Raw genomic sequence first — 112,811 nt, 5'->3', positions numbered from 1 at the left:
CTCCAATTTTTGCCTCCGGTTCTTTCATGTCTTTCACTTTCAATTCACCTGATTCAATGACAAATGCTTTCACTGCTGCATCCTCTCCCCACCGGTTTTATTTCTGGATTCCGTTATGTAAGTTTTGTTCATACAACTTCAATTTTGTGTAAATCGTTTCGAGTATCGGGACACTTACACCAATTTCTTTGGCTTTTTCCAATAAATAGCCTTGCAGATGTTCCACTTCTGTCGGATGAGATTTTTCCATATCTCGCTGCATCGACGATTTCATACCAGCTCCCATAGAATGGATTTTTTCTATTTGGTCTTGAACCACAGTGTCTTTAATGGGTGCGCCGATACCAAACATCACGTTTGCAAGTTCTTTGATAAACGCCGCAATGGTCCGTTTTCCGGATTCCAATTCGCGAATGGGTCCGATTGGCGACTCCATCATAGAGGTGATGCCCGACATTGCCGTAATAAATAAATACTTTTGCCACATCTCTTGATCGATTTGATCGCTTAGTACAAAGTCACCTTTTGTTCCGTTGAATGCTTTTTGCAGGTCGAGTATGCGATCGGATTTCTCGCCTGACCGCTCGCCAAAAACGAGCTGATTCATGGGGCTTGCCTGAATGACGGTGCCTTCTGCATCTAGAGTCGATTCGATATAGCATAATCCACCGATGATTGCTTTATCTCCGAACGCAACAGCTAAATCTTCAATATGGACCACTCCATTCAGCAGCGGCAACACCATTGTCTCATCACCCACAAAAGGGCGAACATCTTTGATGGCCGCCGAAAGCTGATAAGATTTTGTTGAGAGAATCACCACATCAAACGGTTCGCCTTTTTGTTCTGAAGTGATTAACTTGGGCCTCAGTGCAACATCTCCATTGACACTTTTGATTTTAAGTCCTGACTTTTCGAGTTTTTCTTTCCTTCCAGGGCGCACCAAAAAGGTCACGTCTTGTCCTTTTTCAAGAAGCCGCCCGCCGAAGTATCCACCTATTGCACCCGCACCGACAACAAGAATTTTCATCGAATTCCTCCTTTTATTCCTTGCTTTTATTGTGGAGCAACAATTCTATTTGTGCCACAATTCTGTTTAACCAAGGAGAAGTCAGGGTTTCAAAACCAATTTGCCGATGGTTTTTCTTCCTTGCAATAAAGTGTGGACGTGCGCCGCTTCCTCAAGCGGGAACGTTCCGCCGATGGTCAGCTGCAATTGGCCGCTATTCACATAACCCAGCAATTCCGCAAAGCTTTGCTGGAACAGTTCCGGTTTGCGCATGATCTGCGGCAGGAAAAAGCCGATGACCGATTGGTTTTTCCGCATCAACTGGCCGGGATTAAAGGTAGCTTGTTCGCCGCTTGCTGCTCCAAAGATAACCAGTCGGCCGAAAGGCGCCAAGCATTTGATGGTTTTATTGAAAACATCGCCGCCGACCATTTCGAGCGCCACATCGACGCCTTTGCCGCCGGTGAGTTCTTTGATTTTTTGTTCCCAGCCCGCTTCCGTATAATTCACTAAATGAGTAGCACCCATTTTTTCGGCATGCGCCAACTTCTCATCCGAACTCGCAGTCGCAATAATTTGGCCGGCCCCGAAAATTTTTGCCAGCTGCACCGCAATGGCACCAACGCCTCCTGCCGCTGCGTGAATCAAAATGCTTTCCCCTTTTTCCAGGCGGCCCATCGTTTTGATAATATGGTACGCACTCAATCCTTGAAGCGGCAACGCTACCGCTTGGTCAAAGTCCACACCTTCCGGAATTGGCGTCAACACCGTTTCATGTACTGCAGCGTATTCCGCATAGCCCTGAGATTCAATCAATGCCACAACCCGCATGCCTTTTTGGAACTTTGCCACGCCGCTTCCTGTTTCCACGATGACGCCCGCAACTTCCGAACCAGGCACATACGGCAGTTCTGTCGGCACCACGTACTTCCCTTCGCGCCTTGCCGTATCGGCATAGTTGACACCAATCGCTTTAACTTCAATGATTACTTCCCTTTCAACGGGCTTCGGGATTTCTGCCTCCACCAGTTTCAAGACTTCCGGTCCGCCATATTCTTCAAATTTAACGACTTTCACATATCTTCCCCCTTAATTGGTATACTGTCCTGCTGCAAACATCGTTTCTGCAATATGCCGCTTTGAAGCAATTCCGCCTGAACGCTGCAAACGCCCAAGTTCTGCAGCCACCATAGAAACACTGGCACTCAATTGTTTTCCGGACGCCATTCCTTGAATCACTTTGCGGGCAGCCATCTCCACTTCTAGCAAGGCATCGTCGACAAGCGCTTTCGCCATCTCGATTTTCACTGTTTCTTGCGCTTCCCCGTTTTGTCCAAGGGCCTTGGCGGTCCTCAAAACAGCCGATTCCACTGCAAATAACGCAATGCCCATATCGGCCAGTTTCATCAACGCTTCTTGTTCATCACCCAGTTTGGCACCGTGCGTTTGATAAGCCATTCCTGCTGCAAACAAAAAGACGCGTCGCATCGCCTGTACCGCCTCTATTTCCCGGGAAATAGGTCCGATCGCTTCTACTTTAGGCGACTTCATTTCTGCAATGGCTCCTTTAAAGGCCTCATCCAACCCCAGCTCTCCTTTTGCTGCCTGTTTCAATAAGTTCCCAAGGATCAGCAAACGGTTCACTTCATTCGTTCCTTCAAAAATGCGATTGATCCGGGAATCGCGGTAGATTTGTTCAACTTTGTATTCTTTGATAAATCCGTAGCCGCCGTGCAGCTGAAGCGATTCGTCCGCCACAAAGTCCAAAGTTTCCGATCCGTACACTTTGCAGACTGCACATTCGGTGGCGTATTCCATCAGCCGCTTCGCAATCAAGCGGTGGTCGTCCGATTCATACAAGCCGCCAAGCGCGTCTTCCAAATAGCCCGCTGTCCGGTACTGAAGCGATTCTGCCGCATAAATGCGCAGCGCCATATCCGCCACTTTTTCTTGGGTCGCGCTAAACTCCGCAATCGGCTTGCCAAACTGGCGGCGCTCCTTCACATAGCCTACAGTGAGCTCCAACGCATATTTAGCAGCACCCATGCAAGCAGAACCAAGGTTGAAGCGCCCGAGATTCAGTACGTTTAGCGCTATCACGTGGCCCCTGCCGATTTCGCCAAGCACGTTTTCAACCGGCACTTCACAATCGTCAAAAGTCACTGTCCGCGTCGACGAACCTTTAATGCCCATTTTCTGTTCTTCTACCCCAAGCGACAAGCCGGGATGCTCTTTTTCGACAATAAACGCGGTAAAAGCGTTGCCGTCCACTTTTGCGTAAACAATGAACGTATCCGAAAAAGCTGCGTTTGTGATGAACATTTTCGTGCCGTTTAACAAATAATGCGTACCTGCAGCGTTCAACCGGGCAGTTGTCTTAGCAGATAATGCGTCACTTCCCGCTTCCGGTTCTGTCAGGCAATAAGCGCCGATCCATTCGCCGGATGCCAGTTTTGGCAAGTATTTTTCTTTTTGGGCAGGCGTTCCGAAATACGTGATCGGCAGCGTGGCGATGCATGTATGGTTGGATTGCGCCACGCTGTAGCTGCCTGCTGAACCAAGAAATTCGCCGACCAAACCTTTGCTGACTTTATCCAAACCGAGTCCGCCGTAAGCTTCCGGAATACTGTGCCCGAGAAGGCCAAGATCTCCTGCTTTTCCAAGCAGAACTTTCACTAAATCAAAATTTTGCTCTTCAATTCCTTCGTGATTCGGCCTTACTTCGCTTTCCAAAAAGCGTTTGGCGGTTTTTGCGATCATGCGGTGTTCTTCGGTAAAGTCTTCAGGCGTAAAGATACTTCCGGCTTCGGAAGACTGGTGCAAAAAGCCGGCGCCTTGATAAGCTAAGGTTTTAAGTTCCATCACGAGCGGGCCTCCTTTGCTACATGCTCTTCAAGTTTCTTTCTTAAGTTATCGGGGATCCTTTCGCTTTTTTGCTTGTCAAAATCAAAATAAACAGCGCCGGCTTCGCCTTTTGCAATCAATTCTCCTGTTTGTTCATCGGTGATCCGGTGGCCGATCATAAAACTTGAATTGCCGATCCGCGTAATATCGGAATGGATCTTCAAGCGTTGATTGAAAAATCCTTGCTTGAGGAAATCGCATTTTGCGGAAATCAAAATCAGTTTCCAATCTTCAATTCCTGTGCCAAACCCCAATTCGCTAAAAAAATCGGTCCGGGCTTCTTCCAAGTAAATAAAATAACTGATATTGCTAATATGGCCGAGTGCATCGGTTTCGCTAAAGCGTACTTTGACAGTCGTTTCATGTGCCATTTGAATCCGCTCCTTTGTTTCTAAATTGGGAAATGCCCTTTAAGATGAAATCACAATAAATCTCTGTTAAGTGTTCAGCGGAAATTTCTCCGTTCGGGTTGAACCATTGGTAGCTCCAATTGGTGACGCCGAGTACGGCAAAAGCGAGAATGCCCGGCGACAACTCTTTTCGAAACTCGCTTGCCGCAATGCCGTCTCGAATGATTTCTTCAATATTCAAGCGGAATTGCTCGCGTTTCGTTTTCACTTCCTCTGCATTGCCTTCTGTCAAATGCCGCATTTCCCGAAAGAACACCTTGCCGCTCGGCCCTTGTTCTTGTATGTCTGTGATCAATAAATGCACAATGCCGATGAGTTTTTCTTCGTTGCTGGCGCTGCTTTTTCGAATCGTTTCCTGCCTCGCCAATAAATCATTGATATAGCCGAGGTGAATATCCATTAAGAGCTGCTCTTTGCTTTCAAAATAATAATAAAACGTGCCTTTCGTTACGTTGAGCGTTTCGACAATTTCTTGGATGGACGTTTCGCTGAAGCCCTTTTTCTCAAACAGAAGAATGCTTTGTTTTGTTATTTTTTCTTTCATGCCGATTACCCCACAGTCTTTTTCTTAGATGGCATGCATTCCGCCGTCGACAATGACAACGTCTCCTGTAATGTAATCCGATGCTTTTGCCGCTAAAAATAAAGCAGCTCCTTTCAAGTCTTCTTCGGTTCCAAACCGTTTTAACGGGGTTTGCTCCAGAAGCTGCTTGCCGCCTCTTTCAATCAACACTTCCGACATTTTTGTCGGGAAAAAGCCAGGCGCCAGCGCATTGACGTTGATGTTGTACTGGCCCCATTTAGCTGCAAGGTCTTTTGTAAACGTAATGACGGCCCCTTTGCTTGTGTTGTAGCCAATCGTATCCATAAAACGGGGATCGATGCCGCCGAGCCCGGCAACCGATGAAATATTGATGATCTTTCCGCTGCCTTGCTTGATCATTGTTTCTCCTACTTCCCGGCTCATCAAAAAAGTGCCCGTAACATTAACATTCATCACTTTTTGAAAAGCCTCGAGCGGCATATCGATGACCGGCGCTCCCCAAGTGGCGCCGGAGTTGTTGACCAAAATGTCCACCGTTCCGAATTCTTCAATCGTTTTTTGCACGACGTTTTTCACGTCTTCCGGATTGGTGACGTCACACGCTATGGCCAATGAGCCAACACCCATCTCTTTTAGTTTGTCGCTCATTTTTTGGCAAGCTTCCACTTTTCTTGAACAAACCACAACATTAGCGCCAGCTTCAGCGAACCCTTCGGCGATTTGTGCTCCAAGCCCTCTGCCGCCTCCGGTAACAATAGCGGTTTTTCCATCCAATCGAAACAAATCCATGACATTCATTTTTTATCCCCCATTCGATTCAGATAACTCTTACATACCAACTGGTTGGTATGTTCAGAATACTTAAACTTTATGTTACCGTTTTCATTTTCAGTTTGCAAGATGCCGAAAGAGGGTTCACAACTTTTTCTCCAAACTAAAAAGAGCCTTTAAGTTAAAGTTAACTTAAAAGCTCTTCAAAATCTATTTTTCTTTGTCCTCGTTTTTACTGTCACCTTGGCTGTCCTGCTCTTTCCCGGCTTGGTCTGCTTTTTTAAAATCATCAGCTAAATGCACTTGTTGTGCGGCTTTTAAATCCAGTTCACCATCCGCTAATTTTTCATGGGGCTCTTTTTTCTCACTCATGTAATATGCCTCCTTCCATATGTAAGGATGTTGTTATCTTTCCTGGTAATCAAAAAATCCAACTTCAATCGAAACGAAGTTTTTATTTTCAATTAATAATGGTTTTCCCGTTCTTTCCGGTACTAAACAAGAGATTTATACGTCTGGCAAAAAATATTCCAGCTGCCGCAAATCCACATTGCCCCCTGACAACACGGCCACAACGTGTTGGTCCTTCGCATTCAACTGGCTAGAGAGTACAGCGGCCACTGCCACTGCACCAGAAGGCTCAATTACTTGCTTGGTCCGTTCCAGCATAAAGTGAAACGCTTGTTTGATTTCGTCTTCTGTCACCAAAATCAAGTCGTCCAATAAGCTTTGCATAATCGGAAAGGTCAAATCGCCAGGCTGAGATGTCCGCAGCCCATCGGCAATTGTTGTGGATCCTTCAATAGAAGTAATGCGTTTGTTTTGAAGCGACAAAAACGTATCGTTGGCCGCTTCCGGTTCGGCACCAATGATTCGGATCCCCGGCTTGATGGCTTTGGCTGCCGTTAAAATTCCGCTGATCAATCCGCCGCCTCCGACCGGAACAACCAAGATGTCGGCATCCGGCACTTGATCCAAAATTTCCAGCGCAACGGTCCCTTGCCCTGCGATGATGTGCGGATGGTCGTATGGCGGAACGTAAAATCCATTATTTTCTTCAGCAAGTTCCATCGCCCGCGGAATCCGTTCCGCAGAAGTCGTTCCGCAATAAACCACCTGTCCGTTATACGCTTCGATCGCCGCCACTTTCGCCCGGTTCGCATCTTCCGGAACGACAATGACTGCCAGAACGCCAAGTTTGTCGGCAATGTAAGCGACCGCTTGCCCATGATTACCCGAAGAAGCCGCTGTGATAAATCGAGCCCCGTCTTCCACTGCCTGTTTCACGGCGTTTGCAGCTCCGCGCAGTTTAAACGACCCGGTTTTCTGCAGGTGTTCTGATTTTAGGTAAACCAAATTCCCGCTTTTTTCGTTTAATAAAGTAGAAGTCAAAATTGGCGTCTGATGGATAATGCCTTGGATTTTCTCTTGCGCTTTTTTCACATCACTTAACTCAACCATCGCTCTCCTCCTTTGTTTGAAATTAGTTTATCATAACAGAAAGAATAAATTAATTTTTCAGATTTTAACTGGTTTTTTTATGGGTACTCTTAAAGTACGCAAAGGAATTGCATGGTAAACTAGTCTTACGATAGAAAGGAGTGGCTGCAATGTTGAAACGTTTGGTCGTGACCGGCTATAAACAACATGAACTCGGGATTTTTGATGACAAAAGCCCTGGGATTCGCTTTATTAAAAAAGCGCTGGAAAATCGTTTTCGCGCCTTGATCGATGAAGGCATGGAATGGGTCATTTTAAGCGGGCAGCTTGGAGTGGAAATTTGGGCAGCGGAAGTCGTGTTGGAGATGAAAAAAGAATTTCCTGAGTTGAAGTATGCCGTCCTTACTCCTTTTCTGGAACAAGACAAAAATTGGAACGAAGCCAAGCGGGAAAAATACCAGATGATTATCGAAAGCGCCGATTTCCACCGAAGCCTAACGAACAAACCATACGAAGCTCCATGGCAATTCATTGAGAAAAATAAGTTTTTCCTGCGAAACTCCGATGGCATTTTAATTGTCTATGACGATGAAACCGACGGGTCTCCTAAATTCATCAAAAAAGAAGCGGAGCGCTACGCGGAAAAAGCAGACTACCAAGTGATGACGATTACCGGAGATGATCTTCGCGTAGTTACAGAAGAAGAGCAAATGGATGAGTGGGGATAAGAAGGTTTCCCGTGCTTTGCTTGGATGACTGATTTGTTAAACATTTGACTAAGGATATGAACTTCGGTAATCTTAATCTTTGTCTTTAACAAAACAGCACTCGTGCCCGTTTGACTTGGCGGATTTATAGCGGGCAATGACCGTTTTCATGACAGACTGAGCCATTTGGGATTTCAAACCAAAGCGGTTTCTTAATTCCTTGTAGTATAGATTATTGAGATTGATTTGATTCAACTCTTTGGACTCAACTACTTTTTCAGACAAGAAGTTCCATGCTTGTCGATAAGCGTTTGTCGTCATTTGAAGACGTTCTCCTTGTTCTTTTTGAACGTAAATCTTTACCTTGGCTGTGATAGTGGCCATAGATATTCACCATCTTTCATTAATTATATTACAGGATATATTTAGTGAAAATTCAAAAATAGAAAGGAAGTGTAAGCTGGCTCTTCTACTGATTAAAATCACGTGTCTCCGCCAGCCCTATACTATGAAGAAAGCTTCAAGAGTTTTTTACATCACATTTGCGTTAATCATTTTGACGGTAGCTTTCGGCGTTATCGCACCTCAAGCGTTTGAGAAAGGGACGGGCAGCATCCGTTCGTTCATCGACACGTCATTTGGCTGGTATTACTTGATGATCATGGCACTTTTATTGATTTTCACTTTCATCATTATTATCAGCCCCTATGGGAAAATTCGTCTAGGAAAAGATACAGACCGGCCTGAGTTTTCGACGATTTCCTGGATTTCGATGTTGTTCTCAGCAGGCATGGGGATCGGCCTCGTTTTCTACGGCGCATCCGAACCATTGTCGCATTTCGCTGTCCAGCCGGCTACAGCTGAGCCAGGAACCGATGCCGCATTCAAAGAATCGTTGCAGCGTACATACTATCATTGGGGCATCCATGTGTGGGCCATGTATGGAATGGTTGCTTTATCCCTCGCCTTTTTCCAATTCAGAAAAGGCCAACCTGCGTTAATTTCATCAACACTGAAGCCGATTTTCGGCAAAAAGATGGAAGGTCCTTTAGGGACGCTCGTCGATGTTTTAGCAGTTTTCGCAACTGTTTTTGGCGTAGCGACTTCACTCGGCTTCGGCGCTGCTCAAATTAATGGCGGTCTTTCTTATTTGTTCGGAGTCGAACAAAACCAAACGGTTCAAATGATTATCATCGCAGTCGTGACGGTCTTGTTCATCATGTCTGCCTGGTCTGGGCTCAACAAAGGCATCAAGTATTTATCAAATGCCAATATGGTATTGGCCGTCATTTTGTTGATTCTGGTTCTGGTGCTTGGTCCAACCTTGCTCATTTTGAATATGTTCACTGAAACGTTCGGCGCTTATTTCCAAAACTTGATCGGCCTCAGCTTCCAATCGGCTCCGCTCAATGCGGAAAACCGCAGCTGGCTGAATATGTGGACCATCTTCTACTGGGCATGGTGGATTTCATGGGCACCGTTTGTCAGCATGTTCATCGCCCGCATTTCCAAGGGGCGGACAATCCGTGAGTTTCTCATCGGCGTTGTGTTTGCACCGACGATATTCGGCGCGTTCTGGTTCGCCGTTTTTGGCACAACCGCTATTGATACGCAAAAAAACGGATTTGATTTAACAGCTTTTACAACGGAGCAAAGCTTGTTTGCGATGTTTAGCGAGATGCCGCTTGGCACGGTAATGTCTATTCTTGCTATTCTGTTGGTCGGGACATTCTTCATCACGTCTGCAGACTCTGCTACTTTCGTGCTGGGTATGCAGTCGACCAATGGATCGCTGTTGCCAAGCAATCAAATCAAAGTGTTGTGGGGTGTCGCCCAGTCGCTTGTGGCTGCGATTTTATTGTCTGTCGGCGGGTTGACGGCAGTACAGAACACAATCATCATTGCAGCTTTGCCGTTTTCGTTCGTCATCATTTTAATGGTCATTGCGTTGTTCAAGGCCTTGAATGCCGAACTTCAATTAATGAAAATCAAAAAATAATCGTTTGCCGCTTCCCATTTTCACTTGGGGAAGCGGTTTTTTCATGCGCATAAACCGTAAAACTAGGGTATAGGAAAAAAGAGACGTAAAATTTGGAGGTGTTTTTTATGGAAAAACAAACAAAAATCATTATTCAAGATTCCTTGGACGCTTTAATGGAAAACCAGGATTTTCTGCCGGAACTGCAAGGCAAAATGAGAAACCAAGCATTTACTTCCTTAAGCTCCATCCTTTCAACTCCCAACAAAATACACAAATCATTTCTCCGGATTCCATTGGATGATGGCAGCGTTGTTAGGATTCCGTCTTTTCGGGTGCAGCATAATGACGCACTTGGACCATACAAAGGCGGCATCCGTTTCCATGAAAGCGTCAACGAAGACGAAGTCGTCAACTTGGCTTTCTTGATGACACTGAAAAATGCCTTGCACAGTGTTCCATTCGGAGGCGGCAAAGGCGGCATCGTACTGGATCCACGAAAGTATTCGGAAAGGGAATTAAACCTCATTTCTCGTAAATATGTGCGCTATTTCTCAGATGTCATCGGACCTGACAAAGACATTCCAGCACCCGATGTCGGTTCCGGCGCACGCGAAATGGATTGGATGATGACCGAATACAAAAAAATTACGGCAGGCAGCCCTTATCTTGGCAGCTTTACCGGCAAAAGTATTGAAAACGGCGGTTCACTCGGCAGACGCGAAGCGACCGGCAAAGGAGTTTATTTTACGTTCCGCTATCTGTTCCACGACTTCATCAAAGAAAACCAGCAACAATTGGCCGCTTCCGACAATGTGTTTGCAGCCACTGCCCTCGCTCATTTTGACCGGCCATTGACGATGGCGGTCCAAGGATTCGGGAATGTGGGATCGGTAGCTGCGCTTGAAGCGTATAAAAGTACCCATATCAACAATAAAATTGTGGCTGTCAGCGACCGCAACGTTACCTTGTTCAATGAAGACGGTTTGGACATTTTGTCCTTAGTGCAGTTTGCTGCAACGAACCGCGGGGACTTGCCGAATACCGATGAACAGTTAAAAGCAGCCAATATAACAGCTGATATCAAAGGCCGGGACGAACTGTTGACATTACCTGTAGATGTCTTGTTGCTCGCTGCATTGGAAGATCAAATCCATTCGGACAATATGAAAGCGATTCAAGCGCGTATTATTGTAGAAGGCGCGAACGCTCCGGTCACACAAGAAGCTGATAAATTCCTTAGCGAGCAAGGCGTCATCATTGTTCCGGATATCCTCGCAAATGCCGGCGGTGTGATTGTTTCTTATTTTGAATGGCTGCAAGGCCGTGAAACCCAGTTTTATACGGAAGAAGAAGTTTACCGATTATTGCTGGAAAAAATGAAACACACCATGGATATGATTTATCCGCAATTTTTCGGGGATCCTTTCCCGCTCCGCCAAAATTGCTATATCCATTCCGTAAAAAGACTATCAACCGTCCTCTACCACCAAGGACAACTGTATTAAGAAAAGCGCAGGCGATTGTGCTAGGCTCGACGGGCATAAGACGAACCGGCGAAGCGGCGCTTTTTGCCGTACAGCCGGGATGATTTATGACCCCGAGAGCCTGATCGCCGGAGTCTGGACAATGAGAAAAGCGCAGGCGGCTGTTCAGCCCCGAAAAGCGCTGGAGGGCTTAGCAGCCATGGCGCTTTTTGCCATGGAAGCTGAGACCGAAGCGACTCGAGGGGCTAGCCGCCGGAGTCTGGACAAGAAGAAAAGCGCAGGCGCCATCGCAATTCTACCCAAAAAAGCTGAAACCGTTAAATCGGCTTCAGCTTTTCTTACATTCCATTCGTTCGGCGGCCATGGGAAATCGAATAAGCAGCGTTGCGGAAATTCAAAATTTGGTCTTCTGAGCAGGCAATTCCCGCCGTCATGATGGTCGGATCAAAAACCGTTGCTTCTGCTTGGGGAATGGGTTGTTGGACGGACAACCGGCCGATTGTCAGTTTCTCTCGTTCCGGCGGCCATTCCTGTGTCGGATCGTCTGTTGGATCCCCTTCCTCCCCAAAAACAACATTCAATAAGAAATTCACCGGCGCTTGCGCAAGGCGGTCTTCAATATCGGCTTTGTAGTATTCAATCGGCATCGCCGCTGCTTTTTCAAGCGTCAGCGTTTCAACGCCCGCTTCCGGTTCCCATTCATACTTAATCGGCCGTTTATTTCCATCGCCATCAATAAAATAAAAGGCATGGATGGCATGATAGCGGCCCGTCGCAAAACTTGCAGGGGCATGCATTTCTTTCAAGACGTCAATAGCAGCCCGGCTTTCGGGATATTTGATGACCAGTTCAGCCAAATCCTTTATGCGGGGACGCCCTCTTTTAAAAGACTTGATGATGCTAAGCATTTCCGTAAACACTTCCGGTGTTTTGGCCAGGAAAATGGGCGAGTTGACGCCGACGATATTCGTTACTTCTTCATTTGGCAGCCGGAATTGCACTGCCATTCCTTTTACAGGCGACATGATATCCGTCCAGGTTGGGTCAGGCGAGCTATGCGAGAACCGCACCAGCGCCGTCGTCTCTCCTTCTTGAAAATGAGGAGCCACGGTAAAAGGAGTGGCTGCGCCGTTTGCCGAAAATATCGCTTTGTATATTTCTCCCCGTGCATGAGCGCGCCGGTAGCCCGGGTATTTGCCAAATACCTTTTCAATTCCATTGACCGCTGTTTCCGCTAATGGTTGCTTTTCCATTTCATCACCTCGTTACTGCATGCTATACCCTTTCACTCCCCTCCTTAATAACGGCTTTCTTAATTTTTTGAAGCAATTTTTATCTACATTGAATATCCTGTTAAATTGCGGGAATACACAAAGAGAACTTAAAAATCCGAGGAGGAATGAACGTTGGATATTTCACATGAAAACAATAAATTCTTCATTCAAGAAAATTCAGAAGAACTGGCAGCCCTTACGTATGTGCCGAATGGTGATGTGCTCACCGTAGACCATACAGAAGTGTCGCCTGAACTCGAAGGACAAGGAATCGGCAAAAAGCTCGTTGCAGAAATTGTCCAGTATGCCCGAAACGAAGGTAAAACCATTGATGCCCAATGCCCATTCGCCAGTGCTATTATCGACAAAACTCCCGAATTCCAAGATGTCTTAGCCAAATAAATGACAGAACACCCGCGAAAAAGCGGGTGTTTTTTTATGCTTTATTCGTGTTGGATCCTGGCAATGAAGTGGCGTTATATTGGCGAGTATTTAAAATTAATTAAAAGGAGGGAACACGCTGTGAGAGCAGCATATTCCCTCCTTTTTGATATGGATTCTACTTCCGATAATCCCTCATATATAAATCAGCCCTTTACTCTTTGAAAAAGTTGAAGGGCAGTTCACTTCATTGAACAACTTTCAAATCTTCGAGAAAGTAACCGATTATTTGCGTTACTAAAACGATGACCGGACTCTCGAAAAGCAGGCTGCCTAGCCCCAAGGAATTTCGGGCGCAAACAGCCTACGGAAAGTGCTTTATAGGTGTCACATATCGCTATAGCAGTCTATGCGCATCCTCTTTTTGTCTTACATAAATCGTATAATGCTCTCACCGTCAGTCTATCAATCCCCACATACCGGAAAATAATCCAACGAAGATCAATGCCAATACGACAATTGTAAAAATGACGATACCGACTTCTAGCGGCACATATTCCTTGATTTTCGGTTCAACTAAGCCATCATGATCATGCGACAGTGGTTTGACAGGTTGGGTAGAGTCCTGGGCGGTTTGGAATTCCTCTTTTCCCATAGGTTCTTGTTGATTCATGATGAACGCCTCCCTTGTGTTTCTTTCCGATATTATATTAACACAAAAATCAAATAATTAAAAATATTCAGTTTTAATTGAATCAGAAAGGCATTGAAGTCTATTACAATCAAAAAACCGAGTACTTAAAAGCAATCAACTGAAAAATTCCCACATGTCGGAACTTATACCAGTAACAACGATGATCGATAGCAATAAAATGAAATTGACGAGTTGAATCGGTTTGTATTTCTGCAACTTCCGATAGATTGCTGATATGTAAACTATTTAAAAATCTCCTCAATTCTAATTCGAAATTTTTTTATTTGTAACCCAATTTAAAAAACAAGAACATCAACTATTTTTCACTTGCATCGTGATTTGAAAAGGAATTTCCCCATTTTGAAAATTAACAAAGTCACTTGCAATATCTTTTACATACGCATATCCACTAATCGAATGGCCATTATTTTTCAACATAGCCAATGCTTGCAGAGCGTTGGCTAGAATATGGTGTTCATCAGAAGTGAAATATAGACCTGCATAGCTCCCTTTTTCTTTTTTAAAATTGGCCACTTTAACATCAGCCACCTGTTGATACTTTGTGACTTTTGTATTCTCAGTTAAACCATCCGTGACAGTTAAAATAATGCCGAAATGATGACCGTCTAACAGAAAATTGGTTACGCTGTTAGTCTGTGATAGAAGTTCATCCACATGGAGCCATTGTTCACTATACTCCTTTTTAAAAATCCGATGGATGCCTATCTGATTATAATGCTCCAATTCCAGTATTTTCTGACCTAGCATCTCTTTTACAGCCAGTAATTCATTCGCCTTTTCTTCGATTTTCTGCTTTTGCTGATGCAGCATCTTCAGACCTTCAGAAAGTTCCTTTCCCTCCATTTGCTGTTTGATTTCTGCTAAAGAGAACCCTACACTTTGCAGCGCTTTGATCTTACTAAGTTGGTCGATTTGATCAAGCGTGTAGTAGCGGTAGCCATTCGCCTCTATTACCGCTGGTTTGAACAGATTAATTTGATCGTAATAAAACAATGTCTTTTTATTGATCTTACATATGTTTGCGATTTCACCAGAAGATAATTTTTGTTTTTTCATATTTCTCCTTGAGTATCCACCTACTGGATAGTTTACTTTTATATTATCAGGAAGATGCCGAGGATAACAAGAAGGAGTAAACCCAAATGAAACAGATAAAAAATCGCGATTACGCATCTACTTCCCATTCCGGGAAAGTTATGCTTTTAACATGTACCATCCTTGCATTCGCCGTAATGAACGGCACCATGTTCAATGTCGCCATTCCTGATATATCGGAATCGTTCAAACTGACGCCGGCACAGGTCAGCTGGGTTATTACCAGTTTCACGACTGTTTTTGCGATTGGAACGCTAATTTATGGAAAGCTTGCTGATTTTTTCCCTATTCGCAGACTTTACACGATTGGATTATGTCTCTTTGCACTTGGTTCGTTTATCGGCTTTTTATCACCAAATTATGAGACGCTAATTGCTGCACGCATTCTTCAGGCAATGGGAGCTGCCGCCGTGCCGCCGCTGTCTTTTCTTGTCCCCATCCGTTTTTTCCAAAAGAAGAAAGGGAAGATGTTCGGCTATTTGGCTTCCACCATTGCCTTTTCATCAGGAATTGGTCCCCTAGTGGGAGGGATGATCGGCGGTGTACTGGACTGGCGTTATATTTTTCTCATTTCAGTGGCGAGTGCTTTTGCTATCCCCCTCTTCAGAAAATGGTTTCCTGATGAAGCGAAACAGAAAGGAAAAATTGATTTTATCGGGGCAGCCTTGGTGGGAGCAGCGGTTACAAGCCTCTTATTTATAATTACGACTGTCAATTGGCTGTCTGTGCTATTCTTTATGCTATTTTTCATTCTTTTGATTTGGCGGATAAATGCGATTTCCTATCCATTTATTGAACCGAAAATGCTGAGGATAAGAAAATACACGGTGACCTTGGTGACAAGTTATCTTGGCAACACAATCGTTTTTGGATTGATTTTTTTACTTCCTCTTATGTTGAGAGAACTTTATGAGTTGACCATGCTGGAAATCGGACTCATTCTTTTTCCAGGTGCCATTGCTTCTGGACTTATTAGTAAATGGATTGGGAAAGTGATTGCTGTTCGGGGCGGAAAACCTATAATTCAATTTGGGCTGTTACTCATTTCGAGCGGAGCTTTCTTTATCTCAACTTTCGCGGGTACAAACACCTTGCTGATCGCACTCGGGCTGTTTATCGCCTATCTCGGGTTTCCCTTGATTCAAAGCGGCACAGCCGATTTAATCAGCTCGAATATATCCGAGAAAGAAAACGGGGTTGGTATGGGGCTGTTTAATTTGTTGAATTTTTTAGCAGGTGCTTTCAGCAGCGCTTTGTTCGGGAAGTTACTTGAACGGGGAAATAGTTCTTTGCAGCTGAATCCATTTTCCCTTGCCGGAGAGCACTTAATCTACAGCAATATATACTTGATCTTCACAGTACTTGGTTTCTTCTCTTTCTTCTTTTTTTCTTTTAGTTACAGACAGGATAAATTTTCTTCACTTTCGAAATTAAAGCGTTCGTAAAAGTACACCTTTACGAACACTTCAAAAACAGCAAAAAAACGGCTAAAAGAACGTTCGTAAACGTGTCAAAACACTTTACGAACGTTCTTTTGCTTTTAGATACAATTACGAACGAATCATCCTTTGTTTATGCCTTGATTCATAAACAGCTTGCTTGTAAATATACTAACTTTATTATCACTTCACATGCTTAGAGCAACTTGTTTTACCACAGCAGATCCGGGAACAGTAACACTAAAGCGAATCAACTAGTAGAAAGGAGTTTTGGCTGTGTCGGAACCATTAGAAGAATCTGTAAAAAAACATACTCAACCGTTTGGGTCTGTTGAAGATTTAACGCCCCTGCTTGATGCGATCGGTGATGCAAAAATCGTTATGCTTGGCGAAGCAAGCCATGGGACTTCGGAGTTTTATACGGTACGCGCGGAATTGTCAAAGCGGCTTATCGAGGAAAAAGGCTTTTCTTTGATTGCCGTTGAAGGCGATTGGCCTTCTTCCCAGCAAGTGAACCGCTACATCAAAGGCTATAGCAGCGGCGAGCAAACGCCGCAAGACGTGCTGCGGTCGTTCACTCGCTGGCCGACGTGGATGTGGGCCAACGAAGAAATCGCCGAATTTATTAGCTGGCTCAAAGCACATAATGGACAAAGCGATCACAAAGTCGGATTTTACGGAATCGATGTTTATAGCTTGTGGGAATCTATGGAAGAAGTCGTGCAATACTTGACGCATACGAATCCGGCGGGTGCTGATTTGGAATTGGCGAAAAAAGCATTTTCCTGTTTCGAACCGTTTAACCGGGAACCGGAACAGTATGCCATTTCTACCGCGAACTTCACGCAAGTATGCGTAGACGAGGTATCCAAACTGCTGTCTTCGATTCGGAACAACGAAGACCAGTATAAAAACAGACAAGAAAGCGATTTAAATTTGGAAATTAATGCACTTGTCGCGAAAAATGCAGAGGATTATTACCGGGCAATGGTTCAAAGCGGGGAAATTTCATGGAATATTCGCGATGAACATATGGTGGAGGCAATCAACGAAATCCGGGATTACCATGGAAGCGACGCTAAGATCATTATTTGGGAGCACAACACTCATATCGGCGATGCCCGGGCTACGGACATGAGACGAGACGGCATGTTGAACGTCGGACAGATACTGCGCGAACAAAACCGGCCCGAAGACGTTTTTGCTGTCGGATTTGGCACTTATACCGGCACCGTCATTGCTTCCGATTCGTGGGGGGTTCCGTATGAGCGGATTGCCGTTCCTCCTGCCCGCATCAATTCGTGGGAAGAGATTTTGCATCGAACCGGTGCTGCGGATAAGTTTTTAATTTTTACGGAAGAAAACCGTTCATTGTTCGACGTTTGGGTGGGCCACCGGGCGATTGGCGTCGTCTACAATCCAGAGTTCGAAGCCCACGGCAATTACGTGCCATCAAAAATGTCCCAGCGCTATGACGCGTTTATTTTCATTGATGAAACAAAAGCACTGACTCCACTGGAAATTGAAAATCCAATTGTCTAGAAATTAAAAACAACAAGGCACACCAGTAGCGGCATGCCTTGTTGTTATTTAAATTGATCGTCAGTGATGTTGCGCAAATAATTCCAGTTGTCCGCTTTATACAACTCATGGAACGTCAAACGCTCGCCCGTGCCAAGCGTCACTTCTTCTTGCGTAATCGCTACGACCATTGCCACAGCCCCATTATCGAGATTCAAATACACATCCCCGACTGAAGGGCGGAGCGCATTTTTTTCTCTCAACACTTCTTCCAGCCGGGAATCTTCTTCCAATTGGCCTTCAGTCACTTTGGACTTGTCCTGGTAAGCGATATCGTTGCTGCTGGCTTCTTCACCTGAAACCATTACCAAAAACTCTCTCGATTTCACAGTGTTCTGGCGCGTCGTGATGACGTCTTTGCCTTCAACTGATTCGATTTTTTCAAATTCATTCAATGAATAATGATCCATGTAGTCCGGATCCGGCTTATTGATCAAAATATAGCCGCCTTCTTCTGCCTGACGGTCTTCACGCAGCGTAAAGCGCTCGCCCAAAAACAAAAACGAATCCATATGTTTTGGCTTGTAGAACGTGACTTCTTCCGCTTTGCTCGCCACTTGTTCCATATCTTTGATCCGGAACATCAAAATTGATTTTTTAGCTAGGGGCTTAATGGAATAAATTTTATGCAGCTCGTTATTGAAATAAACAAATTGCCCTTTGCGTGCTTGAATTAATTTCATCTTTTCCCCTCCAATACTCGTAATTCTCTTCTGTAGATTTTAGAGGAAATAAAGGCAGAAGTCCATGCAAGTGACCAAATTGTTTGGTATGTTAGTCTAAATAGAACACAAAGAAAGGAGATTCAGTGAATGGAATTTGAAAATCGCGATGAATTTATTATCAAAAAGTACCAGCAAGATGAAGAATTGATGATTCAACTATACGTGCAATGGTGTTGGAACCATCAAATTGACCCTATCACTTTGTACCAAAAAGCTTATCCGGGCCAAGTCCAGAACGAAAAGCTGTTAAAGACGGTTGAAGAAACCGACCACGAACAAATGGACCTCAGCCACGACACCATTATGGAAGTGCTTCAATTGTTCGGAAACGACGATCTAGCTTTTGCGGTAGCGGAAGAAATTGAAAAGCTTTCAAAAAAATAAAAGATCAAGTGCGCTTGCACTTGGTCTTTTAACGTCTTTTCTTTCTCAATTCTTTTGCTTTGTTTTCAATATGGCTTGTCCGCAAGTTTTCATAGCGGTTCGATGCTATGTTGCTGTAGATTTTGTCGAGATGCGCATCCTTTTCCTTCTCTTCCGTTTCTTCTTCCGGTTCGATCAACGCTTCGTCTTTTCTTTCTTCTTCCATTGGTTACACCCCTATTCCTTATGTACGTTCGCCTTTACTAGAAAAATTCCCTGCCTTCTTCAAAAATAAACACAAAGAAAAAACCGGATCTCCCATTTAAAAGATCCGGTTTCGCCATTTATACAGTTACTTTTGCTTCTTTAAGCTGTTCGCCCAAGAATTTTGCAAGTTCAAGCATGCCGAATTTGCCGGCTGCTGCTTCTGCATCTGAATTGTAGTTGGTGTTGGTGTTTACGTCGTATGTGAAAATGTCTCCTGCGCTGTTGCGGATAAACTCAATTCCCGCAACGGCAATGTTGTTTTGGCGCAAGAATTCTTCGTATTTTGCAATGATTGGATCGTTAAAGCCTTCAACCACTTGGAATTTCGGCTTTTCTTCTACTTGTTCACCGACTGGGCAGAACAGGTCTTCAATGCTGCAAGCGTCTGCCGGGCATAATTCAAAGCCTTCGGACGTGTCGACTTGAACCGCGTAAACAAACTTTCCGCCGACAAATTCACAGCGTGTGATAAACGGCTCTGGTGCTTGGATATATTCTTGCACAAGGGTAATGCCGTCAATTGACGGTTCAAAACCGCCCCCGTTCAAGTATTCATGCAATGCAGCCATCGAGTGGAACAATTGTACGCCAAGCCCTTTTCCTGCACGGTTGTGTTTGATGATGAACGACGATTCGCCCAGTTTTTCTGCTGCTTTGACAATTTCTTCTTTGCCGTTTGCCGCGATTGTTTTCGGTGTATGGATGCCCGCCGCATTCAACGCCATATACTGGTTCACTTTGCTGACTTCCAGGCGCAATGCGCGGCTGCCGTTAAACACTTTACGGCCGTGGTGCTCAAGCCACACAAGCAATGATTCAGCAAGTTCTGGTGCATAGCGATGCCCTCTTGTGTGTGAAGAAGCACTCATGCGGCTGTAAAATACGCCTTCTGGCGGCGCTTCGTTCAAATCAACGATTCCTTCGTTTGTAAACCAGTCTTCGTACGGCAAGCCCAGTTCGTCCAGGCGTTTGAATAAATGCGTTGTCCATTCTTCGTTTTCGTGAATGACGTATATTTTTTCAGTCATAAAAATCCTCCTAGTTCGAAAGCGTTTCAAGCGCTTTTCGTTTTTCTTCCACAAGCGGCATCACTTTTTGAGAGAAGCGTTCCATCTCTTCCAATTGCGGAGAAAATTGCAGCAGCAACAAATCGAGCCCTGCGTTTTCATACGCTAAAATGCGGTCAGCGATTTGTTCAGGCGTGCCGATCAAGTTCGGGCGCAAGCCGCGGTTTGAAACCGAATAGTCTTCCAGCTTCACTTGCTGCTCAAGCTGTGATTTGCTGACAAAGTCATTATAGCCCACGTAGCCGCTTGAATCTTTCATATCGACAATGCGTGCGTATTCTTCCTTCACTTCTTCTTCCGTATCGCGGCAGACGACATAAGCCGCCATGCCGAACGATTGCAGCGGTTCTTTCCCTGCCGCTTGGCGAAGGTCTTTCATGTCTTGCACTTTCTTTTCGATTTCTTCTACTGTTCCGCCGTGCATAACGTAAGCGTCGCAGTTTTCAACAATCGATTTTTTGCCGCGCGGGCTCTCGCCGCCTGCGTACAACACCGGGTTCGGCTTTTGCACAGGTTTCGGTTCGAGGCGTGCGTTTTGAATATCGTAATATTTTCCTTTAAAAGAAAATTCTTTTTGAGACCACATGCCTTTGACGATTTCGAGAAATTCATCGGTCCGGTCGTAGCGTTCATCGTGCTCCGTGAACTCTCCGCCGTATTGGCGCGCTTCTTCGGCCCACCATGCGGACACGACGTTCAATGTGAAACGCCCGTTCGAGATGCGGTCAATGTTCGCAGCCATTTTAGCGGTTACAGCCGGATTGTGGAAAGCCGGGCGGATCGCTGTCATAATTTCAAGTTTCTCGGTTACCGCGGCAATGCCTGCGGCCGTTGACCAAGCTTCTAATGAATCAGCTTCCATCCCTTTTATATCATTTAAATTCAATTCTGCGATCAATGTTGTATCATAGCCCCATTTTTCCGCTGATTGCGCAACTTTTTTTGCATAATCAAACGTTGGCGGCATGTTTTCATCTTCTACATTGCGAAGCCATCCACCGAAAATTGGCATCCAAAAACCATATTTCATCTCTATCCGCTTCCTCTCATCTCAGCTATACAGCAGAATCCATAACTTCAGACTCTTCATCTTTAAAATTCAATTTTCAAAGAATAAACGTATTATACAATAAAACCTTTTATTCTTACCAGTAAACTAGGTTATTAAATTTCAAGTAATCCCATCTTTTATTTCATCTTATTTTTATAGCTGAATGATGGTACTCTCCGCCCTTATTTTCCGAACGAAGCTGGCATAACCACTGCCACTACTTCGCCAGTCGCGCAAAGCGTATCTTCTGCATACACTTCAACGGCAACTTTGAATTTCTTCGGATGGATTTCCTCCACTTTCCCAACCGCTTTCAACTCTACCCCTTGAGGCGTCGGTTTCATATAATCTACATGCAGAGAAGCCGTCACAAAACGCGGCGGTTCTTCCCCGCTTCCCGGTTCAAATCCATTTTTCCGGTGCAAAGCAAGTGATGCTGAACCCGTTCCATGGCAATCCACAAGAGAAGCAATTAAGCCGCCGTAAACGAATCCTGGAATAGCTGTGTGTGCTTGTTTCGGTTTATAGACAGTCAATGTTTCATCCCCGTGCCAGCCGGTGCGGAAATGATGGCCGTCAGGGTTTAACCGCCCACATCCGTAACACCAAGCAAAGGCTTCCGCGTATTCGTCTTGAATTGCCGTTATTATTTGTTCCGCCATGTTTATTCCCCATTTCAAAAATTTCTTTTTATCTTATCACATTAGTTTAATAATTCCGAATACCTTTGTTGCAAATAAAAAGCCGATTATGAAGGCCATTCCCTTCATAATCGGCTAAAAAATGGCAAGGAAAAAGCACGATCCTTTTCATCAGATCATGCTTTCCCTTTTGCTGCCTCCTCGCCCTGAGGAGGGTTCGCACGCGGAAAATTCAATTAAATTCCTTCTACAAACTGTTAACTTCTGACGAATATAAATCCCTCGTCCTTACAGTTGTTCACTTGCTCTGACTGCTGTCTTGCTACTCATGCATACTGCTTCACTTTTTGGTTCTTAGTGACTACATCTTTTCGCAGCCAGTTTATTCAATTGCACTTACACAAAAAACTTACGTCTTACTTTGAAACACTTTCATTTGAAACCACATGAAACGTTGTTCCCGACGAGAGTAATAATCGCCAGTAAAGCAAATTTTCCGCCAAGGCTGTGCAGTTCCTCGTCTGAAGGCGATTATAAACAATTAACTTTCAATCGTTTACTCGTTTCTTCCTACGGTAGTTCCGCCTTGTACTAATAATCTACCCGCCCCCTACGGTTTTAAACCTAAAAAAGAGAATTTTTATTAAATTTCAATTATTTTTTTTACTTTCTTCTGTTAGCACGCTATACTAATTATTGGTTCGAAATCCGTAATAAAAGGGGAGATAGTATGGCTAATAGCTTGCCATTGCGTTCAGAAGTAAGACAAGAAGATACATGGGATTTATCTACTTTGTTCCATTCAAAAGAAGAATTTTACCAAGCACTCTCTGTGCTGGAAAACGATACAGAAACGTTTCAAGCGCAATTCAAAGGAAGTTTGGCAGATTCGGCATCGGTCCTTTCTGCGTTAAAAGCCTATGCAGAACTTTATGAAAAAATCGTTCCTCTCAGTACATACGCGAGTTTATTATTTAGCACTGACCAAACCAATGACGAAGCGCAAATGCTTGCAAGCAAATACGGGGCTGTTTCTGCCAAAATCAGCAGCAAGTTGTCGTTCTTAAACAGCGAACTTCTTGCGTTGCCGGAAGAAACGTTGAAACAGGCCATGCAGGAATCTGAGGAATTCAGCAACTACCTTGAAAAATTAATCCGCCAAAAACAATACCAATTGCACCCGGAAGTCGAGAAAACCTTGGCTGCTTATTCTTCTACGTTTAATGCGCCATATGAACTTTACAACACGACCAAAATGGTGGATATGTCATTTGATGATTTTGAAGCCAATGGCGAGAAGCACCCGCTGAGCTATGTGTCGTTTGAAGGCGATTGGGAAGCGGAGCCGGATACGGAACTTCGCCGTTCGGCATTCGCTGCTTTTTCAAAAAAACTAAAAGACTATCAGCACACAACAGCCAAAACCTATGACATGCAGCTGCAAATGGAAAAAACGACGGCTGATTTGCGCGGCTATGACACCGTTTTTGATTTTTTGCTGTTCGATCAAGAAGTAGACCGTTCGCTTTACAATCGCCAAATTGATTTGATTACGAAAGAACTTGCACCGCATATGCGCAAATACGCGAAGTTGCTGCAAGAAGTGCACGGACTGGATAAAATGACGTTTGCCGATTTGAAAATTTCCTTGGACCCTTCTTACGAGCCCAAGATCACAGTAGAAGAATCCAAAAAATACATCGACGAGGCACTTGCCATCATGGGAGAAGATTATTTGGAGATGGTGGACCGTTCGTATTCGGAACGCTGGATCGACTTTGCCCAAAATACCGGAAAATCCACCGGGGCTTTTTGTTCTAGCCCATACGGCGACCATCCATATATTTTAATTTCATGGACCGGCCGCATGAACGAAGTGTTTGTCTTGGCGCATGAATTGGGCCACGCCGGCCATTTTTATAACGCCAACCGCGAACAAAACGTCTTTAATGCGCGCCCTTCTCTGTACTTTATCGAAGCGCCATCGACGATGAACGAAATGCTGGTGGCGAACCACTTGCTCTCGAATTCGGATGATCCGAAATTCAAGCGTTGGGTGATTTCATCCATCGTTGCCAGAACGTATTATCATAACTTTGTTACGCATTTGTTAGAGGCGGCTTACCAGCGCAAAGTGTACGAACGCATCGATGCGGGCCAAAGCGTCAACGCCGGCATTTTGAACGGCTTGAAACGCGGCGTGCTCGAAGAGTTCTGGGGAGACGCCGTGGAAATCACAGAAGGCGCCGAACTGACGTGGATGCGCCAGCCGCATTATTACATGGGCTTGTATCCATACACCTACAGCGCCGGGCTCACGGTCTCCACGCAAGTGTCTAAGCGGATTTTAAATGAAGGACAACCCGCTGTTGATGAGTGGCTAGAAGTCTTAAAAGCCGGCGGCACGAAATCGCCTGTTGAACTGGCTCAAATGGCCGGCGTCGACATCACGACCGAGCAGCCGTTGCGCGACACTATCGCTTATATCGGCGAAATGATCGACGAACTGGTCAGCTTGACAGAAGAAATCAAAGTGAAATAACCAAAAAGGAAGCTTTTCGCCGTTGCGAAAGCTTCCTTTTTTGATGGGCAGCGAACTATCGCCATCGTTTGTTCGGAGTTGCGCACGTTGGCAAGGGAATACGCACGCTCACGCGAAAATATGCACGCTTGGCGAATCTTGTGCACGCTCACACAAAAATGCGCACGCTCGGCAAATCTTATGCACGCTCACACAAAAATGCGCACGCTCGGTAAATCTTGTGCACGCTTAGAGAAACTTATGCACGCTTCCCTACTCGACAAAAATGGCCGGACAGTTCAACTGTCCGGCCATTTGTTAGTTCTTCTTAGCTTTCCAAAGCAGGAGTTGCTCGACAGCGATGGCTACCATCGTTCCGACAATCAATCCATTTGATAAAGTCGCTGACAAGACAGAAGGCAAATTGACCGTGCTTTCAGGCGGCACAAACATGAGGCCCACACCAATCATTAAGCCAAAAGCCGCAACTTTATAGGCACGCTTCTGATCGTCCGCTTCTGTTAATTCATTGAATGCCATTTCCACCATTTTGGTGAAAATCGCAAAGATGACCGCATAGGCGACAGGTGCCGGCAATGACGCGAGCAGCGCCATGACATCCGGGAACAAACTGATCGCTATGACCAATCCCCCGCCAATGATAAACGGTTTGATGGACGGAGATTTGGTGGCACTGACAAAGCCGGCCGCGCCTGAAATCGGCACTGGGCCGATCGATGAAAAGATACCTGCCAACAATTGGTTTAAACCGGATGCGACCGAAGCTTGCTTGATCCGGTCTTCCCGTGAAATGGAGAATTGGCTTTTTAACACAGATTCCATCACGCGCACCGAAGCCATCATATTTGCAATCAGCAAGATGGTAAGGAACAAGGCCGTCACAAACATGCCGCTATCCCAGATCAGTGGACCAAAGACAAACACTTTCGGCAATGAAAAGACAGAACCGCTGCCGAATTCCACGCCTGGCGCTTTATTTAATAAGAAGAAAACGAGCCAGCCGAACAAAATTGCGAACAGCACCGAATAGCGGTTGACCCAAGCTACTTTGTGGTTCATTAAATAAAATGTAGCCAACACGACGATGACGGCTCCCAGAACGATCATTCCGTCAATTGGGTCGCCGTCGGTCACTATGCCCAGCAACCCTTTTAAAATGGATTCGCTCAACTGAAGCACCAGCAGCAGCAAGTAAATGAACGTAATTGTCGGCGTGAACAGTTTTTTCATCTTATCGACGAGGCCGGTATAGGCAAAGAAAATAAATAACACACCGCTGTAAATAAGTCCGCTTTGCAGCGCTTGCAGCGAAGCTTCCATCGTTGGATACACCATGCCGATCAACCCGGCATAAACGATGAAGATCCCCCACCACAAACCTGCTGGCCCTTCATTGATTGGCATTTTATGGCCGATAAATGCTTGAATCAGGCAAGCCACACCTAGTACAAAAATGGTGCGCTGCACAAATAAAGTTGTATCTGCGGCATCCATTCCAAAAACACTCGCAATCGCAATTGGAGCTGCTATTGACGAAGCCAAAAGAAAAACAGCCCATTGAATTCCACCAAAAATATTCTTCATTTTTTCTATTCCTCAATTCCCTAATCAATTCTTTTTTATAGAAGCTGAACTAAGAAGTTTACTTATGCACTCCACTTTATCGCTAGCCCAAATTTAAAACAACTTACACAGTATACCCCATTTTTAGGCAAACAAAAAAGCCCTGACATGTCAGGACTCTTTTTTCTTGTCGCTATCTTTATCGTACGTTACTGTATATCCTTGTTCTTCTAATTGTTTAACTTCTTTTTTAGAAGCTCTTACCAATAGCCAGATGATCAGAAGGGACAAAATGAATATGACAACAACGGAAATAATGCCAGGAATGTATTCCGATTTGTCTTCTGGAAAGTATAAAAAATCCATTGTATGTTTTCCCGCCTTTATTAATCAAGTTTTTCTCATTATACATGATAACCGCAGCTGATTAAGAAAGGAACGTGAACGTTTAGTGGCAATCTCCCGCATCTGCCACTCGCTATTCGCCGTCGGAAACTACGGTAAATCGCTTGTTTCGATGTTTCGGATCTTCAATTTCATCCATTAAAGCGATCGCATAATCGCGGTAGCTGATGTAGCTTTCGCCTTTAGAATTGACAATAAAACCGTCCTCGCCAGTTTGGTAATAGCCAGTGCGTTTGCCTTCTGGATCAAAAAAAGCAGCGGGACTTAAAAACGTCCATTCGATGCCTTTCGATGCTTCCAAATCGGCTAAATTCTGTCCCTGGCTCAAACCAATCGCTTTGAACGCATCTGAAAAGTTGGGGGTATCGATCAATCGAGTGGTTTTTGCCTCATCCATAAACAAACTGCCGGCTCCGCCAACAACAATCATTCGCGTACTAGGAGCTTCTTTTAGCGCCTGAATCAAAGACCGCCCAGCTTCCACATGTTGCTCTGCATGTTCCACAGGCACGCCAAACGCGTTGACCACCACATCAAACTGTTTCAAATCATCAGAAGTGAGATTGAAAATATCTTTCTCTAACACCTTCACATCCAAACGATCCAGCTTTTGCGTATTTCGAATGATGGCTGTCACATCATGCCCTCTTACCATTGCTTCTTTCATGATTAAGCTTCCCGCTTTTCCAGTAGCACCGATAATTCCGACCTTCATGTTTGGTTCCCCCTAGCGTTTTACTTGTGAGTTAAGGCTGCTTTCAATACTTCATAAGAACGTTTCCGCTTTTCTTGGTCGTAAATATAAGAAACTGCCATTAATTCATCTATCTGTAATTCGCCAATTAATCTGCCGGCTTGTTCACTCAACGTCTCCCGGTCTCCTTTTAGCGTGTAGCGGGACATGCCGCGCACCATGTTCTCCTCATAGAAATTCCATTTGCCATCCATTGAATCGACCGGCGGCTGCAACAAGTTTTTCGTGCCGCGCACCACATTCAAATAAAACAGATCGCTTGAAGTGGAAAGCTGTTCCGCTTCTTCATTTGTATCGGCCCCAATGACATTGACGCAAACTATGACGTACGGTTCGGCTAGATAGTCGGACGGCTCAAATCCGCTTCGGTAAATACTTAACGCTTGTTCGAGCTGCTGCGGTGCAAAATGGGCGGCAAAGACATAAGGCAAGCCAAGCTTTGCTGCAAGCTGTGCACTTGAAGTGCTGGAACCCAGAATGTAGATGGGCACTTCTGTCCCAACACCGGGATAGGCGTGAACCATGCCTTGATGCTCAAGCGGCTTCAAATAATTCTGCAGTTCCACAACGTCTTGCGGAAAGACAAACGCCGTTTCTTGATTGGTTCTTCTGAGCGCGTGGGCAGTTTGCATATCAGTTCCCGGTGCACGTCCCAATCCTAAATCTACTCGTCCCGGATACATCGTTTCCAATGTACCAAATTGCTCCGCCACGACAAGCGGTGTATGGTTCGGCAGCATGACGCCGCCTGACCCTACGTTGATGGACTCGGTGTTATCCAATACTTTTGAAATCAAAATCGATGTCGCTGAACTGGCCAGCGTCGGCGAATTGTGGTGCTCCGACAGCCAAAAACGCTGATAGCCAATTTTTTCTACATGTTTTGCCAGCTCCACCATATCTTGCAATGCTTCTTTTGCTGTATGTCCCTCACGGACCGGAACCAAATCCAAAACGGATACCGGTACTCTTGATGTATCATTTTTCATCTTTTAACGCCCTTTCCTTAACCCTATGCCTTAAGGATAAAACGCACATATCTCGAACACAAACTATCTGCTCGCTTGTAAAGAAGCGCACCCACTACTCGGAGATTTTTTCCCAAGTGTTTATTTTGTCGTCTTCATCAAATTCGATAATGACATCCGTTACTCCTTCTACGCCTTCCTTAATTCGCTTTTCAATATAGTCCCGAACGTCATCCGCTTCCGCAATCGTCATTTTCGGATCGACTTCCAGTTTTAATTCAATATGAAAACTGTCGCCTTCTTTGATGACATCCAAATCTTGAATATCTTTGACTTTCGGATGCATCAGCACTTTAGCGCCGATTCTCGATTGCATTTTGACATCCGCGACGCCAAGGGCTCCAGCCGCATTATCTAAAAAGACTCGGCCCACGACCAAAATCAGCATGACCCCGATGATGATGGAAGCATATCCTGTTGCGCTATGAAACGGCGTATACGTAGAAACGACAATAGCGACAAGCGCTAAGACTGCCCCGCTAACCGCTACGTTGTCTTCTAAAAAGACAAGTTTTGTTGCCGGCTTCGCATCTTTTACATTTTTATAGCTTTCCAAAACAAAGCGCATTCCTTTTGTTTTTTCAGCCGGCAAGCGTTCGGTGATTTCTCTCATCGCTTTGTAAAGGACAGCAGCTTCTAACATTGCAGAAGCGCCGAGCACCCCAATATTCAGCCAAAACCAATCTTTTGAGTGCGTGGCATTCGAAATATGGTGGATTCCTTCAACGATGGTTTCATAGGCTAAGACGCCGACAATTAACACAGCTCCCAATAAAACCAGGTTTACCAATCGGCCAAATCCTCCTGGAAACCGCTGTGTCGGCGCTTTTTTGCTCAATGCCGACCCAATGAACACAAACAATTGATTGGCTGCATCGCCAAAGCTGTGCATCATTTCAGCAAACATTGCAACATTGCCCGTAATCAAATAAGCAATGGTTTTAATAATCGCGACAATCAAGTTCACGCAAGTTGCCCAAAAAGCAGATTTTGTCCCTTGTTTTAACAATCCAATAAACTCTTTCATCTTTCATTCGCCTCCTGGGACTTCATCCACTTTCTTCGTTATTTTATTTCTTCCCCATCTGCAGACGCTTCACACGCTGAATTTCAAAAAGCCGGCAATATAAAGAAGACCTGGAACTCCAGGTCTTCTCAACAAAGCATTAAATTGAATACGTCTTGCCGATTTCTGCGAAGGCTACATCGCCTTTATAGGTTTCTTTCGCGGCTTGCAAAATTTCTTCCAAGTTTCCGTACTGCGGCAAATGCGTCAACAATAATTTACCGGCATTTGCCCTTGCTGCCAACGTTCCGGCCTGGCTTCCGCTCATATGCCCTTCGATGATGCCGATGTATTTTTCGTATAGATTGGACTCTGCTACCAGCAAGTCGACCTCTTGAGAAAACTCAATCAATTTTTCTTGCCAAGAAGTATCGGCTGTAAAGACAACGCTTTTGCCGTTTGCTGAAAACTTCATAGCAAGGCAATAAACCGGATGGATCGTTTCGCAAAACGACACTTCCCACGGGCCGATTTGCACCGGCTGATCGACGTTTAAAGCTCTTCCTTCCGTTACGCCTTTAAACGTTAATTTTCCGAACGCTTCCTTATCCCGATTATGGGCATAGATAGGAACGAGCGTCTCCCATTCTTTCAGTTGCATGCCGATCATCGCCGCATGCTGAAAAACGCCTATATCCGCAATATGGTCTGCATGATAATGGCTAATAGCTATGGCATCAATCTCCCGCAGTTCGGTATAGTTTTGCACAGCCGATACGACGCCGCTGCCACAATCAAACAAGCAGCGGAAACCGTCTTGTTCAAGTAAAAAAGAAGAAGTGGCTTCGTTTTTATTCGGAAAAGCTCCCCAGATTCCAACCGGTGTAATGTTCATGAAATTCGCTCCTTCGCTTTTTTGTTTTCTCCAGTATAGCGGATGTTGTCGTTTGCCGGTTGTTTAACCTGCCACTCCAAGGGTATTTAACACGTATAACGACATTTAAATTGGAGGGATTACTTTGACAGTCAAATTCACCGTCGAAAACGCAGTGCAAGCACGAGAAGAAATTGAAAAATTAGTAGCCCAAGGATTTACACACGATGATATTTACATTTTTGCACATGACAAACGCCGGGAAGCGGACATCACCGAGGCATTGGATACTGAAAGCGTCGGCATGAAAGAACAAGGTTTTCTAGATAGCCTAAAAAACATGACCACGTCTCGCGGAGATGAGCTTCGTTCGAAAATGGCCGCAGCCGGATTATCTGATCAAGAAGCGGAAGAATACGAAGAAGAACTCGATAAAGGCAAACTAGTGATTATTGCAAGCAAAATCGAGTAAACCAAATCAAGAGTCAACACCTCACTTTTATAGTGAGGTGTTTTTCTAACCTCCCTTATTAAGCAGAATTGTTATTCTGTTTTTAACGCCACTAGACAATTCATTGTAATTTATCTAGGAAAATCGTTGTGTTTCTAATCACCGTCTATCTCCTCATTGTATATAAACCTGATTTTTGTTATCCTCAAATAAGAATTATTTTAAAATTTCATTAATTTCAAGCTAGCGGAACGAGCATCAAGGGGGAAAAGGATGAAAAACAGCATCAAAATGGGGAGTGCCTTTATCGGCATCATTGTAGGAGCAGGATTTGCTTCCGGGCAAGAAATTCTGCAGTATTTCACAAGTTTCGGGGCAATGGGCATTGCCGCTGCAATCTTGGCAACGGTATTATTCACGTATTTAGGAATGAATTTAACGCTTCTTGGAAGCCGTATGCAAACAACATCCCATAAAGAAGTTGTCTATGGAATTAGCGGCAAAGTAGTTGGACGGATTGTTGACTACATAATCATCTTTACATTGTTCGGAGTAGGTGTGGTCATGATTGCAGGAGCCGGTTCTTTGGTGTCGCAGCAATTCGGCCTGCCTTCTATTATCGGAAGCACATTGATGACGGTTCTGGTCATCATCACCATTATGTTGAATGTCGAAAAAGTCATTGCCATTATCGGCAGCATTACGCCGTTTCTTGTGTTGATGGTTATCGTATTGGCTGTTTACAGCATAGTTTCTATGGATGGATCGTTTGCATCTCTCGATTCCATCGCAAAAGAGCAAGCATCCGCTTTGCCAAACTGGTTTATCTCTGCCATCAATTACGTGTCGTTTAATATCGCGGTTGGCGCTTCGATGGCGATTGTCATGGGCGGCACTGAGAAAGATGAGAAAGTGGCAGCCCGCGGCGGCTTAATTGGTGGATTGGGACTTGGAATTCTCATCATTTTAAGCCATTTGGCGATTTTCTCAAGAGTGGACGTGGTCGGCAGCGCGGAAATGCCGATGCTGCAAATTGCTAATGACATCTCGCCCCTTCTCGGCATTTTCATGTCCGTTATATTGTTCGGTATGATTTTCAATACGGCCGTCAGCATGGTCTTTGCGTTTGCCGCCCGCTTTTACACGTTCGGCACCGCCAAATTCCGGATATTCGTTATCCTCACTGGAATAATTTCCTACGTATTAAGCTTTGTTGGATTTACGAAACTTGTCAGCATGTTCTACCCGGTTGTCGGCTATCTTGGATTGTTCCTTGTCGGAGCGATCATTGTCGCGGCTTTCCGGTATAAAGGGAAAGACGCAAAAGTCCCGTTGCCATCAAACAATCCTTCATAAAAAAATCAAGCCGTCAAAGCATGCTATTCCGCTTTGGCGGCTTTTCATGTTAAGGTTTTATTACGGAAAACGAAAGGAGCACTGGCCAATGGAGTCGTTTGTTAAAACCGCTCAGCAACAAGAAATGCTGAATCAAATCAATCAGTTGAAATCGGTGTTTCAGGAACGCGAACCGGAACTGGATGCTTTGGGTTCATTTCCTTTTCGCAATATAGAAGATCTGAAAAATATCCATTACCATACGTTAACGTTGCCGAAAGATTTTGGCGGTCAAGGATTCGGCTTGTACGAATACATACTGGCCCAAGAAGCCATCTCAGAAGGTTCTGGTGCGACGGGGTTGTCGATTGGCTGGCACACAGGCATTGTGTTGGAATATGCCGAAAACCGCCACTGGCATTCCCATTCTGCTGACTGGCTGATGGAAAAAATAAAAAATGGCGCTTTGATCAACACAGCAGCCACTGAAAATAACGCAGGAAGCCCGGCACGCGGCGCTTTACCAAGAACGACGGCGGTATTGGACGGCGATGAATGGATTGTTAACGGAGAAAAGACGTATACGTCGATGGCACCCGTGCTCGACTATACTTTTGTCACAGCGACAACTGCCGATGAGCAAGTAATCACAGTGATCATTCCGCGTGAAGCTACAGGCGTGTCAATCGATGAAACGTGGGATATGCTGGCGATGAGAGGGACGGCGAGCCACACGCTCGTTTTAAATAATGTCCGCATCCCTTCATCCTATGTTTTAAAGCCAATGAAAGCACAAGCGATTGGAAAAGGCTGGCTGCTTCATATTCCGGCTTGCTACATCGGCATCGCTGCGGCTGCTCGCACGTACGCGATCGATTTCGCTGTCGGCTACGAACCCGCTTCCCTCGGCAAACCGATTGCGGAAACACCGAACATCCGGCAGTTGATCGGTGAAATGGAACTCGAACTTTCTACGGCTCGCCACTTTCTGTATGGCACTGTTGAGCGGTACGAGCGTGCTGAAGACAAGGCCGCTATGGACGAAGCGCTTCATGTGACCAAAATAGCGGTCACGAACGCCGCCCTCGGCATCGTCGACAAAGCAATGAAAATTGTCGGGTCGCGTGCTTTGTCCGAATCCAATCCAATGCACCGCCATTACATGAATGTCCGGGCCGGACTTTACAATCCACCGATGGAAGATATGGTGAAATCCCAGATGGCCGGAAAAGCGATCGCATCTTTTCGCCAAACTCAAAATTGAAAGGGGGAAAAATCGATGAATACCACCGTGTGGATCGACGATCGAGAAATTAGCGCTTTGAATTTCCTGGAAGAAACTATACTGGATGGCGGCAAGTCAAAAAAGAAAATCGCTTTTGATTTCAAAGTCACAAGCGAAGAATATCATGACGTTGCCGTCTTGCTTTATAAAATGGAATTCCGCATCCGTGTGCCGGAAAAAGAATTGGACTTTCCTGCATCCATCTCCAACTACTCCACTTCAATTACGAACCTTTACGAAGAAAACCAAGTGGCTGATTATAAGTTGGAATTAATTGAAAAAGCATAAAAAATCCCGTGCCTTTAAAATAAGGCACGGGATTTTCAGGCTGTCGAGAAAGGTGGAGCAGCCTTCTCATTCCGCTTTAGGCGGACGCGTTCCGCGGGCGAGCGCCGAGCCGCTTCGTCGCTTCGCTCCTGTCTCTGCATCGCTACGCTAGCTTCGAGACATAAAAGAGCGTTGCAGGGTCTCGTCTGTCTCGCTTTCCCGCTGGAAAAACCGTTGCTCCTGCATCGCTTCGCTGCTTCGTCGCAAACAAATTGGTCGAACTACTTTCGCCCAACTTGCTCGCCGCCTTCCGCTTCATTCGAAGAGAGTGGGTTACTCGAAGTAGTTCCGGAAATAGAAAATAAAGAAGAGCTCACACGCCTTAGTTTCCTTACTTGTAGCGGAATTTTTATTGAGAAGTGATTCACTTAAGCTATGGAGCAAACCAGCGGAGAAAACCGTACTGCTCCTGCAGTGCTGCGCACTTCGTCGCAAAGACATCGACCGAACTACCTTCGGTCAATGTCTTGCCTGCGGGACAGCGAAGTGCCGAAATCCACTCGGGCGCGAGCTCGCGGCAATAAACCCTTGTGCTCCTGCGCAAGCTCGTCGCGAAGCTATTGACCAAACTTCCTTTGGCCAATAGCTTCGCAGCTGGTTTGCGGAATAGCCAATACAAAAGAATACTTTCTACCAGTTGAAAAGAGTTTTTCAGTTTCGTTTGAATCGGCTTCCGGAGCGTTTGGCTCTTAGGCGTTTTCTTAAGCTGCTTGCATATGCTGATTTTTCTTCAGTGGTTTTTTCATCAAGCAAAATGGAGACCACTGTTTCATTTTCTATCGTGATTGAAAACCATGCGTGCACATGGCTGCCTTCCGGCAATTGAGAGACGGGCACGCTGATTTCTTGGCCATGCTCTTCCATTACAATCACTGCATGAGCCCCGTCTTCGATTCGGTCAAGCATCCCTTTCATCTCAATTACCCCCTACGCAAGCCAGCCCTTGCTGCTTGATTGCCTTCAGCTTCCCTTTTCCAATTCCTTTAATGTCCAACAGGTCATCAATCGTTTTAAACGGCCGCTCTTTCATAATGTCTTCGGCAAAAGCCGGTCCAATGCCCTCGATTTCCTGCAGTTCAGCTGAAGAAGCTTTGTTCAAATCAAGGCAGCGATTTTTCCCTTCAACTGCCGTTCCTTGACGTTCCGGCGACACGCTGTAGGTTTTTCCGTCCGTTTCAACAATAATGGTTCCATTGACGTCGGTTCCGAAAACATTTGCTCCGGCGTTTTCTGCAGCAGCTATCACTTCTGCATGAGGATGCCCATAAGAATTGTCAGCCCCAGCGCTGTAGATGGCCACTTCGGGCGATACTGCTTTTAAGAATGCATTGCTTGTTGATGTATTAGAACCGTGATGGCCTAAATGCAAAATATCTGCATCCAACTTCATGCCGCTGTCGATCATATTTTGTTCTTCTTTGATGCCCGAATCTCCCGTAAAAACAAAACGAACATCGCCATAAGTTAGCCGAAACGAAATGGACTCTTCGTTTGCTTTTCCTGTCGCTTCTTCAGGATAAAGCACTTCAATTTCAAGCTCCCCTAAATCGAATGTTTCGCCTGTTCGCGGTTCGTAATAATCAGTTCCGGTAGAATCAATGGCTTTAAGCGTACGAATAAACGTATCTGAACTGCTTTCATTGCCTGGCATCCACACTTCCCCAACGTCAAAGTTCTCTACAACATCCGCCAATTGTCCGATATGGTCCGAATCAGGATGCGTGCCAACTGCGATGTCAATTTTTTCGATGTTCTGTTCTTTTAAATAATCAATAACCGCCGTCGAATTCCAGTCGCCTGCATCGATCAGCATCGTATAGCCGTCCAGTTCAAGCAAAGTTGAATCCGCTTGGCCCACGTCAATAAAATGCACCTTTAAACCAGCTGCTTGGTTTTTTGCTTCCTTTTGTTTTTGCGGCTCACTGTTTGTTGTCAGAACACATCCCGCAAGGAGCAAAACCACCAATAGGCTCACTAACAGTTGTAGTTTTTTCACCAGAACTCACCCTCATTCCATAGTGAGTTTACCACAATCCCTTTTCCGCTTAAACCATGAGACAGACAAAGAGGCTGCCTTGGAATTCCTGGGCAGCCCCTTCGGTTGAACCTATTAAGACGACATATATCCTCCGCCATTTACGTGCAAAAACTGGCCTGTCATATAGGAATTTTGAGGATCAGCTAAAAAAACAAAGGCTTTGGCCAGCTCATAAGGCTGCCCGGGGCGGCCTTGCGGCACATCTTCCCCAAAATCTTCTGCTACGTCCGGATTAAGGTCTTCGAATGTTTTCGTGATTAAGGGCGTCCAAATGGGTCCTGGGGCGATGCCGTTAACCGCAATATACTTATCGACCAAATTTTTTGCCAATGAACGGGTCAATGAAACAATCGCGCCATTCGCTCCTGCATAATCAATCAATTCCGAATGGCCTTGATACGCATTGACAGAAGCCGTATTGATGATGCGAGATCCGTTTTTCAAATGAGGGAGAGCGGCCCGGGTGATGTAGACCATGGCAAACACTTTGATTTGGAAGGTTTTCAGCAATTGTTCATCCCCAATGTCGAGCAGCGATGTTTGGGGATATTGAAATCCAGCATTGTTAACAATGATATCAAGTTGGCCAAATTCATCCAGTGCAAACTGCACGAGTTTTTCGCAGTTCTCAGAAAGGCTTAAGTCGGCATCCAGCGCTCTCGCTTCTCCCCCATATTTCTTTATGATGTCGATGGTTTCATCGGCTGATTTTTTATCATCCAAATAACCGATCACCACTTTTGCCCCTTCTTTGGCATAAGCGATGGAAACGGCGCGCCCAATGCCGCTGCTGCCTCCCGTTACAAGCGCCACTTTGCCTTTGAGGACGCCGCTTTCTTTGTAATCTTCCAAGTCGGTGTTATTGAATGATTTATCCACGCTGCCTTCACCCTTTCACCTTGTATTCCTCACCAAAAACTTTTTGAAGATGCCACACTTCTTCTGCATATTGTTCAATGGTGCGGTCGCTCGAAAAGATTCCAGATTCTGCAATATTCCGAACCGCCATTTCCTGCCATTTTGATTGATTGGCATAAGCCGCGAGAACTTTTTCATGGGCTTCTGCGTAGCTGTGAAAATCTTTTAAGACAAAATACGGATCATTTAAATCTACCAATTGCTTACGAATATAATCGATGTTTTCCACGCCAGCAGACAATTCGCCTCGCAGCAAGCGGTCCACAAGCCGGTTCAGCTCCGCACTTTGTTCGAGTTCTTCGTATGCTTGATAGGTTTTTTGTTTTTCAAGCAGCATGATTTGCGAAGCATGCTGGCCGAAAATAAAGGCATTCTCTTTTCCCACATGCTCGACAATTTCCACATTAGCGCCGTCAAGCGTCCCTACCGTTATCGCACCATTCATCATAAATTTCATATTTCCTGTTCCGGAGGCTTCTTTGGAAGCTGTAGAGATTTGTTCGCTGACATCCGCTGCCGGAAACATTTTCTCGCCGTGGCTGACGTTGTAATTTTCTGCGAAGACAACGTGGATGTGGCGCTTCGCTACAGCGTCGCTGTTGATTTTTGCCGCCACTGAATGAATCAACTTGATCACTTGTTTGGCAAATTCATAGCCGGGTGCCGCTTTTCCGCCGAAGAAAAACGTCCGGGGATGCGGCCGGTAGGTGCTGTCTTCTTTCATGCGGTCATAAAGCGATTGGACATGAAGGATGTTCATCAATTGCCGTTTATAGCCATGAAACCGTTTAATATGGATATCGAAAATAGAATCCGGGTCAATTGGGCTTTCCCACATGCTAGACACGTGGCGAATCAGCTGGTTTTTCTTCATTTGTTTTACTGCCCTCAATGCTTCATGAAAAGAACGGTCGAGCACGAATTTATTCAAATCGTTTAAAAGAATCGGTTTTGTCTGCCATTCTTCGCCGATGGATTCGTTGATCAACGCCGTCAGTTCTGGATTGGCTTTGATCAGCCAGCGGCGATGGCTGATGCCGTTGGTTTTGTTGTGGAACTTCTCCGGAAACTGCTGATACAGCTCTTTCATCTCCCGGTTTTTCAAAATGTCGGTGTGCAGCTGGGCGACGCCATTGACTTTATAGCTGCCGACGACAGCAAGCGCCGCCATTTTCACCACACCATCGTCGATAATTGACATTTTTTTAAACGCCTCTTCTTTGATAGCCCCTTGCTTCAGCTGCGCTTTGAAACGGCGGTCGATTTCCTGAATGATTTCGTATACCCGTGGAACAAGCGCAGCCAGTAAATGGCTGTCCCATTTTTCCATTGCTTCCCCTAAAATCGTGTGGTTCGTATACGAAATGGTGCGAGTGGTGATGTTCCATGCTTCCTCCCATTCAAGCTCTTCCTCGTCCATTAAAAGACGCATCAATTCAGGGATCGCGATTGCCGGATGAGTATCGTTAATTTGGATGGCTACTCGGCTTGGCAATTGGCGGACCGAAAAATCCCGGCCTTTTACAATACTTTGAAGAGAAGCACTGCAGAGAAAATATTGCTGCTTCAAGCGCAAAAGTTTTCCTGCAACTAAAGCATCGTTGGGATAAAGCCGATCTGATATTGCAGCGGTCTCAACCGCGTATTCTTCAAAATCCCTAAAGGCTGGCAGCGGGCGTTCGGAAACTTCCGCTTGCCACAAACGCAAGGTATTTACCGTATTGCCCATTTCCCCTGCAATTGGCATGTCATAAGGAACGGCCTTGACCCATTCAATATCTGCAGGGTTATACTGCACTCCTCCATAAAAAGGCACTTCCACTGCCATATCTTCTCGACGCACGTCCCAATTTGCATTTTCCATGATCCATTCCGTAGGGTATTCCGCTTGGAAGCCGTTTTCGATGCGCTGGGTAAACAACCCGCCTTTATACCGAATGCCATATCCATGTCCCGGGAAGTGCAAAGCGGCGAGCGAGTCCAGAAAGCAAGCTGCAAGCCGGCCGAGTCCGCCATTGCCAAGCCCCGGTTCCGGCTCCTGCTCTTCTAACTCTTCCAACAAAATCCCAAGTTCTTGGAGCCCTTCTTTGACGATGCCGTAAATCGAATAACTATGGAGATTTTGCCCAAACAGCCGGCCGATCAAAAATTCGATCGAGAAATAATATAATTGCTTTGCTTCAGACTGCTTGTACAGTTCTGCTGTACGAAGCCAATCTTCTTCTATCATTTCTTTCAACATCGCTCCAATTACTGTATATGCCTGCTGCAGGCTTTCCCCTTCTTCTGCTTGCGGCAACCGTTTTATGAATTCTTGTTTGAATTCCTCTTTCGAATAAAACATGCTTGGTCCTCACCCTCTAACTAACCTCTCGTATTCTTTTGCATATTCTTTCGCTGAATGTGCCCAAGAATAGTCGCCAGTCATGCCATTTTGCTTAATTGCTCCCCAGTGTTCCGTTTTTTGATACAGCGCCAATGCTCGCTGCAATGCTGCGATAAATGATTCACCTTGGGCAAAATCACTTAAAAAACCGGTTCCTGCACGGCGGTTCTCGTCGTATTCTTCGATTGTGTCTTTCAAGCCACCTGTTTTATTTGCTACCGGGACCGTTCCATAGCGCAGGGATATCAGCTGGCTTAATCCACATGGCTCAAAATGGGAAGGCATGAGGAAAATATCAGCACCAGCATATAATAAATGCGCCAATGCTTCATCAAAACCAAGGTAAATGGCGACTTTTTCCGGATAGTTAATGGCAAGATCCCGGAAAAACTGCTCGTTTTTTTCTTCCCCCGATCCCAATAAAACAAATTGCAGTTCTTCTTTTTCGAGAACGTCCGGCAATGTTTCCATCAACACATCGATTCCTTTTTGGCTGGAAAGCCGGGAAACCATCGTCAGCATGGGGATATCGCCGCGTTCAGGCAGTTCAAATTTTTCTTGTATCGCCCGCTTATTCGCGGCTTTTTCTTCTATGCTCGTGTGGTCGTATTCCCGCTCAATCAGTAAGTCCGTCGCTGGATTATAGGCAGCCGTGTCAATGCCATTTAAAATGCCTATCAAATCCGCCTGCTTTTCCTGCAGCAAAGGATGCAGCTTTTCCCCATACTGTTCCGTCAAAATTTCATCCCGGTAAGTAGGGCTGACCGTCGTCACTCGATCAGCATACAAAATTCCCGTCTTCAGCATATTGAATTTTCCGTTCCACTCAACTGTGCCTTCGTCAAAATATCGTTCATCCATTTCAAAACTTGATAAAAACATTTCCCGCGAATACGGTCCTTGGTATTGCAGATTGTGAATGGTCACCATCGTTTTCAAGTTTTCACTCAAGGTCTGGTACTGCGGATCTTCCCGCACCAAGAACGGCAGCATTGCCGCATGCCAGTCATGGACATGCAAAATATCCGGGGCTAACTCCAGCTTTTGCATAATGGCTAAAACCGCTCGGCTAAAAAACGCATAGCGTTCGGCATCATCTGTGTGCCAATAAACCCGGTCGCGGTTGTAATATCCGTCATTGCCCAAAAAGAAATAACGAACGCCGTCCAGTTGGTATTCAAAAATGCTGCATGTTTTCGTTTCGTGCTTAAAGAAAATCTCAACTTCCCCAATCAATTCAAAATCTTCTTCGTATTTTTCAGGAATAAGACTGTATTTTGGCAGCATGACAGCCACTTCATGGCCCAATTTCACCAATTCTTTCGGCAGCGCTCCGATAACATCAGCCAATCCGCCCACTTTCACAAACGGAGCGCACTCCACAGCAGCCATCACAATTTTCATCCTACATCCTCCTTCAGTAAACGTTCGCCTTTGCGCAGCACAATTGGCTGCTCTTTCGTGCCGTGAAGGACTACGCCCGCTTCGATATGGACGTTTTTATCTGCAATGACATAGGACAAGTCACAGCCTTCTCCGATGACACATTTTTGCATGATGATGCAATGGTCTAGTTTTGCGTGCTGCTTAACGACTACTGCACGGCCGATAATGCTCTCCGTGACAGTGCCTTCAATTGTCCCGCCATTGGCAAGCAAGGCTCTTTTGACCAACGAGCCTTTTAAATAACGGGTCGGCGGTTCATCCTTTACTTTTGTGTAAATTGGACATTCGTGAAGAAACAGCTCGTTCCATTTATCTACATTTAATAAGTTCATCGATTCATTAAAATAACTTTCAATCGAATCAATAACAGCAAAATAACCTTCGTATACATATTGCCCGTATGTATACGGTTTCTTTTTCAAAGTGACAATGTCTTCAACGCTGATGATTCGTTTTTCTTTGTAAACTTCCATCAGATCCATCAATAAATCTTTAGACATGATATAACTTTTCAACGGCATGCCCTCTCTGCTGACGGCTTCCGTAATATCAACACCCGATTCAATATGGGCATCTAACATTTCATGGTATTTAATCTGCGAGATGGTATAACAATTCGTAATTACCACGTATTTCCGTCTGCTTTTTTCAAAAAACGTTTTATGCTCTTCTAATATAGAAAAAGCGCCAACACTCAAATGACCGCCTTCGGGTTTAGAGGGCGGCAAGAGAAATAAACCGTCTTTTCTCCGGTCCATATCCCAGCTCTTGCCCATTCCGACATGGTCCAGCAAAGAGATAAAAGGATTCGTTGGAAAAATGCCGACTGAATTAATATTTGAATTCACGATATTGGATAAAGTAAAATCAATCAGCCGGTATCGCCCTGCGAATGGAACAGAGGCGGTGGAACGATACATTGTTAAATCTTCTAATCCAGGCACTCTTATTGCAGCATCAACGATCGCCATTAAGCGCATTGGCTTCACTTCCTTTCCATGTTTCAATCAGTTCTTCGGTAAGCAAAATGATTTCGCCTTCTTTATCGCCCATTTCGAATCCTTCCGGAATGCGGAGGGAAGGCGGGACAATTACTCTCGTTAATTTCACATCGCTTCCGATCACAACACCGCTCATGACAACACACTCTTGAACCAATGCCCCTTCTTTCACTTGCACATCCTGGAACACTACCGATTTTGTTACTTCCCCTTCTATCACACAGCCTTCATTGATAAAAGATTCCTGGACATAGCCCGTTTCTGTGATAACTTGCGGTGGAAGCTGTGGGTTGGAAGAAAAAATACGCCAAGCCGGATCATGCAAGTTCAAGCCGGAATTCGGGTTCAACAAGTCCATATTTGCTTCCCATAAGCTCTCAACTGTTCCAACATCTTTCCAATAGCCTTTGTACGGATAAGCAACCATTTTTTCGCCTCGGCTCAGCATGAGCGGAATGATGTCATGTCCAAAGTCATGAGAAGAATCTTCGTTCTCGTTATCCAGCAATAAATATTCTTTTAGCTTTTGCCATTTGAAAATATACACGCCCATTGAGGCCAAATTGCTTTTCGCTTCTTTTGGTTTTTCAACAAATTCCGTAACTTGCATGTTTTCGTCGGTGTTCATAATGCCAAATCGATGTGTTTCTTCCCACGGCACTTCAATAACCGAAATGGTGGCATCTGCTTCTTGCTCTTTATGGAAGTCCAGCATCATGCCATAATCCATTTTGTATATATGGTCACCTGACAAAATGATGACGTATTCAGGATCTTGTTCCATTAAGTAGTTGATGTTTTGATAAATGGCATTGGCGGTTCCGTCGTACCATCTAATGCCGCCCATCGCCGCATATGGCGTCAGCATCGTGACTCCTCCGCTGCGACGGTCCAAATCCCAAGGCGTGCCCAGCCCGATATAATTATGCAACACGTGCGGCTGATACTGCGTCAACACGCCGACCGTATGAATTTCCGAATTCATGCAGTTTGACAAAGGGAAATCGATAATGCGGTATTTTCCTCCAAATGGAATGGCCGGTTTTGCAATATTGTACGTCAACGATTTTAAGCGGCTTCCTTGCCCTCCCGCTAACAGCATCGCAACTATTTCAGTTTTCATCCAACTTCACTCCCCTATCAGTTTTCTTCCAAATACTCATTGTAAAAGCAGGCAAATCGATGCAGATTGAATGGTCTTGATTATGGAGCGGCGCTTTTTCTGCTTCGACATCCTTTTTTTCTCCGCTGCCGGAGCCGCCGTAAATGGCCGCATCCGTCGAAAACACTTCCGTGTAATGCCCCCCCGACGGCACCCCCAATTCAAATTGTTCGTAGCGGTGCTCCGAAAAATTACAGACGACAATGCATTCGCTTCCGGGCGACCTCCCCCTTCGGACAAACGACGCGGCGCTTTGTTCGCGGTTGTCTGCATCCAGCCAAAAAAATCCGTGGCGGTCATCGTCCAGTTCATAGAATGCTTTTTCCTGTTTGTAAAAAGCCATCAACTCTTTTGTAAACAACGCCATTTGGCGATGGGCTTTAAAATCAAACAAGTGCCAATCGAGCTGTGGCTTGAATTCCCATTCATCAAAATGGCCAAATTCCTGTCCCATGAACAATAACTTTTTTCCCGGGTGGGCAATCCAAAAGCCTAGAAGCAATCGCAGTTGATGGAACTTTTCCTCATAAGTCCCCGGCAGCTTATTCAATAACGATCCCTGGCCATGAACAAATTCATCGTGTGAAAAAGTAGATATAAACCGGTCATCGTACTGGTAAAACAGCGAAAAATTAATGTTTTCATGAACTTCAGATCGTTCGGACGGTGCTGTTTTCATATACGCCTGCACATCATTCATCCAGCCAAAATTCCATTTGTAATGAAATCCGATACCGCCTTCTTCAACTTCTTTCGTCACCCCTGGATAATGCCAAGCATCTTCTGCAATTAAAACGGCATCCGGATGATGCTTCCGCAAATTCGTTGTGAGAGTTTGGAGAAACGCAACACCGTCTTCGTTTGGCGGCCGTTCGGGATCGTTCGGCACAAAAAGCAAATTGACCAAAGCGTCCATCCGGAAGCCATCAAATTTAAATTCATTCAACCAATAATGGCCGCTTGATAAAAGAAAACTGGCCACTTCCCCTTTTCGTACGTCAAAGTTTAATGTGCCCCAATCCGGGTTTTCCCTTCGTTCCGGCCTCGCCTCTTCGTATAAAGGCTGGCCATTAAACAAAGCTAACGCGTGTAAATCTTTACAGAAATGGCCAGGCACCCAATCCAAAAACAAGCCGATTCCATTTTCCCGGCATTTTTGAATAAAAAACTTCAAGTCATCTGCTGAACCGTACCTGCTTGTCGGCGCAAAATAACCGGTGGTTTGATAGCCCCATGATTCATCCAATGGATGTTCTGTAATGGGCAGCACTTCAATATGGGTGAATCCTTGCCTTTTCACATACGGAATTAATTCCTCGGCTAATTCCCTATAGTTAAAAAAATGGCCGTTCTTTGACCTTTTCCAAGTGCCGATGTGCAGCTCGTAAATAGCCATGGACTCTTCAAAATGATGCTTATGATTCTGTTTTTCTGGCGTGTGCATTTCTTCAGGCCAACGATGCTGGGATTTCGCCACAATTACCGACCGATATTGCGGCCTTATTTCAAAAGCCCGCGCAAAAGGATCTATTTTTTTGACGGTCTCCATTTGGGCAGTTACAATCTCATATTCATAGAGAAAGCCTGCCAAGTTTTTGGGGACGGCTGCATGCCAAATGCTCGCATCGTATGGATGGGCAGCAAGCAAAAATTTTTCTTCTATTGAATTATGGGGATCGGTACAGATGACAGTGACAGTTTTTACATCTGGAAGCCAAACCGTAAATACAGTTTCTCCACCGTGGACATGCGAACCAAAATATTCATAAGCATCCATCATCTGACCCCGATGAAAGTCTTGCAATTTCTGCTCTGTCAACATCATTGTCATGCTTGCCAATTTTCCACCTCCAAAAGAACCGGTACGTCCTCGAAAAGAACCGGTACGTCCTCGTCTTTTATTACCATTAATTCTACATTCCTCCTATAAATCCCTTGAAAATTTACGAAATATTTAAATAACGTTAAACAAATTTACTATTCTTTCGTGCAAATAATGTGCTGTTCGAAATGTATACACATATTTCAAAGGCTAGCCACTTGTTTGGCAGCGTGATTTCTACTACGCTTATGATGAATATGCCTAAAACGAAAGGACGAGGAAGCTTGAAGAAAAACGTTTTGCTTTTTTCGCTTTTATTTTTCAGCCTGCTCCTTTCAGGATGTGGACAAGAAATTAAAGATCCGCTTAATTGGAAGATAGAAGACTTCACATTCACCAACCAAGAAAACGAACAAGTGGGCTTGGCTGATTTAAAAGGCGAAGTATGGCTGGCTGACTTTGTTTTTACCAATTGCACAACTGTTTGCTTGCCGATGATGTCCAATATGACCGACCTTCAGGGGCAGTTAGAAAAAGAAGGGCTCGATGTTAAAATCGTTTCCTTTACTGCAGACCCTGCTTTTGATAAACCGGAAGTATTAAAATCCTATGCTGAAAATTACGGTGCGGATTTGTCCAGCTGGCATTTGCTGACGGGCTATTCATCCGAAACGATCGACCAATTTGCCATCAAAAATTTTCAAACCATTGCGCGGAAGCCTGAAGGCCAGGACCAAGCGATGCACGGCACGTCATTTTTTCTCGTCGATAAAAACGGTGTGGTAAAAAAATATTACGACGGGCTTCGGCCGCCAGTTGAAGACATCATCTCAGACGCTAAAATTTTGGCTGCGGAGGAATAACGGATGAGGAAAAACAAGATTGGGATTTGGGCAGCGCTATTAATCGCCGCCGTTTTGCTTGTTCTCTTTTTCATGCCTCGCGACAATGAGCCATCGCCAAGCACGCGTGTGGTTATGGACCATTCGGTTCGAACGTACATTGCGCCTTCCTGCTTCCAAGAAGCCGACGCTACAAATTTTTTGGAAGATGGCACCTTGCAAATAGCACGAGATCTTGACTATGCGCCCCATTCGGAATGCACCGAAAAAGCATTCAAAGGGAACCGTGACAGCATGTTTGTCAATTTGTTGAAAGAGCTTGGCATTATGGAAAAAGAATCAAAGGATTGGTAACAAAGAAAAGCGAAGGCGGCTGTCCAGCCCCGACAAGCAATCGATGGACCAAAGGATTTGGGCCATCGATTTGCGACGAAGCACATAGTGCTGCAGGAGCAGCAGTTTCGACTAATTTGCTATGGTAACCAAGACCGAAGCGACTCGAGGGGCTAGCCGCCGGAGTCTGGACAATAAGAAAAGCGAAGGCGATCGTTAAGGTCCGACAGGCATAAGACGGCTTGTCGAAGCGGCGGGTTTTGCCGCATAGCCGAGATGGCTTATTAATAGAGGCTAGACATATGAAAAGCAGACAGAGATTGTTTCTCTGCCTGCTTTTTTCTTTTCTCTTACGCTACAATTCTGTAACAGTTTGCTCTTTATTTCGCGGTAAAATTAGGTTGAATCCCGCTCATCGACTATAATAAAAAGTACGAGCTGCACATAGTGCACGGAATGATATTGATAAAAATTCCTTACCGTTTGTTAGTTCAATTTTTGATTGAACTGATATAGATTGAAGAGCATGTGAAAAGTATAGGAGGAAAAGAAGTGGGTTTAACTAGAAACTTTTTTATTGCTTTGTCTAAAAACCAAGTATTGAACAATGGCGCAAAAAAGTGGGGATTAAAATTAGGAGCCGGCAAAGTTGTGGCTGGAACGGATATCGAGAGCATGATGAAATCGGTGAAAGAACTGAATCTTAACGGAATCAGCGCAACCATCGATAACCTCGGTGAATTCGTCTACACGAAAGAAGAAGCTCTTCAAGCCAAAACCAATATTTTGAATACATTGGAAGCTATTCAACTGCATGCCGTAGTTGCTCATATGTCGATTAAATTGACGCAAGTTGGTTTGGACGTCGACTATAAATTCTGTTTAGCCAACATGAGAGAAATTGTCGCTTTGGCATCTTCTTATGATATATTCATTAACATTGACATGGAAGATTACGCCCATCTTCAACAAACGCTGGATCTTCTCGAAGAACTGCGGAAGGATTACGACAATGTCGGCACCGTCATCCAGTCCTATCTTTACCGCTCTGAAAAAGACTTGGACCGCTTGAAAGATGTTCGTTTGCGATTGGTCAAAGGCGCTTATAAAGAAAACGAAGAAGTTTCTTTGCAGGACAAGCAGGAAATTGATTTGAATTACATCAAATTAATCAAGCTTCGTCTGTTGCAGCCGGCTTTCACTTCCATTGCTACACACGACCACCACGTCATCAATGAAGTGAAGAAATTTGTGAAAGAACACAACATACCGTTTAGCCGTTTTGAATTCCAAATGCTTTATGGATTCCGTTCCGAAATGCAAAAAGAGTTGGCGAAAGAAGGATATGCTTTCACCACTTACGTTCCTTTCGGGCAGGACTGGTACGGCTATTACATGAGACGCTTGGCGGAACGCCCGCAAAACATCAATTTGGTGCTGAAAAGCATGGTCTCAAAATAACGATTTTTAAGCCGCTTCTCTGAATTTGAGAAGCGGCTTTTCTATGTTTCAAACTATAAAAAAGCACCGAAAGAAAAGCTTTCGGTGCTGCTTATACGATAGTTAATCCAAAACCCGCACTGCAATCGGATCTAAATCTTTTTCCAACCCGGATCTGTATTTTTCATATTGTTTCGGAAGCATCAGTTTTTCGCCTAGTGCATTTTCGGGTTCGTCGATGGCAAATCCAGGTGGGTCTGTAGCAATTTCAAATAAGATGTCGCCATACTCCCTAAAATAAATGGAATTGAAATAATTGCGGTCCTGGACAGGCGTTACACCGAGGCCGTAGTTCTCGATATGCTGTTTCCAGTCCAATTGGTCTTCGTTGTCCAAAGCCCGCCAAGCAATATGATGGACCGTGCCCACGCCTATTTGCCCGCTGCCTTCTCTCGTCAACTTTAAATCGATGATGTTGCCGATAGTACTCGTTGAACGCAGACGCAGCAAGCCATTTTCTTCTCCAACCCGTTCCAATCCCATGGTATTCTCCAAAAGATCAGCTGTTTTCTCGGGATTTGCGGAATACAACGTAGCGCCGCCGAATCCTTTTATTGCAGACTCTGGCCCGACTTCGCCCATGCTCCATGTGTTCGGTCTTCCTTCTTCTCTCGCTATGATTTCCAAATGCAAGCCGTGGGGATCGTCAAATGTTAAATATTGCTCGCCAAAGCGTTCGGTTTTCACTGTCGGAATCTTAAATTTCGCCAACCGCTTCTCCCAAAAACCCAATGCTTCCGCTGGTACTACATAAGACGTGACGCCAACTTGGCCGTCGCCAATCCGTCCTTTATATGCGTCTCCCCATGGGAAAAAGGTAATGATGGTTCCCGGTTCCGCTCCTTCGTTCCCAAAATACAAATGATACGTTCCTGGATCGTCAAAATTTACGGTTTGTTTCACGAGGCGCAAACCTAACACGCCCGCATAAAAATCTACATTTTCTTGGGGGTCGCCGACTACAGCGGTAATGTGGTGGATGCCCATTGAAATTTTCGCCATAAATACCCTCTCTTTCGTTGCCGTTAGTTTTTTTCTTTTTTATTATACCAAATATTATCTCGAATTCAAGATAATCACGAGAACCATTTTTGTACCAGAAGCAAAATGATACAAAGAAAGCCAGAAATTGACTTAGCGGGGTAAACCGTTATCTGTTTGTTTTCTGGCGCTTAGCTGCTTCTTTTTTCTCCTGCTCTTTGTGTTCCTGCAACGCTTCTTTTTCTTGTTGCTTTTCCTGTTGAATTTCCCATTTTTCTTGCTTATCGGCTTTCTCTTCTTTTTGATGCTCTTTAATTTCTTCAATTCGTTCCATTTCTTCTTCGTATTGTTCTTCTACATCGGTTGTTGATGGAATGAAAGGTTCTTCATTATAATCGGTCCGTCTACCGTATCGAAGCATCTCGTAAATAATAAGCCCATTGTTCGGCATGCCATTAACTGTTTTCATCGGCACAATATCAAATAATACATAATAAAAAGCATAGAAAATAAAGCGATCCCAAAACGTTTTGTATTCCTGGAGCATGCCGTTGGCTAATAGAGCGTTCAATGTCAGCGCTAGAATAAGGTTGGTCAGGATTGGGGCTGCATATATGCAGACGTAAGCAAAATTACTTGTGCGTTTTAACGAATCATACGAATACCAACTATAAAGATGGTAATATTTCCGGATATCGAACATAGCGAATTTTACAAGGCGCGGCCCGGTCCCGATCGTAAGCCGGGGATTCTTCACGCCAAAGACAGCACTGACAATCAAATACCCCAACTCCCGCAAAAATATGACCACTGGCAAAATAATGAATGCTGAAATTACAAGTGACAGTAAATCGGATAATCCAAACATCAAATCCCCTTTTCTTTGCCTTGTCGTTAAAGGGCTCAACTCTTTCCATACCCCATTTTTTATAATTAATTCTGCTTTTTTGTAAATTTTCTAGTTGCACAAGCAATTATAATCAAATAGTCCCTATCTTTCAGCCCATGCAGCCGATAAAATAGCACTAGGATTATTTCTGAAAATTCATTGATCAAAGGGAGTATGCTATGTCTTCTCTTAAACATATTCAAAAACGAAAAAAATGGCGAATCTCCTTTTGGCTGTTTATTATAGCAGCAACCGTTGTAGCAGCAGAACAGCTTGTTCCTGCAGCAAGCGTTTCTGCTTCTAAAGAAGTCATCGGTTCCGCAGTTTTCAGCCCTCCACCAAATATAGCGGACATCCAACAAGAAGTTCGCGTCATCAAAAACTTGATGTACGATGAAGCAAAAAATAGCTTTTTAGATATTTACCATCCAGCAAATACTACGGAACCTCTTCCCGTTATTTTGTTTATTCACGGAGGCGGGTATGTCGGCGGGTCGAAAGACAGCCGACAAGATTACGCAATGGCGCTTGCCAACGCAGGGTATATGGTTGCCAATATTGATTATGCCCTTGCTCCTGATCAAATTTACCCCGGCCCAATCCTTCAAGCCAATGCAGCGCTCGCCTACTTAAATGAACATGCTAGTAAATTTGGCGGCGACATGAGACGGTTGTTTATCGGTGGAGATTCTGCAGGAGCCCAAATCTCCAGCCAACTGGCAGCCGTTATCTCAAATGAAGAGTTAGCCAAGGCGATGAACGTGCAGCCAGCAGTCCAAAACGAGCAATTGCGGGGAGCTTTGCTGTTGTGTGGATTGTTTAATATGGAAACCGTAAAAGCCACCGGGTTTCCCAATATTGAATCGTTCCTTAATGCCTATACGGGAACCGAACAATTTGAAGCGTTCGATCGGATTAGCGAATTGTCGACTGTTCAACACATCACGCCCGATTACCCTCCTGTTTTTATTACAGCAGGAGATGGCGATCCGTTCGCTTCCCAATCCGAAGAGCTGGTCAACGTGCTAAAATCCCACCATGTCGCAGTAGACCCTGTGTTTTTTAATGAATCCGGCAAAGAGTTAAGGCACGAATTCCAATACGCTTTGGATACGATCGATGCTCAGGAAACTCTCGAAAAAACAATTTCTTTTTTAGCAATTAATAGCAATTGATGCAAAAAAATGAGCCTTCCTTTTCAGGAGGGCTCATTTTTATCGTCATCCGTGGTTCGCTGCACTTTTTTGTACAGGTACACGCACTTTTTCTTTTTTCTTTGAAGGCAGCATATTGAATACGATATTCAAAACAATCGCTGTGACGCTTCCGGCCACAATGCCGTTGCTTGTTAAAATTTGAATGCCAGAAGGCAATTGAGCGAACAATTCCGGAACCACTGTTACGCCAAGTCCAAGGCCGACTGAACACGCAATGATCATGGAATTTTCTTGAGAAGCGGAAATGACTTTGCTGAGCATTTTGATGCCTTGCGCAATGACCATGCCGAACATCGCAATCATCGCCCCGCCTAAAACCGCTGTGGGGATGATGGTTGTAGCAGCAGCCACTTTCGGCAAGAAGCCAAGCGTGATGAGCATCAAACCGGTGATCAAAATAATCTTTCTCGATTTAACGCCGGACATTTGAATCAACCCTACGTTTTGAGAAAACGTCGTGTACGGGAAAGAATTAAAAATTCCGCCAAGAACGATCGCCAAGCCTTCTGCCCGGTAACCTTTCGCCAAATCTTTTTCCGTCAATTTCTTTTCCGTGATATCACTTAAAGCGAAATATGTGCCCGTCGATTCGACCAATGAGACTAAAGCAACCAAAATCATAGTAAGTATGGCTGACCATTCAAACGTCGGAGCTCCGAAGTAGAACGGCACGACCATATGGAAATAAGAAGCGTCTGCAATTGGAGTGAAATTTACAACTCCCATAATGGTTGCCGCTACAGTTCCCGCTACTAATCCGAGAAGAATCGAAATAGCTCTCAAAAAGCCCGTCGCGAATCGATACACCAAAATGATAAACAGTAACGTACCAAAAGCCAACGAAATATTCGTCAACGAGCCAAAATCACTCGCTCCTTGCCCGCCGCCCATATTGTTGATGGCAACCGGGATCAACGTAATCCCTATAATGGTTACTACCGAACCGGTTACTACCGGTGGGAAGAAACGGACAAGGCTTCCAAAGAAACCGCTAATTAGAACAACGAATAAACCCGATGCCAAAATAGAACCATAAATAGCCGAAATGCCAAATTCAGCACCGATTGCAATCATCGGACCAACAGCTGTAAATGTACAGCCAAGCACGACCGGCAAGCCGATTCCAAAAAACCGGTTGCTGACAATTTGAAGAATCGTTGCCACACCGCAAAGCAAAATATCAATTGCCACTAAATAAGTTAATTGCTCAGGGGTTAAGCCAAGTGCGTCTCCAACAATCAAAGGAACCAATACGGCTCCGGCGTACATCGCAAGAAGATGCTGGAATCCGAGAGCTGCTGCTCCTAACGAATTTTTCATACGGTTGGAACCTCCTGGAAGAATTCTACTTTGCCATTGGCCATGGATGAAATGTTCGCAAGCGACTCAACACGGATTCCGCGGTTGCGAATCATGCTGCCGCCTGTTTGAAAGCCTTTTTCAATGACGATACCTACGCCTGCAAGCGCAGCGTCTGCTTGTTCCACAATATCCACCAACCCAAGAACCGCTTGTCCGTTGGCAAGAAAATCATCGATGATCAATATTACGTCATCGCTTTGAATAAAATCTTTGGAAACGGAAATATCGTTTGTTTCATTTTTCGTGAAGGAATGGACACTTGCTGTATACAATTGATCCACCAACGTCAGCGACTTCCGCTTGCGTGCAAATACAACTGGTACGCCTAGGTTGAATCCAAGCATAACCGCCGGAGCAATGCCAGATGATTCGATCGTTAAGATTTTGGTGATGGCTTCGCCGCTGAAACGCGCCGCAAATTCATCGCCGATGGCTTGCATCAATGCAGGATCGATTTGGTGGTTCAAAAAAGAATCGACTTTCAATACGGACTCCGACAGCACTTTGCCGTCTGTTAAAATTTTCTCCTGTAATTGCTTCATGTAGCTGGCTCCCCTTTCGTCACGACTAAGGGCATAAAAAATAGCCCTCAGAACGCGCATCCATTCATACCATGACATGAGTGGAGCAATGTCCTTCGAGCTTGAAGTCGAAAGGAAACGACAAAAAATACACCAATAAAAATTGGGCATCATTTATCATTTCGTTGCTTCTCATAGTCAGTTTGTTTACGGCAAACCGGTAGAAACTTGCGGACCATATTTCCGCTATTATATGAGTGAATATTATTAGATTGGTTTTATTATAGCACGGGCTATTTTCATTTCAAGGTTAACATAATTAAAATATAATTCTGTAAATTCAATATTTTTTACTACATTAAACGTTTTATTAACAATAATAAGGGAAAATTATTGTTTTCGGAAGAGTTTGAGCTTTCGAAGATGAAAAAATTACTCATCGTACGTACCTTCTTCTTCCTTTTGAGCAATGAAGTGATGGCGGAGTTCCTGTCGGATTTCCTCTGAAATGGCTTCTTTCTTTTGATACGCTATGTTGAAGTTCACATAAACTGCCGTGTTTCGCGCGCAAAGAATTTCATTTTGATAAAGTTCCTCGTAAAGTTCCAAGCTCGTCGTGCCGATTTTTTGCACCCAAATTCGAATTTCCACATCGGTTCCAAAATAGACTTGCTTGACGAATTCCAATGTCGTTTTCACAATGACCATTTTCCATTTACTAAAGTCATGATCTGGAGTAAACAAGCTAAAAATCGGATTTCTGGCCGCTTCGAACCATACAGGCAAAACCGTATTGTTAATATGCCCCACTGCATCCGTTTCCGAAACGCGCGGCGCCAAAATGGTGGTGTACATACACATCCCCCTTTTCCTTTGCAAATATCCAACTTTCTTGATGATATGTCCACCTTACCATGTTCTTTCATTTCATAAAGAGTCACTGGGCGAAAAATTTAAAAGACTTGCAAAATAAAGATTGATTTTATGGCAATGAGGCTATATATTTAGTGAGGCGAAATATCGTAACGAGAAAAGAGTGGATTTAATGCAACTTTGGTTTAGCGATTGGAAAATGAAAGTTTTATCCTTCAACCGCAACATTCAATTGTTTATAGTGGCAAACATACTGATTCAAATTGGCATGGGCGTGTTTATGGTCATGTACAATTTATACATAAAAGAACTCGGCATGCCGGAAACCATAAACGGAAAAGTGATTTCCATGGCCGCTTTAGCTTCGGCCATCACGCTTATTCCGGCTGGGTTTTTGAGCGATAAATTCGGGCGGAAATGGCTCATCATCGGCGGTGCGGCTTTTGGGGCACTCACACTTTTCTATCGAAGCTTCACCGTTGCGGAAACGCCGATGATTTATGCCGCCTTTTTAACAGGGGTTTTTATGGCTTTTGTCCAAGTATCGGGCGTGCCTTTTTTGGCAGAAAACTCAAAGCCCGCCGAACGGGTTCATTTATTCAGCGTTTATTTTGCGTTGATGACCGTCGCAAATGTAATCGGCAGCTTGGTCGGCGGTGTCGTGGCCGACTTTTTCCAAATTGTTCTTTCCATGGCAGCCGTTGAAGCCATCCGCTGGTCTCTGCTTGCCGGTTCCGTTCTCTTTGCAATCGGATTGATTCCGTTATTCCGCTTGAACAGCAAAGCCCCAGAAAACGAAGAACACGTCCCTCCTTTGATTGATAAGGAAAAGCCGGAAACCGGGCTTAAGAAAAACTTAATCGTCATTTTTCATTTTTCATTTGCGAGCTTGCTGATCGGCCTTGGCTCCGGCCTAGTCATTCCTTATTTGAACTTGTATTTTTCAAACCGCTTCGGCGCGTCTAACTCATACATCGGCCTTATTTTATCGCTCGGTTCCGCCATGACAGCTGTCGCGATGCTGATCGGGCCAATATTTGTCCGCAAAGTCGGGAAAGTGAAAGCATTAATCATCTTTCAAATGCTCTCGATCCCGTTCTTGTTGTTGACCGCGTATACGACGTCGCTCATGCTCGCTTCTCTCGGGTTTCTGTTGAGGCAAGCGTTGATGAATGCCGGAAATCCAATTCAAAGCGCCATCGCTATGGAAGTGGTGGACGATAAATACAAAGGATTGGCCAATTCAGTCAACCAGATGGTCTTCAATATCGGCTGGGCAACGATGGGCTCGGTTGCAGCGGGGCTCGTCATTTCGCACGGCTCTTACTGGGGCTATGCCTATGCGTTCACCATCACTGCGTGCCTTTACATCGTTTCGTCGATCTATTACTTTTTCATATTTGGCAGAAGAAAACTTGCAGAAGAATAAAAGCATTAAAAAAGAGAGTTCAAAAGCGCAGGCTTTTGAACTCTCTTTTCTTGAAATTAGTTCTTTTTGCTTTTAGCAGTCAGACGGCCAAGTGCATAGGCGCCGGCGAAAATGCCGATTGCTGTGTTTGTGCGTTTGTTGAATACTTGTTTAACAACAAGGTTCAAGTTTTGCGGACGTTCTGCAAGGCGGCGCATAAAGTAGCCGTACCAATCGTCGCCAAATGGCACGTATGTACAGAAGTTGTAGCCTTTGTTCGCCAAGTCTACTTGCATGTCTTTGCGGAAACCGTAAAGCATTTGGAATTCAAATTTATCGCGGGAAATGTTGTGTTCGTTCACAAATTCAATCACATGGTTAATGACGTTGTGGTCATGTGTGGCAATCGAAGTGAATTTGCCGTTCAGCAAATGATATTCGATCAATTTGATGAAGTTGGCATCAATTTCTTCGCGTGTTTGGTAAGCGTATTCTTCAGGTTCTTTATAAGCCCCTTTTACAATGCGCAGACGCAAATCCTTGTGTTTTTCAATGTCGTCTTGTGCACGATAGAAATAAGATTGAATAACTGTTCCGACATTGTTGTATTCTTTTAAAAGCTCTTCTAGCAAGTCATAGGAAGGCTGAACATGGCCATAGTCTTCCATATCAAGATTGATGTGCATATCGTATTTGCTTGCCGCCGCTACGATTTCCTTTAAGTTCTCATAACAGAAATCATAATCGATGTCTAAACCGATTTGAGTCGGCTTTAATGAAATATGGGCATCTACTCCGTTGGTGTGAATGCTTTCAATCACTTCCAAAATGCTGTCTTTCGCTTTCAACGCTTCTTCTCTTTCGAAAACAAATTCTCCGAGATTATCAACTGTACAGCTGATTCCCAGTGCATTTAATTCCCGTATGCTTTTAATCGTCTCTTCCACATTTGTCCCCGCTACAACATTTTGAGCTCCCAATTTCAAGCCGTACTTTTTCGCTGCAGCCGTCAACATTTGGTTAGTAGACAACCCGATAAAAATCTCTTTTAACATGTTTTTCCCTCCTGATACGTTTAACACACAAAAAGCTATTCACTAGAAATAAACAACCGAACTTGCCTATTTCTTTCGATGCAAGCAACTTTTATTGTAGCCCTTTCCAGAAAAAATAGCACTGCTTTTATTTGCTTAAAATTATAAAAAAATCATTTTTTTATGTTACTTCATCGTATGAATACGAACCAAAACCTCAAAAGCTATTGGCCTTTGAGGTTTTGGGGAGAGCTACTTAGTCATCCGGTCATAGAAAGAAACAAAATTGTCTACGACTTGGTCCATGAAACCGCGTGTTCCAGAGTCAATCATTTCGTTGTCTGCGTTCAACTTTTCGTGGATCGAGCCAATGTACACTTCGTTGTTTGGGAGCAAAAATGGAGACAGCGATGGATTGGATAGGATTTCTCTCAAATGGATCTGGGCGCGGACGCTGCCAAGCACACCCATGGAAGACCCAACGATGAAAGCCGGTTTGTCGCGAAGGACGAAACCGCCGCGCGACAGCCAGTCAATCGCGTTTTTCAACGATCCCGGAATGGAGAAATTGTATTCCGCCACCGCAAACAACACCGCATCCGCATTTTTGATTTTATTCCGAAAATCCACCACTTCTTGCGGCGGGCTTTCTTCGATATCCGGGTTGTACATCGGAAGTTCATTAATCAAAAGAGGCTCAATATCCAATTTGTCTGCATAGCGCTTTTTCATGTATTCCACAAGCTTCAAGTTATTGGAGTCTTTTCTGACACTGCCGATGATTGCCGTTACTTTGATCGCCATGGTGCATTCTCCTTTGCTTAATGTCTTGTGCCGTAAAGTTCTGGATATCGTATGGATACCCCGATCACCAAAAAACTAACTTGTTCATCGATTCATCTGCCTCAGAAGCGAGTTTGGATATTTACTTGCGCTACTCAAAAATCCCGCAAAAAATGGCCATGAACGCAACGTTCATGGCCATCCCAAATTAGTTGTTGATGTATTTTTCAAACACATCGCCAAAATCTTTTACGTGATACTGGTTGCGGACTGAAGACAGCCATGTGAAGCCGAAATCCGTCAGTTTGGAATACTGTACGTCCAAATCGACATTGGACGGACGGGAATTTTGCAGCACCGTTACGGCTTTATCTAAGCTTTGGCCAGCCATGTCGATCAGGATGTTGTTTTCATACGTCATTTCCGAAATGCGCAGCAAGGTTTTGTAGAGATCCTTCAAGCGCTCAATTTGGTTTTTTTGCACATCGATTTTAAACGCGACCGCTCCTAAGCGGAAACCGATTTCCACATCTAAATCAATTTTTCCGGCTGTTTCAAGAATGACTTCCGAAATGGTGTGCTGAGAATAAGGGAAACGTCTCAATGTGCGCTTTGAAGACATCGCGCTTTCGCCGTCCACATGAATAAGCGCCAAGTTGGTGAAGCAGTATTCGTCCGCTTTTGTTTTAATTAAAAAATAGATTTTCTCGTCATCTTCGTGCATGACATAATCATCAGCGTCTGTTTTGTCGTAATCTTGCGGATCAATAATTTTCCCGACATCCGATAATCCCAATGCATCTGCAGCCATTTTCTTAAACATATGTACAAATCCCTTCTCTTCTGAAAATTTTGGTTATGTTTAACATTTAGTTTATCAAAAATTTCAAAAAGTCACACGCAAAAACAAAAAAAGAACTGCCGAAGCTTGAATGGCTTCGACAGTTTTGTTAAGCTTTCTTGAAAAATCCATGGACGCTTTCAATGTGGTTCTCCATTAGCCCCCGTGCTTTTTCAACATCTTTTTGTTCGATCGCGCGGTAAATATTTTGATGGAATTGCAGTGATTCATTCATCACACCGGGAACGGCGGCGGCTTTTTTCTGTGCACGCAGCACCAAGCTCGAAATGGAATTATACAAGTCCACCATCACTTGGTTATAGGAAGCAGCAGCAATCTTTTCGTGGAACTGCATATTGGATGAAATATAAAGGGCATAGTTGTTTTCAGCTATCGCCGCTTTCATATCTTCAATCGTCTGCTGCATTTCCGCTAAATCCGCTGGAGTTGCCCGTTGCGCTGCCATCCCTGCCAATTCTTTTTCAATAAATCTTCTGGCTTCAAAAATATCCTGCCATTCAACTTCCGAAAAATAAAATTGATAAATGAGAGAATCTGTATAAAAATCATTAAAGTTGGTGGAAATAAATGTGCCCCTTTGAGATCGAACAATGAGCCCCTGGGCTTCCAGCACTTTTAATGCTTCACGCAGAGAAGTTCTTCCTACCTCAAACATTTCCATCAATTCTCGCTCGGGCGGCAGTTTGTCTCCCGGCTTTAATTTGCCGTCCAGAAACAAATCCTTGATTTGGTTGATGATGCTGTCGCCGACATTTAAACGTTTGATTGGTTCCATCATGGGGCTTCACCTTTTCATTTTAAAGATATGGGCCATCGCTTCAAAGTTCAGTTGTTTTAAGCATGGCTTCATTGCCCGCAGGGGACTTTTCCCGGAACTTGACTAAAGCGATAATAATGACTGTAAGGGTTACGAGCATGGCAATAAGTCCAATCGTGATGCTTTTTGTAAATCCAAGTGTAACATAGCCCACAATGGATACTGCGCTTGAAACCATTGCATATGGCATTTGCGTCATCAAGTGGTCGATTGGGTGGACGCCCGCTCCGATTGCGGCCAAAATGGTCGTATCCGATAATGGTGAACTGTGCTCCCCGAAGATACAACCTGCCAGGACTGCACCGAATACCGGAATCAAATACGCAACATCGATAATTGCGACAATTTCAGCTCCGATCGGCAACATCAAGCCGAACGTTCCGAAGGTGCTGCCCATTGAGAAGGACATAAAGGCCGAGAGGATAAAGAAGATAACCGGCAGCCACATAAGTGACATGTTGCCATCAATCAAGGAAGCCAAGTATTGGCCGACTCCTAATAAGCCGATGACTTCTGCCGTCATAAGTGCCATAAACAAGATAAGGACACTTGGCAACACTGATTTCACGCCTGTGTAGACAGCTTTTGCAATATCGCCTGCAGCCGTTTTCCGCGTCAATAACCGAATAATTGAAAATGCGCAAGCAAGAAGGCCACCGATGACAAGTGCACCTAGAACATCGGCATTCATCAATACTTTAAATGGTGTGATTGCACCTTCCGTGGCTGCGATTCCGCCGCGGGCTGCAAGGAAAACCGTTACAGCGACAAGAATTCCAACCGGCACGAACAAGTCGAGCAGCCTGCCATCCGATTTCGCAGGAAGTTCTTCTGCACTTTGGCCAGGAACCGTTCCTCTTGAAGTATCAAATAGGATTCCTTCTTCTTGTGCCCGTTTTTCATCGCGTTTCATTTGGCCGAGGTTAATGCCAAAATACGCCACTACAAATACCAGGATAATGGTTGATAATGCATAATAGTTTGTTGGGATTGTTAGAAGAAATGCTTCATATCCTTGGTATTGCGTGATGCCGTTATCGACAAAAATGGTTGCCATCAAGGCTGCGATAAATGCCGCCCATGAAGAGATAGGCATTAAGATGATGACCGGTGCTGATGTGGAATGCAGCAAGTAAGCCAGTTTCGAATGCGACACTTTGTATTGATCAGTCAACGGTTTAATGACACTGCCGCGGAACAAGCAGCTGAATGCATCATCGAAAAAGCTGACAAATCCGAGCAATAGGGCCACAAGCTTCGCCTGAAATGGGGTTTTGACCTTTTTGACGGCCCATTTAGAAAAAGCATGGATGCCTCCCGACAAGTAAATCAATGCGCTCATTGCACCGATGATCAACACAAACCAGAAAATGCTGCTTTCTTCCCCGAGAATCGTACCCATGATGCTGACAATTGATGAAACACTTGCTGCTACGTTCCAGCCATTGGCCAGCAGCGCCCCGAAAATGATCCCTACCCCTAAAGATAGTAAAATGCGCTTTGTAATAATCGTTAAGGCAATAGTAATGACCGGCGGCAAAAGTGATAGTAATGTACCTTCCATTTGCAGAACCCCTTTTAATTTAGTAGTAAAGATTTCAACCGAGCCAATACGCTAAATAAATTGGTAAGCGCTTACATTTTAGTTTCGGGGTTTAACCCCTTTTTTAAAATGATACGGTTGTTTCATCTGCCTCTTCCAAATTTTTTACTTTGACAAGACGATTTTCCAACCGGCCTAATCCCTCTACTTCACAAACGATCTCATCGCCGTTTTTCAGCCACTCCTTATGCTCCATGCCAAGAATCACGCCTTCAGGAGTTCCTGTATAAATTACATCTCCTGGTTCGAGCGTCATAATTTGCGACAAATCACTGATGATTGTAGCAACTGAAAAAATCATGTCTTTCGTATTGGCATGTTGCCTTAACTCGCCATTAACCCAGCATTTCAGCGTTAAGTTTTGCGGATCCGGTACTTCATCGGCCGTGACGAGATGGGGTCCAAGAGGCGCAAAGCCATCAATGGCTTTTCCAAACATCCATTGATTGCTTCTGAATTGTTCTTTTCTTGCAGAAAGGTCGTTCCCTGTTGCATAGCCAAAAACTCGTTCAAGTGCTTCGAACGGAGAAACTTGATGTGTCTTTTGGCCAATTACGACAACCAATTCTACTTCGTAATCTCCCTGGTCCACAAATTCGGGGAGAACCACTTCTTCTTCATGGGCAGCTAAACTGTTCGCAAATTTTGCAAAGTAAATTGGAAACTCCGGAATTGGAAAATCGGCTTCTTTTGCATGTGCCCGGTAATTCGCACCGACGCAAATGATTTTTCCCGGATTTTGTACAGGTGGCGCATATAAAATTTCTTCTTCTGGAACCACTACTGGCGCATAGGATAGGACGCTTTCTACTTCCCTTAATCCCTCTTTGCCTTTAGCAATGACTTCTTCTACATCTTTACTGACAGGTACCCCTGCTTTGGCTGCGGTCGCTTGAACATCAACTAGACCATCTTTTGTCTTAACCCCATAACTTAAACCATTTGTAGAATAAAAAGAAACCAATTTCATTTTCGCCTGCACCCCTTTTTAGTTTGCGTCTCGTTGTTTTCATTTACCTTCTCAAAGTTGCTCCCCCTGCCTCCATTCTTTTTAGGCCGCCATACATTTCTAATATGATTGTCGTATGGTCTGACCATCGTATTAAAGTTAGTATAAACGGATAAAAAGAAAAATCAACTTATTTTTTTAAATTTTCTGATACTTTTAAAGGATTTTTTCCTTACAAAGAGAATTAAACAGCCACGCACCTTAAAACAAAGAGCAGAGGAGAACACTATGAACTTGCAATTAGCACCTGTTACACGTGAAAACTGGGAACAAGCCTTAGCTCTTCAAGTGAAAGAAGCGCAGCGCCATTTCACCCCCGCCGTTGCGGTGTCGCTTGCGAAAGTTTTTATCAAGCCGGATGGCGATCAAGTCACTTATGTGCCGTATGCCATTTGCGACGGCGACGAAATGGTCGGTTTTATCATGCACGCTTATGAAAAAGGCACGAGCGACATGTACTGGATCAACGGCTTTTTAATCGATGAGAAGCATCAGGGACAAGGCTATGGCAAGGCCTCAATGGCTTTGATGATGCGCTCGATTACTGAACATTTTAGTGAATGCCGCGAAATCCGGCTGACCGTCCATACGGATAATCTTGTCGCCCGAAAGCTTTATACGGATATTGGGTTTCAGCCGGCCGGAGAATTTTTCGGAGAACACGAAGAAGTATTTGTTTTTCAAGTTTGATTCAAGCAATAGAAAAAGGGACAGCTGCACGCTGCCCCTTTTTTCTTATGTTTAATTTGCTTCTGCTGTGTTTGCAAGCTTGCGTGTGCGGATGCTCAAAACCATCCATAACAGCAAGTTGAAAACCACTGCAAAACCGGCCAAGACCCCTATGCTGAGAGCAAACATCCCCAATCCGTAAGCAGACGTCATTGCTTCTCGGAAACCGAGCAACGCGTAGCTCATCGGCACCACATTGTGTACGCTTTGGAAGAAGGAGTTCGTCACTTCAACCGGGAATGTTCCGCCGCTTGCCCCGAGCTGAAGCACTAAGATAATCATGGCTAAAAAGCGGCCGGGATTTCCAAGCGTTAGGCTTAGGAACATGATCATAAACATGTAAGCAAGCGAAGTCATAATAGAAATTGCAATAAATTCCCCAATATTTTCTACTTGCAAGTGGAAGCCGAACAGCATGATCGCATCAACAATCAAAGCTGCAGCTGTCGCTTGAATAAATCCGAGCGAAAACTTGCTGAACCACCAAGACCATCCAGAAGTCGGACGCCCGGCCGGCACGTTGAGCGGAAATACGAGGTTGAATGACAATGCGCCTACGTATAACCCGAGCGATAGAATATATGGAGCCAGCGCATGCCCGTAGTTCGGCACTTCGCTTTTTTTGCTTTCGGTAGCTGTTGCAGGAGCCGCAATCATCTCCAGGTTTGCATCTGTTATTTCTGTTTGATTGATTTCTTCAGCTCCATCATTTAAGCTGTCTTCCAATTTCCCTGAACCTTTTTCCAATTGTACAAGGCCAGCACCCAATTCCCCAGAACCGTTTTTGAGCGCCGTCGCGCCGTCTCTAATGCCACTGGCTCCAGTTGCCAAGTCGTCTGCTCCGTTGGACAAAGCTGGAAGTCCGCCGACTAACTGGCCTGTGCCGTCTTTCAATCCACTTGCCCCTGCATTCAAATCAGCTGAATTTGCTGCCAGCGTATTTGATCCTTCCTGCAGTTGGCCAGCTCCTTTCGCCACTTTGCCAACGCCTTCGGTATAGGCGGCTGTTCCTTGCCGCAGCTGCTCAGAGCCTTGCTGCAGCTGGGCTGCTCCATCCACCAGGCCGTTCGAGCCAGATGCAAGAGCTGATACACCGTTATTCAACGATGAACTGCCTTCTGCTAATTGGCCGACTGCACCGGCAAGTTTTGGCAATTGGTTTGCCGCCTGAGAAGTTCCAGCGAGCAAATCGCCGCTGCCTTGCAGCGCTTCAGAAATGCCCGCATTCAATTCTCCAGCTCCCGGAATCAATTTGCCGCCAAGCGCCTCATGAATCGACGAATAGCCGCCCAGTGCTTGGCTTGCTCCTGGAACCACTTGCCCTGCCGCATTATTTAAGCGGGCGATTTGGTCCGGCAAGGTTTCAAGCGCTTGAAATGCTGGTATGACTGTTTCAGTCAAATCGGTTGAAACCGCCGATAAGCTGGCAGCTAACGCATCAAGGCTTGCTTCCTGGCTTGCCGCCTGCGCTTCTTCGCTTTGGCTGACGGCGGCTGTTAATTCCGCTTGCTGTTCAGCTGTTAGTTCCGAATAAGCTGAACTAGCTTCCAAAGCCGCTGTTGCATTCGAAGCTTGAGCGTTCTGCAAATCTCCAAGCGCCTGCTGGGCCGCCGACAAATTTGCTTGCAGCTCGGTCACTCCCGCTGCACTGCCTGCAGAAACCGATTGGTTCAATTGGCTGAGGCCTGATTGAATGCCTTCAAGCCCCTGCTGTAAACTGCTTATTTGGTCTCCTGCCGGAAGTTGCCCCTCCAAGGAAGTGAGCCCTTGTTCAAGTGAGGCGCTGCCTGTTTCCAATTCAGCAAGGCCCGCGTTCAATGCTTGCTGTCCTGCCGTAAGCTGGCCGATGCCAGAAGCAGGATCTGTTAACTTAGCGGTTTGCGCTTCAAGTTCATGCAGCCCATCGTTCAATTGGCTGCTGCCAGTTTGCGCTTCGGAAAGCCCGCTGTTTAGCTGCTGGGCTCCCGGAAGAAGCGACCCTAGTCCATTTGCTAGTTGAGCAGAACCTTGAACGAGTGCCGAACCGTTTGCATTCAATTCTGCTGTTCCTTCTGCTAGTCCTACGATGCCGTTGTTCAAGTCGCCGACGCCTTGGGTATAAGCGAAAATCCCTTTATTCAACTGCTCTGCACCTTTATCCAATTTCATTGCACCGCTGGCAAATTGGGCAGTCCCCACTTCCAGCTGTTCGGCGCCTTCTTGGAAAGTCAATGTTCCAGCCGCCAATTCGCTTAATCCGGCCGCCAGCTTGTCATTGCCTTTTTCCAGGTCAATCGAACTATCGCCCAGTTTTTCTGCCCCGTCGGCCGCTTCTGCCATGCCATCGCCAATTGTGTCAATTTGCTCAAATACTGCTTTTACGTATTCTTGGGTAACGCTTTTTGCAATTTGTTCCCGAATGCTCGCTGTCGCTTGCTTGCTGACCGATTCAGCAAAAAAACTGCGGCCCGGATTCGTTTCGAATTGCAAATTCATCGGTTTTGGCTGGACACCCAACGCAGTAGAAGCATTAAAAGAAAACTCTTCCGGTATGGTCAATACCATAAAATATTTTCCGTCATCCATGCCGCGTTCTGCTTCTTTTGCATCGGTAAAATGCCAATCGAGGTTATGGTTTTGTTTTAAATTCGCCACAAGCTCATCGCCAACTGCAAACGTCTGCCCTTCATACTCTGCTGGCTGGTCCTCGTTGACCACGGCTACCGGCAATAACTCAGTTTTCCCGTAAGGATCCCAGGAAGAACCGAGGAAAAAACCGCCATAAATAATGGGAATGAACATCATGACAATCATCGTGCCAAGCAATAGCGGTTTTGCCAGCAATTGTTTCCATTCCAATTTCAACATTTTCATTTTTTCTCATCCTGTTCTCTATTCATTACATCGCTTAAAGTTTCTCGATTCCAATCCAGCCGCGGCAAATTCGACGTTCCGAGCCCTTCTTCCAAAAGATCCGCAGCTGTTACTTTTGAGAAGTATTCCACAATCAATTGGTCTGCTTGATGGAACACTTTCCTCAACACATCTTGTCCGCGTTCCGCATACTGGCCGTCATGAAAAGCACGGCTGATCAATCCGGTATCCGGATAAATGGCAATCGGCCCTTCCATCGCTTCGATCAAGTGAAGCATGGTCACTTCCTCTACCGGTTTAGCCAGTGAAATGCCGCCATTATTTCCCGAAACTGATGAAACGATTCCTTGAACCACAAGTTTCCGTGTAATTTTTTTCAAATAAGAAGGCGAAACTTCAAGCCGCCTGCTGATTTCATCTGATGCCAATGGCGCGCTGCTTTCTTGCGTTGCAAGCAGCACAATAATGCAAATGGCTTGTTCTACTCCTTTTGTTAACTGCATGGGACTTCTCCTCATTCTCTTAGACTTCTTTTATCCATTATGGACATTATATATCTATAAACAGTAAACCACTTTTGCTCATGCAATACAATCATGTTCACTTTTTCTCCACAAAAAAGACAGAGACGAACATCTCTGCCTACTGCTTTATGGTTTTCTACTGCTTATCTACTTTAAAGGTAAACTCTATCCTGACCGATTTGCCTGCCGGAACCCGTACACGGAACTCCACTTTCCCGGAATTTTTCACTTCGTAGTCATGCGTGGATGTTTCCATTTTCCAAGCAGCTTCGTCAATGTCATGATCAATAAGCAGCCGCACGGTTTCTTTTTTTCTGTTTTTCACTTCATACAGATGGGTTACGTATTCGTAGCCTTCCCGTTTCTCCCGCTTCGCTTCCCAACTTTTGCTCAAAACATCAAAGGCGTCGCCAATGGCAAAGGAAGCTTGCTCATCTTTAGGTATGTGGGCCATTTCCCCTTCGCCAATAAATTCTAGACCGCCATCCAGCCCCTCTTCGTAAACATGGATGTTGCCTTTTGGCAGAATGGCTTCCTGACATTTAAATTTCACTTTGACTTGGGCACATTCGCTCCATTTGTTCACTTCGTATACTTTCCGAAACGGCATGTTTTGGAATTTCAACAAACGAAACCTTGTAAGCTGGCCGTTTAATAATTCCGCAGTTTGGCCAAGCGGATAAATGTAATAATCGGCAAAACTTTGTTCTTGGGGCTGTGGGTCATTTCCTGAACTGGCATAAAGCATGGCTTCCTTGGAAAATGCCCGTTCTGGCAGCTGCCGGTATACATTGCCCGCAATCAGCTTGACGTCAGCCCGGCAAAAAGAGATGCCTGTGTCGTTGCGGATATTTGCCCAGCCAAATAACTCGAGCGCTTCTCCACGGATGTTTGCCGTATAGGAGGTTTGCCATTCAATGCCTCTCGCCAAATAAGCAAGTTGGACGTTTTGAGCGGTGCTTGCCGGATCGATCTTCAAGAGAATCGACGGCTCCACCAATGCACCTTCCGGCATCGGCGGGAGAACCAGTTCGCCGGCCGGATTGAGGATAATTTCTTTTGTGTCCACTTGCTCGCCGATAATGCCATTTGCGGCGCTAAGCAGACGCATGTTCAATTTTTGTCCCGTTGCCGGATTGCGCACCGAAATTTCTTGGCCAATAAACCGCTCCAACAACTTCAGGGCGTTTGGAATATCATTATCTATATTTTGTTCAAGCACATGCAATCCGTGGATGACCAGCGAATCTGCTTCAATTGTCCGGGGAATTCCTGCAAGTTGAATTTCCGAAAACTGCTCTTCAGCCGGGATTGTTCGCCCTTCAGTTATGGCTGCGAAACCGTTTTGATAAATCACTACTTTAAGTGATTGCTGATCCTTAATTGTCGAATGAAATCGCATTTCGCCACCCCTTCCTTACTTAAACCAACCTATCTGATTGCAGAAGCCAAAAAAGGCAAGGCCAAGCTATACCAGCCGCCTTGCCCTTGAAACCATTTCTTCGCTGTATGCTTCCTGTTAAGTTTTGCCCGACATTTATGGATTTAAGTCAGAGCTTGCCGTTCACTTATCCATGCAAACGTGATGTCGGTATATTGCGAAGAACTTCTTTGAACCCTGCTATTGAACCAAATTCCCAACATTCACAATAGGTATCTCCTATTCGTATATAAGTCGGTTTCTTTTGCTATTTTATCATTTATTGCTAAAAGTTATATCTGTTTTCTGACTATTCGACAGATTTTCTTTCTTGCTGCCTCTAAAAAGCTACCGCCCGCCGCCATTCTGTTTTACACTGAAAAAAGGAGGCGATATCATGACGAAAAAAATGTTTGCGAGCGACAATAATTCCGGCATCCATCCGTCCATTTTCGAAGCTCTTTTAGAAGCTAACGACGGGCATGCCCCGGCTTATGGCGATGATGCCAGGACAGCCAAAGCAGTCGAGAAATTCCGGAAGCAGTTTGGCGAAGAAAGCGATGTGCTTTTTGTATTCAACGGAACCGGCGCAAATGTCACGGGATTGAAAGCTATGGTGCGCTCTCACCAAGCGATCATTTGTACCGAAGGCGCGCATATCCATGCCGATGAAGGCGGCGCTGCGGAAGGGTTTATCGGCGGCAAACTGTTGACGGTGCCATCTGAAGATGGAAAATTGACTGTTGCCGATATCGAAAGGCAATTGAGCCACATCGGTTCGCAGCACCGGAGCCAGCCAAAAGCGATCTCCATTTCCCAATGCACAGAACTCGGAACTGTCTACACCATCGAAGAAATTAAAGAGCTTGCCTCTTTCGCCCATCAAAACGGGTTGTATGTACATATGGACGGTGCCCGCATCAGCAATGCAGCGGCGTTCCTCGGCTGCACGTTAAAAGAAATGACGACCGATGCGGGAGTCGATATGCTGTCGTTTGGCGGCACTAAAAATGGGCTGATGATCGGCGAAGCCGTCGTCTGCCTGCGCGAAGAATTTGCGTCCGAGCTGAAATACATTCGAAAACAAGGCATGCAGCTTGGGTCTAAAATGCGTTTTGTTTCTGCGCAATTCGAGCGCTTGTTGACCGATGACCTATGGCTTCAAAATGCCCGCCAAGCAAATCGCATGGCTCAGCGCCTGGCGAGCGGCCTGCAAAAATACCCAGCAGTCACACTTACTCAGCCCATTGAATCGAATGCTGTTTTTGCAAGCATGCCAAAAGAACAAATCCAACAGCTTCAAAAAACATACGCTTTTGCCTTATGGAATGAAGCAAAAAGCGAAATCCGCCTTGTCACCTCGTTTGATACGACCGAAAAAGACGTGGACCAATTTTTATCAGCTGCTGCAACTGTCTTTTCATAAGTAAAAAGCACTTCGGGCTCAGCGCCCGAAGTGCTTTTTCAAATAATCGACGACCTGCAGACGACAAGGTTCCGTTAGCGGCGATTTTGTAGGATGAACCAACTCCCCGTACAATAGATCCCCTAAAAACCGGACTTCTTCGCGGAAATGCTGATTAAGTTCACGGTCAAACACTTCTACTTGCACATATAAAGAAGTTCCTTGTTCAACAAAATCAATAACAGTTACGTAAGAGTCCACTGGCTTCTCTCCTTAAAAAAGGCCGAAAAGCACGATCGCTTTCCAGCCTTTTGGTCGCTTAAAATAATCCGATGGCTTCTCCATCCGGACCAACATCCATTCTTAATGCAGCCGGCTGTTTTGGCAAGCCGGGCATCGTCATGATGTCTCCGGTCAAACATACCAAAAACCCTGCCCCTAATTTCGGCATAATTTCCCGAATGGTAATGACAAAGCCTTCAGGCCGTCCCAGCAACTTTGGCTGATCGGACAGTGAATACTGCGTTTTTGCCATGCAGATCGGCAATTCGTCCCAGCCGTATTTTTTCAACTCAATCAGTTGTTTTTGAGCTTTGTCGGACAACAAAATCTCTGACCCGCCATAAACTTTCTGGACAATGGCCCGAAGCTTTTCTTCGACAGAATCGGTTTCTTCGTATAAAAATGCAAAATTCGACGGCCGCTCCAGCTCTTTTTTGACAAGTTTCGCCAACTCCACTCCGCCTTTTCCGCCTTGTTCCCACACATTTGTCAGCGCAATGGCTACGCCTTCCGATTTTGCCCAATTCATAATTTCCGCAATTTCTTCCGAAGTATCCGCAACAAAGCGGTTTAGCGCTACAACCGGTTCGATGCCAAACTGGCGGATGGTGTCGACATGTTTGGCCAAATTAACCATGCCCCGTCTAACGGCATCCGGGTTCACTTCACCCAGTTGATCTTTGGCGACGCCTCCGTGCATTTTCAACGCGCGGACAGTAGCGACAATGACCACAGCATCTGGATGGAAACCGCCTTTCCGCGATTTGATGTGCATGAATTTCTCGGCGCCTAAGTCTGCTCCAAAGCCTGCTTCGGTTACGACAATGTCCGCTAATTGGCGGGCGGTATTGGTAGCCATCAAGGAGTTGCAGCCGTGCGCGATGTTCGCAAAGGGACCGCCGTGGATAATAGCCGGCGTTCCTTCGATGGTTTGAACCAGATTGGGCTTGAATGCATCTTTCAGCAACAGAGCCAGCGCCCCTTCTACACCCAAATCCCGGACCATCACCGGCTCTTTGTCATATGTATAGCCAATGACCATATGCGCAAGCCGATCTTTTAAATCTTCCAACGAACTGGCTAAACAAAGCACTGCCATAATTTCCGAAGCTACAGTGATGTCAAAGCCGTCTTGTCTCGGGATTCCTTGCGCCGGCCCCCCAAGGCCGATCGTTACTTGGCGCAGTGCACGGTCATTAATATCCAATGCCCGCTTCCACGTGATGCGGCGTGGATCCAGATTCAAAGGATTGCCTTGGTGCAAATGATTGTCGATAAAAGCTGCCAATGCATTATTGGCTGACGTAATGGCATGAATGTCTCCTGTAAAGTGAAGGTTGATGTCTTCCATCGGCAGCACTTGGGCAAATCCGCCGCCAGTTGCACCGCCTTTAACTCCCATAACCGGACCCAATGAAGGTTCGCGCAGCGCGACAATAACCGATTCGCTGAGTTGGCTAAACGCATCAGCCAACCCTACCGTTACGGTAGATTTCCCTTCCCCCGCCGGAGTCGGGCTAATGGCTGTGACCAATACCACCTTGCCGAAATTCTCAGCCGGAGCCAATAAATTCACATTGATTTTCGCTTTATAATTTCCATATTGTTCTAAAGCTTCCCGTGGAATTCCCGCTCGGTCTCCAATTTCCTGGATCGGCAAAATTTTAGCCTCTTTTGCAATCGACAGATCTGTAAGTGCCATTCATCGCCCTACTTTCATTTTTCTTTTATTATAACGCGCTAAATTTATTTTCAAAGTAAAAAAACAACCGCATTTCGCAAAGCGAAAAACGGTTATCGGAAAATCTTATTTTTTCTTTTCAATAACTACGATTTCTTTGTCGCCGTCTTTTTTATCTTCTTCTTTAAATTCTTCTGTTACATCGTCCATGATTCCTTTAGTTGAGTTTTTGAATTCTCTCAACGTTTGCCCGGCAGCTCTTCCCAATTGGGGCAATTTAGCTGGCCCAAAAATGATCAAAGCAATGATTAGAATTAAAATTAAACCTGGTACACCTATATTTGGCATGGTTTTCCCTCCTGAGGATCTATAATTTTGCAAGCTCTTCTAGTTGTTTTAACTTTCGTTTATACGTCCAGCCGGAAACAATAATACTGATCTCGAACAACACAAACAATGGAATGATGATCAATACATCGGAAACAAAGTCTGGCGGGGTGATAAGGACGCCTACTACAACTAAAACAAAATAGGCGATTTTGCGCATTTTTCTTAGCGTAAATGGTGTAACAATCCCAAGCTTCGTCAAAAACATGACGATGACCGGCATTTCAAAAATAATGCCGACCGGGATAATTAAATTAAACATAAACGTAAAATACTGGCTCATTCCATACGTTTCCGTCGCTCCAATGGATTGATTGATATCGGACATAAACTCCAACATCAAAGGAAACACAACGAAATAACTAAAACTTATGCCGGCTATGAATAGTAAACATGATGCCGGGATAAAAAAGACCGTGCCTTTTGCTTCTTGCTCAGACAAACCCGGTTTCACAAACAGCCAGATTTGATGCAAAGCAATCGGCAACGTTATTAAAATGGCTAGGATCAATGCACACTTGAAGTATATCATGATGCCGTCGGTAAAGCCGAATACGTTCCATTCCACATGTACGGCGGTCGGCTGCAATTTGATAAACTGCAATATTCTAGCAGAAATCGCAAACCCTATTCCAAGTGAAACAATAAAAGCTAACGCAATAATAATAAGCCGTTTTCTTAGCTCTGCTAAGTGTTCAACAACTGTTTCTTCCTTATTCATTTCTTAACCACCTACTTCATCAACTCCGGGAAACACGTCAGTTCAAAGATGTAAGCCATCTTTTTTCCACCAAAAGCTTTGTCACATTTTGAAATAAATGAATAAAATTTTGACTGACGCTTCATTCCACTTGTTATTATACTCCTCATGACTGATTTGTAAATCATATAGCGGCGGTCTTTCCCTAAATGTGAAGAGCCCGTGAACAAAACCGTCAAATATACACAGTCAGTTATGCATGAGAAGCGAGCGAATGCTTTCAGCGGCAGTTCTTTCTGAAATGGGTATTTGCCCTATTTTGCGTTCTAGCCGTTTTCAATTAAGACCAACACTCATCACATTATATGAATATATTACTTAGCATCAGTCTGTCCTTCTATAGGAGTGCTCTATCAAGATAGATGAATGCGTGTATCGCTTGATAAAAAGCCGCTAGCTATTGATTAATTCTCTTTGCCTTCGCTTCTTTTCCCTCAAACAGTTTCTTATCCAGGAAACATAACTCATAGGTTATGAAAACATGCTTAAAAATATATTATATTTATATCACCGGCAAGAGTATACTTTACTCTTGTGTGTCGATTAAAAGCAAAAAAATGGTAAACCACTCTAATTTTTTACATTTTTATTCCTTACAATAGAGCCTTATCCACATAAACGATGAAACCTTTTCGGTTTTTAGTACTGCATACGCATGCAGTACCTTCGTCTTTAAGTCGGCCGCTATTTCATATATACGTTCAGAGGTGAATGATCCATGTTAAGTTCAATCGGTATTCCGGGACTGCTCATCATTTTAGCTCTTGCTTTAATTCTATTTGGTCCAGCAAAACTGCCTCAACTCGGCAGAGCCGTAGGTGAAACGTTGCGGGAATTTAAAACATCGACGAAAGATATCATCGATGAAGCAATCGAGCCAACAGCAACTGAAGCCAAAGAGTTAAATAAGGACTGAGCCCTTTGCTCTCCCCTCGCTTTTTAGGTTTCCTTGAAGCGGGAACCAATTTATATCTTTAATCATTTTACGCAATAGGAGGGTTTTCAATGCCAACAAACCAAGAGAAAGATCAAGAAAAAATCCAAAGCAATTCAAGAAGAACGTTCTTGAAAAATTCCGGATTGACTGTAGGCGGCCTTGTTTTAGGTGGAGCTTTAGGCGGATTGCTGAAAAGTGATTCGGCAAGCAGCTCAGGAGCAGACCATTCTTCACATACCGCAACTGCAACAACCGCTAACTTTAACCAAGCGCTAATGTACTTGGATAAAACGCAATTCGATACGATCGAAGCTGCAGCAGAACAAATTTTCCCTAAAACGGATATTGGTCCAGGAGCCAAAGAATTATTGGTTGCTTATTACATTGACCATCAGCTTGCTGGAAACTGGGGCTTAAACACGAAGGAATACATGGCCGCTCCATTCAAACCAAACCAATCCGTCCCTGAAATGGGTTATCAAGGCCATTTGAGAAGACAAGAAATTTTCAGCCTTGGCATTGAAGCATTGAACAAAGAAAGCAACAAACGGTTCAAGAGCGAAGACGGAAAAAAAACCTTGAACTTCTATGAACTTGAAGCAGAACAACAAATCGAAATTTTGAAAGATTTCGAAGCCGATAAAGTAAAAGTAAATGGAGCATTCAAAGCCAGCTATTTCTTCAGCCTGCTCCGCAAAGCCACAATCGAAGGCGTATACGCTGACCCGCTTTATGGCGGAAACAAAGATATGCAAGGCTGGAAAATGAAAAATTTCCCAGGCCATCAAATGAATATGAAAGAAGCAGCTGCGAGTGAGAAGTTAGTGACACTTAAACCGCAAAGCTTAAATTCTCAACACAAGCATTAATAATGAAGGGTGATTCTAATGGCAAAAACATTACCGGAAACTGACATAGTATTAGTCGGTGTAGGTTGGACAGGCGGTATTCTTGCTGCTGAACTTACAAGAAAAGGCTATAAAGTAGTAGGGATTGAACGAGGAAAAGAACGTTCGACAAAAGATTTCATGATGGCACACGATGAACTACGCTATGCTGAACGCAAAGAAATGATGAACGACTTATCAAAAGAAACAATGACATTCCGGCACAACACAAACCAAGTCGCACAGCCTTACCGCGAATGGGGCGCGTTCTTGATCGGCGATGGCGTCGGCGGATCTGGCATGCACTGGAACGGCCAAACGTTCCGCTTCTTGCCATACGATTTCGAAATCTATTCCAAAACGGTTGAACGTTACGGAAAAAACAAAATTCCAAAAGACATGACGTTGCAGGACTGGGGCATCACATACGATGAGCTGGAACCGTATTTCGATAAATTTGATGCAATGACAGGAATCGGCGGAGAACCGAACCCGCTTCCAGGTTCACCGCAAGTCAAATACCCGAACCCGCCAATGATTGATACACCGGCCATCAAATTGTTTAAAGAAGCTGCAAAAGGTTTGGGTTACCACCCATACCACATGCCTTCAAACAACTTGACCCAAAACTACACAAACCCAGATGGCATTTCTCGTATGGCATGCCAATACTGCGGATTCTGCGAACGTTTCGGCTGTGAATACGGTGCGAAAGCGGACCCAGTTGTAACAGTTCTTCCTGTTGCAAAAGAAACAGGCAATTTCGAAGTGCGTACACACTCAATTGTCCGCCGCGTATTGCACGAAAATGGAAAAGCAACAGGCGTTCTTTATGTGGATACACGCACAGGCGAAGAGTTTATCCAACCTGCAAAAGTTGTTGCAGTTACTGCATACGGCATGAACAACGCGAGACTTTTGCTTAACTCCAAACTTGGCCGTCCTTACAACCCTGAAACAGGAAAAGGCGTTATTGGTAAAAACTATGCTTACCAAATGTACTTGGGCCAAGCATACGGATTCTTCGAAGAAAAAGATTTCAACGTCTATGCGGGCGCTGGTGCACTAGGAGCTCAAATCGATGACTTTAACGGCGACTTTTTCGACCATAGCGACTTGAAATTCTTGCATGGGGCAACCATCCACATCACGCAGCTTGGTGATCGCCCAATTGCAAACAACCGCGTCCCTTCAGATGTTCCGTCATGGGGGGCTGAATTTAAAGATCAATCGGTCAAATATGCAAACAAAAACTTGTTGATCAAAGCACAAGGGGCTTCCCTTCCGTTCAAAGACAACTACTTGGACCTTGACCCAACGTATACAGATGCAAATGGAGACCCTCTTCTTCGCGTGACGTTCAACTGGCGTGAGCAAGACCGTGAATTGTCGAAATTCATGGGTGAAAAATCAGCCGAAATCATGAAAGCAATGGGCGCTGATATCGTCGACATGCACGGAGATGATGTTAAGGATTTTGATATCCGAAACTACCAATCTACGCATAATACCGGCGGCGTCATCATGGGGGCAGATCCGGAAACAAGTGCTTTGAATTCTTACTTGCAAATGTGGGATTGCGAAAACGTATTTGTGCCTGGCGCAAGTGCTTTCCCTCACAACTCTGGCTATAACCCGACAAATACAGTTGGCGCATTGTCATACCGGGCTGCAGAAGGAATTGAGAAATACCTTAAAGACGGCGGATCTCTCGTTTAATTCACTATCTTCCTAACTGTTCTATTAATATAGAAGGTTAATTGCCGCATGCTTAGAGGAAAGCTTGCGGCAATTCCTCTTTTCGATATAGTGAAAAACAGCGATTAGGCTCTCCATACAACTTTTTAAAGGGCAGGTGAAAAGAGTGACAAACCACAGCAATGAGGAATTAAGACTGATCAACCAGCTGCTCTTAGCCATATTCTTGGTAACGGATTTCGGCTATTTCCTATTTTTGAACAATCCAGTATTTCCCTGGTTCGCTTTGGCAGGAGCCGGAGTCGGGCTTGCCATCATCGTGTATTGCTGGTCAGGCACTAAATACTGGCTATTCAACACCATCTTATTGTTAAGCACAGCGGTCTTTTCCGTTGTTTACAACTTTACCGCTATGTTTGGCCACCACGGATAATTTCAGAATGCATACAAAAACAGCCGGCTCTCATGAGCCGGCTGTTTTTGTTTAGTTGCAAACTCTCTTATACTTAGATTACACTGAGTAAATTGTATCGCTGAAAAGAGGGAAATCGAATGGATTTGTTGCAATTAAAGTATTTCCAAGAAGTTGCAAAACACCAGCATTTAACAAAAGCAGCCCAGGAACTGAATGTCTCCCAGCCTGCTTTAAGCAAAATGATTTCTAAATTGGAACAACGCCTGGGCTATCAATTGTTTGACCGAAGCGGCCGCCAAATCCGATTAAATCCATTGGGCAAAGCTTATTTGAAAATTGTTGAAAACGTCTTTTTGGAACTGCAAAAAGGCGAAAAGGAACTGGCTTTCTTGTCCGAAAAGCAAAATGAGCTGATTTCTGTGGCTGTAACGATCCCAACTATCTTACCGCAATTGCTGGGTGGATTTTTGAAAAGCCATCCTAAAGCGCGCTTCCGCCAATACCAGGCGTTTGCCGAGCGAATGAAAAAGCAGCTTGAGAGTGGAGAAATTGATGTCGGCATCTCTTCCTTCCCCATTGAAGGCGAAGGCATTGAATGGCATCCCATTATTGAGGAAGAAATCTTATTGGCAGTTCCCCTCTCCCATCCTTTTGCTAACCGCAAAAGCATTCAGTTAGTGGAAGCGAAAAACGACCCTTTTATTGGCATGCCGCTGGGATCGGGCTACCGGCAAATGACGGAAAACTTTTGCGCTGAAGCTGGATTTTCGCCCAATTTCGCTTTTGAAGGCGATGAAACGGGCGTTACACACGAACTCGTCGAAAGAGGTCTCGGTGTGGCTTTTAGCCCGGCTTTGATCCGAAGCCAGCGTCTGCCTTCTTTAAAAGTTGCCGAAATCCACATTACCGAACCGAGATGCTCCCGTTCTGTCGGGCTGGTTTGGCACAAAGACCGCGCGCAGACAAAAACCGTCCAAGAGTTTATTGCCTATACCATTGATTTTTTGGAACAAACCAAACTGCTATCAAAAAACAACTGAGTCAATTGGAGGATTTCAAGATGAATACCGGTCATCTTCGGCTAAGGTCAATTCAGGAAAATCCTTTTCAATTGTTTCGTATAGATCGTGTTCCGCCAAATACTCAAACAGTTCTTCTTCCTCCATCTTATAAAACTCCTGCAACGTTGAGCCGGCCGCATCGTGAAGCTGGATGATGTATTTTCTTCGTCTGTTTTTGCTGATGACGTATATATCCATTGGCTGGTACCGTTTGACCGTGCGCAAGTTTTGGTGTTCGATGATCGAGGCAGCGTCCATTTTGTCCAAATGCGTAAAAAGAAAGGCTTCCGTCCGTTTTTGTTCTGCTGAAATAAAACTCATCTTCGCCTGGTGCTTGTTGACGAACCGCTCCGATAAGTTCTGGTGAAACGTAATGGTCCCCCACTCCACTTTGTCCCGGTGCTTTTCAATAAAGCGTTCAGACAATACTTGATGCCGTGTGATGGCGTTCCAATCCACTTTTTCTTCGTGCCGGTCAATTAGCTGCATCGGCAGTTTTTGATAAAGCGACAGGCAGCTCCATGACAGTTCATCTTGGTGTTTTTCAATAAACGCCGGAGACAAGCCTTTGGAAGCGGCCGATTCTTTTTTCATCGAGACAATCGCCCAATACGCGCGTTCATCAAATGGCTTCCCTTCTTTTTCGACTGCGTTTCGCTGGCGCTTGCTCAGCTTCTCCACATCCAGCTGCCATTTGTCTTCATGGGCAAATTCTTCAATAAACCCTTCTGAAAGCTTCTGGTTGTAAATAACCTCCTCCCAGTACAAGCGATCGCTAAACTCCCGGATAAACGCTTCAGACAACTCTTGATGCTCCGAAACTAGCTTCCAATTGACTTGATCACTGGTTTCTCTTATAAATTCCTCTGCCAGCGCTTCTTCTTTGCACACCGTATTCCACGGAATGGAGCGTTTATCTTTATAGCCTTTTGCTTCCAATAATTCTGCTAAAGTATGAATCATTTCTTTCACGCTCTTTTCACTTGATGTTTTTCTATTTTATCATGTACATATTCCCTTATTAAAAGCGATAAAACGGCCGACCCTTTTTCAAGTTTCGTTATCTTGCGAATCTACTCCATAAACGTTATCAAACCAGCGAAAAGGTGTAAACTAGGAGTAGAGGTGATGGACAGATGAACACGCAAAAACAGCCGCCTATCCCAGCAGATTTTTGGCAAGCCATCATAGAAAACAATCCCGCTTTTGATGACCGTTTTTTCTATGGCGTGGCAACGACCGGAATTTTTTGCCGCCCTTCCTGCAAATCCCGATTGCCGCACAAAGACAATGTCCGGATCTTCAACAACGCATATATCGCTTTAGCTGAGGGGTTCCGCCCATGCAAACGCTGCAAGCCCGACGGATTGAACTTGCCGGCTGATGAGTGGGTGCAGCACATTACGGAATGGATCGACGATCATTTCACCGAAGACGTATCTTTAGAAAAACTGGCAGACATTGCCCATGGAAGCCCTTACCATTTGCAGCGGCTGTTTACAAAAACGAAAGGCCTGTCGCCCACCGCTTACATTCAGGAACTTCGCTTGGAAAAAGCAGCCCGCGACTTGCGGACCACCAAGCTTTCCGTTGAAGCGATCGGAAAAGCAGCCGGATTTTCAAATACGCCTTATTTTATTACCTTATTTAAAAAGAAAAAGGGAGAAACCCCTGGAAGTTTTCGAAAAGGAGTGAACAGCTATGAACCAAACCGTTGAATGGTCTATCCTAAAGCAGGAACAATGGACGCTTTATGTAGCAAAAACAACAAAAGGCCTTTGTTACGTTGGATCTCCCGGAGCATCATTTGAAGAATTAAGCGCTTATGTCCATAAGCGCTTTCCGAACGTCGAACTGGTTGAGAATCGTCAAGCTTTGGAACCGTATGCCGACGAATTGATCCGTTATTTCAACGGCTCTACACAAGGTTTTTCAATTCCCATCGACATCAAAGGAACGCCATTTCAAGAAGAAATTTGGCGCGCGCTGCAGACCATTCCTTATGGAAAAACAATGTCCTATTCAGAAATTGCGGCGTTAATCAATCGGCCAACCGCTGTCCGGGCAGTGGGTTCTGCCATTGGCGCCAATCCGCTGCTCATCACCGTTCCTTGCCACCGGGTAATCAGCAAAAATGGCACTATTGCCGGCTATCGCGGCGGCTTGGCATTAAAGCAATTCTTGTTGGACTTGGAGCTTTCGGGCAAATAAAAAAAGCGGGAGAAGATACTGCTTTTCTCCTGCCGTTTTTTGCTTATTTTTCTGGCGCACTCATGCCATGCAGGATGAAATCAGCATACCTATCGGCCAATTCCTGGGCAGTCAATGCACCTTCAGGATTGAACCATTGATAGCTCCAATTGGTGACGCCCAGAACCGCAAACGTCGTAATTTTCGGCTCGAGGCTATCGCGAAATTCGCCTGACTGAATGCCTTCTTTTATGATTGCTTCAAGCCGGCCGCGGAATTCCGCTCGTTTCGCCCGAATAATTGCGGCGTTTCCTTTTGATAAATGGCGCAGTTCACGAAAATAAACGCGTCCGACCGCCCCTTGTTTTTCAATATCGCCAATCAGCAATTCCACTACGTTTACCAATTTGTCGCGGCAAGTTTTTCCGTTTTCCACGATAGCCTTTTGCCTTCTCAGCAAATCGTCGATGTAGCGAAGATGGATATCCATCAAAAGAGCTTCTTTGCTCTTGAAATGGTAATAAAATGACCCCTTCGTCACGCCAAGCGCATCCACAATATCTTGAATGGATGTGGCACTGAACCCTTTTTCTACAAATAACTTGGTGCTTTGTTCGATTAATTCCACTTTCATAAAGGGTCACTGCCTTTCTGCTGATCTGTATGGTCTTTTGGAAACAGTATATCATTTTTAAAGGCATCTTTTTAAAAAAGCCACAGCAAAAAGAGAGCGCCAACTGCACTCTCTTTGGTGTGTTACCGATTTATTCAAATCGAAAAAACAAGATCTCCTTTTATCACTGGCTTGCCGCTTTGATTGACGGCTTCGACGGTAAATTCAAGATGCTTGTTGTGCTTTTCTTTCACCGTCGCTTTTAACGTAAGGACATCGCCAAGGAACACCATTCCTTTAAAACGAATGGAGTAGTCTTGAATAAACCCTTCTTCTAAAAACGGAGTAAACAACTTCGCCAAATTCCCCATCGTCCACATGCCATGCGCAATGATGCCTGGCAGCCCTGCTTTTTCCGCTTCTTCATCAATGGTGTGGATGGGATTAAAATCTCCGGAAGCGCCCGAGTATTTGATTAAATCCATGCGAGTTACGGGTGCTAATTGAAGCTCGGGAATAGATTCCCCTATTTGCAGATCCGCTGCACGGTTCATGCGGGCATCCCCTTTCGTGCGGCTTCGTTGATGATGACGATTCGCTCTTCCGTGAAAAGCAGTTCACCCTCTTCATCTTCGCCGTATTTTATAATCACCAGAAAGCCCATATCGCCAAAACTGCCGCTTTTCTCGTAATAATCTTTTACTTCCATCCAGCAGTAAACGTCTTCATCGACGAAAAGCGGGCGATTGTAATGGTAAATTTGCTCGCCGTGAATCAAGCCTTTTTCAGGAAGCGCCAATTCGACGATTGTACCGGCGTCAAACGTTACCGGGAACGTAGCCGGAGCGATGTTTCGCTTGTATCGCGATTTAGCGCCCACTTGTTCATCGATATAAATCAGTGCCAAATCATTGATCGCTTCCGCAAATTTCCGGACGGCTCCTTTTTCGACGGTGTTTTTTACTTTATCGGATTTTTTGCCAATGCACTCTTTTAACATGTTAATTGCCCCTCTCTTAGTCTTGAGGTCCACCCGCCACATACAGCACTTGTCCGCTAACAAAAGACGATCGCTCATCCGCAAAAAATGCTACGGCATTTGCAATGTCTTCCGGTTTCCCGGACCGGCCAACCGGAATCGCTGAAACGCTCGCTTTCACCAGTTCTTCAAACGGCACACCGATTCGTTCCGCTGTCGCTTTTGTCATGTCGGTTTCAATAAACCCTGGAGCTACAGCGTTTGCCGTTACGCCAAACTTTCCAAGTTCGATCGCCAAAGTTTTCGTAAAACCTTGCAGCCCCGCTTTTGCAGTAGAGTAGTTGGCTTGTCCGCGGTTGCCGAGTGCGGAAGTTGAGGAAATATTAATGATGCGCCCGTATTTGTTTTGAATCATGTACTGCTGTGCCGCACGCGTTGCGTAAAACGCCCCTTTCAAATGCACATCCATAACCGTCAGCCAATCGTCATCGGTCATTTTAAATAGCATGTTATCGCGGATAACGCCGGCATTGTTAACCAAAATATCAACAGAGCCAAAACGCTCGAACACTTCTTTCATCGCAGCTTCAATTTGTTCACGGTCGGTCACGCTGGCATTTTTCGTGTACACTGAATAGCCTTTTTCTTTTAATTCGCTTTCCGCAGAAGCCAACGCTTCTTCATTGACGTCAATTATCGCCACATTGGCCCCTTCACTGGCAAACCGTTCAACGATCTGCCGGCCAATCCCGCGGCTTCCTCCTGTAACGAATGCCGTTCTTCCTTCAAATGCCTTTGCCATGTTTCGTTCATCCTTTCATCTGCTTTCTCATAAATCGATTGCTTTTTAAGCTACTAAACGGTCAGTATGTAAAAGATAAAAAACTCAAATATTAAGTTGAACTAAAAAATTATCCTTTTACACACCGCTCCGGACGCTTTGGGAAATGCAAAGAATATTGTCTCTGCACCGCTACGCTAGCTTCGATACATGAAAGGGCGCTGCTCTTCGCAAAAGAGTTGCCAATCTTATTTCTTCTTTTTCACAATTGCCACGGTGCAGCGCGAAACGCAAATCAATTTTTCTTCTTCATCGATAATTTTAATGTCCCATACCATTGTTGTCCGCCCTTTATGCAGCGGCGTTCCAATCGCTGTCACCAGCCCTTCGCTTTTTCCGCGGATGTGATTGGCGTTGATTTCAAGCCCTACCGCGAACTCGCTCTCCTGGTCGATCAAGTTCCACGTTCCGATACTGGCTACCGATTCAGCCAAAACGACCGAAGCACCGCCATGCAGCTGGCCAAAAGGCTGATGCGTAGCTGCGTGGACCGGCATGGTGGCCGTCACCCGTTCCGCTGTGATTTCGCCCATTTCAATGCCGAGCACCCCTGCAATCGTCTCTTCTGCTGGTTTTAATTTCATTTCAAACTTCCTTTCGTTTTTTATTGGCTTTGCTAACAAGAAAAACAGCGGACCTTAAAAGCGACCGCTGTTTCCGAATTAAAGAACGGTATTCTTTAATGGCTGCCGCTTTCTACACTAAGTTCCCGCAATAAGAATTTCTGGATTTTCCCGCTGGCATTGCGCGGCAATTCATCGACAAACCGGTAATGCCTCGGCCGCTTATAGCCTGCTAGCTTCTCGTTATTTTTACAAAAATCTTCAAGCGCTTCTGCTGTCAAGCTGCCGCTTGCAACGACAAACGCCAGCACTGACTCTCCCCATTTTTCATCCGGTATGCCCAGCACCGCTACATCTTGGACCGCTGGATGCTCATGCAGTACATCTTCTACTTCGCGCGGGTAAATGTTTTCACCGCCGCTGATGATCATATCGTCTACCCGGTCGGCCACGTATAAATAGCCTTCTTCATCCAAATACCCTAAATCGCTTGAATGATACCAGCCTTTGTACAAGGCTTTTTCCGTAGCATCATCGCGGTTGAAATAACCGGCCATCATGCAAGGGCCTTTGACGATGATTTCGCCCACTTCTCCGGGCTTTAAGACATCTTCCGGTTCAGATGGACCGTCTTCGTTCGGACGCACAATGCGGATTTCGTGGTTAAATGCCGCCTTCCCTGCAGATCCGGCCTTTGTCAGCTGATCGCCTTCTGCCAGGAACGTAATGGCTGGCCCCATTTCTGTTTGGCCATACGCTTGAATCAAATCAATTCCCAGCACTTCTTTTACTTCTTTGACCAAAACGGGTGCCATTGGGGCGGCTCCGTATAATCCGCGCTGCAATGCCGCTACTTTCGAAGCGGCTCCTTCTTGCTGGGCCATCATGCTCCACATAGTCGGCACTGCAAACATAACCGTCACTTTTTCTTGTTCGATCGCTTCTAACGCACCCGTCGGATTGAATTGATGCATGATGACGCTTGAAGCACCGGCATGGACCCGCGGAATGATGCAGCAATGCAGCTCTGCACAATGGAACATTGGCGCGATGACAAGCCCCACGTCGTCTTTGGTGTATTTAATGACTGCCATGCAGATTAAACTTTGCTCTGCCATATCCCGATGCCGGTGGATAACCCCTTTTGGGCGTCCGGTAGTGCCGCTTGTATACATGATGGCGTATGTATCTGTTTCGTTTACTTCAACCAGTGGATCTTTATTGCTCGATTTTGCCACTTCTTCGTGAAAGCTCTTTGCATACGCCGGCTTTTCTCCGTCAACAATCCAAAACTGGATGGCCGAAAATTGCGGCTGGATGGCAGCAATCGTCTCCTGCAACTGTTCTTCAAATAAAACCACTTTTGGCCTGGCGTCATTCAAGATATAGGCGACTTCTTCTGACTTAAGCCGGAAATTGATCGGGTTGAATACCGCGCCTATTTTTGCACAGGCAAATAATGCAGTAGCCAGCTCATCAGTATTGAAAAGGTAAGTCGAGACGCGATCGCCTTTTCCCACTCCAGCCGAAGCCAAGGCATTGGCCAATCGATGCACTTCTTCTTGCCACTCCCGGTAGGTCCATCGCTGCCCTTTCTTTACATTTACCAAGGCGACTTTTTCAGGATAATTGCTCACGGTTTGATCGAAAATTTTGCCCAATGTTGCGTACATTTTACCATTCCTTCCATTTATGAATGGCGAATCATTTTCTTAATATTTCCATAATGTCAGATTAAAATAAATATTGCAACAACTTATTTTTTAATAGCACAGGAGAAAGCTCAACGAAAAAAAAGACCTGTTGCACAAGGCTTAAAGGTCTTTTTTAATATGTATATTTATTGATTATATATATGTATAATTACTCCATCAAAAGTACCCATTTTTAAATCTTATTGCCTATTCCATTCGATTTATATAAAATAAGAAATACTTAGGTTCGAAAGCCTAAAATTTACTATGATAAATTTTTCATACGAAGGAGAGAAAAAATGAAGAAAATAGCTTTTTCAGTACTGGCAACAAGTTCTTTAGCATTATTTTTGGGCGTAGCGGAGACTGAAGCAAGTTCATACACAGTTAAACCCGGAGATAGTCTTTGGAAAATTGCTTCTGAAAATAACGTTTCTGTTTCGAACCTTAAACAATGGAACAAGTTAACTTCCGATTTGATTCACGCAAACCAGACCATTACATTGAATGCTCCAACAACCACATCAGTGAAGCAAACAACTGCACCAACTAAAAGCACAACAGCGTCTAGTACGTACATAGTAAAATCTGGGGACACGTTATCTAAAATCGCAAAGACATACAAGACGAGCGTCAGCGCCCTTCAAAAACTAAACGGCATTTCCGGTTCCTTGATCCGTGTGGGCCAGCAATTAAAAGTAAACGGCACAGCAACTACGCCTGCTGCTTCTAATAAGCCAGCAACTCCAGCGGCCACTGCTCCTGTAAGCAGCAAAACGTATAAAGTCGTGGGCGGCGATACCTTATCAAGCATTGCTAAAAAACATGGCGTTTCTGTAGCCAATCTTACAAAATGGAACAATTTATCTTCCAGCCTTATCCGTGTGGGGCAAGTGCTTAAAATCGAGAATTCTGCTTCAACTAGCCAACCAATACCAGCTAAACCGGCAACTCCGGCTCCTGCTGCTCCAACTGGCACCTATAAAGTAGTAAGCGGCGATACGTTATCTGGCATCGCCAATCGCCACGGCGTCTCGGTCACACAAATTATGAACTGGAACAACTTGACTTCTCACTTGATCCGCGTGGGGCAAGTGCTTAAAATTGAAAACGGCCTCGTTGCTACACAGCCGAAAACGGATCCCGTTTCTGCTCCAGCACCGGCTCCTTCCAATTCAGCAACCGTCAACAAAATTATTTCAACGGCAACATCTTTAACAGGCATCCCTTATGTATGGGGTGGTTCTACCACTCGCGGCTTTGATTGCAGCGGCTATATCTATTATGTATACAACAAAGCTGGCGTTTCCGTTCCCCGGACTAACACAACCGGACTTGATGCACGCTCATACGATGTGAGCAATCCGCAAGTCGGCGATCTTGTGTTTTTCCAAGGAACTTATCGCGCAGGCATTTCCCATGTCGGCATTTACATGGGCAACAACAAATTCATCCATGCAGGCGGCGACCGCGTTCAAATTACGAGTTTGAGCGACAGTTACTGGAGCAAGCACTTTGATAGCTTCAAACGCTTGTATGCAATGGATTGAGAATAAAATAAGAAAAGAAGCTACGCCCACTGCATTCGGCAAAATGCAGTGGGTTCTTTCTTTTTAAAAAGCTATTCCTCATATATCCGTTATTTTCCATAACTAAACCTTAATTGTTAAATAAAGTTTATTTTTTTCTCACACATTTTGTTTCTATTTTATAATGATTATCATTAAGGATTGATTTTAATTTAAAAAATGTTATCATTATGAATGTAGTCTTTTACATAAAAATGAGAATGAGGTGTTCGATTAATGAGGAGTACAGACAAAAGAGCTCTAACAACAAGCTGGGGCGCCCCAGTTGGCGACAACCAGAATTCCCAAACAGCTGGACAACGCGGACCAGTATTGCTTCAAGATGTTCATCTTCTTGAAAAATTAGCCCACTTTAACCGGGAACGTGTTCCTGAGCGAGTTGTTCACGCCAAAGGCGCCGGCGCTCACGGATACTTTGAAGTTACACAAGACGTTTCAAAATATACCAAAGCTGCTTTCCTGTCCGAAGTTGGCAAACGCACCGATATGTTCGCCCGTTTCTCTACAGTAGCTGGAGAACTTGGATCGGCTGATACCGTTCGCGACCCACGCGGTTTCGCATTGAAATTCTATACAGAAGAAGGAAACTATGATCTAGTCGGCAACAACACACCGATTTTCTTCATTCGCGATGCGATCAAATTCCCTGACTTTATCCATACACAAAAACGCGATCCACGCACGCACTTGAAAAACCCTAACGCAGTGTGGGACTTCTGGTCATTGTCACCAGAATCGTTGCACCAAGTGACTTACTTGATGGGCGACCGCGGAATTCCTGCGACACTTCGCCACATGCACGGTTTCGGAAGCCATACATTCAAATGGACAAACGCTGAAGGCGTGTCTCACTGGGTGAAATATCACTTCCTGACTGAGCAAGGCATCAAAAACATCACGCAAGAAGTAGCTGACAAAATTGCCGGCGAAAACCCAGACTTCCACACAGAAGATCTCTTCAACGCAATCGAAGAAGGCGACTTCCCTGCTTGGAAAATGTACGTTCAAATCATGCCTTTGGAAGATGCAAACACGTACCGCTTCGACCCGTTCGATGTAACGAAAACTTGGTCTCATAAAGATTATCCATTAATCGAAGTTGGCCGCATGGTTCTTGACCGCAACCCAGAAAACTACTTTGCTGAAGTTGAGCAGGCTACATTCTCACCTGGCACATTAGTTCCTGGCATTGACGTTTCACCGGACAAAATGCTTCAAGGCCGTTTGTTCGCATATCATGACGCTCATCGCTACCGCGTAGGCGCGAACCATCAAATGCTGCCGATCAACGCAGCGAAAAACCAAGTCAACAACTACCAGCGCGACGGCCAAATGAACTTTGGCAAAAACGGCGGCGGTTCTGTTTACTACGAGCCAAACAGCTTTGGCGGCCCTACTGAAACAGCAGCCGCAAAACCAGCTCCACTTGAAGTATCAGGCTTCACTGATTCTGTACCTTACCGTGAAGAAGATTTCTACACGCAACCAGGCGACCTTTACCGCTTGCAAAGCCCTGAAGAACAAGATCGCCTTGTTGCGACGTTCGTCGGCGGCTTGAGCGCCGTAACGGTTGAAGAAATCAAACTTCGTCAAATCAGCCACTTGTACAAAGCTGATCCGGAATTCGGAACACGTGTTGCAAATGGCCTTGGATTAGCAGTTCCAGGTTTAGCTGAAACAATTTAATTCTCAATTAGCAGCCGCCCCTTGAGAGGAGCGGCTGCTTTTTTGCGTTTTAAAGCCAGCATGAAATTGGAAATAATGTAAAAAAGAACCGTTGCATATTTCGCGACGGTTCTTTTTGGTTCTTAGGCATAGGAATTTTATTTACTTGCGCAACTCCATTTCCAACGCTTCTGCGACATCTTTGCCGTTTTGAATGCAAGCGCCAATCCCCACTCCGTAATAAGAAGCGCCCGCGAGTTTAATGTTGGGTGCAACGCGCGCCATTTTTTCTTCAAGTGCATTAATTGCCGCTTTATGCTGCATATTGTAATTCGGCATGAGGTTTTTCCAGTTCGTCACTTCGGCAATCAATGGTGTCGCGGTAATTTTCAAGCTTTTTTCGCTATCCGACAGCGCAACATCGACCAGTTCCGCTTTCGTTAAATTTTTCAATTTCGCATAAGCAGGATGCGAGCTCTTATAAAACAAGCGAACCAATAAATTTCCGTTCGGTGACGTATGGCTCCATTTTCTGCTTGTCCATGTACAGGCGTTGCAGTGCAAATCGCTGTCTTGTGAAACGATAAAGCCGGTACCGTCTGCCGGAAGCTTGGCATCTGGAACGTCGAACCCTAAATAAACGCTGATCAGCGATGAATTGATCAATCGGCTGAATTCTGCATCCAATTCTTTTGAAGCAAGCAATTGCTGCGCGGCAGCATGGGGCGTTGCCAAAACGACGTAATCCGCATCAAGGACTGTCCCGTCTGCAAACTCGACGTCATAGCGCCCCTCTTTTTCAATGAGCCGGTTCACTCCTACGCCTTTATAGATGGTTGCACTCTCGAGTTTTTCTTCCAGCCGGTCAATCAAAACTGCCATGCCTTCATCAAACGAAATGAATTTTTTATTCGCTGCGCCTTGGAAACGCTGTTTGTTTTCGCCGAGCCCCTTGATGATGCTGCCGTATTTGTTTTTATAGTCCACCAAGTACGGCATGGTAGACGACAGCGTCAATTCATACAAGTCTCCAGAATAAACGCCGGACAGCACAGGAGCGATTTGGTTATGGACCAATTCCTTTCCAAGAAAAGCTTCAAGAAATTCGCCGATTGAGCTGTCGCGCGTGAACGTCTCGTTCGGCGTGTCAAAATCCCGCAAAGCTGCTTGCTTGCCTTTTTCCGAAACAAGCGTCGAACTGAACAATGCTTCTTCGTTCATTGGAATGCCGAACACTGTATCCGCTGGAATGGCGTGAAGCTCATTATTGGCATACAAATACGAGATGCCAGTCCCGTTATAGACAATGCGGTCTTCCAGCTCCAATTCCTGAATAAGCGGCATGACGCTTTCGTTCCGGGCCACGATTGAATCAGCGCCGGTCTCCATGATGAATTCTCTCTCTTTCACCGTACGGATCTTCCCCCCCAGCTCTGCTTGCTGTTCGACAAGCACTAAGTTCAAATCCAGGTTCTGCTCTTTTTTCAGCTTCTGCAAATAATGCATGGCAGACAGGCCGGTAATGCCTCCGCCAACCACAACCACTGTTTTCATACCTATCCACTCCTTAATGTTGTCTTCATTTTATCAATATTTCCAGCATGTTGCCGGAGAGAATTTGTCAGATTTCATACGCTTTTGTTTGCTATTCGCCACTTGGACTGGTTTGATTAAAGAAAGGCATTTTTTTATATTAAGGGGAGAGATTGAAGATGTTGAATGCAATAGACCAAAATATCATCAGCAGACGGACCATTAAATCGTTCAAACCCGATCCTGTTGACGTTGAAGAAATTATCGAGTTATTGAATGTTGCCAGATGGGCCCCAAACCATAAAGTCAATGAACCGTGGCGTTTTCAGCTGTACGCCGGTGCAGGAAAAGAAAAGTTCGTCCAGGCTTATGTAGGCGCCATGCCAACCGTTGAAGGCGAAGTTTCTCAAAAAGTTAAAAACAAAGCCCAGTATTTCCGGGACATTCCGTTGCATTTGGTTGTTATCATGCCGGAAGACCCTCGACAAAGAAGATGGGACGAGGACTACGGCGCAATTTCTTCCATGATCCAAAACTTCCAGCTTGCCGCTTGGGAGCGCGGAATCGGTATGATTTGGCGGTCCAACGACTGGATTTATGATCCGAAGTTCCGGGAAGCCATCGGGATAGCCCCTGGCGAAAAAATAGTAGCGACAATGATGATTGGGTACCCGAAACACGTGCCTGAGAAACGGCCGCGGACCGATATCCGAGAGAAACTAACGATTATAAACGAATAAAAGACGGCGTGGAGCTCCCACGCCGTCTTTTTTATTCGCTTAATAAGGACATTGCGCCGACTGCTCCTGAGAACTCCCCGTTCTCTAGGAACAGTGGAGAAGCACCGCGCAGTACGGTGTAGCTCGTAACGACTTCTTGCAGCAGTGGGTTGTGGACAAACGACGAACCGATGTAAATGATTGTCGAGCAGCCGCATTGCTTGGCTGCATGGACGCTCACCGTGCTTACGGTTTCTCCGACCAACCCGACTACCGTTGCCAACAGTTCTTCTTTTGACAACTTGCCCGCTACATCAAATAAGTTGTTTCCAAAATTGCTTGCTGTCAACTCACCTGAAATCGGTGGTTCTTTTCCTTCATATATGTGTTTTACTTTTAAGTCAATTCGATCCCGGGAACCGGCACTGGCCATCCGGACAATTTCTTCATAGTCAGTGACTCCCGTCAGCAAGTGCGACAACCCCAATAACGTTCCGCCTCCAACCCCCGTTCCACCGATGCGTTCTTGGACATTGTTTTCAATGCAATGAATAGATGTTCCAGTTCCGACATTGGTAACAAGATAGGAATCTTCCGTGCGCCCCATTTGGCTAAGCAAATACCGTACGCCAAGGTGGGTTGCTTCAAACTCTACAATCTCTTTAGCCTCTTTATGCAGCAGCGAAAGAAGGACGCCAGCTTTGCCTCCTGTCACACATACTTTACTGGCATTTTTTTCATTTACCCAAGAAGCCACTCGTTCCATTTCCGCAATTGGGAACTTAGTAAAATGAAGTTCTCCAAGTTCGGTATACGCCACTTTGATCAGCGTACCGCCTGCATCTATTCCGACAATCATTTTGCACCTGCTCTTTCTCACGTTTCCATTAAAGAAACGCCAGCTTGTTTTATTCCATTTTAATGGTCAGTAAAACTCTCACTTCTCCAAGCGGGAGATCAACTGACCATAAAACCCGATTGGATCAACTAACATTCAATGAGGGATGAATCCCCCCACTAAATGAAGTTTCTCTTTATGCACACAAGAGGAATTTTAACATAGAAAATTAAAGCATGGCATTTTTTTCGCACAACTTCCATTATTTTAAAATTTGTACTGGAAAAGAACCAGTTTTTATTTTACAATAAATTCAGTAAATTCAATCTATAAGTAAAAAGGATTAACGAATCCTCAAAATTACCTAGAGAAAAGGAGAATAAAAATGGATATGGCAGCAGAAAACAAGCGCACTTCTTTCATTATGGGCCTTACGGTTATTCTTGGTTTTGTGTGTATGTCTTTATCGGGAAGATATGAGTTTCTGTACATAATGGTGACTGCGTTGATTTTGGAAGCTTTTGTCTTTGATGAAGACCGGAAATTAAACCTGTGGAAATATATCACCGCCCAGCTTATTTTAGTTGCTTCCGTATTCTCTTTGTTCACCTTCATGTAAGCTGAGGAAGCGAAATTTGTTAGAGGAAAAAACCGTTTTATTGTTAAAGTGAAGCAAATACTTACCTTGAAAGCTTCATGGCATGCGCCGATCAAATCGCCCCAAGCTCCAAGAATTCAAGAGCTAAAGCAGCCACAAGCTTAGCTTGTTAGGAGGAATCGGGTTTTGCAACAACTTCAAAGTTAAAAGCATGGAAGCCGGCTAACGGGTTTCCATGCTTTTTATTTGCCAGACATAAGAAAGACGCCCTTTTCGGAAAAGGGCGTCTTGAATCTACCTTTTACAGCTGTCTAAATCCGCCGGTATTGGCACGGACCTTAACTTCAGCGTACTTTTTAACGTCGCTTTCTTTAGAAAGAAGCGTTCCAATTGCTCCACCGATAAAGCCGAGTGGAATGGAAACGATGGCCGGGTTGGTTAACGGGAAGATCGGATTGCCCGTAATGATTGCCAGTCCAGCTTCAGGATTCATTACGCTTGGGCTAATGGATACAAGGACTAGAGCTGAGATGAGCCCTGTAAAAATCGCGGATACCGCCCCTGTCGTATTGAATTTCTTCCAGAAAATCGTGTAAATGATCACCGGCAAATTCGCACTGGCTGCGATACAAAATGCCAGCGATACAAGGAACGCGACGTTCAAGCTTTGGGCAAATATTGCCAAAAGGATTGAGAAAATCGACACTCCAACAGAAGCATAACGTGCCGCAAACATTTGCTGGCGCTCTGTCGCTTTCCCTTTTTTAATAATTTGGCCGTAAATGTCGTGCGCAAAAGCCGAAGCTCCCGTTAATACTAATCCAGCTACAACGGCTAGAATTGTTGCGAACGCCACTGCCGAAATGAACGACATGAGAATGTCTCCGCCCAGCGCTTGCGCCAGTAATGGTGCTGCCATATTTCCGGCAGCATTAGTGCTGATAATTTTTTCTGAACCGACAAATGCTGCGGCGCCGAATCCAAGGAAAATCGTCATCACATAGAAAATACCAACGATCCATGTTGCCCACATAACTGAACTTCTTGCTGTTTTAGCATCCCGTACGGTGAAGAAACGCATCAAAATATGCGGCAAACCGGCAGTCCCTAATACCAAAGCCAGCATAAGAGAAATGGTATCCAATGGAATTTTGTACTTCACGCCTGGATTCAGGAACGCTTCCCCATGTGGTGTTGCGGTTTTCACTTGAGCAAACATTTCCAGAATACTGAAATCAAAACGCTGCAATACCAAGAACGAAAGGATAACTGTTCCGACCATTAAAAGAACGGCTTTGATGATTTGAACCCAACTGGTCGCCGTCATCCCGCCGAACAGTACGTAAATCGTCATCATGACCCCTACAAGAAGAACCGCCCATATATAATCGATGCCGAACAATAATTGAATAAGTGCGCCTGCCCCAACAAGTTGGGCAATCATATAGAAAATAACGATGGTGATTGAACTCAACGCTGCAGCTCCGCGAACTTTTTTCGCATTAAAACGCGCATTGATCATATCCGCCAACGTAAATTTTCCGAGATTTCGAAGTGGTTCCGCTACGATAAATAATACCACCAAATAAGCGACCAAATAACCGATGGAAAACAAGAAGCCATCAAAGCCAAATAACGCAATGGATCCTGCAATTCCAAGGAACGAAGCGGCCGATAAATAGTCTCCCGCAATCGCCATGCCGTTTTGCCAGCCAGTCAAACCGCCGCCCGCCGTGTAAAAATCGCTGGTCGAGTTCGTGCGTTTCGCCGCAAAATACGTTATGACAAGAGTCATGGCCACGATGACTAAAAATATACTAATTACTGTTGCATTCATCGATTTTCCTCCTTGTCATAATTAAACTCTTTCAAAGTTTCTGTAGCCATATCATCAAATTTCGCAGCCCGTTTCATGTAAACGGTTACTAAAATCCATGTCATGGCGAATAATCCGAAAGCGAATACCCATACCCACGAAATATCCCCAATAAATGTGCCTTCCAGCCAACTGGTATAAGAAATAATAAAATTAAAAAGTAGATAAAGTCCTAAAAACAAAATAGTGGTAGGAACCAAAAACGCTTTTTTCTTTCGCATCAACTCCCTAAATCCTGCCGATGCTTCAATCGCTTCAAAATCCGGGATTTGTCCATTTACCGCCTTCCCTTTAGCCGTTTTTTCTTTGGCCGTTTGCTTCTTTCCTTTTGCATGGTCAACTAACGGTTTGTTGCCTGCTATGGTTTTCGCCAATCTAAACACCTCTTTTATCAAATTTTCTGAATCTAAAAACTATTAAAACATGTAATTTTTTACAAGTCAATTAATAAAATACCGATTGGTATGTTTGCAACATTTATTTTATTCTCAAAAGTGCAAGCAGAACTACAGAAAAATTTATGAATGCGCCGCGCCAGACGCAGTATAAGTTAGGAAGAAAAAGGCATAAAAAATCGCAGTCCATCGTCCATAAGACCGCGATTTTCAGCTAGCATATTAAGAAATTCATTTACCATAGTCCCAGCAATTTCCACCAAAGCCCTCCTATCCCAATCCATACGACTATGTGAATAATGGAAATCACAAAACCGAGCAACCACCATTTTTGCTGGCTGACATAACCGCTTCCGAAAAAGACTGGCGCTGGTCCAGCACCATAATGCGTTAAGCAGCCGAACAAGTTGCTAAAAAATGCCAAAATCAGCGCAGAAAGCAGCGGCGGCGCCCCAGCAGCCACAATCACTGACAAAAATGCCGCATACATGGCACTGACATGTGCCGTGTTGCTCGCAAAAAAGTAATGAGAATAAAAATAAACAATGGCCAGTACAATCAAAGCAATCGTCCAAGATAATTGGCTGGCGGATTCTTGCATTAATTCACTAAACCACGGAATCATTCCCAATTCATTTAAGTAAGTCGCCATCATAACAAGGACAGCAAACCAAACAAGCGTGTCCCACGCTCCTTGTTCTTTTTTAATATCTGACCAGCTAAGGACTTGAGTCAATAATAAAACACAAAGACCCACAAAAGCACTAGTAGTGGCATTTAAGCCAATATTGGCACCAAAAATCCACAAAGAGAGCAATAGCACGAATACGCCAATCATGTACTTTTCCGATCTTTTCAGAGGGCCCATTTCTTTAAGCTTACGCCCAGCAATGTCAGGAGCTTCCGGTGTCTCTTTTAATTCCGGCGGATATAGCTTGTAAATGACTAACGGAATCAGGAACAGGCTGATCAGACCCGGGACGAGTGCCGCCAGCGCCCATCCGCCCCACGTGATTGTTTCGCCGGTAACATCTTGCGTAATCTGGACAGCTAGCGGATTGGCTGCCATAGCCGTGACAAACATGGCGGAAGTGATCATGTCGCCTTGAAAAGCCGTTTTTGTTAAAAAAGCGCCAACTCTTCGCTCTGTTCCATCCCCTACTCTCGACTCGTATGTTTCTGCGAGTGACCGAATAATTGGAAAAATGATTCCGCCGGCTCGGGCGGTATTAGACGGCATGGCTGGCGCAAGAATCAGATCGCTGAAAAGCATCGCATACGACAGCCCTAACGTTTTTTTGCCGAAGAGCCGGACAAATAGATAAGCGATTCTTGTCCCTAAACCTGTTTTGATAAACCCACGGGAGATAAAGAAAGCAATGACGATCAACCAGATGGTTGTATTTTGAAAACCGCTTAACGATTCTTCCAATGTCAAGGTCTGCGTCAAAACGATAAGAGTCAATGCGATGATGGCGGTGCTTCCCATGGGAACCGGCTTGATCACCAAAGCCACAATGGTTGCTACAAAAATACTGAATAAATGCCAGGCGGCTGCCTCCAGTTCATTTGGCGGAGGGATAAACCATAAAATAGAGCCGATTGCCACACAAATTAAAAGGGCACGCCAATTTACTTCTCCCTGTTTTTCTTCTGCAGGCATACTACCCCCTCCTATCTTATGAGCAGATCATCCAACACCGTTCAACTTTTCTTTTTATTCAGCACACAAATCAGCTGCATTATTCACCGTTCATCGTATTGGTAAAATTGAATGCTTTAAACACTTGTTCCAATTTGTTTACGATATCCAATGCCAATAACCCGTTCCCTTCGGCTGTTTTCGGATAGCCGAGCGGTACAGTGCGCCGCACCAGCTGCGCATAAAGCTCCGCTTCAGTGAGTACCCGATCAAATTCTTTTTCTGCTATATTTTTGACTAAGACGAGCGCTCCGGAAATATGAGGGGTTGCCATTGACGTGCCTGACAAATTTGCATACTTGTTACCGGGAAAGGCCGAATAAATGTTAACACCAGGCGCCACCAAATCGATTTCGTTATTGGTATTGCTGAAAGGTGCAATCTTTCGGCTAAAATCGACAGCCCCAACTTGAATCACTTCCCGGTAAGCGCCGGGATAAGCAAACTCGTCAGTAATCGGGCTTGCGTCGCCTTCATTTCCAGCAGCACATACAATCGGGATGCCTGCGTCTACCGCCCGTTTCACCGCTTCATAAAGTTCCGGAACATTATCGGGTCCACCGAGCGACATCGAAATGACGCTCGTTTTTTCTCCGTTCGGCCCTGTCCAATCCACCGCAAAGTTAATGCCGTTAATAATGCCTGCATAGTCCCCGCTTCCTTCGCCATTCAGCACTTTTAAAATGAGCAAATAAGCTTCCGGAGCGACTCCTGCGATGCCGGTTCCATCTTCTCGAAACGAAGCCGCTGCAGTTCCTGCCACATGGGTACCATGGCCGTTATTATCTTCAAAGTTTGCTTCGTCGCTATTATAATCTGAAGTGAAATTCCGGCCAGCAATAATCCGGTCTTGCAAATCCGGATGGTCCGACTGGCAGCCAGTATCTAGTATAGCAATGACATTGCCTTTTCCTTTCTCGGCTTCCTCCCATACTTCAGGAGCTTGAATCATTTGAACTCCTTCTGGAATTTGGGGGGCAACAGGAGCAATTTCTTCAATACGGTAAGGAATCAAATGGATATTATTCATTGGTTTTCCTCCTTTTTACTGACTGCCAAGACCCGACATTTCCCTTATCCAATTCTCTTCCGCTTTCCCTATTCCTGCTTTAATTAAACCGAAATTTTTTCTTGGCAAGAGCCCTCTGGCTTTTCACAGCCAGCAGTGGCATGATAGAAATTATTACTAACCTGCAGGAGGTGTACACATGGTCATTCGCTATGAAAACCAGTTGCCCAATAAATACGCTTTTCATGATTTATTCGAAACGACAGGCTGGAATGTAAAATACGCCTTTACTCCAGACGATTTGTTTAAAGCCATTAGCCATAGCTATTTTATGGTATGCGCTTATGAAGGAGAAAATTTGGTTGGTTATGGCCGCGTGATTTCCGATGGCGTTTACCAAACTTTTATCGGCGATATGATTATCCATCCGGACTTTCAGCAAAAAGGCATCGGCAGCCGTATTTTGACAGAGCTTATTGAAAAATGCCAGAAGGATGGTATGAAATGGATCCAGCTTACAAGCGCCAAAGGCAAAATGGGCTTTTATCAAAAATTCGGCTTTGAAGCTCGGCCAGACGACGCTGCCGGAATGCAAAAATACTTGTAAACAAATACAAAAGCCGGGCAGCTGAAACTGCCCGGCTTTTTATCGTTGGCCCACTCAGTTTTTAATAAACTGAAGCCTTTGATTAAACAACGTTGGATAAGACAAAAAACCGAGCATGGAACTGGTAAGCGCAGCAGTCGTCAACAACAGAAACATGATCAGCAATTGAAATTGAACTGCCTGGATTGGATCTGCTCCGGCGATAATTTGGCCGCTCATCATACCAGGCAATTGAACAAGGCCAACCGTTTTCTGGCTTTCGATCGTGGGAATCATACTGGCTTTGATGGCTTGAAGCAATTGATTGTGAATCGCTTGTTTCGGCGTTCCGCCGAGCGACAAAATCAATTCCGTTTCATCTTGGCGCGATTCGACTTCCGCGGTGAAGCGATTGAGAAAAAGGATTGCCAGTACCATCGAATTGCCGATGACCATGCCGCTGATGGAAATGATGTATTGCGCAGTCGGCGGTGTAATGTGGAAGCCAAGCAAAACGCTTTGCGTCAGCACTTCAACAAACGTCAACGTAACGGCGACTTTCCAAACGATGCCTTTGATGGCTGCCCCTTTTTTCTGCGCATTGTGTGTAGCTGCTGCAATCATCAGCCCGACCATTAAAACTATATACAGCAAGCTTTCCGAATCGAAAACAAATTTCAAAACGAACCCCACAGCCAGCAATTGGACAATCGAACGCAGCGTCGCAATGGTGGTGTCTTTCTCCAAACCAAGTTTCAGCGTTTTAGATAACACGAGCGGAATGGCCACAAAGATCAACGTGATCGACAAGGTTCCGTAACTCACAGCGCCCCCCCCTTAACAAAACGTTTCACTTTTTCAGTGGCCGGTGCTTCTAATAATGTACTTTCTCCCATTTCAATGACTTCGCCGTCCATCATGACCCATGTGAAATCCCCGATTGCCAATGCTTGGTGGAGGTTATGGGTAATCCAAATGATGGTCGTGCCGTACTTGCGGTTTATGTTGCAAATCAATTCTTCAATTTCCTTTAGCGACGTGCGGTCTAACGAAGATGTGATTTCATCAAGCAGCAAAATTTCCGGCCGGTTGACCAGCGTTCGGGCAATGGATACTTTTTGGCGCTGGCCGCCAGACAACTCCGTTACTTTGTGCGGAAGAAACGTGTCTTCCAGTCCGACATCTCGAAGCAACTGCTTTGCTTCACTCATTTCCAGCTTTTTACCTTGAAGCTCCAGGGGAAGCGCCAAATTTTTATAGACGCTGCCGCTGATCATAGGAGCACTTTGCAAAGCTATGCCGACAAGCCTGCGCAAATCAGTCGGTTCAAACTGATCAATCTTTTGCCCCTTAATAAAAATTTCGCCTGAACGAGGCGACAGCAAGCTATTGCATAATTTCAGCAACGTGCTTTTCCCCGCTCCGGACGGACCGACTAAGGTGGTGATTTTGCCTTTCGGAAAAGAACCTGTTATTCCCTTTAAGATATGTACGTCTTTCACAAAATAATCAACGCGTTCAAATTGTATGGCAGACTCGCTGCGGTTTGGCATAAGTTCACTTCCTTCTAAAAATAAAACAGCACACGAATAAGTGTGCTGTTTCCGCATTACGCTTCTTCTAATTTCCGTGCAGCGAATTCATCATTCATTTTCAAGAAATATTCGCCGCCTTCGTCGATATGTTTCATCCGCACCATAATGTCGCGGAACAGCTTTTCTTCTTCCATCTGTTCTTCAATAAACCAATCCAAAAATGATAAGGTAGAATGTTCCTGCAGTTCATCGGCCAGCGTCACCAGTGCATAAATATTGCTGGTAACGTCTTTTTCTTGGGCAAGGGAACTTTCGATAACGTCCATGGCATCTGCAAACTGATTTTTAGGTTCACTTAATGCTTGAAGAACCGGCTTTTCATCCATAGTAATTAAAAAATCATAAAACTTCATTGCATGAAGGTGTTCTTCTCTTGATTGAACTAAATAGAAATTGGCGAATCCATGATACCCTTTTTTCGAAAAATAAGCCGCCATTGCCGTGTACGAATGAGATGCTTGCAATTCATTGTTAAATTGATCGTTCAATGCTAATGCTAATTTTGCTGGTAACATATTGTCTTCCTCCTTTTTCTTATTTAGAATCATTCTAATGTAGACAATATACCATACTAAGTGAAGCTTTGTAAAACAAGTCTAAATATTCATTTGAAACTTTTCACTTACTTTTAGTAATCAGTTGTAGTATGATAACTTTAATTAAGAAAAGCAATACTATTAGGAGGTCATTATTATGGGAGAAATGAGATTAGAACCAAATGTGTTTGCAGTGTTAAAAGATAAGATCCAATTGATCAAGTCTGAAGAAGGCGCCATTTACTTGGTGGGCCCTATTCGCTTGCCCGTTGATTTATATGGCGAAACGGTTGTTTTCAACTGGTATTGCTGGCTTAATTATGATGAAGTGACCGAAGATTATGAGAGCATCATCCAAAAACTTTCTTCTTCAAATCTAGCCGAATACCAGCAGTCCAGCGTACTGGTCTATGGGGATTTCGAACAGTCGGATGATGCGTTGATCCGCATGCATTCCATTTGCCACACAGGCGATATTTTTGGCAGCAAGCGCTGCGACTGCGGATTCCAACTAAAAAATTCCATGAAGCAAATCGTGGAAAACGGCACGGGCGCATTGTTTTATTTGGCGAATCACGAAGGACGCGGAATTGGGCTTTTCAGCAAAGCGATGGCTTATGTGCTTCAAGAAAACGGCTACGATACCGTCGAAGCGAATGAAAGCCTTGGTTTTGTCGACGATTCCAGAAATTATGGCGATGCCATTGCCGTGTTGAAAACCTTGCGTTCAAAACCCGTTACCCTTATTACCAACAATCCGAAGAAATTGGCCGCGCTTGAAAACGCAGGGCTTCCAATGAAAGGCCGGATTTCCATTTGGGGAGATGAATCCGAATTCAACTCGAACTATTTGCAGACGAAAATCAATCGCTCCGGCCATTTGAAAAACGAGGAGGCCGTTGTCCATGCCGCACCATGAGTTTTACATGGACTTGGCATTAAGCAATGCCCGCAACATGAAAGGCCAAACCGACCCAAACCCGCTCGTCGGTTCTGTTATCGTCAACGGGGGGCGCATCGCAGGAATTGGCGCCCACTTGAAAGCCGGCGAACCGCATGCCGAAATCCATGCCATTCGCATGGCTGGAGAACTTGCGCGCGGCGGCACCATTTACGTGACGCTTGAACCGTGTTCGCATTATGGCCGGACAGGTCCATGCGCCCAAGCCATCATTGATGCCGGCATCCAGAAAGTTGTTGTCGCTACGCTCGATCCCAACCCGCTCGTGTCCGGAAATGGCGTGAAAATGCTGGAAGCTGCCGGCATTGAAGTGACAGTGGGCGTCCGGGAAGAAGAGTCTCAAAAAATGAACGAGGTTTTCAATAAATTCATCGTTGAAAAACAGCCGTTTGTTACGTTAAAAGCCGCTTCAACATTGGATGGCAAAATCGCCACCCATTCTCTAGACAGCAAATGGATTACATCGGAAGCAGCGCGACAGGATGTGCATCAGCTGCGAAGCGAAAACATGGCAATTCTTGTGGGCATAGGAACTGTAATTGAAGATGACCCCGAGCTGACCGCCCGTGTTCCAAATGGGCGCAATCCGCTTCGCATCGTTTTGGACTCGTCTCTTCGCATCCCACTAGATGCTAAATTAGTCAGAGACAGGTTGGCGGAAACATGGATTTTCACGAGCCAAACCTACGATCAAGCAAAACGGACTGAGCTCGAAAGCGCTGGCATCTCCATTTTTGATACCAGCGGACAAACACGTGTGGACGTTCAAGAGGTCGTTCGCACGCTTGGCGAAAAAAGCATCTCTTCCCTTTTCCTTGAAGGAGGAGGCACCATCCATGCCGCATTTTTGGAAAAGGGCCTCGTTGATAAAGTGGTGGTGTATTTTGCACCCAAGCTTATTGGCGGCAAACAAGCCCCAACCTTTATCGAAGGAGAAGGCATCGCTTTGATGAAAGATGCCGTGGAACTGACAGACGGCGAATTCGAAAAAATCGGGAAAGACTTTAAATTTACAGGTTACCCTGAAAAACGAGGTAATGCGAAATGAGATTTGGTTTTGATATCGACGATACATTAATCGGCTTGCGCGAATTTGCTTTTCACCTTTACCAAAAAAAGTTGGCGCAAGAAGTGCCCATCGCTGCTTTCCGCGCCTTAAATCGTGTGGAAATCCACGAACCGTTTGGGTTAACGGACCTGCAAGGAAAAGAGCTTTGGAATGGTTTATTGGAAGAAATTTATTTCACTGACTGCCCGCCTTATTCCGGTGCAGTCGAATGCCTGCAGCGGCTTCATGCAGAAGGGCATGAAATTTACTATATAACTGCCCGGACGTCTATCCATGGCGAAAACACGAAAACCTGGATGAAAAAGCAAGGCTTTCCGGTTCAGGAAGATCGCTTTTTTTGCGGCATGAAAGACGCAGAAAAAGTGGAAACCATCAAACGCTTACAGCTTGATTGCTATGTCGATGACAAGCCTGAAGTACTCGATACGTTAGTTGGCACGCCAGTAAAGGCGATTGTGAAAGACCAGTCTTATAACCGAGAGTTGGAACTGCCGCGTATTTTTGAATGGGCCGATGCAGACGAATTGCTCGGGCAGAAAATTTAATGCAGAAAAAAAGTGGTTCCAATGACTGGAACCACTTTTTTTCATTCCATTTTATCTTTTTCGCTCAAGCCGCTTGTGCTGAAGGCATCATCGATATTGTCGAATCGTTCGAGCCGCGTTACTTTGCCGCCTTTGATTTCCATAAACGTGTAGACGATCACATGGCCGTCTTCGTTTTCCCAAACGCCTTCTTGTTCGTAAAGAACGCAATGATCGTTTGCATACCGGGTTATCGTTGTTAACGTTACGCCGGCTCTTTCCATCCACTGCGCAAGCAAGTCATGGCCAAATCCGCCTCCGCCCGGGCCCCTCATTTCAATGTTATGATCAGATACTTGCAGTACCCCTTTTACGTCTCTGGCATTTACTCGGTCCACCCAGACATCAGCTGTTTGAATTACGTTATCCATCAGAAGCTCCCCCTTCATCTTCTTTCAGTAATTCACGTTTTTCAACTTTTTAAAGACCGTAACAAAATGGCCCGGATCCGCATAGACTTTGTAAGCCACTACGCCGCTATGGGTATGCAAATACAATAAATTCGCTTCATCTGAAAAAGACCGATAGGACATATCCCATACGTTCGCCAAATTAAACTCTGTGGTGGATGCTGTCAGTGCATCTTCGTATAAATGGAGATTGTGCTCGGTTTGGACGATTTTCATTTCACCCGCTTCAATAGAGCGTTCGGTATCAATATACGTCAGCGTTGACAACACAGTGGAATTGGCCATTTCGGATTGCCCCCATCGTTTCGTTTTCAGAAAGTTTACCGCATTTGGCCATGTTCCTCAACCTCTGGCTGCTTATCCCTTTTTAAATGCTTCATTGCTTAAATCGCCGTTGACGCCAATAGCGGCAGCACTGCCTTCCCCTGCTGCGATGATCAGCTGAGAAGGAACGATCAACGAAGCATCTCCTGCCGCATACACGTTCCACACATTGGTCCGGCCATATTCATCGGTTAGAATGCCGCCGTAGCTGTTTTGTTCACAGCCCAGTTCATCAGCAAAAGGCGTGGAATGGCTCCAAGTCGGTGTGGTAAATCCGCCCACTCGGTCAATCAGCGTGCCGTCTTCTAACCTGACGCTCCGCAATTGCCCGTTTTCCCCTTCCAACCCGCTAATAATGTCTTCATATACCTTAATGCCTTTCTCAAGGAGGTTGGCTTTGTCTTCTTCTTCAAGCCTTCCCATACCATTCGTGAAAACTGCCAAATCATTGCTCCAGTTGTAAACTTTCTTAGCCAGTTCGTAAACCATTTTATCGGCAATCACCGCAAGCGGCTGGTTTTGCAATTCCCAGCCATCGCAATAAGGGCAGCTGAACAAACTCGTTCCGTAAAATTTTTCGATGTCTGGAATATTTGGCAGTTCCTCTTTCACACCGGCTGCTAAAATAATTTTGGTGCTGTGATAGGTTTCACCAGAAGCGGTTGTCAGCTGGTAATGCGTTTCGCTCAATCGTTCGATGTTTACGATTCGCTGTTTCTTCAGTTCCACGCAATCGTATTTCGCAATATCTTGGCGTGCCAAGCGCTTTAGTTCTTCCGGCTCGACGCCATCCTGCGTAATAAAGCCATGAGATTCCCGCACTACTAGGTTGCGTCCATTGTTGTCGTCAAAAAGTACGGTCTTTCTTCTTGATCTTCCTAAAACCAAAGCGGCATTCAGGCCCGCAGGCCCACCTCCGATAATTGCGCAATCGTATATCATCTCATCTCATCCATCCTTTTTAAAATCAGTTACTTCAAATCTTCCCGCTCCGCCTAGCAGCTAAACGATTTGCGGCTCGTTTCTTCGTTAATTTCCCAATAAAAAAGCCGCCCCCGAAGGAGCAGCATTCTTTATGCTTGTTTGGCTAAAAGCCCTGTCAACACTTCACTGAAAAGCGCATTTTCTTCCGGCGTGCCAACTGTGACACGGATGTGTTCCGGCAGTCCCCACGTTTTTCCGTAGCGGACAATAACGCCTTTTGCCATCAATTCTTTGTATAAAGTCTCGCCTTCCGTACCTACATGGACCAAGACAAAATTCGCCATACTTTCTGTATAAGCCAATCCTAGTTCACCAAAGACTTTGTACAGCTGCTCCCGCCCTGCTTTGTTGACTGTTTGGGAAGCCAGCACATGATCGGTATCCGTAATCGCCGCTGTTGCAGCAATTTGAGCCAGCGTGTTCACGTTGAACGGTTCTTTTACTTTCAAAATCGAGTTGATAATAAATTCCGGTGCAATTCCGTATCCGACGCGTACGCCGGCAATGCCGTAAATTTTCGAGAATGTTTGAAGCGTTAAAACGGGATAGCCCGCTTGGATGAATTCGATGCCGTTTGTGTAATCGGCTGCGTCTGCAAAGTGGCTGTATGCTGCATCAAAAACCACGAGCACACCTTTTACCGCATTGATTAATTTTTCAATATCAGCTTTTGCCATATACGTGCCCGTCGGATTGTTTGGGGTACATATATAGATGATTTTCGTTTTTTCGGTTACTGCCGCAATCATGGCATCTACATCAAACTGAAAATCTCCAACGAAAGGAACCGGCACGACTTTTGCACCCATAATATGAGCCCCAAAATCGTATTCGCTAAACGATGGCGAAGGCACGACGACTTCGTCCCCTTCTTCCAAAAAGGCTTCGGAAATCAACGTAATAAGTTCATCTGCCCCGTTTGTCGGAATGACTTGGCGGGGCGAGACGCCATATTCCGCTGCAATGGCCCCTTTTAATACAGCCGCATCCGCATCCGGGTAACGGTTGAGTTCAGCCAGCCCATTTTTAATGGCTTCAATTGCTTTTGGCGAAGGGCCAAGCGGATTTTCATTGGACGCCAATTTAATGACGCGGTCGAGCCCCAACTCTTTTTGGACCTCCCAAATCGGCTTACCCGGCGAATAAGGTTCAATAATGTCTAACATCTTGCGCGGTTTAATGTTGTTTGTCTCTGCCATAACGATTCCTCCAAAACACTCAATTTATCAAGCAAAACCATATAAGTTGAACTTAGTTTCCAGAGTTCTGATATTCCGCAAAACAGCTCCGCTTTCCGCGGGCTAGGCGAAGCGATGTACAAAAATTAGATTTTTTATTCAATTTATATAGGTGAATAATTATTTGTTTTCACAGATAATTATAACAGCCCTCTTTTTGAAATCAAACAAACGATGCGGATTTGTTTCGAGCAGCTATTACCTGTTTAAGCTGCGGGGCTTGCGATTTACCAAGTAGATGCTAAGGACGATCAATACAAGCCCGATGGCCAAAGTATACGTCACCGGCTCGTTCATAAAGACCGTTCCTGTAAGCACAGCGATCAACGGCACAAGAAAAGTGAAAGCTGCTACTTTGCTCGCTTCGCCTTTATTGATCAAGTGAAAATAAATAACAAAAGCAACGGGAATGCCGAGCGTAGCGCCGTAGATGAGACCAGCCACATATGGAAAGTTCCATACAATATCTGAAACGTTTTCCACTGTGCTTCCGGCAGCAGACAACACCAGCCCGCCAATGATAAATTGCAAGGCGACCATCCACATGGAGTCGACTTGTCCACTGACTTTCTTTACGTAGACAACACCGAGCGCCCAGCTGAGCGCAGCTAAAATGGCTAAAACGATTCCCGTGATCGATAGCGTGCCGCTTAAACTATTCGCACTGATGACCAGAATGCCGAGAAACCCTACAACCAATCCTGACACTTTCAAAACGGTCATCGTTTCCCCAAGCCACAGCCAAGCGAACAAACCGATCAACACCGGCTGCAGATAAATGAGAACCGAAAACAAGCCGCCCGGCAAATATTCAAGGCCGATTGTTTGCAGTCCATAAAAAAGAACCGCGTTCAACAAAGCGGAAATGCAATAAGCTTTCCAGTTTTCGCGCCACTTAATCCTTTTCCAAGAAGGGACAAGGACCAGCGCCAGCATCAAGCCCCCAAAAAACGAACGGAATCCGGCAAATAAGATCGGCGGTGTGTAATCCAGCGCCACCTTGTAAATGGACCAGCTAAATCCCCAAATAAACACCAAAAACAACAGCAGCCCCATCGCTCTGGTAAACAACTTTTCCATACCTGTTCCTTCTTTCCATTCATTTGCATTATGTTCATTATACCCAACTGTCTCGATTTGATGGGGTACGGCTAATTGTTTGTATCCCCATTCCAAATGTGTTTTACTTTAACGAGACAAATCACAGAGGAGATTTTACATGATTAAGAAACTAAAATTCATTTTGGCTCCATTTGCCTTGCTATTGGTTCTTGGGGCATGCTCAGATAAAGAAGAAGCTGCGCCAAAAGAAGAAAAGGCTGCAGAAACGGAACAATCGGCAGAAAAGAGCACCGAAGCACCTGCTAGCGTTCTAGATTTGCCAGAGGAAGAAGAAGTCGTGGTTGTGGTCAATGGCGAAGAAATCACAGGCAGCGTCTACAATAGCGTCGCACGCCAATTAGAAACTTCCCTGGCCGCCCAAGGCGAGAATCCCGACCTTGCGGAACAAGTAAAATCACAAACGATTACGGTCTTAGTCGGCAACAAACTTCTGATTCAAGACGCCGAAGACAAAGGCTATAAAGCGGATGAAGCCGTGTTGGAAGAACGCCTGGAAGAGCTGAAAGGCCAATTTGAAAACGAAGATAAAATGAATGAAGCTTTAAAAGCAAGCGGTTATACGCTGGAAGACATGGAACTTCAGCTTCGTGAACAATTGGTATACGAAAACTATGTAGCCGAAGAAGTGGAAGCAGGCAAAGTTACAGACGAAGAAGTTCAAAAAGCCTATGATGGCTTTACGGAACAATCGGAAGAAAAGGCCCCTGCTTTTGAAGAAATGGAGCCTTCAATCCGCCAATCGCTTGAGCAGCAGAAAACACAGGAAGCTGTGTTCAACCGCATCGAAGAATTAAAGAAAACAGCAGAAATTGATGTTAAAATCTAATGAAAAACTCCCAACTCATATTAGTTGGGAGTTTTTTCGTTACAGTTGCTCTTTGCAAAAAGCCAAAACTTCTGCTTCTTCGTCGTCTTCAAGGCCGAATTCCAAAACGCCGCGTGATAGTTTGTCCATAAAATTGTAATGGACGATGCGGGCCCCGGTTTCTTCATCTGCCAAAATGACGCGCAATTCGAGTCCGCCAGCTGTAAACAGCTCATCGTCTTCTTCTACATCAACGTCCAGCAAAAACTCATACCGCTTGCCGACTATAATGCCTGTCGGGTCTCTCAATTCATGAAATTCATAACCTGTAATATCCATTGTTCCACCTCCACCCTTCTATTTTAGCCTGTCTCCGTTTTTTTGGGTAGCGATATAGAGCAACTCTTTGTTTCACTTGCCACCATTCCGCAAAACTCTTCTTTAAACTGCTCAATCAAGAGCTTATGTTTGATGGGAAACAGAGAGGGAATTAAAGGAAAGTCGAAAAAAAAACAAAGGAGTGGATATATATGAACGTGTTGGTAATTGGCGCAAATGGCCAAGTCGGCCGGAAGATTGTGGCGGCATTAGCTGCATCAGAACACGATGCGGTAGCCATGGTTCGCAAAGAAGAACAAATCGAGCATTTGCAGGAATTGGGCGCTTCGAAAGTTGTCCTTGGAGATCTTGAAAAAGATTTCAGCAGCGCTTTTGACGATGTCGACGCCGTTATTTTTGCGGCAGGTTCCGGAGGATCGACCGGCGCAGATAAAACCTTGACGATCGATTTATGGGGATCGGTCAAAGCGGCGAGATATGCGGAAGAAAAAGGCATCAAACGTTTTGTCCAATTGAGTTCCATGGGTTCGGACAATCCGGATGCCGGCGGCGAGGAAATGAAACCGTATTTGGTGGCCAAACGGGCAGCGGATGAAATCTTGCTGACAACTGGACTTGATTACACAATTGTTCGCCCAGGCGCCTTAACGAACGAAGACAAAGGCGGCAAAATTGAAATCGCGGCCAATGGCTTTTCTTCTATCGGAGACCGGTCCATCCCGCGCGCAGATGTTGCCGATTTGCTTGTCCAATCGCTCGATCAGCCGAATACGTACAACAAGATATTTGAAGTGCTTCAAGGCGATAACACGATAGAAGAGGAATTGCGTGCTCTCTAATCGGCGATTGCTACAGCAAGTTGTAAGAGCACATGGATTTCCGCACTTTTTTATGGTACGATAATCAATACGATAATAGAGGACGTGATAACCATGATTAGTATTCAACCACCAAAACCAGATGTGACAATTACACAGCGCAAACAAGAAATCACTGGCGACGAAGCAGTCATAAAGCCGATCTACGGGTTTATCGATTTGCATGAAATTCCCCGCGATAAAGGCGGCATCATTCAGTTTTTCAACCACAGCGGCGAACTTCTGCTTGTTGGGAAAGCCCGGAAACTGCGCCAGCGCGTGAAAAAACATTTGGAAGATTCCGTATCGCCACTTAAAAACCATCGCGAAGAAGTGTATCGCATTTCTGTCTCGATCGTTGAGGATCCAATGGAACGTGATATTTATGAAACGTATTTAATCAACACAGGAAAAGCGAAATACAATATTGATAAAGTCTTTTATCAGGACTAAAAAAACGGCTGCCTACGGGCGGCCGTTTTTTTTTAGTTTTACAAGCGTTTTTGAAAATAGTAGAAACTATGCCCTGCCGGATGGTCTTCGATTTTTCCGGCTTCTGTAAACCCTTGCTTCCGGTAAAATCCTGGAGCTTGAAAACTGAACGTTTCCACGATCATCAAACGGCATTTGAGGCTTCGGGCATACTCTTCCATCTGCCCCATCAATTGTTCCGCGATGCCCTGTCCTCGCTGCGCTTCGTCGACCCACAGAAAATCGATATGCATATGCTGCCAATAACAGGTGCCGGTAATGCCCCCGATAATCCCTTCATCCTCATCACGCGCGATAAAACTAACCTTTTCGTTCGGCGATGCAGGAGCAGCCGATAAGCTCTTCCTATTGTGCTCTACCACTTTTGAGAAGATAAAGTCTCGGTCTTCATGGTTTCCCTGTTTCGTTATGTACATGTCCCTCTCCCCTTTTCTTGTAGATTTCCTTATTTTCTCATGCCAATTTTTCTTTGGGAACAGGATCTACTGCATTTTCACCTTTATAAAAAGCGGAAAAGCCAAAGGCTCAGCCGAAGTCAGCTGAGCCTTTTCTTTATTCATTGTCAGCTAAGAAATGAAAGGTGTTCACAGGAAGGAAAGCTATTTCATTGCTTTTTCTCGTCTTACTGCTGAAACGAACCACTGCAAAAGTTTCGGGCCGTCCGGCGTCCCAATCGACTCCGGATGGAATTGCAAGCCGTAAACGGGGTAATCCCGGTGTTTGACCGCCATGATCGTCTGGTCATCCATAGCCGTCGCATGCACTTCTAAGCAATCAGGCAACGTGTTAGGTTCCAGCACGAGTGAGTGATAGCGCATGACCGGCAGTGGCTGCGGCATATAAGAGAACATCCCTCGGCTCTGGTGAGCGACGGGTGACGTTTTGCCGTGGCGAATGACCGGTGCCTGTACGACTTCTGCACCAAATGCCTCTCCCAACAATTGATGGCCCAAACAAATCCCAAGAATCGGGATGGACGCACAAACGCGTTGGATGAGCTGGATGGATTCCGGCAACGCTTTCGGATGCCCTGGCCCGGGCGATAAAATAATGGCTTCCGGCTGTTTAGCCAGAATTTCTTCTATTGTTAAGCTGCCATAACGCACCACTTCCACATCCACTTCCATTTCGGCGACGGCTTGGTAAATGTTATACGTAAACGAATCATAATGATCGATCAACAAAATCATCCGAACACCTCCGTTAATGAACGTGCTTTGTGAAGCGTTTCTTCATATTCCGCCTGCGGATCTGAGTCGAACACAATGCCGGCCCCTGCTTGCACGTGAACTTGCCTGTCTTTTAATACAAATGTCCGAATGGCTAGCGCCATGTCCAGGTTGCCATTAAAGCCAAGATAGCCGATTGCCCCTCCATAAACGCCGCGGCGGTCTTCTTCAAACTGCTGAATCAATTGCATCGCCCGGACTTTTGGCGCTCCCGAAACGGTGCCAGCGGGCAGGCAGGACACTAGCGCATCAAGCGGATGCATGGTTTTATTCAACCGGCCGGTCACTTCTGAAACCAAATGCATGACGTGCTGGTATTTTTCAATGACCATGAATTTCGGGATGGCGACTGTGCCGATTTCAGCGACGCGGCCCACGTCATTGCGGCTCAAGTCGACTAGCATTTGGTGTTCGGCCCGCTCTTTCTCATCCTGCGCCAACTCTTTTGCGAGTGCTTCATCTTCTATTGGAGTAGCACCACGCTTGCGGGTGCCGGCAATTGGATTGGTCACCATCTTCCCCTCGCGTATCGTCAGCAGACTTTCCGGTGATGCCCCGACAATTGCATAGTCGTCGAACTCGATGAAAAATTGGTAAGGCGATGGATTTTGTTTGCGCAGTTTCCGGTACAAGGCGAAAGCCTCGCCTTTATAAGACGCGCTTAACCGCTGGGACAGCACCACTTGAAATACGTCCCCTTGCCGGATATGTTGTTTTGCTTGGTCGACTTGAGCACGAAATTTGGCCGCATCGGTTTTTGAGCGAAAACGCAGAGGCTCCTGTTTTTTTGCAGTTGCTGTCTTTTCTGCTATCGCCAGCTGTCGTTCAATTTCATCTAGCCGGTCTTCAAATGAAACGATCGTAATATCGTGTTTCAGATGATCGAAAATGATTAATGTCTCGTAAACATGCAAATGCAAATCGGGCATTTCTAAACTGTTAGTTCTTGGTGCATCTACAGGTTCGTACAGTTGGATGGCGTCATAGCCAATATAACCAATGGCGCCGCCCGTAAATGGCAACCCTTCTGCGTTTGCTTCGTAAACAGGCATGCGGGTTTTTATTAATTCCAAAGGCTTTCCAGCATATTCGGTTGTCTTGCCTGTCCTAAAATTCACTTCAGTCAATTTGCTTCCAATGCCGATAAAACTTTTTGATGGATCGGCCCCGATAAACGAATAGCGGCCGGATGCCGTTGTTTTCAGCGAGCTTTCCAACAAACATTTCCGCGGCCCGCTTAAGCGGTTAAACACGGCAATTGGGGTTAAGGAATCTCCGTCAATCTTTCTCATTTTCATCTCTGCTCAGCTCCTCTTATTTAAAAAATCCGTAACGCACCCCGGCAAAAAAAGTCCTCTGCAGGGAATAATAATTCCTTGCAGAGGACGGATTGACCGCGGTACCACCTCATGTTAAAGCTGACATAGCTTCCACTGGGTCCCCAGTAACGCGGGGAAAACGGATTCCGCTACTAAACGTTCACGGAACCTCTCATAAGCCCATTCACGCATCTTCCCCGCCAGTTTCCACCCGCCACTGGCTCTCTTTGAGAGGCTTGGATGCGCTACTCTTCTTATTCGACGATTTGCTCAACTATGCTCAGCTCAACTGGATTTTGGCGGCGCCGCTCTCGACGCCTTCTGCCATTTCATCCGTGCTAAAAGGTTGCATTTATCTTATTCAAAATTATCGCTATTGTCAAACATTTATTTCACTTTTTCGATAATTTTGTGTTTATTTACGGTTATAATGTATCCTATAAAGGAACAGACTTTTCACCCAAAAAGGAGGAAGAGAAATGAAACGAACGTATTCTTCTGCAGTGATGGCACTCTTGGCGCTGCTCTTGATTCTGGCAGGCTGTGCCGGTGAAAGCAACAGCAGCGAGGGCGGAGAAAGCGGAGATAAGACACAAATCAACTTCATGCACTGGCGCGGAGAAGATAAGGCCGTACTCGATGACATCATTTCTAAATTTGAAAATGAAAACCCCGACATTACAGTCGAAATGAGCATTTACCCATCCGATCAATACCAAGCGACCGCTCAGCGGATGCTGCAAGAGGGTTCTACAGGAGATGTCTTTACTTCATTCCCTGGCGCCCAATTTGAAGCGCTGCAAACTGCTGGTGTTTTTGAAGATTTAAGCGGTGAAGAATTTGTTTCAAACTTTGATGAAAATTTAATCAGCGTCGGACAAAAAGATGGCAAGCAGCTGGCGCTTCCTTACCAGCTGGTATTTAATATGCCGATTTACAACAAAGGCATGTTTGAGGAACTTGGCCTTGAAGTGCCGAAAAGCTGGACGGAATTCCAGGAATTATGCGACACGCTTCTGGACAACGGCATCACGCCCATCGCTTTCCCGGGAGCCGATATCGGGCCAAACCAATTCATGAACAGCATGATGATGAACAACGCCCTCGATGAAGAGGTTTTTGCAAAACTGATAAACGGCGAGGAATCCCTGACCAATGAATGGTGGGTCAAAACTTTAGAGGATTTCCAATTGCTTGAGCAAAAAGGCTATATCCAGGATGACGCGCTCGGCACCAATCAAGATGCGGCCATGCAAATGGTAGCGAGCGAAGAAGCAGCGATGCTTGCGACCGGTTCTTACCATATGGCTTCTCTTCTAGGCTTGAATCCAGACTTGCAATTGGACTTGCTGGCTCCGATCACCGTTGAAGAAAGCGAAGCAAAATATGAAGGCATCAACACCGCGACGTTCATGCTTGCGGTCAACAGCAAATCGGAGAAAAAAGACCAAGCGAAGAAATTTATCGACTTTCTTAGCCAGCCGGAAATCGCATCGCAGTATGCCAACGAAACCGGCCAGCACTTGACCGTCAATGACGTCACGTATGAATCAGAAGTGTTGAAAAATACGGCTTATTGGATTGACGAAAGAACCACCAGATTTCAGCCGCGCTTTTTGATTACCAATGCCCAAATTGAAGATGCGGTGCTGAGTTCGATTGAAAGTGTATTAGGCGGGGAAGATCCAATGGCGGCAGCTGAAGCGGCCCAGAAAATTGTAGACGAAAACAAGGAATGATGTCATGAAAATCTCAAAATCCATCTATTTGTTTTTCATCCCAGGATTGATCCTGTACAGCATTTTCTTTCTTTATCCAACCGTCAGCGCTTTGTTCTACTCTTTCACAAACTGGGACGGCTTCAGTCCCGCTTATCAGTTTGTCGGTTTGGACAATTACGAAAAAGCGTTCACGGGAGATTCCATTTTCCGCAAAACCATCGGCAACAACTTGAAATTCATGCTGGTTGTGGTCATTCTGCAAACAATTGTGGCATTGGCCTTCGCGCTGATTGTCTTAAAAAACACGAAGACGACAGTCTTTTTGCGGGCGCTTTACTTTTTTCCGACCATTTTATCATCCGTTTCGGTGGCGTTTATCTGGTCATTTATCTACGACCCATCACTCGGCATCTTGAACCAGCTGCTTGAGCTGGCAGGGCTGGAGTTCGTAACGCAAAACTGGCTTGGCAATGCGAACATCGCGATTTACTCGCTGGCCATTACACAAGTGTGGTTCCATGCAGGGCAAATGCTGATCATTTTTGTGGCCGGCCTTCAAGCCATTCCACAAGATCTGTACGAAGTGGCAAAAATCGAAGGAGCTACGAAATGGCAAACGTTCCGAAGCGTCACATGGCCGCTCTTAGCGCCTTCTGCTACCATCGTGGTCGCCTATACGACCATTCAATCGTTCAAAGCGTTTGATCTGGTCTTTGCGATGACGCGGGGCGGCCCGAACAATTCAACGGAAATTATTGCGACTTATATTTACGAAGTGGCGTTCCGCGGCTTCCAGTTCGGCTACGCAAGCGCTATTTCCGTTATTTTTATGGCCATCATCGCTCTTATTACGTTCGTGCAATTCAAAGCATTGCGATCGGACCGTGTATCTTACTAACGAAAGGAGGACAACAGTGTGCTTTTCCGAAAGTTCGCTCTTGCAGTTTATGCATTGTTGATCTTAATTCCTTTGCTGGTCGTTTTGCTGACGTCAGTTAAAACGCTTCAGGAAACATTCGCCAATCCGCTGGGTATTCCAGAAGGCGGGCTTCACTTCGATAATTACGTTTCCATTTTCCAGGAACAAACCATGGCGGGCTATTTTATGAACAGCTCGGTCGTTACGTTATTTTCTGTAAGCTTTACGCTGCTTTTTGCTGCTATGATCGCGTTTGGGATTACCCGCCTCAATAATTGGATCGGCAATCTGTTGTTCCTGTTGTTTACGCTTGGCATGATGGTCCCGGCACAAGTCAGCATGATTCCGCTTTATGCACTCATGCTCGATTTGAACTTGACCAATAGCTTGCTCGGTTTGATTCTCGTCAACATCGCCACAACTTTGCCGATCGCTGTCTTTATCTTGACCGGCTTTATGAAGACGCTGCCGAGAGAACTGTACGAAGCCGCAACAATCGACGGTGCAGGCAACTGGAAAGTGTTTACGAAAGTTGTCATCCCGCTTTCGCTGCCTTCTTTATCGGCGACGGCAATTTTCTTGTTCGTTATGCATTGGAATGATTTGCTTTATCCGCTGTTATTCATCACGGATAATGCGTATAAAACCTTGCCGCTCGCTTTGCTCGAGTTCCAAGGCCAGTATTCGACCAACTACCCAATGCTCTTCACCGGCGTCATTATCGCTTCGGCTCCAATGGTCGTGGCGTATGTCTTCTTGCAGCGCTTCTTTGTTGCCGGCATGACCGCAGGCGCAGTGAAAGGCTGAACCAAAAAGCGGATGCCCTCTCGTAAACGAGAGGGCATCCGCTAAGCTTGTAGAAAAAATATTTTTTAGCAAGATAGTGTACTAATTATACATGGTTAATTGCTAAATTCCGGATCCTGCGCTTCAGCCGGACACTTGCCGCGGGCTCGCGCTCCAGATCCCGAGTGTAGAAATGAGAAGAAGCTATATGCTTCTTCTTTGTGGTTATGTGAGATTTCTTTTATTACTATGTTGCCTTGAATCGAAAGCGATATCCCACCGGGTCGGCCACGGAGACTCCTGTGGGGCCAGCACGAGCCGCAGACCCTGGAGCGAGCAGCGCGAGTGAAGCGGCTAAGGCCGTGCCCAAGGAAAGCGGAGTGGCCGGAACGGTTGGTTTTACTCTTTCCTATCCCTTAATATTGGAATTTGTCTACAGTCTGTAAAAAAGCGGTTGCCCTCTCCTAAACGAGACGGGCATCCTCTTTTTTATTATCTTATTTTCACCACAATGCCGGCTTAGCTACCATAAACCACAGCATCAGCAGCAATAAGAAAATATAAATCCACAATGAACGATTTAATTTTTTCACTAATCCGTGTTTATCGGCGTTCGGTTCGCCAAGTTTCCGTAATTTCGGCGTGAATGCCCGGGCGAGGAAAAAGATCGAACCGAACATGACCGCAAGCGTTAACACGATCCAGGAAGACGACCATTGCCAAGAACTTTGCCAAATAAGCAAGATGCCGCTCGCGACCAATACGTGGCCGGCGTGCTTGACGAGCCTTGTGGCAGACTTAAACGTCACAATATGCGATTGAAGCACTGCGCCTTCGGCATTTCCCATTCGTTTCACGAGCGGCAC

At 45.1% G+C, this 112,811-nt stretch carries 117 protein-coding genes, 1 riboswitch and 1 other annotated feature (2 of these 119 running past the window's edge); of the genes, 41 read left to right on the top strand and 76 right to left on the bottom strand.

Going from position 1 to position 112,811, the window contains the following annotated elements; translation table 11 throughout:
- The 9 genes from ACRRQV_RS12485 to ACRRQV_RS12445 form a co-directional block, all read right to left on the bottom strand.
- Window positions 1-73, bottom strand: the 5' end (the start) of a protein-coding gene (locus ACRRQV_RS12485) for a zinc-binding dehydrogenase (RefSeq protein WP_432531304.1). It extends 911 nt beyond the left edge of the window; 73 of the gene's 984 nt are visible here — the first part of the coding sequence; its start codon is at window positions 71-73; its stop codon lies off the left edge, out of view.
- Between the two features lie 24 nt (window positions 74-97).
- Window positions 98-1,030 carry a ketopantoate reductase family protein gene (locus ACRRQV_RS12480; protein ID WP_432531302.1) on the bottom strand — a complete coding sequence of 311 codons (933 nt, stop codon included), beginning with the start codon at window positions 1,028-1,030 and terminating at the stop codon, window positions 98-100.
- Window positions 1,031-1,111: 81 nt separating this feature from the next.
- Window positions 1,112-2,086, bottom strand: coding sequence for a quinone oxidoreductase family protein (locus ACRRQV_RS12475; RefSeq protein ID WP_432531300.1), 975 nt, complete (start codon window positions 2,084-2,086; stop codon window positions 1,112-1,114).
- 12 nt (window positions 2,087-2,098) lie between these two features.
- Window positions 2,099-3,871 (bottom strand): acyl-CoA dehydrogenase family protein, encoded by a 1,773-nt coding sequence (locus ACRRQV_RS12470; protein ID WP_432531333.1) that lies wholly within the window; start codon window positions 3,869-3,871, stop codon window positions 2,099-2,101.
- Entirely contained in the window at window positions 3,871-4,284 is a 414-nt protein-coding gene (locus tag ACRRQV_RS12465; RefSeq protein WP_432531298.1) for an acyl-CoA thioesterase, read from the bottom strand. The genes ACRRQV_RS12470 and ACRRQV_RS12465 overlap by 1 nt, the downstream gene beginning before the upstream one ends.
- Window positions 4,274-4,867, bottom strand: a complete 594-nt coding sequence (locus ACRRQV_RS12460; protein WP_432531296.1) for a TetR/AcrR family transcriptional regulator — start codon at window positions 4,865-4,867, stop codon at window positions 4,274-4,276. Before ACRRQV_RS12460 ends, ACRRQV_RS12465 begins: the two co-directional genes overlap by 11 nt.
- Window positions 4,868-4,891: 24 nt before the next feature.
- Window positions 4,892-5,665, bottom strand: a complete 774-nt coding sequence (locus tag ACRRQV_RS12455) for an SDR family oxidoreductase (RefSeq protein WP_432531294.1) — start codon at window positions 5,663-5,665, stop codon at window positions 4,892-4,894.
- Window positions 5,666-5,848: 183 nt separating this feature from the next.
- Window positions 5,849-6,010 carry a YfhE family protein gene (locus ACRRQV_RS12450; RefSeq protein WP_432531292.1) on the bottom strand — a complete coding sequence of 54 codons (162 nt, stop codon included), beginning with the start codon at window positions 6,008-6,010 and terminating at the stop codon, window positions 5,849-5,851.
- A 135-nt stretch (window positions 6,011-6,145) separates the two neighbouring features.
- Window positions 6,146-7,099, bottom strand: coding sequence for a threonine ammonia-lyase (locus tag ACRRQV_RS12445; RefSeq protein WP_432531290.1), 954 nt, complete (start codon window positions 7,097-7,099; stop codon window positions 6,146-6,148).
- A gap of 149 nt (window positions 7,100-7,248) precedes the next feature.
- On the opposite strand from ACRRQV_RS12445, the gene ACRRQV_RS12440 reads away from it, so the two are divergent.
- A complete protein-coding gene (locus ACRRQV_RS12440) occupies window positions 7,249-7,806 on the top strand; it encodes an SLOG family protein (RefSeq protein WP_432531288.1) in 558 nt (185 codons plus the stop codon).
- Between the two features lie 72 nt (window positions 7,807-7,878).
- Here the strand turns inward: ACRRQV_RS12440 and ACRRQV_RS12435 are convergent, their stop codons facing one another.
- Window positions 7,879-8,169, bottom strand: coding sequence for a helix-turn-helix domain-containing protein (locus tag ACRRQV_RS12435; RefSeq protein ID WP_432531286.1), 291 nt, complete (start codon window positions 8,167-8,169; stop codon window positions 7,879-7,881).
- Window positions 8,170-8,293: 124 nt separating this feature from the next.
- Here ACRRQV_RS12435 and ACRRQV_RS12430 point away from each other — a divergent pair, with 124 nt between their 5' ends.
- On the top strand, window positions 8,294-9,784 hold the full coding sequence (locus ACRRQV_RS12430) for a glycine betaine uptake BCCT transporter (RefSeq protein WP_432531284.1): 1,491 nt from the start codon (window positions 8,294-8,296) through the stop codon (window positions 9,782-9,784).
- A 107-nt stretch (window positions 9,785-9,891) separates the two neighbouring features.
- On the top strand, window positions 9,892-11,271 hold the full coding sequence (locus ACRRQV_RS12425) for a Glu/Leu/Phe/Val family dehydrogenase (RefSeq protein WP_432531282.1): 1,380 nt from the start codon (window positions 9,892-9,894) through the stop codon (window positions 11,269-11,271).
- A 317-nt stretch (window positions 11,272-11,588) separates the two neighbouring features.
- On the opposite strand, the gene ACRRQV_RS12420 is transcribed toward ACRRQV_RS12425, so the two are convergent.
- On the bottom strand, window positions 11,589-12,503 hold the full coding sequence (locus tag ACRRQV_RS12420) for a catalase family peroxidase (RefSeq protein ID WP_432531280.1): 915 nt from the start codon (window positions 12,501-12,503) through the stop codon (window positions 11,589-11,591).
- 153 nt (window positions 12,504-12,656) lie between these two features.
- Between ACRRQV_RS12420 and ACRRQV_RS12415 the strand changes: the two genes are divergently transcribed.
- Window positions 12,657-12,926, top strand: a complete 270-nt coding sequence (locus ACRRQV_RS12415; RefSeq protein WP_432531278.1) for a GNAT family N-acetyltransferase — start codon at window positions 12,657-12,659, stop codon at window positions 12,924-12,926.
- A gap of 436 nt (window positions 12,927-13,362) precedes the next feature.
- On the opposite strand, the gene ACRRQV_RS12410 is transcribed toward ACRRQV_RS12415, so the two are convergent.
- Both ACRRQV_RS12410 and ACRRQV_RS12405 read right to left on the bottom strand, forming a co-directional pair.
- Entirely contained in the window at window positions 13,363-13,578 is a 216-nt protein-coding gene (locus ACRRQV_RS12410; protein ID WP_432531276.1) for a hypothetical protein, read from the bottom strand.
- A gap of 333 nt (window positions 13,579-13,911) precedes the next feature.
- On the bottom strand, window positions 13,912-14,676 hold the full coding sequence (locus ACRRQV_RS12405; protein WP_432531274.1) for a MerR family transcriptional regulator: 765 nt from the start codon (window positions 14,674-14,676) through the stop codon (window positions 13,912-13,914).
- An 86-nt stretch (window positions 14,677-14,762) separates the two neighbouring features.
- Here ACRRQV_RS12405 and ACRRQV_RS12400 point away from each other — a divergent pair, with 86 nt between their 5' ends.
- Window positions 14,763-16,160: an MFS transporter gene (locus ACRRQV_RS12400; RefSeq protein ID WP_432531272.1), complete on the top strand. Its 1,398-nt coding sequence runs from the start codon at window positions 14,763-14,765 to the stop codon at window positions 16,158-16,160.
- A 270-nt stretch (window positions 16,161-16,430) separates the two neighbouring features.
- Entirely contained in the window at window positions 16,431-17,696 is a 1,266-nt protein-coding gene (locus tag ACRRQV_RS12395; protein WP_432531269.1) for an erythromycin esterase family protein, read from the top strand.
- Window positions 17,697-17,740: 44 nt separating this feature from the next.
- On the opposite strand, the gene ACRRQV_RS12390 is transcribed toward ACRRQV_RS12395, so the two are convergent.
- Window positions 17,741-18,418, bottom strand: coding sequence for a hypothetical protein (locus tag ACRRQV_RS12390; RefSeq protein WP_432531267.1), 678 nt, complete (start codon window positions 18,416-18,418; stop codon window positions 17,741-17,743).
- 129 nt (window positions 18,419-18,547) lie between these two features.
- On the opposite strand from ACRRQV_RS12390, the gene ACRRQV_RS12385 reads away from it, so the two are divergent.
- On the top strand, window positions 18,548-18,844 hold the full coding sequence (locus ACRRQV_RS12385) for a hypothetical protein (protein ID WP_432531265.1): 297 nt from the start codon (window positions 18,548-18,550) through the stop codon (window positions 18,842-18,844).
- A gap of 28 nt (window positions 18,845-18,872) precedes the next feature.
- Here the strand turns inward: ACRRQV_RS12385 and ACRRQV_RS12380 are convergent, their stop codons facing one another.
- The 4 genes from ACRRQV_RS12380 to ACRRQV_RS12365 all read right to left on the bottom strand — a co-directional run bounded on the left by ACRRQV_RS12380 (window position 18,873) and on the right by ACRRQV_RS12365 (window position 21,870).
- Window positions 18,873-19,049, bottom strand: coding sequence for a hypothetical protein (locus tag ACRRQV_RS12380; protein ID WP_432531263.1), 177 nt, complete (start codon window positions 19,047-19,049; stop codon window positions 18,873-18,875).
- A gap of 118 nt (window positions 19,050-19,167) precedes the next feature.
- On the bottom strand, window positions 19,168-20,118 hold the full coding sequence (locus ACRRQV_RS12375; protein WP_432531261.1) for an ATP-grasp domain-containing protein: 951 nt from the start codon (window positions 20,116-20,118) through the stop codon (window positions 19,168-19,170).
- A gap of 10 nt (window positions 20,119-20,128) precedes the next feature.
- Window positions 20,129-21,187: an LLM class flavin-dependent oxidoreductase gene (locus ACRRQV_RS12370; RefSeq protein ID WP_432531256.1), complete on the bottom strand. Its 1,059-nt coding sequence runs from the start codon at window positions 21,185-21,187 to the stop codon at window positions 20,129-20,131.
- Window positions 21,188-21,390: 203 nt separating this feature from the next.
- Window positions 21,391-21,870 carry a PaaI family thioesterase gene (locus ACRRQV_RS12365; RefSeq protein WP_432531254.1) on the bottom strand — a complete coding sequence of 160 codons (480 nt, stop codon included), beginning with the start codon at window positions 21,868-21,870 and terminating at the stop codon, window positions 21,391-21,393.
- Between the two features lie 709 nt (window positions 21,871-22,579).
- Here ACRRQV_RS12365 and pepF point away from each other — a divergent pair.
- On the top strand, window positions 22,580-24,391 hold the full coding sequence (gene pepF, locus ACRRQV_RS12360) for an oligoendopeptidase F (protein ID WP_432531252.1): 1,812 nt from the start codon (window positions 22,580-22,582) through the stop codon (window positions 24,389-24,391).
- A 297-nt stretch (window positions 24,392-24,688) separates the two neighbouring features.
- On the opposite strand, the gene ACRRQV_RS12355 is transcribed toward pepF, so the two are convergent.
- The 6 genes from ACRRQV_RS12355 to ACRRQV_RS12330 all read right to left on the bottom strand — a co-directional run bounded on the left by ACRRQV_RS12355 (window position 24,689) and on the right by ACRRQV_RS12330 (window position 30,042).
- Window positions 24,689-25,975, bottom strand: a complete 1,287-nt coding sequence (locus tag ACRRQV_RS12355) for a purine/pyrimidine permease (protein ID WP_432531250.1) — start codon at window positions 25,973-25,975, stop codon at window positions 24,689-24,691.
- 150 nt (window positions 25,976-26,125) lie between these two features.
- Window positions 26,126-26,320 (bottom strand): hypothetical protein, encoded by a 195-nt coding sequence (locus ACRRQV_RS12350; protein ID WP_432531248.1) that lies wholly within the window; start codon window positions 26,318-26,320, stop codon window positions 26,126-26,128.
- Between the two features lie 112 nt (window positions 26,321-26,432).
- On the bottom strand, window positions 26,433-27,074 hold the full coding sequence (locus ACRRQV_RS12345; RefSeq protein WP_432531246.1) for an NAD(P)-dependent oxidoreductase: 642 nt from the start codon (window positions 27,072-27,074) through the stop codon (window positions 26,433-26,435).
- A 20-nt stretch (window positions 27,075-27,094) separates the two neighbouring features.
- On the bottom strand, window positions 27,095-28,102 hold the full coding sequence (locus ACRRQV_RS12340; protein WP_432531244.1) for an LLM class flavin-dependent oxidoreductase: 1,008 nt from the start codon (window positions 28,100-28,102) through the stop codon (window positions 27,095-27,097).
- 94 nt (window positions 28,103-28,196) lie between these two features.
- A complete protein-coding gene (locus ACRRQV_RS12335; RefSeq protein WP_432531242.1) occupies window positions 28,197-29,168 on the bottom strand; it encodes a cation diffusion facilitator family transporter in 972 nt (323 codons plus the stop codon).
- Window positions 29,169-29,307: 139 nt separating this feature from the next.
- A complete protein-coding gene (locus ACRRQV_RS12330; protein WP_432531240.1) occupies window positions 29,308-30,042 on the bottom strand; it encodes an MBL fold metallo-hydrolase in 735 nt (244 codons plus the stop codon).
- Window positions 30,043-30,166: 124 nt separating this feature from the next.
- On the opposite strand from ACRRQV_RS12330, the gene ACRRQV_RS12325 reads away from it, so the two are divergent.
- The 4 genes from ACRRQV_RS12325 to ACRRQV_RS12310 all read left to right on the top strand — a co-directional run bounded on the left by ACRRQV_RS12325 (window position 30,167) and on the right by ACRRQV_RS12310 (window position 33,380).
- Complete coding sequence (locus ACRRQV_RS12325) at window positions 30,167-30,493, top strand: general stress protein (protein ID WP_432531238.1); 327 nt, start codon at window positions 30,167-30,169, stop codon at window positions 30,491-30,493.
- Between the two features lie 252 nt (window positions 30,494-30,745).
- A complete protein-coding gene (locus tag ACRRQV_RS12320) occupies window positions 30,746-31,828 on the top strand; it encodes a YkvI family membrane protein (RefSeq protein WP_432531236.1) in 1,083 nt (360 codons plus the stop codon).
- A gap of 88 nt (window positions 31,829-31,916) precedes the next feature.
- Window positions 31,917-33,071, top strand: coding sequence for an acyl-CoA dehydrogenase family protein (locus ACRRQV_RS12315; RefSeq protein WP_432531234.1), 1,155 nt, complete (start codon window positions 31,917-31,919; stop codon window positions 33,069-33,071).
- A 15-nt stretch (window positions 33,072-33,086) separates the two neighbouring features.
- Window positions 33,087-33,380: a DUF3219 family protein gene (locus tag ACRRQV_RS12310; protein WP_432531232.1), complete on the top strand. Its 294-nt coding sequence runs from the start codon at window positions 33,087-33,089 to the stop codon at window positions 33,378-33,380.
- A 690-nt stretch (window positions 33,381-34,070) separates the two neighbouring features.
- Here ACRRQV_RS12310 and ACRRQV_RS12305 read toward each other — a convergent pair.
- From ACRRQV_RS12305 to glgB, 8 genes are all read right to left on the bottom strand, one after another.
- A complete protein-coding gene (locus ACRRQV_RS12305; protein WP_432531230.1) occupies window positions 34,071-34,334 on the bottom strand; it encodes a DUF3006 domain-containing protein in 264 nt (87 codons plus the stop codon).
- A 1-nt stretch (window position 34,335) separates the two neighbouring features.
- A complete protein-coding gene (locus tag ACRRQV_RS12300; RefSeq protein ID WP_432531228.1) occupies window positions 34,336-35,415 on the bottom strand; it encodes an MBL fold metallo-hydrolase in 1,080 nt (359 codons plus the stop codon).
- 114 nt (window positions 35,416-35,529) lie between these two features.
- Window positions 35,530-36,336 carry an SDR family oxidoreductase gene (locus ACRRQV_RS12295; RefSeq protein WP_432531226.1) on the bottom strand — a complete coding sequence of 269 codons (807 nt, stop codon included), beginning with the start codon at window positions 36,334-36,336 and terminating at the stop codon, window positions 35,530-35,532.
- 7 nt (window positions 36,337-36,343) lie between these two features.
- Complete coding sequence (locus ACRRQV_RS12290) at window positions 36,344-38,719, bottom strand: glycogen/starch/alpha-glucan phosphorylase (RefSeq protein ID WP_432531224.1); 2,376 nt, start codon at window positions 38,717-38,719, stop codon at window positions 36,344-36,346.
- A gap of 9 nt (window positions 38,720-38,728) precedes the next feature.
- The gene (glgA, locus tag ACRRQV_RS12285) at window positions 38,729-40,165 is read right to left on the bottom strand and encodes a glycogen synthase GlgA (protein ID WP_432531222.1); all 1,437 of its coding nucleotides are present in this window, start codon (window positions 40,163-40,165) and stop codon (window positions 38,729-38,731) included.
- Window positions 40,162-41,214 carry a sugar phosphate nucleotidyltransferase gene (locus ACRRQV_RS12280; protein ID WP_432531219.1) on the bottom strand — a complete coding sequence of 351 codons (1,053 nt, stop codon included), beginning with the start codon at window positions 41,212-41,214 and terminating at the stop codon, window positions 40,162-40,164. Before ACRRQV_RS12280 ends, glgA begins: the two co-directional genes overlap by 4 nt.
- A complete protein-coding gene (locus tag ACRRQV_RS12275) occupies window positions 41,165-42,331 on the bottom strand; it encodes a glucose-1-phosphate adenylyltransferase (protein ID WP_432531217.1) in 1,167 nt (388 codons plus the stop codon). The genes ACRRQV_RS12280 and ACRRQV_RS12275 overlap by 50 nt, the downstream gene beginning before the upstream one ends.
- Window positions 42,321-44,201, bottom strand: a complete 1,881-nt coding sequence (gene glgB / locus ACRRQV_RS12270; protein ID WP_432531331.1) for a 1,4-alpha-glucan branching protein GlgB — start codon at window positions 44,199-44,201, stop codon at window positions 42,321-42,323. The genes ACRRQV_RS12275 and glgB overlap by 11 nt, the downstream gene beginning before the upstream one ends.
- A gap of 239 nt (window positions 44,202-44,440) precedes the next feature.
- Between glgB and ACRRQV_RS12265 the strand changes: the two genes are divergently transcribed.
- The 4 genes from ACRRQV_RS12265 to ACRRQV_RS12250 all read left to right on the top strand — a co-directional run bounded on the left by ACRRQV_RS12265 (window position 44,441) and on the right by ACRRQV_RS12250 (window position 46,828).
- Window positions 44,441-45,055 carry an SCO family protein gene (locus ACRRQV_RS12265; RefSeq protein ID WP_432531329.1) on the top strand — a complete coding sequence of 205 codons (615 nt, stop codon included), beginning with the start codon at window positions 44,441-44,443 and terminating at the stop codon, window positions 45,053-45,055.
- Window positions 45,056-45,058: 3 nt separating this feature from the next.
- Window positions 45,059-45,388 (top strand): hypothetical protein, encoded by a 330-nt coding sequence (locus tag ACRRQV_RS12260; RefSeq protein WP_432531215.1) that lies wholly within the window; start codon window positions 45,059-45,061, stop codon window positions 45,386-45,388.
- Window positions 45,382-45,516: a hypothetical protein gene (locus ACRRQV_RS12255; RefSeq protein ID WP_432531213.1), complete on the top strand. Its 135-nt coding sequence runs from the start codon at window positions 45,382-45,384 to the stop codon at window positions 45,514-45,516. The genes ACRRQV_RS12260 and ACRRQV_RS12255 overlap by 7 nt, the downstream gene beginning before the upstream one ends.
- Window positions 45,517-45,919: 403 nt before the next feature.
- A complete protein-coding gene (locus ACRRQV_RS12250; protein ID WP_432531211.1) occupies window positions 45,920-46,828 on the top strand; it encodes a proline dehydrogenase family protein in 909 nt (302 codons plus the stop codon).
- Window positions 46,829-46,930: 102 nt separating this feature from the next.
- Here ACRRQV_RS12250 and ACRRQV_RS12245 read toward each other — a convergent pair whose 3' ends face one another.
- Together ACRRQV_RS12245 and ACRRQV_RS12240 are read right to left on the bottom strand one after the other, a co-directional pair.
- Window positions 46,931-47,869 carry a ring-cleaving dioxygenase gene (locus ACRRQV_RS12245; RefSeq protein WP_432531209.1) on the bottom strand — a complete coding sequence of 313 codons (939 nt, stop codon included), beginning with the start codon at window positions 47,867-47,869 and terminating at the stop codon, window positions 46,931-46,933.
- Window positions 47,870-48,017: 148 nt separating this feature from the next.
- Window positions 48,018-48,716 (bottom strand): hypothetical protein, encoded by a 699-nt coding sequence (locus ACRRQV_RS12240; RefSeq protein WP_432531327.1) that lies wholly within the window; start codon window positions 48,714-48,716, stop codon window positions 48,018-48,020.
- A gap of 200 nt (window positions 48,717-48,916) precedes the next feature.
- Here ACRRQV_RS12240 and ACRRQV_RS12235 point away from each other — a divergent pair, with 200 nt between their 5' ends.
- Window positions 48,917-49,912 carry an alpha/beta hydrolase gene (locus tag ACRRQV_RS12235; RefSeq protein ID WP_432531207.1) on the top strand — a complete coding sequence of 332 codons (996 nt, stop codon included), beginning with the start codon at window positions 48,917-48,919 and terminating at the stop codon, window positions 49,910-49,912.
- A gap of 45 nt (window positions 49,913-49,957) precedes the next feature.
- On the opposite strand, the gene ACRRQV_RS12230 is transcribed toward ACRRQV_RS12235, so the two are convergent.
- The 3 genes from ACRRQV_RS12230 to ACRRQV_RS12220 all read right to left on the bottom strand — a co-directional run bounded on the left by ACRRQV_RS12230 (window position 49,958) and on the right by ACRRQV_RS12220 (window position 52,692).
- The gene (locus ACRRQV_RS12230) at window positions 49,958-51,274 is read right to left on the bottom strand and encodes a nucleobase:cation symporter-2 family protein (protein ID WP_432531205.1); all 1,317 of its coding nucleotides are present in this window, start codon (window positions 51,272-51,274) and stop codon (window positions 49,958-49,960) included.
- The gene (locus ACRRQV_RS12225) at window positions 51,271-51,858 is read right to left on the bottom strand and encodes a xanthine phosphoribosyltransferase (protein ID WP_432531203.1); all 588 of its coding nucleotides are present in this window, start codon (window positions 51,856-51,858) and stop codon (window positions 51,271-51,273) included. Before ACRRQV_RS12225 ends, ACRRQV_RS12230 begins: the two co-directional genes overlap by 4 nt.
- Before the next feature lie 154 nt (window positions 51,859-52,012).
- A riboswitch (purine riboswitch) is annotated at window positions 52,013-52,114 on the bottom strand.
- Window positions 52,115-52,269: 155 nt separating this feature from the next.
- Complete coding sequence (locus ACRRQV_RS12220) at window positions 52,270-52,692, bottom strand: acyl-CoA thioesterase (RefSeq protein ID WP_432531201.1); 423 nt, start codon at window positions 52,690-52,692, stop codon at window positions 52,270-52,272.
- Window positions 52,693-52,882: 190 nt separating this feature from the next.
- Between ACRRQV_RS12220 and ACRRQV_RS12215 the strand changes: the two genes are divergently transcribed.
- Window positions 52,883-54,139 carry an MFS transporter gene (locus tag ACRRQV_RS12215; RefSeq protein WP_432531199.1) on the top strand — a complete coding sequence of 419 codons (1,257 nt, stop codon included), beginning with the start codon at window positions 52,883-52,885 and terminating at the stop codon, window positions 54,137-54,139.
- Window positions 54,140-54,195: 56 nt separating this feature from the next.
- Here the strand turns inward: ACRRQV_RS12215 and ACRRQV_RS12210 are convergent, their stop codons facing one another.
- The 6 genes from ACRRQV_RS12210 to ACRRQV_RS12185 form a co-directional block, all read right to left on the bottom strand.
- The gene (locus ACRRQV_RS12210) at window positions 54,196-55,173 is read right to left on the bottom strand and encodes a proline dehydrogenase family protein (RefSeq protein WP_432531197.1); all 978 of its coding nucleotides are present in this window, start codon (window positions 55,171-55,173) and stop codon (window positions 54,196-54,198) included.
- 231 nt (window positions 55,174-55,404) lie between these two features.
- Window positions 55,405-55,956, bottom strand: a complete 552-nt coding sequence (locus ACRRQV_RS12205) for an NADPH-dependent FMN reductase (protein ID WP_432531195.1) — start codon at window positions 55,954-55,956, stop codon at window positions 55,405-55,407.
- A gap of 187 nt (window positions 55,957-56,143) precedes the next feature.
- Window positions 56,144-56,758, bottom strand: a complete 615-nt coding sequence (locus tag ACRRQV_RS12200) for a PH domain-containing protein (RefSeq protein ID WP_432531193.1) — start codon at window positions 56,756-56,758, stop codon at window positions 56,144-56,146.
- Window positions 56,759-56,885: 127 nt separating this feature from the next.
- Entirely contained in the window at window positions 56,886-57,575 is a 690-nt protein-coding gene (locus ACRRQV_RS12195; protein WP_432531191.1) for a FadR/GntR family transcriptional regulator, read from the bottom strand.
- Window positions 57,576-57,615: 40 nt separating this feature from the next.
- A complete protein-coding gene (locus ACRRQV_RS12190) occupies window positions 57,616-59,178 on the bottom strand; it encodes a Na+/H+ antiporter NhaC family protein (RefSeq protein ID WP_432531189.1) in 1,563 nt (520 codons plus the stop codon).
- A gap of 103 nt (window positions 59,179-59,281) precedes the next feature.
- Entirely contained in the window at window positions 59,282-60,187 is a 906-nt protein-coding gene (locus ACRRQV_RS12185; RefSeq protein WP_432531187.1) for a fumarylacetoacetate hydrolase family protein, read from the bottom strand.
- 267 nt (window positions 60,188-60,454) lie between these two features.
- On the opposite strand from ACRRQV_RS12185, the gene ACRRQV_RS12180 reads away from it, so the two are divergent.
- A complete protein-coding gene (locus tag ACRRQV_RS12180; RefSeq protein ID WP_432531185.1) occupies window positions 60,455-60,916 on the top strand; it encodes a GNAT family N-acetyltransferase in 462 nt (153 codons plus the stop codon).
- A 51-nt stretch (window positions 60,917-60,967) separates the two neighbouring features.
- Here the strand turns inward: ACRRQV_RS12180 and ACRRQV_RS12175 are convergent, their stop codons facing one another.
- The 3 genes from ACRRQV_RS12175 to ACRRQV_RS12165 form a co-directional block, all read right to left on the bottom strand.
- On the bottom strand, window positions 60,968-63,808 hold the full coding sequence (locus ACRRQV_RS12175; RefSeq protein WP_432531183.1) for a YhgE/Pip family protein: 2,841 nt from the start codon (window positions 63,806-63,808) through the stop codon (window positions 60,968-60,970).
- On the bottom strand, window positions 63,805-64,311 hold the full coding sequence (locus ACRRQV_RS12170; protein ID WP_432531181.1) for an RrF2 family transcriptional regulator: 507 nt from the start codon (window positions 64,309-64,311) through the stop codon (window positions 63,805-63,807). Before ACRRQV_RS12170 ends, ACRRQV_RS12175 begins: the two co-directional genes overlap by 4 nt.
- Before the next feature lie 157 nt (window positions 64,312-64,468).
- The gene (locus ACRRQV_RS12165) at window positions 64,469-65,734 is read right to left on the bottom strand and encodes a DUF4139 domain-containing protein (RefSeq protein WP_432531179.1); all 1,266 of its coding nucleotides are present in this window, start codon (window positions 65,732-65,734) and stop codon (window positions 64,469-64,471) included.
- A 415-nt stretch (window positions 65,735-66,149) separates the two neighbouring features.
- Here ACRRQV_RS12165 and ACRRQV_RS12160 point away from each other — a divergent pair, with 415 nt between their 5' ends.
- Window positions 66,150-67,178 (top strand): threonine aldolase family protein, encoded by a 1,029-nt coding sequence (locus tag ACRRQV_RS12160; protein WP_432531177.1) that lies wholly within the window; start codon window positions 66,150-66,152, stop codon window positions 67,176-67,178.
- Between the two features lie 18 nt (window positions 67,179-67,196).
- Here ACRRQV_RS12160 and ACRRQV_RS12155 read toward each other — a convergent pair whose 3' ends face one another.
- From ACRRQV_RS12155 to tatC, 4 genes are all read right to left on the bottom strand, one after another.
- Window positions 67,197-67,418 carry a hypothetical protein gene (locus tag ACRRQV_RS12155; RefSeq protein ID WP_432531176.1) on the bottom strand — a complete coding sequence of 74 codons (222 nt, stop codon included), beginning with the start codon at window positions 67,416-67,418 and terminating at the stop codon, window positions 67,197-67,199.
- 58 nt (window positions 67,419-67,476) lie between these two features.
- On the bottom strand, window positions 67,477-69,141 hold the full coding sequence (locus ACRRQV_RS12150; RefSeq protein WP_432531174.1) for a formate--tetrahydrofolate ligase: 1,665 nt from the start codon (window positions 69,139-69,141) through the stop codon (window positions 67,477-67,479).
- Window positions 69,142-69,246: 105 nt separating this feature from the next.
- Window positions 69,247-69,468 (bottom strand): twin-arginine translocase TatA/TatE family subunit, encoded by a 222-nt coding sequence (tatA, locus tag ACRRQV_RS12145; protein ID WP_432531172.1) that lies wholly within the window; start codon window positions 69,466-69,468, stop codon window positions 69,247-69,249.
- A gap of 19 nt (window positions 69,469-69,487) precedes the next feature.
- A complete protein-coding gene (gene tatC / locus ACRRQV_RS12140) occupies window positions 69,488-70,228 on the bottom strand; it encodes a twin-arginine translocase subunit TatC (RefSeq protein WP_432531169.1) in 741 nt (246 codons plus the stop codon).
- A 757-nt stretch (window positions 70,229-70,985) separates the two neighbouring features.
- On the opposite strand from tatC, the gene tatA (ACRRQV_RS12135) reads away from it, so the two are divergent.
- From tatA (ACRRQV_RS12135) to ACRRQV_RS12115, 5 genes are all read left to right on the top strand, one after another.
- Complete coding sequence (gene tatA / locus ACRRQV_RS12135) at window positions 70,986-71,183, top strand: twin-arginine translocase TatA/TatE family subunit (protein WP_432531167.1); 198 nt, start codon at window positions 70,986-70,988, stop codon at window positions 71,181-71,183.
- An 89-nt stretch (window positions 71,184-71,272) separates the two neighbouring features.
- Entirely contained in the window at window positions 71,273-72,073 is an 801-nt protein-coding gene (locus ACRRQV_RS12130; protein ID WP_432531165.1) for a gluconate 2-dehydrogenase subunit 3 family protein, read from the top strand.
- A gap of 18 nt (window positions 72,074-72,091) precedes the next feature.
- Window positions 72,092-73,810, top strand: coding sequence for a GMC family oxidoreductase (locus ACRRQV_RS12125; RefSeq protein WP_432531163.1), 1,719 nt, complete (start codon window positions 72,092-72,094; stop codon window positions 73,808-73,810).
- 136 nt (window positions 73,811-73,946) lie between these two features.
- A complete protein-coding gene (locus ACRRQV_RS12120) occupies window positions 73,947-74,222 on the top strand; it encodes a hypothetical protein (RefSeq protein WP_432531160.1) in 276 nt (91 codons plus the stop codon).
- Between the two features lie 119 nt (window positions 74,223-74,341).
- A complete protein-coding gene (locus ACRRQV_RS12115) occupies window positions 74,342-75,244 on the top strand; it encodes a LysR family transcriptional regulator (protein ID WP_432531158.1) in 903 nt (300 codons plus the stop codon).
- Between the two features lie 15 nt (window positions 75,245-75,259).
- Here the strand turns inward: ACRRQV_RS12115 and ACRRQV_RS12110 are convergent, their stop codons facing one another.
- Window positions 75,260-76,228, bottom strand: a complete 969-nt coding sequence (locus ACRRQV_RS12110; RefSeq protein ID WP_432531155.1) for a hypothetical protein — start codon at window positions 76,226-76,228, stop codon at window positions 75,260-75,262.
- Between the two features lie 173 nt (window positions 76,229-76,401).
- Here ACRRQV_RS12110 and ACRRQV_RS12105 point away from each other — a divergent pair, with 173 nt between their 5' ends.
- Together ACRRQV_RS12105 and ACRRQV_RS12100 are read left to right on the top strand one after the other, a co-directional pair.
- On the top strand, window positions 76,402-76,983 hold the full coding sequence (locus ACRRQV_RS12105; RefSeq protein WP_432531153.1) for a bifunctional transcriptional activator/DNA repair enzyme AdaA: 582 nt from the start codon (window positions 76,402-76,404) through the stop codon (window positions 76,981-76,983).
- On the top strand, window positions 76,967-77,476 hold the full coding sequence (locus ACRRQV_RS12100) for a methylated-DNA--[protein]-cysteine S-methyltransferase (protein WP_432531151.1): 510 nt from the start codon (window positions 76,967-76,969) through the stop codon (window positions 77,474-77,476). Before ACRRQV_RS12105 ends, ACRRQV_RS12100 begins: the two co-directional genes overlap by 17 nt.
- 43 nt (window positions 77,477-77,519) lie before the next feature.
- Here the strand turns inward: ACRRQV_RS12100 and ACRRQV_RS12095 are convergent, their stop codons facing one another.
- The 6 genes from ACRRQV_RS12095 to ACRRQV_RS12070 all read right to left on the bottom strand — a co-directional run bounded on the left by ACRRQV_RS12095 (window position 77,520) and on the right by ACRRQV_RS12070 (window position 82,124).
- A complete protein-coding gene (locus ACRRQV_RS12095) occupies window positions 77,520-78,089 on the bottom strand; it encodes a TetR/AcrR family transcriptional regulator (RefSeq protein ID WP_432531149.1) in 570 nt (189 codons plus the stop codon).
- A 134-nt stretch (window positions 78,090-78,223) separates the two neighbouring features.
- Entirely contained in the window at window positions 78,224-78,622 is a 399-nt protein-coding gene (locus tag ACRRQV_RS12090; RefSeq protein WP_432531146.1) for a MaoC/PaaZ C-terminal domain-containing protein, read from the bottom strand.
- A complete protein-coding gene (locus ACRRQV_RS12085; protein WP_432531144.1) occupies window positions 78,619-79,068 on the bottom strand; it encodes an FAS1-like dehydratase domain-containing protein in 450 nt (149 codons plus the stop codon). Before ACRRQV_RS12085 ends, ACRRQV_RS12090 begins: the two co-directional genes overlap by 4 nt.
- Before the next feature lie 16 nt (window positions 79,069-79,084).
- Window positions 79,085-79,849 (bottom strand): 3-oxoacyl-ACP reductase FabG, encoded by a 765-nt coding sequence (gene fabG / locus ACRRQV_RS12080; RefSeq protein WP_432531142.1) that lies wholly within the window; start codon window positions 79,847-79,849, stop codon window positions 79,085-79,087.
- Window positions 79,850-80,076: 227 nt separating this feature from the next.
- The gene (locus tag ACRRQV_RS12075) at window positions 80,077-80,472 is read right to left on the bottom strand and encodes a hotdog fold thioesterase (protein ID WP_432531140.1); all 396 of its coding nucleotides are present in this window, start codon (window positions 80,470-80,472) and stop codon (window positions 80,077-80,079) included.
- Between the two features lie 95 nt (window positions 80,473-80,567).
- On the bottom strand, window positions 80,568-82,124 hold the full coding sequence (locus ACRRQV_RS12070; RefSeq protein ID WP_432531138.1) for a fatty acid--CoA ligase: 1,557 nt from the start codon (window positions 82,122-82,124) through the stop codon (window positions 80,568-80,570).
- Window positions 82,125-82,444: 320 nt separating this feature from the next.
- On the opposite strand from ACRRQV_RS12070, the gene ACRRQV_RS12065 reads away from it, so the two are divergent.
- Both ACRRQV_RS12065 and katA read left to right on the top strand, forming a co-directional pair.
- Window positions 82,445-83,695, top strand: coding sequence for a LysM peptidoglycan-binding domain-containing protein (locus ACRRQV_RS12065; protein WP_432531136.1), 1,251 nt, complete (start codon window positions 82,445-82,447; stop codon window positions 83,693-83,695).
- Window positions 83,696-83,950: 255 nt separating this feature from the next.
- Complete coding sequence (gene katA / locus ACRRQV_RS12060) at window positions 83,951-85,420, top strand: catalase KatA (RefSeq protein ID WP_432531134.1); 1,470 nt, start codon at window positions 83,951-83,953, stop codon at window positions 85,418-85,420.
- 141 nt (window positions 85,421-85,561) lie between these two features.
- Here the strand turns inward: katA and ACRRQV_RS12055 are convergent, their stop codons facing one another.
- Window positions 85,562-86,953 carry a protoporphyrinogen oxidase gene (locus tag ACRRQV_RS12055; protein WP_432531132.1) on the bottom strand — a complete coding sequence of 464 codons (1,392 nt, stop codon included), beginning with the start codon at window positions 86,951-86,953 and terminating at the stop codon, window positions 85,562-85,564.
- Between the two features lie 158 nt (window positions 86,954-87,111).
- Here ACRRQV_RS12055 and ACRRQV_RS12050 point away from each other — a divergent pair, with 158 nt between their 5' ends.
- Entirely contained in the window at window positions 87,112-87,672 is a 561-nt protein-coding gene (locus tag ACRRQV_RS12050; protein WP_432531130.1) for a nitroreductase family protein, read from the top strand.
- Between the two features lie 31 nt (window positions 87,673-87,703).
- Here the strand turns inward: ACRRQV_RS12050 and coaW are convergent, their stop codons facing one another.
- Entirely contained in the window at window positions 87,704-88,510 is an 807-nt protein-coding gene (coaW, locus tag ACRRQV_RS12045) for a type II pantothenate kinase (protein ID WP_432531128.1), read from the bottom strand.
- Window positions 88,511-88,874: 364 nt separating this feature from the next.
- On the opposite strand from coaW, the gene ACRRQV_RS12040 reads away from it, so the two are divergent.
- On the top strand, window positions 88,875-89,108 hold the full coding sequence (locus tag ACRRQV_RS12040; RefSeq protein WP_432531126.1) for a hypothetical protein: 234 nt from the start codon (window positions 88,875-88,877) through the stop codon (window positions 89,106-89,108).
- A gap of 280 nt (window positions 89,109-89,388) precedes the next feature.
- Here the strand turns inward: ACRRQV_RS12040 and ACRRQV_RS12035 are convergent, their stop codons facing one another.
- From ACRRQV_RS12035 to ACRRQV_RS12020, 4 genes are all read right to left on the bottom strand, one after another.
- Window positions 89,389-90,924 carry a solute symporter family protein gene (locus tag ACRRQV_RS12035; protein WP_432531124.1) on the bottom strand — a complete coding sequence of 512 codons (1,536 nt, stop codon included), beginning with the start codon at window positions 90,922-90,924 and terminating at the stop codon, window positions 89,389-89,391.
- Entirely contained in the window at window positions 90,921-91,337 is a 417-nt protein-coding gene (locus tag ACRRQV_RS12030) for a DUF485 domain-containing protein (protein ID WP_432531122.1), read from the bottom strand. The genes ACRRQV_RS12035 and ACRRQV_RS12030 overlap by 4 nt, the downstream gene beginning before the upstream one ends.
- Before the next feature lie 256 nt (window positions 91,338-91,593).
- A complete protein-coding gene (locus ACRRQV_RS12025; RefSeq protein WP_432531120.1) occupies window positions 91,594-93,021 on the bottom strand; it encodes an anion permease in 1,428 nt (475 codons plus the stop codon).
- Window positions 93,022-93,100: 79 nt separating this feature from the next.
- Window positions 93,101-94,090, bottom strand: coding sequence for a S8 family peptidase (locus tag ACRRQV_RS12020; protein ID WP_432531118.1), 990 nt, complete (start codon window positions 94,088-94,090; stop codon window positions 93,101-93,103).
- Between the two features lie 178 nt (window positions 94,091-94,268).
- On the opposite strand from ACRRQV_RS12020, the gene ACRRQV_RS12015 reads away from it, so the two are divergent.
- Window positions 94,269-94,676 carry a GNAT family N-acetyltransferase gene (locus ACRRQV_RS12015; RefSeq protein ID WP_432531116.1) on the top strand — a complete coding sequence of 136 codons (408 nt, stop codon included), beginning with the start codon at window positions 94,269-94,271 and terminating at the stop codon, window positions 94,674-94,676.
- 54 nt (window positions 94,677-94,730) lie between these two features.
- Here ACRRQV_RS12015 and ACRRQV_RS12010 read toward each other — a convergent pair whose 3' ends face one another.
- Genes ACRRQV_RS12010 through ACRRQV_RS12000 form a run of 3 tightly spaced genes read right to left on the bottom strand, consistent with a single transcriptional unit; the run spans window position 94,731 to window position 96,765 of the window.
- The gene (locus tag ACRRQV_RS12010; protein ID WP_432531114.1) at window positions 94,731-95,480 is read right to left on the bottom strand and encodes an ABC transporter permease; all 750 of its coding nucleotides are present in this window, start codon (window positions 95,478-95,480) and stop codon (window positions 94,731-94,733) included.
- Window positions 95,477-96,208, bottom strand: a complete 732-nt coding sequence (locus ACRRQV_RS12005) for an ABC transporter ATP-binding protein (RefSeq protein WP_432531112.1) — start codon at window positions 96,206-96,208, stop codon at window positions 95,477-95,479. Before ACRRQV_RS12005 ends, ACRRQV_RS12010 begins: the two co-directional genes overlap by 4 nt.
- Window positions 96,209-96,264: 56 nt before the next feature.
- Window positions 96,265-96,765, bottom strand: a complete 501-nt coding sequence (locus ACRRQV_RS12000) for a ferritin (RefSeq protein WP_432531109.1) — start codon at window positions 96,763-96,765, stop codon at window positions 96,265-96,267.
- Window positions 96,766-96,943: 178 nt separating this feature from the next.
- Between ACRRQV_RS12000 and ACRRQV_RS11995 the strand changes: the two genes are divergently transcribed.
- From ACRRQV_RS11995 to ACRRQV_RS11985, 3 genes are read left to right on the top strand one after another with little or no spacing between them, the layout of a single operon-like run.
- On the top strand, window positions 96,944-97,705 hold the full coding sequence (locus ACRRQV_RS11995) for a GTP cyclohydrolase II (RefSeq protein WP_432531107.1): 762 nt from the start codon (window positions 96,944-96,946) through the stop codon (window positions 97,703-97,705).
- A complete protein-coding gene (gene ribD / locus ACRRQV_RS11990) occupies window positions 97,692-98,795 on the top strand; it encodes a bifunctional diaminohydroxyphosphoribosylaminopyrimidine deaminase/5-amino-6-(5-phosphoribosylamino)uracil reductase RibD (RefSeq protein WP_432531105.1) in 1,104 nt (367 codons plus the stop codon). Before ACRRQV_RS11995 ends, ribD begins: the two co-directional genes overlap by 14 nt.
- Window positions 98,792-99,361 carry a 5' nucleotidase, NT5C type gene (locus ACRRQV_RS11985; protein WP_432531103.1) on the top strand — a complete coding sequence of 190 codons (570 nt, stop codon included), beginning with the start codon at window positions 98,792-98,794 and terminating at the stop codon, window positions 99,359-99,361. The genes ribD and ACRRQV_RS11985 overlap by 4 nt, the downstream gene beginning before the upstream one ends.
- A 41-nt stretch (window positions 99,362-99,402) precedes the next feature.
- On the opposite strand, the gene ACRRQV_RS11980 is transcribed toward ACRRQV_RS11985, so the two are convergent.
- From ACRRQV_RS11980 to ACRRQV_RS11960, 5 genes are all read right to left on the bottom strand, one after another.
- Window positions 99,403-99,771, bottom strand: a complete 369-nt coding sequence (locus ACRRQV_RS11980; RefSeq protein WP_432531101.1) for a nuclear transport factor 2 family protein — start codon at window positions 99,769-99,771, stop codon at window positions 99,403-99,405.
- Window positions 99,772-99,795: 24 nt separating this feature from the next.
- Window positions 99,796-100,095: a hypothetical protein gene (locus tag ACRRQV_RS11975; protein WP_432531099.1), complete on the bottom strand. Its 300-nt coding sequence runs from the start codon at window positions 100,093-100,095 to the stop codon at window positions 99,796-99,798.
- A gap of 72 nt (window positions 100,096-100,167) precedes the next feature.
- Window positions 100,168-101,076, bottom strand: a complete 909-nt coding sequence (locus ACRRQV_RS11970) for an NAD(P)/FAD-dependent oxidoreductase (RefSeq protein ID WP_432531098.1) — start codon at window positions 101,074-101,076, stop codon at window positions 100,168-100,170.
- Window positions 101,077-101,207: 131 nt separating this feature from the next.
- A complete protein-coding gene (hisC, locus tag ACRRQV_RS11965; protein WP_432531096.1) occupies window positions 101,208-102,317 on the bottom strand; it encodes a histidinol-phosphate transaminase in 1,110 nt (369 codons plus the stop codon).
- 237 nt (window positions 102,318-102,554) lie between these two features.
- Complete coding sequence (locus tag ACRRQV_RS11960) at window positions 102,555-103,436, bottom strand: DMT family transporter (protein ID WP_432531094.1); 882 nt, start codon at window positions 103,434-103,436, stop codon at window positions 102,555-102,557.
- A gap of 139 nt (window positions 103,437-103,575) precedes the next feature.
- Here ACRRQV_RS11960 and ACRRQV_RS11955 point away from each other — a divergent pair, with 139 nt between their 5' ends.
- A complete protein-coding gene (locus ACRRQV_RS11955) occupies window positions 103,576-104,304 on the top strand; it encodes a SurA N-terminal domain-containing protein (protein WP_432531092.1) in 729 nt (242 codons plus the stop codon).
- 39 nt (window positions 104,305-104,343) lie between these two features.
- Here ACRRQV_RS11955 and ACRRQV_RS11950 read toward each other — a convergent pair whose 3' ends face one another.
- Window positions 104,344-104,622 (bottom strand): DUF6509 family protein, encoded by a 279-nt coding sequence (locus ACRRQV_RS11950; protein WP_432531090.1) that lies wholly within the window; start codon window positions 104,620-104,622, stop codon window positions 104,344-104,346.
- Window positions 104,623-104,813: 191 nt separating this feature from the next.
- Here ACRRQV_RS11950 and ACRRQV_RS11945 point away from each other — a divergent pair, with 191 nt between their 5' ends.
- Both ACRRQV_RS11945 and ACRRQV_RS11940 read left to right on the top strand, forming a co-directional pair.
- Window positions 104,814-105,461, top strand: coding sequence for an SDR family oxidoreductase (locus ACRRQV_RS11945; RefSeq protein WP_432531088.1), 648 nt, complete (start codon window positions 104,814-104,816; stop codon window positions 105,459-105,461).
- Window positions 105,462-105,554: 93 nt separating this feature from the next.
- Window positions 105,555-105,932, top strand: coding sequence for a nucleotide excision repair endonuclease (locus ACRRQV_RS11940; RefSeq protein WP_432531086.1), 378 nt, complete (start codon window positions 105,555-105,557; stop codon window positions 105,930-105,932).
- Between the two features lie 38 nt (window positions 105,933-105,970).
- Here ACRRQV_RS11940 and ACRRQV_RS11935 read toward each other — a convergent pair whose 3' ends face one another.
- From ACRRQV_RS11935 to trpE, 3 genes are all read right to left on the bottom strand, one after another.
- A complete protein-coding gene (locus tag ACRRQV_RS11935) occupies window positions 105,971-106,387 on the bottom strand; it encodes a GNAT family N-acetyltransferase (RefSeq protein WP_432531084.1) in 417 nt (138 codons plus the stop codon).
- 183 nt (window positions 106,388-106,570) lie between these two features.
- Entirely contained in the window at window positions 106,571-107,161 is a 591-nt protein-coding gene (locus tag ACRRQV_RS11930) for an anthranilate synthase component II (protein WP_432531082.1), read from the bottom strand.
- A complete protein-coding gene (gene trpE, locus ACRRQV_RS11925; protein WP_432531080.1) occupies window positions 107,158-108,498 on the bottom strand; it encodes an anthranilate synthase component I in 1,341 nt (446 codons plus the stop codon). Before trpE ends, ACRRQV_RS11930 begins: the two co-directional genes overlap by 4 nt.
- Window positions 108,499-108,578: 80 nt before the next feature.
- Window positions 108,579-108,790: a binding site (T-box leader), on the bottom strand.
- A gap of 208 nt (window positions 108,791-108,998) precedes the next feature.
- Between trpE and ACRRQV_RS11920 the strand changes: the two genes are divergently transcribed.
- Genes ACRRQV_RS11920 through ACRRQV_RS11910 form a run of 3 tightly spaced genes read left to right on the top strand, consistent with a single transcriptional unit; the run spans window position 108,999 to window position 111,966 of the window.
- On the top strand, window positions 108,999-110,258 hold the full coding sequence (locus ACRRQV_RS11920; RefSeq protein ID WP_432531078.1) for an ABC transporter substrate-binding protein: 1,260 nt from the start codon (window positions 108,999-109,001) through the stop codon (window positions 110,256-110,258).
- Between the two features lie 4 nt (window positions 110,259-110,262).
- The gene (locus tag ACRRQV_RS11915) at window positions 110,263-111,138 is read left to right on the top strand and encodes a carbohydrate ABC transporter permease (RefSeq protein ID WP_432531076.1); all 876 of its coding nucleotides are present in this window, start codon (window positions 110,263-110,265) and stop codon (window positions 111,136-111,138) included.
- Between the two features lie 18 nt (window positions 111,139-111,156).
- Entirely contained in the window at window positions 111,157-111,966 is an 810-nt protein-coding gene (locus ACRRQV_RS11910) for a carbohydrate ABC transporter permease (RefSeq protein ID WP_432531074.1), read from the top strand.
- A gap of 482 nt (window positions 111,967-112,448) precedes the next feature.
- On the opposite strand, the gene ACRRQV_RS11905 is transcribed toward ACRRQV_RS11910, so the two are convergent.
- Window positions 112,449-112,811 carry the 3' portion of a hypothetical protein gene (locus tag ACRRQV_RS11905; protein ID WP_432531072.1) on the bottom strand. 69 nt of this gene lie beyond the right edge of the window, so 363 of the gene's 432 nt are visible here — the last part of the coding sequence; the start codon falls outside the window, past its right edge; the stop codon is at window positions 112,449-112,451.

It is taken from the genome of Planococcus sp. YIM B11945 (assembly GCF_050864155.1).
Taxonomy (GTDB): Bacteria; Bacillota; Bacilli; order Bacillales_A; family Planococcaceae; genus Planococcus.
The sequence above is the reverse complement of the archived record's forward strand: the minus strand, read 5'-3'. Positions and strand labels throughout refer to the sequence as shown.

Coding starts and splice junctions, on each gene's coding strand:
- ACRRQV_RS12480 (WP_432531302.1), bottom strand. CDS start 1,030: ATGAAAATTCTTGTTGTCGGTGCGGGTGCAATAGGTGGATACTTCGGC.
- ACRRQV_RS12470 (WP_432531333.1), bottom strand. CDS start 3,871: ATGGAACTTAAAACCTTAGCTTATCAAGGCGCCGGCTTTTTGCACCAG.
- ACRRQV_RS12465 (WP_432531298.1), bottom strand. CDS start 4,284: ATGGCACATGAAACGACTGTCAAAGTACGCTTTAGCGAAACCGATGCA.
- ACRRQV_RS12460 (WP_432531296.1), bottom strand. CDS start 4,867: ATGAAAGAAAAAATAACAAAACAAAGCATTCTTCTGTTTGAGAAAAAG.
- ACRRQV_RS12455 (WP_432531294.1), bottom strand. CDS start 5,665: ATGAATGTCATGGATTTGTTTCGATTGGATGGAAAAACCGCTATTGTT.
- ACRRQV_RS12450 (WP_432531292.1), bottom strand. CDS start 6,010: ATGAGTGAGAAAAAAGAGCCCCATGAAAAATTAGCGGATGGTGAACTG.
- ACRRQV_RS12445 (WP_432531290.1), bottom strand. CDS start 7,099: ATGGTTGAGTTAAGTGATGTGAAAAAAGCGCAAGAGAAAATCCAAGGC.
- ACRRQV_RS12440 (WP_432531288.1), top strand. CDS start 7,249: ATGTTGAAACGTTTGGTCGTGACCGGCTATAAACAACATGAACTCGGG.
- ACRRQV_RS12435 (WP_432531286.1), bottom strand. CDS start 8,169: ATGGCCACTATCACAGCCAAGGTAAAGATTTACGTTCAAAAAGAACAA.
- ACRRQV_RS12430 (WP_432531284.1), top strand. CDS start 8,294: ATGAAGAAAGCTTCAAGAGTTTTTTACATCACATTTGCGTTAATCATT.
- ACRRQV_RS12425 (WP_432531282.1), top strand. CDS start 9,892: ATGGAAAAACAAACAAAAATCATTATTCAAGATTCCTTGGACGCTTTA.
- ACRRQV_RS12420 (WP_432531280.1), bottom strand. CDS start 12,503: ATGGAAAAGCAACCATTAGCGGAAACAGCGGTCAATGGAATTGAAAAG.
- ACRRQV_RS12410 (WP_432531276.1), bottom strand. CDS start 13,578: ATGAATCAACAAGAACCTATGGGAAAAGAGGAATTCCAAACCGCCCAG.
- ACRRQV_RS12405 (WP_432531274.1), bottom strand. CDS start 14,676: ATGAAAAAACAAAAATTATCTTCTGGTGAAATCGCAAACATATGTAAG.
- ACRRQV_RS12400 (WP_432531272.1), top strand. CDS start 14,763: ATGAAACAGATAAAAAATCGCGATTACGCATCTACTTCCCATTCCGGG.
- ACRRQV_RS12390 (WP_432531267.1), bottom strand. CDS start 18,418: ATGAAATTAATTCAAGCACGCAAAGGGCAATTTGTTTATTTCAATAAC.
- ACRRQV_RS12385 (WP_432531265.1), top strand. CDS start 18,548: ATGGAATTTGAAAATCGCGATGAATTTATTATCAAAAAGTACCAGCAA.
- ACRRQV_RS12380 (WP_432531263.1), bottom strand. CDS start 19,049: ATGGAAGAAGAAAGAAAAGACGAAGCGTTGATCGAACCGGAAGAAGAA.
- ACRRQV_RS12375 (WP_432531261.1), bottom strand. CDS start 20,118: ATGACTGAAAAAATATACGTCATTCACGAAAACGAAGAATGGACAACG.
- ACRRQV_RS12370 (WP_432531256.1), bottom strand. CDS start 21,187: ATGAAATATGGTTTTTGGATGCCAATTTTCGGTGGATGGCTTCGCAAT.
- ACRRQV_RS12365 (WP_432531254.1), bottom strand. CDS start 21,870: ATGGCGGAACAAATAATAACGGCAATTCAAGACGAATACGCGGAAGCC.
- pepF (WP_432531252.1), top strand. CDS start 22,580: ATGGCTAATAGCTTGCCATTGCGTTCAGAAGTAAGACAAGAAGATACA.
- ACRRQV_RS12355 (WP_432531250.1), bottom strand. CDS start 25,975: ATGAAGAATATTTTTGGTGGAATTCAATGGGCTGTTTTTCTTTTGGCT.
- ACRRQV_RS12350 (WP_432531248.1), bottom strand. CDS start 26,320: ATGGATTTTTTATACTTTCCAGAAGACAAATCGGAATACATTCCTGGC.
- ACRRQV_RS12345 (WP_432531246.1), bottom strand. CDS start 27,074: ATGAAGGTCGGAATTATCGGTGCTACTGGAAAAGCGGGAAGCTTAATC.
- ACRRQV_RS12340 (WP_432531244.1), bottom strand. CDS start 28,102: ATGAAAAATGATACATCAAGAGTACCGGTATCCGTTTTGGATTTGGTT.
- ACRRQV_RS12335 (WP_432531242.1), bottom strand. CDS start 29,168: ATGAAAGAGTTTATTGGATTGTTAAAACAAGGGACAAAATCTGCTTTT.
- ACRRQV_RS12330 (WP_432531240.1), bottom strand. CDS start 30,042: ATGAACATTACACCGGTTGGAATCTGGGGAGCTTTTCCGAATAAAAAC.
- ACRRQV_RS12320 (WP_432531236.1), top strand. CDS start 30,746: ATGAAAAACAGCATCAAAATGGGGAGTGCCTTTATCGGCATCATTGTA.
- ACRRQV_RS12315 (WP_432531234.1), top strand. CDS start 31,917: ATGGAGTCGTTTGTTAAAACCGCTCAGCAACAAGAAATGCTGAATCAA.
- ACRRQV_RS12310 (WP_432531232.1), top strand. CDS start 33,087: ATGAATACCACCGTGTGGATCGACGATCGAGAAATTAGCGCTTTGAAT.
- ACRRQV_RS12305 (WP_432531230.1), bottom strand. CDS start 34,334: ATGAAAGGGATGCTTGACCGAATCGAAGACGGGGCTCATGCAGTGATT.
- ACRRQV_RS12290 (WP_432531224.1), bottom strand. CDS start 38,719: ATGTTTTATTCGAAAGAGGAATTCAAACAAGAATTCATAAAACGGTTG.
- glgA (WP_432531222.1), bottom strand. CDS start 40,165: ATGAAAATTGTGATGGCTGCTGTGGAGTGCGCTCCGTTTGTGAAAGTG.
- ACRRQV_RS12275 (WP_432531217.1), bottom strand. CDS start 42,331: ATGAAAACTGAAATAGTTGCGATGCTGTTAGCGGGAGGGCAAGGAAGC.
- glgB (WP_432531331.1), bottom strand. CDS start 44,201: ATGACAATGATGTTGACAGAGCAGAAATTGCAAGACTTTCATCGGGGT.
- ACRRQV_RS12265 (WP_432531329.1), top strand. CDS start 44,441: ATGATGAATATGCCTAAAACGAAAGGACGAGGAAGCTTGAAGAAAAAC.
- ACRRQV_RS12260 (WP_432531215.1), top strand. CDS start 45,059: ATGAGGAAAAACAAGATTGGGATTTGGGCAGCGCTATTAATCGCCGCC.
- ACRRQV_RS12245 (WP_432531209.1), bottom strand. CDS start 47,869: ATGGCGAAAATTTCAATGGGCATCCACCACATTACCGCTGTAGTCGGC.
- ACRRQV_RS12240 (WP_432531327.1), bottom strand. CDS start 48,716: ATGTTTGGATTATCCGATTTACTGTCACTTGTAATTTCAGCATTCATT.
- ACRRQV_RS12235 (WP_432531207.1), top strand. CDS start 48,917: ATGTCTTCTCTTAAACATATTCAAAAACGAAAAAAATGGCGAATCTCC.
- ACRRQV_RS12230 (WP_432531205.1), bottom strand. CDS start 51,274: ATGAAAAATTCGTTAGGAGCAGCAGCTCTCGGATTCCAGCATCTTCTT.
- ACRRQV_RS12225 (WP_432531203.1), bottom strand. CDS start 51,858: ATGAAGCAATTACAGGAGAAAATTTTAACAGACGGCAAAGTGCTGTCG.
- ACRRQV_RS12220 (WP_432531201.1), bottom strand. CDS start 52,692: ATGTACACCACCATTTTGGCGCCGCGCGTTTCGGAAACGGATGCAGTG.
- ACRRQV_RS12215 (WP_432531199.1), top strand. CDS start 52,883: ATGCAACTTTGGTTTAGCGATTGGAAAATGAAAGTTTTATCCTTCAAC.
- ACRRQV_RS12210 (WP_432531197.1), bottom strand. CDS start 55,173: ATGTTAAAAGAGATTTTTATCGGGTTGTCTACTAACCAAATGTTGACG.
- ACRRQV_RS12205 (WP_432531195.1), bottom strand. CDS start 55,956: ATGGCGATCAAAGTAACGGCAATCATCGGCAGTGTCAGAAAAGACTCC.
- ACRRQV_RS12200 (WP_432531193.1), bottom strand. CDS start 56,758: ATGTTTAAGAAAATGGCTGCAGATGCATTGGGATTATCGGATGTCGGG.
- ACRRQV_RS12195 (WP_432531191.1), bottom strand. CDS start 57,575: ATGATGGAACCAATCAAACGTTTAAATGTCGGCGACAGCATCATCAAC.
- ACRRQV_RS12190 (WP_432531189.1), bottom strand. CDS start 59,178: ATGGAAGGTACATTACTATCACTTTTGCCGCCGGTCATTACTATTGCC.
- ACRRQV_RS12185 (WP_432531187.1), bottom strand. CDS start 60,187: ATGAAATTGGTTTCTTTTTATTCTACAAATGGTTTAAGTTATGGGGTT.
- ACRRQV_RS12180 (WP_432531185.1), top strand. CDS start 60,455: ATGAACTTGCAATTAGCACCTGTTACACGTGAAAACTGGGAACAAGCC.
- ACRRQV_RS12175 (WP_432531183.1), bottom strand. CDS start 63,808: ATGAAAATGTTGAAATTGGAATGGAAACAATTGCTGGCAAAACCGCTA.
- ACRRQV_RS12170 (WP_432531181.1), bottom strand. CDS start 64,311: ATGCAGTTAACAAAAGGAGTAGAACAAGCCATTTGCATTATTGTGCTG.
- ACRRQV_RS12165 (WP_432531179.1), bottom strand. CDS start 65,734: ATGCGATTTCATTCGACAATTAAGGATCAGCAATCACTTAAAGTAGTG.
- ACRRQV_RS12160 (WP_432531177.1), top strand. CDS start 66,150: ATGACGAAAAAAATGTTTGCGAGCGACAATAATTCCGGCATCCATCCG.
- ACRRQV_RS12150 (WP_432531174.1), bottom strand. CDS start 69,141: ATGGCACTTACAGATCTGTCGATTGCAAAAGAGGCTAAAATTTTGCCG.
- tatA (WP_432531172.1), bottom strand. CDS start 69,468: ATGCCAAATATAGGTGTACCAGGTTTAATTTTAATTCTAATCATTGCT.
- tatC (WP_432531169.1), bottom strand. CDS start 70,228: ATGAATAAGGAAGAAACAGTTGTTGAACACTTAGCAGAGCTAAGAAAA.
- tatA (WP_432531167.1), top strand. CDS start 70,986: ATGTTAAGTTCAATCGGTATTCCGGGACTGCTCATCATTTTAGCTCTT.
- ACRRQV_RS12130 (WP_432531165.1), top strand. CDS start 71,273: ATGCCAACAAACCAAGAGAAAGATCAAGAAAAAATCCAAAGCAATTCA.
- ACRRQV_RS12125 (WP_432531163.1), top strand. CDS start 72,092: ATGGCAAAAACATTACCGGAAACTGACATAGTATTAGTCGGTGTAGGT.
- ACRRQV_RS12115 (WP_432531158.1), top strand. CDS start 74,342: ATGGATTTGTTGCAATTAAAGTATTTCCAAGAAGTTGCAAAACACCAG.
- ACRRQV_RS12110 (WP_432531155.1), bottom strand. CDS start 76,228: ATGATTCATACTTTAGCAGAATTATTGGAAGCAAAAGGCTATAAAGAT.
- ACRRQV_RS12105 (WP_432531153.1), top strand. CDS start 76,402: ATGAACACGCAAAAACAGCCGCCTATCCCAGCAGATTTTTGGCAAGCC.
- ACRRQV_RS12100 (WP_432531151.1), top strand. CDS start 76,967: ATGAACCAAACCGTTGAATGGTCTATCCTAAAGCAGGAACAATGGACG.
- ACRRQV_RS12095 (WP_432531149.1), bottom strand. CDS start 78,089: ATGAAAGTGGAATTAATCGAACAAAGCACCAAGTTATTTGTAGAAAAA.
- ACRRQV_RS12090 (WP_432531146.1), bottom strand. CDS start 78,622: ATGAACCGTGCAGCGGATCTGCAAATAGGGGAATCTATTCCCGAGCTT.
- ACRRQV_RS12085 (WP_432531144.1), bottom strand. CDS start 79,068: ATGTTAAAAGAGTGCATTGGCAAAAAATCCGATAAAGTAAAAAACACC.
- fabG (WP_432531142.1), bottom strand. CDS start 79,849: ATGGCAAAGGCATTTGAAGGAAGAACGGCATTCGTTACAGGAGGAAGC.
- ACRRQV_RS12075 (WP_432531140.1), bottom strand. CDS start 80,472: ATGAAATTAAAACCAGCAGAAGAGACGATTGCAGGGGTGCTCGGCATT.
- ACRRQV_RS12070 (WP_432531138.1), bottom strand. CDS start 82,124: ATGTACGCAACATTGGGCAAAATTTTCGATCAAACCGTGAGCAATTAT.
- ACRRQV_RS12065 (WP_432531136.1), top strand. CDS start 82,445: ATGAAGAAAATAGCTTTTTCAGTACTGGCAACAAGTTCTTTAGCATTA.
- katA (WP_432531134.1), top strand. CDS start 83,951: ATGAGGAGTACAGACAAAAGAGCTCTAACAACAAGCTGGGGCGCCCCA.
- ACRRQV_RS12055 (WP_432531132.1), bottom strand. CDS start 86,953: ATGAAAACAGTGGTTGTGGTTGGCGGAGGCATTACCGGCCTGTCTGCC.
- ACRRQV_RS12050 (WP_432531130.1), top strand. CDS start 87,112: ATGTTGAATGCAATAGACCAAAATATCATCAGCAGACGGACCATTAAA.
- coaW (WP_432531128.1), bottom strand. CDS start 88,510: ATGATTGTCGGAATAGATGCAGGCGGTACGCTGATCAAAGTGGCGTAT.
- ACRRQV_RS12040 (WP_432531126.1), top strand. CDS start 88,875: ATGGATATGGCAGCAGAAAACAAGCGCACTTCTTTCATTATGGGCCTT.
- ACRRQV_RS12035 (WP_432531124.1), bottom strand. CDS start 90,924: ATGAATGCAACAGTAATTAGTATATTTTTAGTCATCGTGGCCATGACT.
- ACRRQV_RS12025 (WP_432531120.1), bottom strand. CDS start 93,021: ATGCCTGCAGAAGAAAAACAGGGAGAAGTAAATTGGCGTGCCCTTTTA.
- ACRRQV_RS12020 (WP_432531118.1), bottom strand. CDS start 94,090: ATGAATAATATCCATTTGATTCCTTACCGTATTGAAGAAATTGCTCCT.
- ACRRQV_RS12015 (WP_432531116.1), top strand. CDS start 94,269: ATGGTCATTCGCTATGAAAACCAGTTGCCCAATAAATACGCTTTTCAT.
- ACRRQV_RS12005 (WP_432531112.1), bottom strand. CDS start 96,208: ATGCCAAACCGCAGCGAGTCTGCCATACAATTTGAACGCGTTGATTAT.
- ACRRQV_RS12000 (WP_432531109.1), bottom strand. CDS start 96,765: ATGTTACCAGCAAAATTAGCATTAGCATTGAACGATCAATTTAACAAT.
- ACRRQV_RS11995 (WP_432531107.1), top strand. CDS start 96,944: ATGGGAGAAATGAGATTAGAACCAAATGTGTTTGCAGTGTTAAAAGAT.
- ribD (WP_432531105.1), top strand. CDS start 97,692: ATGCCGCACCATGAGTTTTACATGGACTTGGCATTAAGCAATGCCCGC.
- ACRRQV_RS11985 (WP_432531103.1), top strand. CDS start 98,792: ATGAGATTTGGTTTTGATATCGACGATACATTAATCGGCTTGCGCGAA.
- ACRRQV_RS11980 (WP_432531101.1), bottom strand. CDS start 99,771: ATGGATAACGTAATTCAAACAGCTGATGTCTGGGTGGACCGAGTAAAT.
- ACRRQV_RS11975 (WP_432531099.1), bottom strand. CDS start 100,095: ATGGCCAATTCCACTGTGTTGTCAACGCTGACGTATATTGATACCGAA.
- ACRRQV_RS11970 (WP_432531098.1), bottom strand. CDS start 101,076: ATGATATACGATTGCGCAATTATCGGAGGTGGGCCTGCGGGCCTGAAT.
- hisC (WP_432531096.1), bottom strand. CDS start 102,317: ATGGCAGAGACAAACAACATTAAACCGCGCAAGATGTTAGACATTATT.
- ACRRQV_RS11960 (WP_432531094.1), bottom strand. CDS start 103,436: ATGGAAAAGTTGTTTACCAGAGCGATGGGGCTGCTGTTGTTTTTGGTG.
- ACRRQV_RS11955 (WP_432531092.1), top strand. CDS start 103,576: ATGATTAAGAAACTAAAATTCATTTTGGCTCCATTTGCCTTGCTATTG.
- ACRRQV_RS11950 (WP_432531090.1), bottom strand. CDS start 104,622: ATGGATATTACAGGTTATGAATTTCATGAATTGAGAGACCCGACAGGC.
- ACRRQV_RS11945 (WP_432531088.1), top strand. CDS start 104,814: ATGAACGTGTTGGTAATTGGCGCAAATGGCCAAGTCGGCCGGAAGATT.
- ACRRQV_RS11940 (WP_432531086.1), top strand. CDS start 105,555: ATGATTAGTATTCAACCACCAAAACCAGATGTGACAATTACACAGCGC.
- ACRRQV_RS11935 (WP_432531084.1), bottom strand. CDS start 106,387: ATGTACATAACGAAACAGGGAAACCATGAAGACCGAGACTTTATCTTC.
- ACRRQV_RS11930 (WP_432531082.1), bottom strand. CDS start 107,161: ATGATTTTGTTGATCGATCATTATGATTCGTTTACGTATAACATTTAC.
- trpE (WP_432531080.1), bottom strand. CDS start 108,498: ATGAAAATGAGAAAGATTGACGGAGATTCCTTAACCCCAATTGCCGTG.
- ACRRQV_RS11920 (WP_432531078.1), top strand. CDS start 108,999: ATGAAACGAACGTATTCTTCTGCAGTGATGGCACTCTTGGCGCTGCTC.
- ACRRQV_RS11915 (WP_432531076.1), top strand. CDS start 110,263: ATGAAAATCTCAAAATCCATCTATTTGTTTTTCATCCCAGGATTGATC.